We start from the raw sequence: 115,343 nt of genomic DNA on the forward strand, positions 1-115,343 counted from the left end.
TCGGGCGTGCTGGCAATGGTCGTGATCGCGACATCGCCGGTCGTCGCTGTCAGCGTTGCGTTGACGGTCACGTCACCGCGCGTCTGCACGTCGATCCGGTTGCCCGCGCTGATCGCGGCATTGATCGTCACGACGTCCTGTTGCTCTGGTCCGACCTGCCCGTCGGCAGGATTGGCCACGGTGTTCAGCAAGACCGACGTACCCGCCGTCATTGCGCCGTCCAGCGTGATGTCGCCGCGGTTGAGTATCTGGATGCTGCCGTTCGTGGCGGTGATGGTCCCCGTCACATGCACGATATCGCGCTGTTCGACGCCTGCAGGGCTGGCCGTGCCAGCAGCACGCGTGTTGATCGACACATTGCCTGTCGCCTGCAACACACCGTCAATGAACACGTCGCCGCCCGCATTGTCATAGCGCGCAGGGTCGAACACGATCTGCGGATTGGAGCCAAGATTGACGGACCCGTCCGTATTTTCGGTGTTGGTCGTCACATCGGTGAAGATGTTGATGTTCCCGTGCGCGATCACTCGTGCCGCGACGTTGTCTGCATCCGCGCCCTGCACGATCACATGATCGCCCGCCCAGATGTTGACGTTGCCGGCCTGCGCCTGCACCAAGACACCCCGATGGATCGTCACGGTGTCGTAGTTGTTGTTGTAGTCATCGACATTCTGCGGGAAAGCCGCAAGCGCCGCATCTCTCGCAGCATCGGCTGCCGCGATTTCCTCGGGAGTTGTGCGTGGCCCGTAATCGGCATTTTCGATTTCGGCACGCGCTGCGTCGTAATCTGCTTGGGTGAAAAAGACGCTTTCGTTGGCAATGATATTGATGTTGCCGCTGGCCGCGATGATGTTCTGACGCACGTCGATCGGGCTGGTCGCCGTCATGAAGAAGTCGGTCGCGACGCGGAATGCCTCGGCTGTCCCGTCTTTCGTTTCAGCGCGGATCGCACCGTCGTTGAAGATATATGCAGAGCCGGTCGTCGAAACACCCTGGATCGACCCGATAGTGGTAAAGAGCCGCTTGTCTGCCTGCCCGATATCCCTGTTGGCCGTCAGGAAGGCCCGCCCGCCGGTGACGTTGGACACGCCCAGTGCCGCACCGTTCAGGATGCGCCCTGCTATCGCCGTGATAAAGGCGGTAAAGCCTTCACCGACACCGACCTGGTCAAGGATCAGATCGTCGCTCACTTCGATGATGCGGATGTTGCCGAACAGGGCAGAAGCGTTCAGCACGCCGCCAGTGGTGTTGACCCGCAGGTCCTTGCCCAGCCCGCCGATCAGACCGAATTCGGCAATCGTCTCGATGTTGTAACCGGTGATGACCGCAATACCCGCCGCATCGCTGCTGTCGGCGTCGAACATATTGCCCTCTGCCGTCAAGCGGATACTGCTTGTTTCGCCTGTAGAGATGACTTGGCGCAGGTTCATGTCGCCGGCTTCGGTGACATAGATGTTGCCCCCTGCCAGAAGGGTCAGTTGCCCGTTGCCACGCGCCTCCAGATCGAGGTCATTGTCGGCGGTTCCGATATTGCCCGACGCCTGCAGGATGATGTTGCGGGCTTCGATATTGACCAGATCATTGCCGAACCCGTCAAGAATATCGCCATCCAGCGCACGGATATCGACATCGCTGCTTGCAGAATAGATCGTGCCGACAAGGAAGTCGCCGGTCCGTTCGGCCAGCACGATTTCATTCTGCGACCGCGCTGTCACGATACTGCCTTCGGACAGTTCCATGTAGATGCGGTTTTCGGGAAGCGTCTCGTTGGCCAGACGTCCGATGGACCCCCGCCCGCCTTCGAGCACGACGGAATCGGCGGTGATGTTGGTGATCGAGGCGTCAACGTTGCTGATGATCCCGTTGCCAGCCTTCAGCCGCAACTGGCCCGCACCTGCGCCATCGCCGGTGACCGTGATGGCCCCCAGAAGGATCTGGTTTTCCGACCCGACAAAGGTTTCCCCGATTGAGGTGATGTTCACGCTGTCGCTGGCTTCGATGTTGAAGTCTTCGCGCTGCTGCACCTGCAAACCAGCGAGTTTGACGAATTCGTCAATCGTCAGCGTCACACCGGTTTCCGCGACCAGCGCCACGGGGTCACCATCTTCATCGATCAGCGTCATGGAGTTTGCCGTGACACTTGCGATACGGAACAGCGTGGTGCTGGTGTTCGCGTTCAGGGTTTCGACCTTCGCGGCGAAGGCCTGCGGCGTATAGGCGGGCGTGGTGGACAACAGGATATAGTCACCCACGCGGAAGCCGTCGATGGCCGACCCGCCGTTCAGTGCGTTGCCGAGGAAATCGTGGGTCCCGCCTGTGCGCGTGATCGTATCGCCGCCCAAATTGGCGATGACCGCAATAGAGGACCCTGACGGGTCGTTCACGATGGCGGAAACACGCACCTGCTTGGCAATCGGGTCTGTAAAGGCAACCGTCAGGACATCCTGCGCAAAGGTTGTGCCTGTGTTTTCAAACAACATCGTCCGCCCGTCGCCGGAGAAACCGGCGATGACGTAATAACGGCCATTCTCGGTTGCATTGACGGGATCGCCGCCTTGCACCTGAATCGTCTGCCCGACCAAGAACTCTGGCTGACCGGCAGCGTTCCATGTCCCCGAGCTGCGCGTCATCGAATTGCTCGCGCGGTCAAAGGTGACATTGACGGTTTCGATCTCGGTCACGAGGAAGAACAGGTCGCTGCGTTCGGCTGCAGCGATAATCAGCTGTTCGTCCTGCGTCAGGCTGCGCCCTTCGGACAACAGAATGGTGACTTCACCCTCGGTGCGGCCAACCTTGCCCTCCACGTTCAGCGTCACTCTGGCCCCGATGATGTTCGGGTCCTCGATGTTGATCGTCGTGTCCGTCACAGGCTTGAGCAGGCCCGATCCGATCGCGTTCAGCAGCTCTGCCTCGGTCCAGACCTTGAAGCGGCTTTTGATCTCTTCTTTTTCGGCCGCACTTGTCAGATCAATGTTGGGATCTGTGTTTTCCGCGGTCTCGGCCCCATAGCGGGCATGCTGTTCAAGGAACTGTGCCGTGCGGGTCTGCTGCAAGGTCACGATTTGCGACGCCGCCTGCGTGTTGGCGTCTTCTGGGGACAGGCCAGATGCGATCAGTTGCGCAGCGATAGAGCCTTGCAAACCGCTGGTGTCGCCGTTTTCTGACAACTTGATCAGCGCCGTGCGATCGACGACAGCCTGCAGCTCCTCGGCTGTCAGCAGATTGCGCCAGGACCAATAGGTCCGGTAATCATCGACACGGGCATTGTTCAGGCGTGCGATCGCTTCGCGGATCTTGTCGCCCGCAGGACCGGCAGCGATGCCGTTGGCATCAAGGACAGTGACGTCGCCAAGCAGTTGCATGTCGCCCCAGACACCGCCCAACAGCGCTTCGCGCGAGCGGACGTCGATTTCCTGGATCTGGTTTCCGTCCAGAAGATCATTCCCTTCGCCTTCCAGTGTCACGGTGACATCACCGGCTGAAGAGGCAATCTGGAACACGCGCAGCGAATTGGTGTTCTGGTAAAGGTTGATATCGTCGGTCGCGAAGGCGGTCAGCACATCGGTGCTGCGCACCCCGGTATCGATGGTGATTGCTGTAGCGCCCCCGATTTCACGGTCCGCATCCAGACGGATCGAGCCGCCTTTGACAAGGCTGCCGCCGGACGCGTTCAGGATCGACCCGCCGACGCCTGCGCCGATCTGACCGCGCGTGCCGGCCAGAATTTCGACCAGACCGTCACCGGCGGAAATGATCGACCCGATCCGCAGATCGCCCGACCGCTGTTGCAGCAGGATATCACCGACAGAGGTGACATTCAGCACACCGTTCGCCGACTGGCTCACCTGCAGCGCGTTCAGCGCGCGGCTGTCACCGGGTGTATAGAACTGGGAATCCGCAGGACGGATCAGCCCGAAATCGCGCACACCGACACCGGCAAGGCCGGTGATATTGATGATCCGGCCACCAACGGACGGTGTCAAACCCTGTGCTGCGACGCTTTGGGTCGTAACGGTCCCTTGCGAAATCAAGGTCGTCCTGCCGTTTTCGTTGGTGATCTGACCCGCGATGATCAGGTTGGCCTGACCCGCGTTTACAAACAATTCACTCTGGTTGAAGCCGGTGAATTCGATGTCGATGGTCTTGTTCGCCGCGATCGTGTGGTTGTGCTTGGTAAAGGTCTGATTGATCGTCGTGATCTGGATGAAGGTCTCGGATTTGCCATACCAGCTTGTCGTGGTCGAATAGGCGGTCTGTTTGGGTGTGCCCTGCTCGGTCGTCACAGTTGAGCTGTTATAGGTATAGGCCAGCTGGTTCGTGTCGGTATTGGAATCGAAGTAGAAGTAATTCGAGTTCGGCAGCAGGCTTGTGCTCAGCACTGTTCTGCTGACGACCGGCATGTTGATGGTATCGGCCAACAGGAAATCGAGGCCCCAGAGCGAGCGGTAGGTTTTTTCCTGAACGACCTTGACCTGCGCGCCTTCGCCCACGACCCAGCCATAGCGGAAACCAGTCGCCGTGCCATAGCCCAGCTTTGAGGTGATCGCGTCACCCGTAGAGGTCAGCACATTGGCCCCTGATGAATGCGTCGCAGTGGTGTTCACCGTGCCTTTGGGGCCGAAGCGGGCCTTATCGGCATCATTGTAGAGCAAAGGATCCCATCGGGAATCGATCAAGCCGCCGGTCATCGTGACCACGCCATTCGCGTCGGTTGTGTAGATCGTCGCGTGGGTGGCAAGGTCGGACCCGTCGTTGCGCACACCGCGTGTCTTGTCCTTCAGGACGATCGTGCCCACGCCTTTCTGCGACACGTCCATCGATTCGATGACGATAGTCAGCCCCTGAAGCGCAGCGATCCCCGCAATGTTCATCTGGTTGATGATGCTGATCTTGGGATAACCGGCATGGCTGATAAGCTTGCCCTGGCTTGTGGCAACGATCCGGCCTTCGATATCGATCTGGCCGCCCTTGGGGCTCATCGCAAGGATCGTCAGCTGCTTCAGCCCGGCATCATACCGCGCGAAAAAGTCCGGATTGCCAAGATTGATGTTCACCACGCCGGTGGCCGCCAGCAACTGGTTGCGGACGTAATCACCAAGGATCAGCGTGAATTCCGACTGACCTGCCTGAATAAGGCCGTTGACGTTCACATATCCGCCGCGCAGCAGGATCGTGTTCGCCTTCATGCCCTGCTGGACCAGCTGACCTGTGCGGTCGTCGACATAGGTGGCCGAACTGCCGGTCTGTGGACCGGCAAGCCGGTTGATCTCTGCTACACGGTCTAGAATGCCCGGATCCGGTCGCAGCGCATTCAATGTCCCCGCAGTCAGCGGAGTATTTCCCAGGATGCCACTGTTGATGAACTTGCCGTATGGGTCGCCGTTGGTGTGCAAATCGCCCTTGATATCGACGGCGATCGTGCCGCCAACGCTGATAACGACGTTCGCGACATTGACATCGGCCAGGAAAACGACGCTGACCTCGTTCGAGCCCGCAGGCCCGAAAACGCCAACTTGGGCCAAAGGAGCAAATACGCGACCGGTGAAAGTGACCACCTGATCGTTCGTTGGCAGGCTGACGGTACCGAATGGCACCGTACGGACGTTCTTGAGGACCTGAACGTTGATGACAGGGGCGGACCCCGTGCCTTCTGCGATACTCTGTGGCGTAAACACGAGGCTGTTGGGCGACTTCAAGTCCACAGTCCCAAGAAAGCCAAGTCCGCCTACGATCCCAAGCGGGCGGTTGTCCTGCGTGACGGAAACCTCGTTCCGCCCCAGAACGGCATTGCGGACTTCGTCGATCGACGTGGCCGCCGTGACTGTGACACCATTGAAATCAACGCCCCCGTTGCGTTCGGGGATATAGATTTCACCAAACTGCAGCGATGCGGTTGAATTGCTGTCGATACTCAAGTTGACGTTCTGTGGCGCGTCGAACGTGCCCGTCCCGTGCAACTGGTCGGTCAGGATACGGATCCGGCCCGCTGCAGCGACAATATCGTCGAAAACAATGACGCGGGATTCGCGGTTGATCGGCACAACGACACCACCGACGAGGATCGCTTCACCAGCGGCCAGCATCTGGCCTTCTATGCGCGCGATTGTGTCGAGGTAAAACTTCGTGAACGCGTTTCCATCGTCGAAAGTCCCGTTAGCGTTTTTCACGCCATAGACTTCAAGCGTGGTGCGCGCTTCTCTCAGGGCAATCTCGCCGGCAGACGGAATGAACTGGGATACTTCTCTGGTTTTGATCAGCAGACCCTCGGCTGATCCGGGTGTGCGGGTGCCGGTAAAGTTCGGATCAAGCGTGCCGTTATATGTATACCGCAGGAGGTTTCCGCTGGCGTCACGTTCCTCTCCGATAGTCAGTTGCAGATTGCGCCGCGCGCCGGTCTGGATCAGACCGTTGTTGATGATTTCGGATCGCGCCTGTGCCAGTCCTTCGCCCGGACCGGTTGAATTGTCCGCACCCCCAAAGAGGCTGTTGACGCCGTCCCTGACGGCCGAAACCCAGTTCGTCCCCTTGGCCATGCCGATCACCGAGGCAAGTCCGATCGAGTCGGCATTGAGGTCGATGTTCAGATAGCTTTCGACCACGGCACGCGCATTGCCTGCCAGTGCGCCTTCGACCAGAATGACGTTGCGGACCAGATAGATGGCCTGTGTCTTGAGGTCGTCGATCGGGATGGCCGAACCGGCAAAGTTGTCGACCCGCGCTTCGAGGCTGTTGTCCTCGATCTTGAGATTGCGGTCGGTGCCGGTGGACAGGAACATGTCCCGATGGGCCAGCATTTGGGCACCGGATTTGACAGTGATCGTGTTACGCGGCTGGATGTCGATGATAGCAGAGCCAAGCGCCACGGTCGCGGCACCATAGGTTTCGGAATAGGACTGCAGATAGACGTTGAACTTGCCCGAGGCTTCGAACTCCAGCTCTCCGCGCGCTTCGATCCGTGCATTGTTGCCGACGTTGATATCCGCCGTGATCGGCACAGACACACCGTCTTCACGCTGGTTGAACGTCACGAAGGCACCGGCACCCGACAGGGCACCGGCTGTTTCAAGCCGGACTTTGTCCGTATAGGCGATTTCGTTGAACGCCTTGGCATAGAGCTTGCCCTGCGGATTGGTCGTGTCGATATCCGCATTGTTGCCAAAGGTCACCGCAGTGCGCATTTCCGCGCGGGTGTCGCTTGTCGCACTGGCACCAGAGGCGATACCGCCGGTCTTGCCGTTGATGTCGTTGCCACTTGCCACGCGCAACAGTTTGTTGGTGGCTTGCAGGTCCATGGCACCCGCCTGTGCCTTGGCAAAATTGCCCAGCACAACATCGACCTTGGAATACAGCTTGTTGTCGGCGACCGCACCGGCACCGGCGATGGCGCCATAGGATGCCGTCACAACTTCGGTATCCATCCGGCTCAGTTGCGATGCGGACACCCGCAGCAGACCGGTGGCATTGATTTCGGCGCGGTTGGCCAGCGATGTCGCATCGGCCATACCGGCTGTAATCGTCGCTTTTGTATCGGTCTGCGGCGCGGCGGCAGCACCGGACAGCAAGCCGTAAGCACCGGTTTCGGTTCTGGCGTCGTTGTTGCTCTGGCCACCTGCACTGATCGTCACATTGACGCCGTTGACCTTTGCGCCGGTGCCGACAAGCGCGGACACATTGGTATCGCTTTGCGCAATCGACACCGCAGCGCCGACGCCCACAAGCCCTGCACTGGCCGCGCGCGACGTCGCAAGCTGCGACACGTTGGACGCGGCGGTCATGGTAAAGTTGGCGGCGTTGACTGTCGCGCCATTGCCGACGCGCGCTGCAACGGTATCGGTGTTGGACACCCTGACGAAGGTCGAATTGACGCCGATCAGCAAACCGCCGCCGGATGCGCTTGCATCCGCGGTCGCGATGCGGGTGCCTTCGGGATTGCCGTCCGAAATGGCATTTGCATTCAACGTACCGACAGTGATGCTGCCCTGATTGCTGCCGACCTGCAGGCCGACACGCGCGCCGGTCAGGATCGTCGCTTCGCTGACACCCACGGCGGCTGTCGATGCCACGGTGATACCTTCGACACCCGCCGCGGTCTTGATCAGCGAGCGCGCATCCATGTTGAGCGTGCCAGCAGTCAGCGTCACGCCGCCGACATTCGCCTGCACACTGTTGCCACCGCCCACAGGCCGCGTATTGATCCGCGCGACCGAGCCGCTTGCGGCCAGGCCGACAAGACCTGCGGCGACGCTCAGAACCTTGACGTTTGCAGACAGGTCAGAGCGGTTGAGCGCCTCGACCGTAACGGTCCCGCCCACATTCACGCGGTGACCCGCGTTGCCGGTGCCGGTGATCTGGGCGCTGACCGTGCTGGTCGCGGTGATCTCGGCCAAGGCGCCGCCGCCGGACAGCGCACCGCCCAGACCAATCGCCGCAGACAGCGCCGCAGCCCGCGAGACAACCGTCACGGTGGTGTCGTCTGTGGCGCGTATTGCCAGACTGGCTGCTCTTACATCGGCATTGTTCACAGAGGCCGAAATTGAGTTGTCGACCGTGTTCTGGGCAGTTGATACCGCCACAGACCCAGCAAAAGCCACAACGCCTGCAGCCAGCGACAAAGCAGCGGAATCGACCGTTGCATTGATGGTTGCATTGTCGGCGGCCGTGATGGACATCGCGCGGCCTGCGGTCATGGTTGCGCCCGTGACATTGGCATCGACCGCATAATTGATCGTGTTGACCGCAAAGGCCCCCGCGCCTGCACCCGCAACACCGACAAAACCGCCAGCCAGCGCGACAGCGAAGCTGCCGACATGCGCCGTGATCGACGACGTCATCAGCGCGCTGACCGTGATGTCGCGGTTGGCAGTGATGACGGCATCCTGCACCCGGGCGAACACACCGCTTGTGTCTCCGTTGCCGATCTCGTTGCGGGCATAGGACGTACCGATGCCCACGCCGACACCGGCGACGCCACCGATCCCCAAGGACACGGCGGCAGAGATGATCGCAGCCTCGATACGGGCATTGCCGGTTGCCGTGATCGCGACGTCCTGACTGATGGCCACGCCCGGCATCAGCACGGGCACCAGCGCGCTTACGACGGCAGGCACCGGACTGGCGGGAACGGGGTCCACAAAGGACGGGTCAGGCAGGAAGACACTGCGCAGGCCAATTCCATCGGGGTCCGACAAGGGCAGGAAAGTCAGGACAGTGATCGTATCCTCAACCGGATCGCCGTTGCTGTCGGTGATCGTACGGGTGACCTCTTCGGATTTGACTTTGTATTCAACCAAAGGCCGCGCATTCAGTGCGGTATTGGGCAGAAATACCTGATCGTTGGTCAGGGTCGGACCTGTCACCGGCACCAGCGCAAACTCGGTCCCGACCTGCAGCGGCGGATCACCGGCAAAGACAGGGCGCGTGATGATTGCACCGGTCACAAGATCGCGGGCCAGCGTGAGAGCCCCAAGATAGTTCGCGTTCAAGCTGTTGTCGGGATTGAAGATCTGGCTGCCTGCGCCCGAAGTTGCGGCGACAAATTCGCCGGTCGGCACGAAGGTCGTCGCCGTGGCTGCATTGATCGTGGCGCCCACGACCTCTGCGGTGACGCGGTTGGTGATGCGGTTGAACGCAAGCGCACCGGCACCGGACACCGCGACGCCTGCGGTGATGCCACCGGCCGCCGCAATCGCCGCCGCAGCAGAAATGACACGGATCGTCGCGTCATCACGCGCATCGATAAGCACATTTCCGGCTGTCGCGATCAAGCTACCCGCGCTGGCCGCGCTCACCTCGGTCACGGCGGCACGCACAAGGGTGCCGATCGTGTTCTGCGCCACGGAAACACCCAGCGCGACCGACACGCCGGTATTTCCGAAAGCCAGCGACAAAGAGAGTGCCGCAGCGATGGCTTCGATCCGCGAAACATCCAGCGCCTGCACGGTGATCGTGCCACCGCGGACCGTCTGGTCACCCAGCGTGATTCGGGCTTCGGTCGATCCTGCGATCAGGTTTTCAGCAGAAACGCCGGACCCTGACAGAGCGATACCCGTCTCGCCCACGCTGATGGCCGCTGCACCTGCAAAGACCAGCGCGTTGATCGTCTTGGAGGACGTCGCCTTGACCACCAGATCACCCGCTGCGGTCACGCTGCTGTTGGAAATGAACGCCTCTGTCTTGGCGGTATCCGCCAAGGCAGCACCGGTTGCGCCGGATTTGCCGATATAGTTCTGCGCCACCGATACACCGACGGCAGCGCTGACGCCGGTCGCGCCCGCAGCCACAGCCACCGAGGTCGCCAGAACAGCCGAGTTGATCAAAGAGGCGCTATCCGCCAGCACTTTGACGTGGCCCACCGGCGCCGCGACAGTCGCATCCGAAATATGCGCCGAGACGTTGGACAAAACCACGTTCTGACCAAAGGCACCCGCGCCTGCAACGGCGACCCCTGTGCCGCCAAAGCCCGCAGCCAACGATACCGCACCGACAATCGCATTGATCGTCGCACGTTCCGCGACAAAGGTGCTGCCGTTGCGTGTCAGGCTCCAGGATGTGCCGGACCCGTCGACGACGATCCAGCGCTGGCCTTCCAGCAGCACGCTGATGCGCAGGTCACCTTCAACTGTGAAATTGGATTGCAAAGCGGTTTTCAGCGCTTGGAGCACCAGACGGTCCGCGTCGATATCGGCCTGCACGACGCGCTCTGCGCCATCTACCATTTCCACATCGGTGCCGGCGGCATCGTCGAGGTCGTCAGAGATTTCGTCAGCCGAGCCAAGGCTTGAGAGGTTGAGAGTGTTTTCAGCGTTTTGCGTGGCAGAACCTGCGCGCACCAGAATGCTGTTGCCGTTCACCAGTCCGGTGGCGGTGACATCGGCCTGCGTATCAATACTGGCAGAAACGGCGTTTTCGACGGCGTTGAACGCCAACGACACACCCAACGACACCGCAACGCCCGTGCCACCGGCAGCAATCGACAAGGCCCCTGCGATGCTGGCCGCATTGATCGTGCTTTCGTCATCGGCCTGCACCGTGACAGTCCGCGCGGTGACGCCATTCAAGAGCTTGCCGCTGATGGCAGCTTCAGGCTTCGTCGCGATCCGGTTGAGAACAGCAGAACCCGACAGGGACACGCCGACACCAGTGCCACCGAACGCAAGACCCGCAGCCACAGCGAGAGAGGCGGCATTGATCTTCTGGTTGCTTTGCGCATCAATCAACAGATCACGGCCTGCGACGATATCGCTTCCGACCGATTTGGCAGAGATCAGCACGCCTGTTTTGTCGAGATTGACCTCGACCCACCGTTCGGGGTTGCTGTAATCGACCGTGCTCAGGTCGATGGTTGCCGGAATGACCCGGTTCCTATCGCCATCCAGCTCATAGTTGCCTTCCAGTTGGGTCTCTCCGATATACTGGAACATGCGTCCGGCATGGATACCGCTCGTGACCTGCACGGTCTTGCCAGCCGTGATCACGCCACGGTTGACGGTCTCGTCGCTGGTGTGGTTCGCGACCATCGTTCCGGTCTGGTAACCGATCTGGTTGCTGACAAAGGCTGCGCCGATGGCGATGCCGACACCGGTGCCACCTGCGCCCAATGCCGCCGAAAGCGCACCGTTCACCGCATCGATGCGTCCGTCGGCGCTGGCCAGAATGCTGACGTCGCGGCCGGCCGTGATAAGTGAGTTATTGACCTGAGCGGATACCCCCGCACCCAACCGGTTGAAGGCAAGCGCACCCGCAAGGGCCACCCCGATACCGACGGCACCGCCCGCAATGGCCAGCGCGCCGGCTGCTGCAATCGCATTGATACGCGCGCTGTCGCTGGCCTGAACCAGAACGTCGCCGGTCCGCGCCAGCACACCGCCGCTGTTCACATCGGTGATATGGGCCGATGTCAGACCGAAGATCTGGTTCTCGGCGACGGTGACACCCAGTGCCACGGCCACAGCCCCTTTGCCAAAGGCAAAAGACACGGACACGGTGGCCGCAATAACATTGATGACAGACTTGTTTTCGGCTTTGACGGTGACATTGTTACCTTCGATGGCGGCGTCAGTGCCGCCCATATCGCCGATGATCCGCGCCGATGTGTCAGAGTCGATCACGTTGCGGACATAGACGCCCGACCCCGAAACCGCGACGCCGACCTTGCCGCCCGCAATGGCGGCCGATCCGGCGACGTTCAGCGCATTGATCTTTTGCTCGGACAGAGCCGTCACGATCACATCGCCAAATGCAGAGACTTCGCTGTCCTTGATATAGGCAAATGTGCCGACAGAGTCGCCCACGCCACGCGCCGCAGCTCCGATCAGGTTTTGCGAGATCGCAGCGCCAACGGATACACCGATCCCGGTCTTGCCAAGGCCCACGGACATGGCTGCAGCCACGGTGATCGCATTGATCGCGCTTTTGTTGGTGGCCGCCACTTCGACGTTGCCAAGCTCTGCCGCGATGCGGGCAGCATCGATATAGGCAGATGTATTCGACAGCACGACGTTTTCGCTATAGGCACCCGCTCCGGCAATGGCGGCACCCGACTTGCCGCCTGCAACCGAAAAGGCCGCTGCTGCGGACACGGCATTGATCGTGGCGATTTCGACGGTGAACGTGTCGCCTGCGCCGGGGATCAGGGTGAACTTGCGGCCCAGACCGTCGATCAGGAACCAGCCCCTGCCATCGTCCGAGGCCGCAAAGACCAGCTCGCTCAGATTGCCGACGGTGCCCGCGACTGTTTCGTCAGCAAGGTTGGCATCGATCAGCCCGACAAGCGCAGACAGAATGTCGCCGTCGCGCGCCGCATCGGTGACCACGGCTACGTCGCTCAGCACGGGCTCGCCGTTCGTGTCCAGCACGGGATCGCCGTTCGCGTCCAGCACGGGTTCGCCGGCCGCAACCAGCACAGGTTCGCCGTTCACGTCCAGCAGTACGTCCTGCTTGGACAGGTCATCTAGACCGGCCGCTGTGACCAGTCCGCCCGCTGCAATCTCGAAGCTGCGGGGCGGGGCGGTTTCTGCCGTGACCTTGACGCCTGTCGCACCTGTCGCGGTGACATCGGCACCGACGATGCGGGCCGTCGTCTGGTTGGCGACCTCGTTAAAGGCCAGCGCCAGCCCGACAGAGACGGAAACAGCAGTTTTGCCTGAGACAGCAGCGCTGATTGCCGCTGCACCGACCAGCGAATTGATCGTACTCGCGTCGCGGGCCACCACGTCAACAGATCCTGCCGTGATATCGCTGGCATTCCCCGTAATTTCGGCAATGGCACCACCGGCGATCCGGTTACGGGCCGCCGCACCGCCACCTGCGATGGCGGCTGCATTGGCGCTTGACCCGGCCATTGCCACTGCCGCTGCTGCCGCGGTCGCATTGATCGTCTGGGCCGACAAAGCCGTGACAGAAAGTGAATCGGGCGCATCGCCGTCAACGCCGATCCTGACATTGTCGAGCGAGGCCAGCGCGGTTGCCTGCCCGTTGCGGATCAGGTCAACGCGTTCCCACAGGCTGGTGTCGGAATAATCCTCGATCGCAAGATCGACACCGTTCGTCACGACGGGAGCCGGATCGGCATTCGAAGGATTGGGAGCAAGCACCTGTCGCGGCGCATTGCCGATATAGCGGTAGACATGCCCCGTCATCGGTGTGCCATCGGCACCGCGCACATAGGTGCCGGGCTGCACGGTGGTCACGGATTGCGCTGTCGTCAGCACGGTTTCGCCCGACAGGTCAGGCGTCGTCTGGTCATAGCCGATCATGTTGTCGACATAGACCACACCGATCCCGACAGCTTTTGTCCCCGAACCGCCGATATTGATCATGCCGGATACGCTGGCTGCCAGAACGGTCGCATCGATCCGGCCCATGCTTTTTGCGTCGACCTTGATATCGCCTGCGGCATCCAGCGTGCTGCTGACGGCCTTCGCCGTCGCCTGTCCGCGGATGGAGTTGAAGCCAACAGCGCCGCCACCAGAGAAGCTGACATCACCGCCATTACCGCCACCGGCGGTCAGACCGACGGCCACGGCAGCCGAAAGACCTTTGGCCATGATCTGTGCGTCACGCGTGGCTGTGATCGCCACATCCTCGCCCGCCGTCACCTCGGCCAAGCGGATCTCGGCCCTTGCGTTCGACGTGATTTCATTGCGCGCAAAGCTTGCGGCCACCGAGACGGATTTTGACCCGCCTGTGCCAACCGCTGCGGAAACGCTGGTTGCTGTCACGGTCGCATCAATCGCTGACACATCGTCAGCCGTTACCGTCACAGATCCGCCGACCTGCACAGTCGGGGCCGCGACAATCTCGGCCACGGTATCGGCGGCAGTCCGGTTCATGGCGATGATCGCGCCGACAGAGACGGCGTCCGATCTATCGGCGACAGATACACCTGTCGCAACGGCAGCATTGACGATTTCCGCATTGATCGTGGTCAGATTGTCGGCTGTCACCGACAGGTCGTCGGCCACATCGACGGTGGACCGCGCCACGCGCGCGGTGGCGCTGCTGGGGTTCGGGGTCGCGACAGTGGTGCCGATGAATGTATCGGCCAGATTGAACAGGATGTTCTGCCCGTCCACTCCGACAGAGTTGAAAGCGATGGACGCACCGACTGCAACCGTCTTGCCTCCACCACCTTCGGCGATGGTGCTGGTGTCGATCGCGGCATGGATTCCGGCCGTGTTCTTGGACATGACGACCAGATCGCCGTCTTTCGGCGTGATGGTCTGCACATCACCCGCGCGACCGGCGATGCGGACTGCTGCCGTCGAATCATTGTCGGCGATGGCATCGCCGACGGTTACGTCAGCGTCGATCACCTCGGCCAAAGCAAAGGAGGTGACGTTGTTGGTCGCGACATTGGCATTCACCGCCACGACCTTGCTGCCTTCCGCAAAAAGCGACCCGCCGTCCGCCTTGACGGTGCCTTCGTTCAAGGCATCCATCAGCGCGTTTTCAACTGCGGAAACAAGGACATACCCGTCCTCGACATCGACAGTCGCTGCAGCAAGCCGCGCGATCACGCCAGATTGCAGATCGTTGACCGAGAACATCAGCCCGACAGCCGTCGCATCGGATTTCGTGACGTTCAGGTTGATCCCCGGCGGGATCAGGCTTTCGATATCGTCGATATCGACCTCGCGCCACAGGCTGGCGTTGGTGAAGTCCACGGTCGCCAGATTGACGGGTGCGGTGGAATTGGGGCCGACATAAAGATAGCGATTGCCCTGTTGTGCGGGGCTCATGTTCGACCCTGCCAGCACCTGCTGGCCCGTCCGGAGCAGTTGCAGACCCGAGAACGTCGTAAAGGCGTAATCGGCAAAGAGGTTTTCCAGCAGGCCGGTCAGGATGCTGAGCCCACCATCGTTCACCACGGTGGTGGTGGCCTGCATCACGTTGTCCGCGTCCATCGAGGAGTCGTCGCTTGCCGTGACGATCACTGCGCGGCCTGCGGACAGGGTGTTGATTGCCGGCAGGTTGACTGTCGTCGCAGTCCAGCCCGCGCCACCCGCGAAATCGCCCACAGAGCCGAAGTCGATAGTCACATCGCCGCCGGTCCGCTCATAGACCGTGCCGTCCGCCGCGATCACCTGATCGCCGGTCTTGATGTCGATTTTCGCGCCGTCGGTGGCATAGTACTGGCCACCGTCGATTTCGGCGCGTGCGCCTGCCAGCATCTTGTTCATCGACAGGATCGCGCTGACGCTCTTGCCGGAGGCATCCACAAATGCGCTGGCAGCGCTGGTCGTTTCGTTGTTCACCAGCGCCGTCAGCGATGCGTTGTTGACGGCATTGACAATGATCGCACCCGCGGCATCCACGGTCACGCCCGTCATAAAGGCATGCGCCTGCACCGGCACACGTGTGTTCAACGCGGCCAGATCATCGGCAAGGTTGGCGTCGCCCACCAGTGCATCGAAGGAGTTAAACAACAGGTTCGTCGGCGCATAACCCATTGAGTTAAAGGCCAGAAGGACGTTGAACCCCTGATCGCCTGTCGCCACGATGGCCGATGTCGTGGCGGTCATTTTGACGGTGTTCAGCGCCTCGACCGTCACATTGCCGGTGGTGTCGGACTCGTCGGCGCGCGCCGTCAGTGTCGCGTTCTGTGCCGATGCCGTCGCACTGCCGGTCAGCAGGTTGGTAGCCACAACGCCGCTGATCGCGCGGCTTGTGCCGGTCCCTGCGACGGTGCCGCCAGACGACGATGTCGCCGCATCCGTGGTCGCGTTCATTTCGCTGTTCAGCGTGGCGCGGATGGTGATGTCAACATCGGCGCGCAGGATCGCATGGCGCACCTCTGCGGTGCTTTTGCCGTTCAGTTCGTTATAGACGAACATCGCACCTGTGGCGGTGCTGTCGCTGTCTTGGCCCTCTTCGCCAGCATTGGGGACGTTCAGACCCTGCGGGATCAGCTTGGAGGTCAGCGATTCCTTCCAGAAATCGGTGTCGCCGAAATTGACGGTGTTCAGGTCGATAAAGACGCCCGGATTGTTCGGCCCCATGTACTGCATGATCTTGCCGCCGAAATCATCGACGCTGTCGGCCACGCGTACCAGATCGCCAAAGCGCAAGGCGGCCGGTTGCGGCTGTCCTGTCATCACCCAGTCAACGCGGGTCACATCGTTGAGCGTTTCCTGCAGCACAGCGGCGCCGCCGTCGTTCGAGGTGGCGCTGGCGGCGACCATCTTGACGTTGGAGAAGTGGCGCTGGCGGTCCTCTGCGGTGACGCTGATGTCGCCGCCTGAATCGATTGTTGCGGTCAAGGCATTTGCATTGTCGATCAAGGCCGACGCTTCGCCCAGCACCTTGTTGGAGGCAATAATCAGGCCAAAGGCGCTGCCATTCGCGCCGGTCAGCGCGCCAGCGGCGGAATCGGTCGTGTTCGAGACAGTCGCGTTCAGCAGTTCGGCCGATTGCGCATCCACGCTTACATCGCCGCCAGCGGCGACGTTGGTGTCGATGATCCGCGCCTTGGCCGAGGCCGGATTCGACGGGTCGATCAGGCGGTGGAAGGTCGGGTCTGTCGTGACAGCCTCGATCGAGTTGAACAAAACGTTGGAGGCATTGTAGCCCAAAGAGTTGAACGCCAGCGTGACAGTCTTGCCTTCGTCGCCGGTGTTCGATGTCACGTTCACGGTCGCGTCCATGACGGTCTGCTGCAGCGCGGTAACGGTCACATCACCGTCGGTTGCGGTCACATCGGACTTTGCGATCTCGGCCAGTGCGGAATTGCGCGCGACGTTGGTGGCAATCACACCCTGACGCGCGATGGAATCGCCCGAACCCCAGGCAGAGCCACCCGAGCTTTCGACCGACGAAATGATATTGGCCAACAAAGAGGCATTGGCGATTGCGGTCACATCCACATCTGCGTCCGCGATAACGGTCATCCTGTCGATCCGTGCCGACACGCCGCCCTGCACGTCGTTGAGGATGATGATGCCGCCCATCGCCTTGCTGCTGGAATCGGAAAGGTTCCCCAGATCGGGGAACAGCGCATCGGACAGGTCGATGTCGTCAGAGATTTCTTCCCAATACAAAGCATCGAGAAGGTTCAATGCACCCGTCGTCGTGTTGTCAGCGACCAGTGCGCCAAGATCAACCGGAATGGCCTGTGCAAGCGGCGTGCCCAAGGCACCCGCCAGTCCGCCACCGATAAAGCGGTAGAACTTGCCGACCTCGGACGCCGGGCCTGTTGTGCCGATGCGGATCACGTCCTCTGCGAACAGGTTCTGGACGCCTGACGAGGTGGTATAGCTATAGTCTTCAGCAGTGAACTGTGCCGCGAGTTTCTTGAACCCGTCAATATTGTTAGACACTTCAGCCAGCACGGACAGGGATGCATCGACGCGCAGGTTGGCGGTATCGGCCGCAAAGACCGTGACCGTGCCATTGGTAGAGGTGACGGTAAAGACGTCTGTTGCAGTAACCGCAGTCCAATTCGGGTCAGTCGCGTAGGTGATCGCGGACAGATTGATCGCCAGCACCGGATTGATAACGGCAAAGCTGCCGCTGTTGGCGCGAATGAATGTTTCGAGATCAATCCCGTCCACATCGGATTGCGCGGCGCCTGTGTAGCGCAGGATATCCCCTGCCCGGAAGATGACTCTCGTCAGGAACTCGAGACCCTCGATATCCAGGACCTGTTCGGTGATATCGGCGGACAGCTTGATCGTCGCCTGATCGGCAAGTGCCACCGGTTCGGTAATGCTCAGGAAATCGTAGGCCGTGACGCGGACCTGATTTGGGCCGTCGTATCGATAGAGTGTCTCGCCGCTGCGAACCACGTCGCCAGTCAGAAGTTCGGACACCGTCTGCGTGGCGTTGAACCGCGCCAGATCGCCGGAAATCCAGGCTTTCGTTTCGCTGAGCACCTTGTTGGACGCGAGGATCCCGCCCGCCGCCGCACCGCTGGTGCCGTATTTCAGCTTGCCTTTGAACTCCTCGCCTTTTTCCTTTGCGGCGGCTTCGTCTTGGTCCAGCTTGTCCTGCGCGATAAAGCGGTCGACCAGCACCATGTCGTTCTTGGCCTTGACAGACTGGTCATTGCCGATCCGCGCATTCAATAGGTTGACCAGATACACATTGACCAGCGTCGCCGTGTCGTCCGCATTGCGTTCGGCCAGCACCTGCCAGATCGTGCCGTCCTCGGCGATGACATACCATTGCCGCCCGACGGCGAGCGTTTCGACCTTCAGCCCTGTCGTCGACCCTGCATCCAATGCACCGATTGCGATCAGCTGCGCACGTAGCGCATCCACAAAGGCCGCATCTTTCGCCGCATCATCGGAATCGCCGCGCACGTCGCTGATATCGTCCAGCATCTGTGCGGTGACGGTGCCGTCCAATGTACCCACAAGGTCACGGCTTTCGGCAGAAACCCTGATATCGCCATCGGCGGTCAAGGTGGACCGGTTGACAAAGGCTTCCGCGCCATAGGTGCGGTTTTCACTGACCAGTGGCGTCAGGTAATCCGCGCCCAGCAGCGCCTCGGCCGCCTGGAAAAAAACGTTGTGGTTGTCGTAACCAACTGTGTTGAAAGCAAAAACCAGACCCAGCGCGTCGCCTTTGGCGCTGGTGGCCACGGTTACGGTCGCATCGGCGACAATCAGGTTCAGCGCCTTGACGATGATCTCGCTGTCGGTGCCATTGGCTGTCAGCGTCGATCTTTCGACGAAAGCCTGCGCCTGCGACAGCACGGCGTTGGTTGCGATCACACCGGATTTGGTTTCCTTGGCGTCGATCTGGCTGGTCTCGAACGCGGTCAGTCTGGACCGTTCGGTCGCGGTGACCTCGATCGTGCCTTGCGCCGTGATCGTGGCATTCATCACGAAAGCCTTGGCACCGCCTTCGACCTCGTTGCGGGTAATCATCGCGAAACTGGATTTGGAATCGCCCGCCTTCAGACCCGCCAGCTTGGCGATCAATTTGGCGATCTGCGACGGCACGATGGTCGTCGCGGTCATCACTTTCCACAGGTCGAGATTTTCGTAGTTCTCTTCCGCCAGATCGGTCGAAGTGGTGCCCGTGCCAAGGTATCTGTAGATGACGCCGTCCACATAGACGGTATCGCCGAAATTCAGCGCCTGCGTGCCGGATTTGTCGGTATAGGTGTAGGAATCCAGCAATGTCTGCGCGATGGAATTGATCGCACCGCCAATGATATCCGTCTCGGCCGATTGCGCAGCAATCGAGGCGCTTGTCGCTTTCAGCGTCGCATTATCATCCGCCGTGACGGACACGCCGCCGCCCGTCGTTGTAATACCGGTTGTACTGGCGTTGCGGATATAGGCTTCTGCCCCGCCCGCCAGCGCGTTCGACACCAACGTGCCGGACATCACCTTGCCGCCCGCATTGGACATGGCCGCACCCACAGAAGATGCCTCGGAGGTGCGCAGCGACGTCAGGTTTGCTTCGTTGGTGGCGGTCACCGTGATGGAACGCGCAGTGATCCCGTCGCTGTCGATGCCTGCGGTCGTTGTGGCGACAGTCTTGGTGCCCAGTTCAAGGCCGATCAGCGCATCCAGCGTCTGCTCCAGCAGGTTGCCGGGGTTGTACCCCAGCGTGTTGAACGCGATGAGAAGGAACCCGCTTTCGTCCTCGGACGTAATCATCGCATTCAGCGTGGCATCCAGCGTGATCGTGTTTGTCGCCAGCACAGCCAGATCGCCCGTAATGACCGACCCTGCCACATTGGTGACCGTGGCCGTGGCCTGACCACGCACAGTGTTGATGACCAAAGCGCCACCAGCGGCAAGGCTCTTGCCGCCGCCTGTCAGGCTGCTGCCGCCCGACGACAGAATGCCGATGTCACCGAGCGCGGTGACCAGCGTGTCCTCGGTCGCGGAAATCGTGGTGTCGCCACCGATCGTCATGACGATATTCGCGACGGTTGCCGCAGCCTCGGTGTTCACCTCGTTGCGGACAAGCATCCCGCCCAGCGCGGTGCTTTCGGTTTCGGACAGGTTGATGTCGGTCGGAACAATGTCCGTTTCCGGTGCCGCCTGCCAAAGGGACTTGTCGGTGAAATCGGTCATCGTCAGATCGACGCCCGTCGCACTGGCCCCCATGAAACGATAGGTCGTGCTGGCGGTGCCGTCGCGATCATCGTTTGCTTCGAACGACGGCAGCAACATCACGCGATCACCGAAGGTCAGATCGACGAGTGTTGACGGTTGCACTTCCAGCGACAGACGGCGCGGGCCGTCAACAAAGACATTGGTGCCATCAGTGCGGTACTTGGCTTCGGCAAAACTTGCGATCAGCGTGTCGGCAAGCGCCAGCCCAAAGTTGGACGACGATACACTGGACGACACGATCAGCGTTTCTGCCGTAATCTGCGCGTCATCCTTGGCGGTCACGTCCAGCGTACCGGCGACAATGTTCCCACCGGTGCCCGAGATATCGACCCGCGCACGCGTTGCGATCTTGTTGGTGGCCAGCGCAAAGGCAGCGGCGGCCCCTGAATTGTTCTTGAACGCCGAGTCCGCCTCGCTTTTTGCGGCGTTCGACATGAAGGCATTGGCCTTGAGCTGGTTGTTCGCGGTCATCGCCGCCGCACCGGTCGCATTCACGGCGGTGCCGGTCATCGTCACGGCCGCGCCGTAACCGTCCAGCGTCGTCCCCATCCCGATGCCCAGCAGCGCGTCGATGGCCAGGCCCAGATAGCTGTTCACACGGAAGCCCAGCACGTTCACGGCAGCGGAAATGCCCACGGCCCCGCCGCTTTTGCCGCTGAGCGACTGACCCGCTTCGGAACGGGAATTGAAAATGGCGGTGTTCGTCGCGTCAATCGTGACCGTGCTGCCTTCGATCCGGCCGCCGGTCGTCGTGACGCTGACATCGCCGTTCATCTCGTTGACGGCCAGCGTGCCGCCAAAGACGAAGGCCGATCCAGTACCGCTGTTGGTACCGTTGTCGAAAGGAGTCTCATCCTCACCGAGCGCCTGCATCTTTTCGGCCAGAACGATGGACCAGACAGCGCTTTGCGCGCGTGCAGACACCGCACCATCCGCATCGAGCACGGTATTGGTCAGCGTGACCTTGGTATCGCGGTTCAGCAGGTTCAGGGCGGCCGCATAATCCAGACTGACCTTTTTGAACAGGTTGGGGTCCAGAGTGGCAGACGTAGAGGTCGCATAGAACCGCGCCTGATCGGTGGCACCGATACGGATGCCGTCCGCACCTGCATTGATCGTGCTGTCCGACAATGTCACGCGCGTTGCGGCGACATTGCTGGTATCATTCGTTCCGGCATCACCAGACTGGTTGGTTGCCACCTTGCCTTCGCTGATGCTTTGCGTCAGCGATGTGGCCTGCAGCGACAGCCCGAGGGTCTCGCTGGACAGATGCGTCCCGATGATCTGCGTCACATCGGTGCTGAAATTCGTCATCGCAACGCCGACAAAATCCGACGTGATCACATGGCTGATCTCGCCACCGGATGTGGCCGTGATATCGGCCAGCCCGCCTGCGTTGATCGTCGTTACATCGTCGCTGGTCCCGTTGATCAGGACACCTGTGGTGCGTGCAACGTCCAAAGTGGAAATCAGAAGGTCGAAGCCGCCGATGAAATCATCGCCGCTGCCGAAATTAATCTCGTCGAGCCCTGAGATAAGATCTGTGAGCCCCGAAAAGAAACTGTCTGCGGACTCCAGATCAATGTCGATATTGGTAACAGTTCCGGCCCCGATGAACAGGGACTGGTCGCCAGCCTTGGTGGTATCAAGATCACCCGACCCCGCGACAATTTCGGCACCCGCGCCGATGGTGACAGTCGTTGTCGTCTGGACCTTATTGTCTGCGATGAACTGTTGGACGATATCGTCTACAAGAGTAAAGTTGGCCGGGCTGGCGATGGTGACGTCAACTCTGGTGCCAGCTGTCAGCGAGATCGCCTCGCCGCGGATGACAGCATCGTCGCCCACAGCAACAGTCGCAGTCGCCTGAATGTCAAATGCTGCGAAACCGACAGTATTACTTGCGGCAACTGCCTCGGCAGAGATGGTCACGACATCATCGGACACGATCGACCCGCTGATCGTCACGCTGGCGACGGGTGTGACACCGGTTCCAGTCGCGCTGGCCTGCGCGTCCAGCGTGACCTTGCCGATCTTCGCAGTATCCGTGCCAAGCGACACACCGCTGTTGATCGTGATCTGTTCGGCGGACAGATTAAGATCGCCCCCGTATCCCGCCGCAAAACTGGTGACAGTGATCGAGTCGTCGCCACCTTCGGTGTTCACGACAATGGAGAACGCTGGATCAAGTGTTCCGACAATACTGTCGAAAACGATCGAGACGGATTCGTCGCCCGCGCCGGTGTTGATGACAAAACCGTCTTTCGTGCCGATCTCATAAATGTCCTGGCCGCCTGCACCCAATGCGCCACTCCATTGGATGGACACTTTTTGCACGGTCAATGCAGGGTCAGCAGTCGCCGCCCCCTCAAAGAAACGGACGGTCACGGCATCTGCAGCACCAGCTGTCGTGGCAAGGTTCACTGTCAAAGGATCGGCGCTCAGAAGCACCCGCTGTTCCATCGGGTCGAGCAGCAATCGCCAGGCGGCTTCCTTGATCCGGTCGAACCGGGCGCGGTCGTGGCGGCGCAGACGCGCGCGATTTCCACGATTCAAAGGGATTTTGGGCAATACGCCAGCAGTCTGACGATCAAATGGCATCGACATGCGCCAATCCTTCCAAAACTCCGGGATTCCCGCATCCCGACGCTGATAAACAACCTTTTGCGCAGCCGAAACGGTGGGACGGTCTGCTAAAAATCAGGATGAGGCCCTAATAATGAGCCGCTTACCTCGGGTCACTCTTTCCATTTTAAACATCATTTTCAAGTAAATTGGGCTAAATTTTGACGTCAAAAATCGCATCCAGCGCTATTAAAGTTCTTGACAGAACGATGTCCGCCGCGAACGCAGTCAAAACCTCTGAATCTGCGGTTGGTTTGACGCGCGTTCGCTGCATCAAAAGCGCCCTGCGGGTGAACATTTCATAGGCTTCCAGCCAGCCCGCAATCATGTCGGCAAAGCCCGCGTCGCCCGCCCCACTGCGCGCGAGTGCCGACAGTTTGCGCGCCAACGCCAGATCGTCGGGACATTCCAGCCAGATCGAAGCATCGATCAAGCCGCCTGTCACCGGACACATCCGCCCGATCGGGGTTTCCAGCACGACCACCCCGTCCAGCGCCAAGACCGCCTCGCGCAACCCGGGCGCGACTGCCGCTTCCATCGGGGCTCCGGCATCAAGCCATGCGATCACCTGCGCGGGCGGCCAGCGCGTGATGATCTCGAAGTCGTCGTATTGCACCACGACTCCCCCCAGATGCGCTGCGATTCCGCGTGCCAATGTCGACTTGCCGGCGCCGGGCGGACCGGACAGGGCAATCACCCGACGGGTCACGGCCGCTGTCCAGTCGTGACGTGAAACACCATGTCCAGCGCGACCTGTTCACGGCTGACCGACAGGCCCTTGTCCTGCATGATCGCGACATAAAAACCGGCATCGCGGTAGAACGGCGCAAACACCAGATTTGCCAATGTCGTCACGCCTTTACCGGATGCATCATCCACACCGAACACGCCCCGTTCGCAGATGACGATCCGCCCACCCTGCGGCAGGATATCAATGGCCTGCGCAAGCATGCGGCTTGCGTCATCCTCTGGCCAGTCATGCAGAACGGATTTGAACAGAACCACGTCGACCTGCCCGCGGAAACTGTCCAGCGCCCCCGGCTTGCGGGCATCCCCCGCGACAAAGCGCAGCCCCGGGGCACACCGCCTTTGCTGACCCAGCGCACAGACCGCGGGCAGATCCAGCACCTGCGCCGTGACGCCATCACCGGTTGCAATCAGCGCCTCGGCCAACAGCCCCGTGTTGCCGCCGATCTCAAGTATCCGGTCGTTCTTGCGGATGTCGATCAGCGGGACAAGATGCGGGATCTCACTGCGCGAAAGAGCCTCGACATAATCGACCCAGGGGCGGGTTGCGGCCAGATGCTGCGGGGTGGTCCCTTCGGCCATGTCATAGCGGAACAGACGGAAGGTGGCCGACCGTTGCATGAACCCTGGCAGGTCAGCCACAAGGTCGTCGAGGCCCGTCGCCACATCCGCCGCCGCCCTGCGCAGGAAAGCCGCCCGCGCCATCACCGAGGCCGCGTCACCTTGCCAGACACGCGCGAAATCCGGTGTCAGCGCCAGCCTGCCATCGGCTTGCACGGCCACGCCCGCACCGACCAGCAATGTCGCAAGCAAGGCCGGGCATTCCGCCCCATGCCCACCATCCGCCAAGGCGGTCAACAGCCCGCTTCGCGCGGCCACATCCACCGCGGCGGCCCCCTGCAGGCTGTCCAGCCATGGAAATTCTGACATGGAATCAGCTCCGTTCATGGTCGCAAGCTTTGCGGCGTTGCGTTTCTTGTTCCACTGGCAAACCCGTCAGCCAACCGCTGACGCGAATTTTCAGATGCAAAATGCCGAGGAAACCGCCCTAGGGTCAACAAAGCAATTGCGAGGCGCCTCGCTTGCGTGTTTACCTTAGCCACGCGTTAGACCGACCCTATTTGTTTCTGCCGACCATTTGACGACGATTTTAAGGGATTTGACATGGCAAGCTCTGCTTTCTTCATCCTTGACGGAAGTTCTTTTGCCGAAGGAAGTGCTCCCGACGGCCTCGGGGCGTCGATTTCCGCGGCGGGGACGCTGCTCAATCCGATCAACCGGTCGTTCATCGTCGGCACGAACAGCGCCAATGAAGTCGGCGCGATCATCTTTACAGGTGTCGATTCAGGCGCAGTCGACTTTCCGGCTGACGGCACGTCGCTTGCGCAACTGACTGTCTTCATGGACGCGGGCACTGGTAGCGGCGGTGTCGTTCTGGGCGGATTCGACTTTAACGGCGACGGGTTCGAGGACTTTGCGATCTCTGCGCCCTTGGCAAACGACGGCGACGGCGCGGTCTATATCATCTATGGCAGCGCGACACCGTTGAGCGGGACACTTTCAGTCGCGGACCTCGACGGCACCAACGGGATCATCATCACCGGAATTGACGGAACCGGAGGGTTCGGGACTTCGCTGGCGGCAGTGCAGAATGCGGACGGCGCGGTGCTGTATATCGGCAATGCGGACGCGAATTTTGGCAATGGGGCGGTGGCGGTCGTCAATCTGGCAGGCATCACGGATAGCTTTGTGCTTGATGCTTATGACCTCGACGGCGGCGAGCTATTTGGTGGCTTCGGCTCCTCCATCGCGACAGGGTTTGACCTCGACGATGACGGACTGGCCGATCTCGCTATCGGGTCATCGTCTCTATTCGCGGGCCAGGTCACCGTAACTCTGTCCGGTGGCGGCACGATCACGCTGAGCGGGGGCGAGTTCGGGGGCGGTGTCGGCACGTCAATCTCGGCGGGCGACCTGAACGGCGACGGGATCGACGACCTGATTATTGCCGCGCCCGATGCCAGAGAGGTCTATGTCCTGTTCGGCAAGGATACCCCGTTTGCCACGAACTACGATCTGAGCGCACTCGCGCCTGCAGATGGTGTCACTTTCACGGTCCCAAGCAGCGGGTCAGGCCCCTTCTTTGCCACCAGTGTCGGCGATGTCAGCGGCGACGGGATCGACGATCTGCTAATCGGGTGGGGTTCGGATACTGTCGGCACGGCCTACCTCGTATTTGGCAATGAGAGCAACGCGGCTCTGGCGAATGTCGATGTTGCCACGCTCAACGGCACCAACGGCTTCATTTTCGGCAATATTGATCTGGGCGACTTTGGCGCCTTCACCGGAGGCACCATCGGTGACGCCAACAATGACGGGATCAACGATATCGCGTTCGGGATGCCGGATGCCAACGAAGGCAGCGGGCAGGCGTTTGGCGTGCTGGGCGGGCTTCTGAACCTGCAGGCGCTGGCGGACGACGGTTTTATCGACGTTGGCAATTTTCTGGATGGCACGCCGCCTGAAATCGAATTTGTGCCGACCGATACCAGTGTTACTATCGACGGGATCCGGACAGGGGCGATTGACCTGAGGGTCGACCCTACCGGCCCGGATTTCACTGCGACAGGCACGGTTTCGGTCGTGGACACATCGACGGCAGGTCCGGACAGGTTTGTGGGAATATTCACAGGCACCTATGGATCGATCGAGATATTCGACGTGATCGACGATGATCTTGATAACTGGGTCTACACCATCTCTGGGGCGGGCTTGACCAGTCTGATCCCCTTTGGCGCGGGCGAGACGGTCGTTGACCGGATCATTCTGACGGCAAGCAACGGTCGCCAGACCGCCATCGACATCACCATTATTGGTCGTGACGATCCGGTGGACTATACGATCAACCCTGCACCCGTCATTGACGGCCTGCCCGAAGGCTTTGTCGCCACCGAGGATTTCGCGCGGATCACGGGCAGTTTTGAGGCGGTTGATCCTGACCGCAATCAGGACGTGGACTTCGCAGGACAGACCATCATCGGCAACCTCGGCGGGACGTTCATCGTCGACGCGGATGGCGAGCGATTTGTCTACATTCCCAACCCCGCGCTCGCCCGGCTGGGCAGTGGCGCGCGAACGGAGACGTTTACGCCCGAAGGCACCGATGATCCTTTTGAAGTGACAATTCAGGGCCGCCCCAACGGGTCCGAATACCAGCTTGCAGGGGAAGCCGGACAGGGCGTCATCGTCGAATTCGGGCGCGGAAACCAGATCGTGAACGGCACGGATTTCGGCGACCGGATCGATACGGGCAGCGGCAATGACACCGTGCGGGGTGGCCTAGGCAATGACATCATCATCGACCCGTTCGGCAACGACACGCTGATCGGCGGCGGTGGACGCGACGACATTACGGCGCTGAGCGGAACCAACACCATCGACGCCTCGGCCAGCGGTCCGACCGAGGGCAGCTATCTCAAGGGCGGGGTCGGGCGCGATACGCTGATCGGCGGGGCGGGCAATGATTTCCTTGACGGCGATTTCGCATCGCGTTTGATCGGCGGGTCCGACATTCTGGACGGCGGCGCGGGCGACGATTACCTGCGCGGCGGGCTGGGGGCGGATACGTTCATCTTCCGGCCCGGTTACGGCAATGATGTGATTGCGGATTTCAGGGTCGGTGTGGTCGATGGCGAGTTTGCTGTGATCCAATCATCTCTGGGACGTGATTTCACGGTCGGTCTGGACAGGGTGGCCTTGCTCGGCTTCGCTGATCTGGATGCAACGAATGTGATGGGAAGAGTGTCCGAGATCAACGATCATGCCGTGCTGATCGTCGGCGACGACACCCTGACCTTCCATGGCGTGAGGGCAGCCGATCTGACAGCCGACAGCTTTGTTTTCAATTTCGATTTTGCCTGATACCGGATCGAGGGTTCGACCATGACATTTCCAGCCAAGTTCTTCGGTGCCTGCGCCGCTGCGGCCCTTCTTGCGGCCTGCGGTGGTGGTGGCGGAGGCGGCCCACAGACCGAATTCACGTCTCAGCAGCTTGACAGCAGAGTTCCAGGGGAAAGTGATATTGCAGCCGTCGGACTGCTAGTCGACACGGATGGGAACCCGACCGACACGAGCGTTGCCTTTGGCAAGTTGGACCGTGTGGCGCGGACACTCACCATCGGCAATGTGGTTGTGACCGGCAATCCAAATAACACGGTATGGGACGGCGACGATTATCGGGTAGAGCGTATTCCGGGTTTTCCAAACCGCGCTTTCCTGATTCCAGTCACAATTGCTGACAAGATAACGGCGACGAATCCTGATGGTGGTTACGAGACGCAATACATCATCGGCGTCGTGTCTCGGACTCAGGATTTGCCGACAGGCGGAACGGTCATCTTTGATGGCACGGCACGGATTGGCGGCATACTTGCCGAACCTAGCAGAATAATCGATGCCAACGGCGTGATGACGCTGACCGCAAGGTTTGCCGGTGATCGCGGCGTTGATGTGAACCTGACAGGTCTTTCAACTGGTATATTCAACCGGCTTGAGATTTCGAACCTCGAAATCGTCAACAGCAACGGCAGCGCGACATTTCAGGATTCCTCGGCCACAACGATCCGGTATCTGAACGGCAATACTGTAGTTTCCTCGCCTATCGCTGGCACTGTCGAGCAATTCGTTGATGGTGCGTTTTACGGCGGTTTGCCCAATGTCATCGGCCCGATCGAGGTTGGCGGCGTGTTTACAATCGTCGGCACCGACCAGAATGGCAACACTGTCGGGAACATCTACGGTATCTTCGAAGGTCTGCGTCGTCAGACAACGCCATGATACCGCCCGATTCATCCTTCACCTTCCACCGCTGACACCTGTCAGCTTGAATGCTCCAAGAAAGAGGACCTCGCCTAATGGCCAAACAACTCATGATCTATGAACGCGCCGTGCCGGTTTCCGTCGAAGCCCACAAGGGCTGGTCGGTCAAGACCGACAACACCTTCGGCTTTGCCCGCGGCGTCAACTCTGTTCCTGTGCTGGCCGCCGAATTCGCCCCTGCGGCGATGGAATACACGATCATTTTCGCAGGCGACGGCGATGTGGTGTTCCCTTCGGTGATCCTGGGCATGAAGGAAGGCCAGAACGCCCATATCAAGGACGACGGCACATGGGACGGCCGCTATGTGCCGGCCTTCTTCCGCCGCTATCCGTTCGTCTTTGCCGCGTCCGAGGACAAGGCAACGTTCACTTTGTGCATCGACGAGGAATACGAAGGGCTGAACAAGAAGGACAAGGGCGAGCGTCTGTTCGACGCGGACGGCAACCGCACGCAATATCTGGAAAACGTGCTGGCCTTTTCGACCGAATATCAGGCGCAGTTCACCCGCACACAGGCCTTTGCCAAGCGGTTGAGCGACCTTGACCTTTTGGAGCCAGCGCAGGCGCAGTTCAGCCTTGCGGGCGGCGAGCGGATGCAACTGTCCGGCTTCAAGACCATCAACCGCGACAAGCTGCGCAACCTGCCTGCCGAAACGCTGGCCGAGATGGCGAAAACCGACGAGCTGGAATTGTGCTATCTGCATCTGCAGTCGCTCAACAACCTGACGCCGATGACGCAGCGGATCGCCGCGCGCACCGCGACCACCAGCGACGCGGCTTAAGCCGTTCTTCACAAAGAAAAAGCCCGCGCACTGCGCGGGCTTTTTTGTTGCGGTACTGGCCTGTTGGTCAGAACTTGTAGGACAGACCAAAGCGGACCGAAGACACGCTTGGGGTATAGCCTATGGTGCATTGATCGGTATCACCGGTGGCGCAGAACGGCAGGTCAGCCGAATTGCGCACGGGGGCCTGCACGCTCTCGAATGCGTAATGCTGGAATTCGACGCGCCCGATCCAGTTTTCGCGGAACGCCCATTCAGCCCCGACACCCATTGTCAGACCCAAAAGATCCTCTGTCGAGCGCGCGCAATTGCTGTCGTCGCAGGCCGTTACCGCTGTACTGGTGTTGATCGAATAGGTTTCCATGCTGGTCGTGGCACTGGCGACACCGACCGACATGAAACCAAGCGCGTTGCCCTGCACGTAAGCCGCGCGTCCCTTGAGCGCAAGGATCCCCTCCAGCGCGAGATCATATTGCGTCCCGGTCGTTGCGGCCGAGTTGGAGGAGAAGAATTCGTCGATCCGCAATTCGGATGTATAGTCGATTTCGGCCCCGACGATCAGGTTGCCTTGCAGCGCATAGTTGTACCCCCCCGTCACACCGCCGTGCCCTGCCAGTATCGACAGGTTGGGCGACTGGCTCAGAAAGGAATTGTTCAGGTCGGTGACGACCACATCGTAGATGCTGGCCTCAGCATGCAGACCTGCATAAAACCCTTCCCAGTCCTGCTGAAAATCCTGCGCCGCGACCGCGCCGGCCAATGAGGTTGTCGCAGCCAATAGTGCTGCCGTCATCATCTTGAAATCTGCCATTGAAAGGCTCCCCTGAAGAAACATGCCCGACGGTAACACGCCTGATTCGCGGCACAAAGCGTTTACGCGACCCTGCGTCACCTGAAGCGTGACTATATAGCAAATTTGCCGCGCACCGCAGCGCAAAAACAGAATGCGGGGCGCGCATTGCGACGGCCACATCAGACCCCGAACCGGCGCAGCGACGCAACCATCGCGATCACAAGCAAAGGCAGCCAGAATGCCCAGAGCCCGATCATCCAGTCCAGTCCATCAAGGCCCAAAACAACGCCCGCACCGGACGCTACTGCGACAGAAATCAGTATCAGCCAGCATGGGCCAAGATCGCAGCGACGGCAGAAACGGACTGTCAGGCGACAAAATCCTGCCGTCCATAGCCTTGCAGGTACAGCAGCGCAGTCAAATCGCCGTGGTTGATCCGGATATCGCATTGCGCCTGCACCGCAGGTTTCGCATGCAGCGCCACGCCCGCCCCCGCGCGCGACAACATGCCCAGATCATTGGCCCCGTCTCCCACCGCCAGCACATCAGCCTCGGTGATCCCCAGCCGCGCAGAGATTTCTTCCAGCGCCGCGACCTTGGCGGCCTTGCCCAGAATAGGGCGCGCGACGTCGCCCGTCAGCTTGCCATCCGCGACCAGCAACGTGTTGGCGCGGTTCTCGTCGAACCCCAGGGTGGCCGCGACCTGCGCAGTAAAGGCCGTGAACCCGCCCGACACCAGCGCCGCATAAGCGCCCTGCGCCTTCATGGTCGCCACCAGCACCGCACCGCCCGGCATATAGGTGATCCGGCTGGCCAGCACCTGCGCGATCACCGCCTCCGGCAGATCGCGCAGCAGGCCGACGCGTTCCAGCAGGGCGGCTTCGAAATCCAGCTCGCCGTTCATCGCGCGCGCGGTGATGCCTGCCACATGCGCGCCCACGCCGGCCTCGTCAGCCAGTTCGTCGATGCATTCCTGCTGGATCATCGTGCTGTCCATATCGGCCAGCAGCATCTTTTTGCGGCGGTTTTGGGCTGGCTGGATCACCATGTCGACGCTCTGCGCCTGCAGGTCGGCCCAGATGTCCCAGCGGTTGCCAGGCATGACGGGCACGGCGAATTCGGCAGCCTCGTCAGGGGCCAGCCAGACCGCGTCACCCCCGCCCAGCGCATTGCGCAGGTTGTCGACAAGGGCCGCATCCAGCCCGCGCCGGACGGGGTTCGTCACCAAGGTTACCATGAACATTTGCATCATCCTCTAGGGCGCGGTTTCCGATCGGCGGCAGCGATGTCGCAAAATGCGCGCCAAGCGGCGGTCTAGCCGCATTTTCCGGATTGTGAAAGTGTGCGCCGCCCTCTATCTGCGGCGGTGGGACACCCTTCCCCAACGAAGGGCGATTATCTGAGAGGATACCAGAAATGGTTACGACCAAACCGGCATCGCGGCCGGTCAATCCGCGGTTTTCTTCCGGCCCCTGTGCCAAACCCCCCGTCTGGAAACTGGATGCCTTGCGCGACGCCCCCTTGGGCCGGTCGCACCGTGCCAGCATCGGCAAGGCCAAACTGGCCGAGGCCATCGACCTCACGCGTGACATCCTTGGCGTGCCTGCCGATTACCGCATCGGGATCGTGCCTGCCTCCGACACCGGCGCCTATGAGATGGCGATGTGGTCACTGCTGGGCGAACGCCATGTGGAAATGGTCGCTTGGGAAAGCTTTGGCGCGGGCTGGGTCACCGATGTGATCAAGCAGCTGAAAATCCCCGCCACCGTGCATGAAGCGCCCTATGGCGAAATCGTCGATATGGCGGCGCTGAATTACGACCATGACGTGTGCTTTACATGGAACGGCACCACATCGGGTGTGCGGATGCCGCATGGCGACATGATCCCCGGTGACCGTGCGGGCCTGACGCTCTGTGACGCGACATCCGCCGCATTCGCGCAGGACCTGCCGTGGGACAAGCTCGATGTCACCACCTTCAGCTGGCAAAAGGTGATGGGCGGTGAAGGCGCGCATGGCATGCTGATCCTCAGCCCGCGCGCGGTCGAACGGCTGGAAAGCTACACCCCCGCCTGGCCGCTGCCCAAGATTTTCCGCCTCACCTCGAAGGGCAAGCTGATCGAAGGGATTTTCAAAGGCGAGACGATCAACACCCCCTCCATGCTCGCGGTCGAGGATTACCTTGTCGCGCTGAAATGGGGCCGGTCCATTGGCGGGCTTGATGCGCTGATCCACCGCGCCAATGCCAATGCCCGCGCGATCTGGAATTTCTGCGCCGCACACGACTGGATCGACAATCTGGCCGTCGATCCAGCGACACGGTCGAACACATCGGTCTGCCTGAAGTTCACCGATCCGCGCATCACCGACGGCGAAGCCTTTGCCAAGGCCGTGGCCAAGCGGCTGGAGGCGGAAAACATCGCGCTGGATATCGGGGCTTATCGCGATGCGCCTGCCGGTCTGCGGATCTGGTGCGGGGCGACGGTGGAAACCTCCGATATCGAGGCGATGCTGCCTTGGCTGGAATGGGCATATCAGACCGAGATTTCACACCAATGAACCCGTCCCGGACTTGATCCGGGACCTCCTCCAGAGGCCCCGGATCAGGTCCGGGGCGCGGATACCCCCATTTTCAAGGAGCGCCCATCATGGCACCCAAAGTACTCATCTCCGACGAACTTTCCGAAGCCGCCGTGCAGATCTTCCGCGACCGCGGCGTTGACGTGGATTTCCAGCCGAACCTTGGCAAAGACAAGGAAAAGCTGCTCGAAATCATCGGCAACTATGACGGTCTGGCGATCCGGTCCGCGACCAAGGCGACCGAAAAGATCATCGCCGCTGCCACCAACCTCAAGGTGATCGGTCGTGCCGGTATCGGCGTCGATAACGTCGATATTCCCGCCGCGTCGAAAAAGGGCATCATCGTGATGAACACACCTTTCGGCAATTCGATCACGACCGCCGAACATGCGATTTCCCTGATGATGGCCGTTGCGCGCCAGATCCCCGAGGCGAACGCTTCGACCCATGCCGGCAAATGGGAAAAGTCCCGTTTCATGGGGGTCGAGTTGACCAACAAGACGCTCGGCGTGATCGGCGCGGGCAATATCGGGTCCATCGTGATCGACCGCGCGCTGGGTCTGCGGATGAAGGTTGTGGCCTATGACCCCTTCCTGTCCGAGGATCGCGCCACCGAGATCGGCGTGGAAAAAGTCGAACTCGACGACCTGCTCGCACGGGCCGATTTCATCACCATGCACGTGCCGCTGACCGACCAGACCCGCAACATCCTGTCGCGTGAAAACATCGCCAAGCTGAAAAAAGGCGTGCGCATCGTCAACTGCGCCCGTGGCGGTCTGGTCGATGAAGAAGCCTTGGCCGATGCGCTGAAGGCAGGCCATGTCGCCGGCGCCGCGTTTGACGTGTTCGCCGTGGAACCCGCCACAGACAGCCCACTGTTCAACCTGCCCAATGTTGTCGTCACCCCCCACCTTGGGGCTGCAACCACCGAAGCACAGGAAAACGTGGCCTTGCAGGTCGCCGAACAAATGTCGGATTACCTGCTGACAGGCGCTGTCAGCAACGCGCTGAACATGCCCTCGGTCACGGCCGAAGAAGCCAAGATCATGGGGCCGTGGATCAAATTGTCCGGGCACCTGGGCAATTTCATCGGTCAGATGACGGATGAACCCATCGTCGCGATCAATATCCTGTTCGACGGCTCTGCATCCGAAATGAACCTCAAGGCGCTGACCGCCTCGACCGTCGCGGGCATCATGAAGGCCACAAACCCTGACGTGAACATGGTTTCCGCCCCCGTGATCGCCAAGGAACGCGGCGTGAAAATCTCGACCACCAAGCAGGACCAGTCCGGCGCGTTCGAAGGTTACATCAAGGTCACCGTCGTGACTGAGAGCCGCGAGCGGTCCATCGCGGGCACCGTGTTCAACGATGGCAAGCCACGGTTTATCCAGATCAAGGGCATCAACATCGACGCCGAGGTGGGCGAGAACATGGTCTATACCACCAACAACGACGTGCCGGGCATCATCGGCGTGCTGGGCAGCATCCTTGGGGCGAATGACGTGAACATCGCCAACTTTACCCTTGGCCGCGCCGAAGCAAAAGGCGAGGCGATTGCGCTGCTGTATCTTGACGACCCGCTACCCGCCAAGGCGATTGCCGAGCTGGAAGCGACCGGCAAGTTCAAGCAGGTCAAACCGCTGAAGTTCGAAATCTGAAGATCAGGGGCGTGCGGCAATGCGCGCGCCCCTGACAAGTGTCACAGGCGCCGGATTGCTCCGGCGCCTTTCATGCATCATCCTTCGGCGCGCACGCCGGTGCCGCGTACGACAGGAATCCATGTGTCGCGTTGTTCGGCGTAATAGGCATCGACCTCGGCCGGAGTCTTGGCGGCGGGGACGATTGAGGCAAGTTCCTCCAGACGCGCGCGCATCGCCTCCGACTGGACGATCTCGTTTATCATGGTGTTGAGCGCCATGACGATATCATCCGGCGTGCCCGCAGGTGCGGAAATGGTGTTCCACGTCTGGCTGACGAAACCGGGCAGGCCCGCTTCTTCCATGGTCGGTACGTCGGGCAGCGCGGCCAGCCGCACGGGTGCAGAGACACCCAAAGGCCGCACGGCCCCGCCCTGCACCTGCCCGATGGCCGTCAGTGACGGATCAAAGACAAAGCTCAGGCGTCCGGCGACCAGATCGACCATCGCCTCGGGGCTGCGCGGATAGGGGATGTGGACGACACCGTCCACGCCGATCCTTTGCAGGAACAGCGCGCCGGTGACATGCGTCGTCGTCCCCGCAGGGCCGGACCCATATTGAAACGCCGCCGGATCAGCCTGCAACCGCGCGGTCAGCGCCGCCAGATCGACATCGGGGCTGTCGGCCGGCACGCAGAGCACCATCGGCACTTCGTTAATCATGGCGACACCGCGCAGGGTCGCGGCGATATCCACCGGTAGCGGGTCGAACAGCGCGATATTGTGGACCAGTTGCGACGATGTGCCGACCAGCAGCGTATAGCCATCGGCAGCGGCGTTGCTGACATCCTCGGTCGCGCGCATGCCGGATGCCGTGCCGTTGTTTTCGACAAGGATGGTCTGGCCAAGCACGGGTTCCAGTGCTTCGACAAGGATGCGCGCCACGACATCGGCGTTTCCGCCCCCGCCCTGCGCCACAACCAGCCGGATCGGTCCGGCAGAGGGCCATTGATCGGCACGGGCCGCCCGCGGCAGCAGTGACAAAAAAGGTGCGGCAAGAGCCGATCCCAAAAGCGCGCGTCGTTTCATTGTCGGTAACTCCCGAAAAATTTGCTGATGATGGCTGTTTTGGCTGACCATGGACTGGCGGCTGCGGGACAAAATGGTTACATGACAAAAAAAGTCAAGATTAGCATTTGGCCCGAGATGATGGCAAAACTCAACACCGCGCAGGCAATGCTGCGCGCCCTGCCCGGACTGGCGATCTGCGCTATGGGGTTTGGGATCAGCTTTGCTGCCCAAGGCCAACCTGCATGGTTCGGCAATGATGTGGGGCCCGGGCTGATGGCCCGCTTGCTGGGAACGGGTGTGATGGGGCTGGGCGCGATCTGGGCGGCGTGGTGCGTGTTGCGTCCGGCGGCGCGCCAGTCCGCTGGCTGCGGCGATACGTCGCTTGCCGCAGCCAACTGGGCGAGCGGGCCAGCATTGCTGGGCGCGGTGCTGGTCTTTGCCCTGTGCCTGCCCGCCCTTGGGCTGGTGATCTCGGCAGGGATGGCAGCGACGCTTGCGGCTATCGGCGCGGGCGAACGCAATCCGGTCGCCCTGACCATCACGGTGGTTGGCCTGACAGCGCTGACGGCGGGTATCGGGCTAGTGTTCCTGCCACCGACAGCACCGCTTTGGCCCGCGATATAGGACGCTGACATGGATCTTGGCGCATGGGCACAAGGCTTTGCCGTTGCTCTGACAGGACAGAACCTGCTGTTGTGCTTTACGGGAGCCGTGCTTGGCACGCTGGTCGGTGTCCTGCCCGGAATCGGCCCTGCGGCGACGCTGGCGCTTTTGCTGCCGCTGACCTTTGCGCTGGACCCGACAGGGGCGATCATCATGATGGCCGCGATCTATTACGGCGCGCAATACGGCGGGTCGACGACATCGATCCTGTTGAACGTGCCGGGCGAATGTTCCGGCGTGGTCACCGCGCTCGACGGTCACAAGATGGCGCTGGCTGGACGCGCGGGACCGGCGATTGCCATCGCGGCACTGGCGTCGCTGTTTGCGGGGCTGGCGACGGCCGTGATGGTCGCGACTGTCGCAGCACCGCTTTCCACTATGACCACGGCCATAGCCCCTGCCGGACTGGTCGGGCTGATCGCGCTTGGCCTTTTTGCGGCGGCTGTGATCTCGCCGGGGCCTGTGCTGCCTGCGCTGGCGCTAATCCTGATCGGTGCAGGGCTGGGGCTTGTGGGAACCGATCTGGCAGGCGGCATGCCGCGTTTCACCTTCGGCATCCCCGAACTGCGCGACGGCATCGGTTTTGTCCCGCTGGTGATGGGACTGTTCGGTCTGGCCGAGCTCATCCGCGCGCTGGAGACAGGAGGCAGGCCAGAGCGCATCCGGCTGGTGCGCTGGCCATGGCCCACGCGCGCCGATCTGCGGGCTGGCTGGGTGCCTACGCTGCGCGGCACGGCGATAGGTTCGGTGCTGGGGGTTATTCCGGGGGCGACGACCCTGCTTGCGGCATTGGCGGCACGCGGGGTTGAAAACGGGTTTCGCACCAAGGACCAGCCTTTGGGCAGCGGCGCTGTGGCCGGTGTGGCCGCGCCAGAGGCGGCCAACAACGCCGCCGCCCAGTCGGCGCTGGTTCCGTTGCTGACATTGGGTCTGCCCGGCAGTCCGGTGATGGCGGTTCTGGCAGGCGCGCTGATGATCCACGCCATCGTGCCCGGCCCCGGTTTCATCGCGCAGAACCCCGACCTTTTCACGGCTTTGATGGCCAGCCTGATCGTTGGCAACATTATTCTGGTGGTGCTGAACCTGCCGCTTGCGGGCGTCTGGGCATCGCTTTTGCGGATACCGTTCCGGCGGTTGGTACCGATGATTATCGTGATCAGCCTGATCGGGGTGCATTCGGTGCAGAATTCCCTGTTCGATGTCTGGCTGATGCTGGGCTTTGGTGTTTTCGGGTGGGTGCTGCTGCGGCTCGGGCTTGAACCGACGCCGCTTGTTCTGGGCTTCATCCTTGGGCCCGCCTTCGAGGAATACCTACGCCGGACGCTGCTGTTTTCGCGTGGTGACGCCACTGTGCTGCTCACCGATCCGGTCAGCGCGGTTTGCTTGTCCCTGATCGCCGCGGCCACTGTCTGGAAGGTCGGCAGGCTGGTCGGTTCTGTCCGGTCCTGATCGGGCTGGCGCAGCGGATATCACCACCGCGCCAACCCGGCAGGGTTCAGCCGTCAGACGAGGGCGAGCAAACGGCGCGCCGCCTCTTCCGAGGAGGCAGGGTTCTGGCCAGTCACCAGTTTGCCATCGGTCACGACGAAAGATGCCCAGTCGGCCCCTTTTTCATACTTGCCGCCGTTGGCCTGCAACATGTCCTCGACCAGAAACGGCACGATCTCGGTCAGGCCGGCGGCGTCTTCCTCGGTGTTGGTAAAGCCGGTCACGGTCTTGCCGGACACCAGCGGCTGGCCGTCCGCGCCTTTGGGGTGCTTGAACACAGCAGGCGCGTGGCAGACCGCACCGATAGGGAGATCATGGGCTGCAAAGGTCTCGATCAGCTTGATGCTGGCGGCATCATCGGCCAGATCCCACAGCGGGCCATGGCCACCGGGATAGAAAATCGCGTCAAAACCATCGGCTGCGACACCTGACAGAACCACTGTCTGCGCCAGCGCGTCCTGCGCTGCCGTATCGTTCTTGAAACGTGTGGTCGCCTCGGTCTGCGCATCTTCGGTGTCGCTGGCTGGGTCCAGCGGCGGCTGACCACCTTTGGGCGAGGCGATCGTGATCTCGGCACCTGCGTCCTTGAAAACGTAATAGGGTGCCGCGAATTCCTCGAGCCAGAAGCCCGTGGGCTTGCCGGTATCGCCAAGTTTGTCGTGCGACGTCACTACCATAAGAATTTTCATATCAATGTGGCCTTTCTTCTTGCCTGTTTTCGGGGCTTTTGCGCCCCCGTTTCAACCGACGCGAAAAGAGGATGCGTGTCTGCGCACCCCCGTTTCTTTCGTCGTGTCATCTGGTTGGTCAGAACCGCCTTGCCGCCCGCGCCGGGCGAGCGGTCAGGCCGATTGCATATCCTGCGATTTGCCGTCGTGCCGGCCCGTAACAGCGGCTTCTGCCAGTACATACGCCACATCCGCCCGCGCAGCGGTTGCCGATTTGTCCACGGCTGCCCCAAGGATCACATCGGTGCCGCGCGCGTCGTCGGTCAGCGCCACAGGGCGCAGGATCGCATAGGTCAGGCCCGACGCCTTGAGATGTTCGTCAGCGTCATGCTTGGCCTTGAGATAATGCGCGATGTCGCCCGCAGCGTCCGGCTGGTCCGCCCCGACTGAACTGAGCATCACGAACCGCGCAACACCCGCATCGTGGGCAAGGTCGATCAGGCGCTTTGCGCCGTCCCGGTCAACCTTGTCGGTCATGTCCGGTCCTGTCGATCCGCCTGACCCCGCCGCGAAAACGACGACCTGCATCCCGTCACAAACGCCGTTCCGCAGGTCGGTCAGATCGCCGTGCCGCGTATCGACACCTTCGGGCAGTGCGGATGTATCAGAGCTTTCGCGCACCAGCGCTGTGGGCTTGTGGCCGCGGTCAAGAAGGTCCTGCACAAGATGCAGGCCGGTTTTGCCGGTGGCACCGGCAACGAGGATAGTCATAGTCATTTCAGCATTCCTTTGTCATTCAGACTTTGGGGGCAGCGGCGCGTTTACAAGGGTCACGGCAGGAAGATCGCCTTCACATTCACGAATTCCTTCATGCCAAAGCCGCCGTGTTCGCGCCCGTAACCTGAATCCTTCACACCGCCGAAGGGCATGTTCGGATCGGCCGCGCCGAACGAATTGATCCGCACCATCCCCGTGTCGAAGTGGTCGCGCGCCAGTGCGATGGCGCGGTCTTCGTCCTGCGAAAAGATACCGCCACCCAGCCCATAGCGGCTGTCGTTGGCGATGCGCATTGCATCCGCATCATCCTTGGCGCGGATCACTGCGGCAACGGGGCCAAAGATCTCGTCATCATAGGCGGGCATGCCGGGGGCAAGATCGGCCAGCACGGTGGCGGGATAATAGGCTCCCGCACCATCCGGCACATCGCCGCCACACAGAAGAGTGGCACCTTTCGCGACGCTTTTTTCGACCTGTTCCTTGACAGTATCGCGCTGCGCGATGCTCGACAGCGGGCCAAGCTGGGTTGCCTCATCGGTGGGGTCACCCATCACGATGGCCTTCATCTGCGCCACATAGGCATCGACGAAGGCGTCATAGACCTTGTCGGTGACGATGAACCGCTTGGCCGACACACAGGTCTGGCCGTTGTTGTAAAGCCGCCCCATGACCGAGAATTTCACCGCCGTCTCGATATCGGCATCCTCCAGCACAAGATAGGCATCGTTCGAGCCAAGTTCGAGCACGGTCTTTTTCAGCGCCTTGGCCGCCGTCGCACCAACATGCCGACCCGCGTCATCGCTGCCCGTCATGGTGACAGCACGGACCTTGGGATGCGCTATCAGCTTGTCGCTGGTATCATGGTCGATGATAATGACCTGAAACAGGTCGCGCGGCAGGCCCGCTTCGATGCACAATTCGCGCAGACGCAGGCCGGACCCCGTGCAGATGCTGGCATGTTTGAGCACACAGCCGTTCCCTGCCATCAGATTTGCCGCCAGCACGCGGATCGGCTGGTAAAGCGGAAAATTCCACGGCTGGATCGAATAGATCACGCCCAAAGGCTGGTAGGTGACGATCCCGCGTTTCTGGTCGGGACCATGGTTGCGTTCTTCATCGGCCAGGACATCGGGGCCGTGTTTGGCTGTGTAGTCGCAGATTGCCGCACAGAGTTCGACCTCGGTCAGGCCGTCCTTGAACAGCTTGCCCGTCTCGCGTGTCATCAGTGCTGCAAGCTCGTCGGCATGTGCGCGCAGCGTTTCGGCCAGCGTCGTCAGATAGGCCGCGCGGTCCTCGTGGCTGACGCCGCGCCAGTCGAGAAAGGCTGTGTGGCAGGCATCAACGCAGGCCATCGCCTCGTCTTCGGTCATGAGGTCGTAGGTCTTGATTTCTTCGTCGGTCGCTGGATTGACTGTGGTAAACATCGTCTTTCGTCCTCCGTTCGGGGTTTGAACAGAAAACGCGACGGGCCGTGGTTCGTTCCTTGCTGCGACAGGACAGCGCGGACCGTGGACGCCTAACGCTGGGTAAAAATACCTGCTTCCGGACGGGATAACCAACCATCCCGTCCGGCGCGGATCAATTCTTCAGGCACAGAATTGCCGGATTATCGCAGGCCTACCAGTTGGCATAGGAAAGGAATTTGCCCGACATCTCGACCTTGACGCGGTCACCTTTGGGGCTGGGGACGCGGCTGATCACCATGTCGAAGTCGATGGCGGACATGATGCCGTTGCCGAATTCTTCCTGAATCAGCGCCTTCATCGTCGGCCCATAAACGCCGACAATTTCATACAGCCGATAGATGCACGGGTCGGTCGGCACCGCCTGTTCCCAGATCTTGGTGGGGAATTCTTCCAGCACCTCCTGCGCCTCGGCGGGCAGGTCCAGAAAGGCGACAAGGGCTGCGGCCTTGTCGGCGGGCATGGCGTTCATGCCCATGCAGGCGGAATGGGTGAACACGGGCGACAGGCCGATCCCTTGGGCGATCGCCTCCCAAGTGATCTTTTTGCGCTTTTTTGCAAGCAGGATCAGGCTGGTCACATCTTCCTTGGTCAGCATGTCGGCTGCGGTCATCAGGTCTTTCATCGTGCTTTTCCTTCTATTGAAATCTGGCTGGTTCAGCCGCCCACCGCCTGAAGACGGGTCGGGCCGGGCTTTGGGTCTGCGTCGGGGGCAGGCTGGGTCATGTCGATCCGCACGGATGCAGGGCTTTGGGTGGCACCGTCAGACTGGCGTCCGGCGAGTTCCTTGGATCTTTTCCCAAGAAATTGCACCAGATGGTTGCGGATCGCGTAGTAGTTCGGATGGTTCACGATATCGGTGCGCACCCGTGGGCGGGGGATGGTGATTTCCACCGATTCCGCCACACGCGCAAAAGGACCGTTCGTCATCAGCAGGATACGGTCGGCCAGCAGGATCGCCTCGTCGATGTCATGGGTGATCATGAACACGGTCTGTTCGGTCTGGCTCCAGACTTTCAGCAGCTCTTCCTGAATGGTGCCGCGCGTCAGGGCGTCCAGCGCGCCAAAGGGTTCATCCAGCAGCAGCAGCTTGGGCTGGTTGGCAAAGGCGCGTGCGATGGACACGCGCTGGCGCATACCGCCCGACAGCTGGCTGGGCTTGCGGTGGATCACGTCGCCTTCCAGCCCGACCATGGCAAGATAGCGGGTGGCGTGGTCCACGACCTTGTCCTGCGGCCAGTCGCGATACCGCGCCTTGACACCGAAGGTCACGTTTTTCAGCGCCGACAGCCACGGCAGCAGCGAATAGTTCTGGAACACCACACCACGGTCAAGACTGGGGCCTGCGACTTCGAACCCGTCCATCTTGACCACACCGGATGTCGGTTCTGCCAGACCCGCCAGCACGTTCATGATCGTGGACTTGCCGCAACCCGAATGGCCAAGGATGCAGACGAATTCGCCCTTGTCGATGCCAAAGCTTGCGTTTTCAAAGACGGTCAGCGTGCCGCCCGCGCCATCGGGAAAGGTTTGGGTCAGCCGTTCGATGCTCAGGAAATGTTTCATGCTAACGGCCTTTCATTCGGCATAGGTGACGGCGCGTTGCAGCGTCGCAAAGAAGGCATCCAGCAACATGCCCACGAAACCGATCATCAGGATCGAGAAGATGACCGAGGTCAGATCGAGGTTGTTCCATTCGTTCCAAACGTAGTAGCCAATGCCTGTCCCCCCCACGAGCATCTCGGCCGCGACGATGACCAGCCATGCGATGCCGATGGAAATTCGCATACCTGTCAGGATGGTGGGTGCTGCGGCAGGCAGGATCACGGTGAAGGCGGTGCGCAGGGCACCCAGTTCATGCGTGCGCGCGACATTGACCCAGTCCTGCCGGACCCCGGCCACGCCAAAGGCCGTATTCAGCAGCATCGGCCAGATCGAACAGATAAAGATCACAAAAACCGCGCTGGCATTGGCATCCTGGATAATGAACAGCGCGAGCGGCATCCACGCCAGCGGCGAAATCGGGCGCAGCACCTGAATGAACGGGTTGAGCGCCTTGTAAGCCACCGGCGACATGCCGATCAGAAAACCCAAGGGTAGCGCGACCAGCACAGCCAGCCCGAACCCCGACAGCACACGGCCAATCGAATAGGCCAGCTGTATACCGATCCCCTTGTCGTTGGGACCGGCATCGTAGAACGGGTCGCTTAGCTGTTCCCATGCCTTGGCGAACACATCGCTGGGTGGCGGGACAGCCGCGCGTTGCTGGCCGACCCCCATCAGGATGTCATATTCGGTCAGGGCCTCGCCCAGGACCTGCCGCGTGACCGACGCCTCCCACGCGCCGAGAAAGACTACCAGCAACACGGTGGACAGGATCGCGGCGCGCGCGTTCAGGGACAGGGTCTTCATCCATCAACCCCGCTTGATCGCGAAGCTGTCGACGTAAGCCTCGGGCTGGTCGGGATCAAAGGTCTTGCCCATGATCATGTGTGATTTGTAATCCACCTCGGGCGCGTCATAGCCCAGATCGGTCATCACCTTGCGCGCATCAGAGGCCAGATAGACCTGTTCGGCAATCGCCTTGTAATCGACATCGCCCTCGATATAGCCCCAGCGCTTCATCTGGGTCAGAATCCAGACGCCCATCGACTGCCACGGGAACGGATCGAAATCGATCCGGTCGGGCACGCGCTGCACATTGCCCAGACCATCGGCATAAGTGCCGGTCAGCACCTGCTGGATCACTTCGACCGGCTGGTTGAGGTAGTTTGTCGGCGCGATCGCCGCCGAAATCTCGACCCGGTTGTCGGGGTTCGATGCATATTGCGTGGCGTCAATGATAGACTTCAGCAGCGCGCCATAGGTGTTGGGCATGTCGATGGCAAACTGGCGCGGCGCGGCAAAGGCGCAGCATGGATGGCCGTCCCAGATGTCCTTGGTCAGCATATGGATGAAACCGATGCCTTCCCATACGGCACGCTGGTTGAACGGGTCAGGCGACAGATAGCCGTCAAGGTTGCCCGCCCGCAGGTTGGCGACCATTTCCGGCGGCGGCACCACGCGGATCTGGATATCCTGATCGGGGTCCAGCCCGTGTTCGGCCACGTAATAGCGCAGCAGGAAGTTGTGCATCGAATATTCGAAGGGCACGCCAAAGGTCATGCCTTTCCACTGCTGCGGATCGCGCTTGTCCAGATGTTCGTTGGACAGCACGATGGCCTGTCCGTTGATGTTTTCGACCGCTGGCATGATGTAAGGCGTCGGCGTGGACCCAGCGCCCAGCGTCATCGCCAAAGGCATAGGCGTCAGCATGTGGCTGGCATCATATTCGCCCGACAGTGACATGTCGCGCGCCACGGCCCAGCCTGCGGTTTTCACGACTTCGACGTTCAGGCCATAGCGGGCGTAGAACCCCATCGGTTCAGCCATGATGATCGGGGTGGCACAGGTGATGGCAACGAAACCCACCCGCAGATCTGGCTTTTCGGGGGGGCCGAGTTCGTCGAGGATCATCGCCTTGGCCTGATCCATCGGGAACACCGAGGCGAGTGCCGCGGCGAAAGCCCCGCCGCCCAGCATGCCCATCATCGACCGGCGGCTGATGTCGTTATGTCCGAAAACCGAACGCACAATCGCGCTTTCAACCGCGCGTTCCAGCATGGCATCGCTGGTCATCGGTGCTTCAATCGCGGCCTTCGCATCCGCCGCGCAGGTGTCACATCCGCATCCCGCGCCGTGTCTCAAATCGGTCTTGTGGGAAAACGGGTTTCCAAGGCTTTTATTCGTCATGGTGTCCCTCTTTGTCTAAAATCGTATCGTCTTGAGACAACGATACCGATGCTGCCGCGCAGCGATAATGCACGCGGCTGAAATTCCACATTTCATAAAATATAATTAAATCAGTATCTTGATTAACGAACTAACCCGAAACGGTTACGAAAATTCGTAAATTACGAAATATCGTATTGCCATCGACGCATCCGCTCCTGCAGTGTCGCGGATATGGATATACCCGTGCTGACGCTTGATTCTATGCTTGAGGCTGTGCCGCATGCCGCCTTGGTGCTGGACACCGAACGCGACGTTGTGGTCGCGGCCAACCAGCTTGCCGCGCGCTTGTTCGCACGGACCCACCACCCCAGCTTTCGCTTTGCGCCGCATATCGCCGCCAATTTCGCAGGCTTTGTCGTGTTTCTGGACGAGGTGGCGCATCGCGGCCGCGCATGGCGGCGGGATATCCCGTTGCAGGACAGCGACCTGCTGCCGCTGTCCTGCGAACTGCGGGGCACGCTGATCGGTCAGGGGGCGCATATGGTGATGCTGACCCTGATCGACCTGAACGAGATGTCCCGCCACGACCAGATCGCCGAGGCCGGCGAGGTGCAGCGCCTTGGCCTGTTGGAATGGCAACGCGCGCAGGCGTTTTTCAGCGAACTCGAACGCCAGAACCAACTGATCCTGAATGCCGCGGGCGAAGGCATCTATGGCGTCAATGCCGATGGCAAGACCACCTTCGTGAACCGCGCCGCCCGCGAAATGCTGGGCTGGAGCGCGCAAGACCTGCTGGGCCGCGATATCCATTCGATGATCCACCACCATCATCTGAGCGGTGAAATCTATCCCGCCCATGATTGCCCGATCTACCAGTCGTTCCGCTATGAACAGGTCAACCGGATCGAGGATGAAGTGTTTTGGCGCAAAGACGGCAAGCCGATCCGCGTCGAATATGTCTCGACCCCGATCTATGACCAGAACGTGCTGGCGGGGGCGGTGGTGATCTTTCGCGACATCACCGAACGCAAGGAAAACGAAAGCAAGCTGCGCAACGCGATGGAACAGGTGCAGGCCCTGCGCGAACAGCTGGAACAGGAAAACGCCTATCTGCAGGAAACCATCGCCACCGAACGGGCGCATCATGAAATCATCGGCAGCTCGCCCGCTATTCTGCAACTGCTCTCCAAGATCGACCTTGTCGCGCGGACCGAAGCCTCGGTGCTGATCTCGGGCGAGGCGGGCACTGGAAAGGCGCTTGTCGCCTCTGCCATCCACAAGGGCAGCGCGCGGCGCAGGCGGTCGCTGATCCATTTCAAATGCAGCGCAATCACCACCGACGCGATCGAGGCGGAACTGTTCGGCCAGATGCGCGGTGCCTTTCCGGGGGCGTTGCGGGACAAGCCGGGGGTGCTGGAACTGGCACATAACGGCACGCTGTTTCTGGATGATGTGGATGAATTGCCGCTGAACCTGCAAGGGCGGCTGTTGCATGCTTTGCAGGAACGCACGGTCACGCGATTGGGCGACACCCGCGCGCGCGAAACCGATCTGCGCGTCATCGCCGCCAGCCGCCGCAATCTGGAAACACTGGCCCGACGGGGCCGGTTTCGCGAGGAACTGCTGATGTTCCTCAACGTGTTTCCGATCACCTGCCTGCCCCTGCGCGACCGGCGCGAGGATATCCCCGCCCTTGCCACACATTTCCTGAAACTGTCCTGCAAAAGGCTGAACATCAAACTGCCGATGATATCCAAGCTCTCGATGGACAAGCTGGTCGCTTATGACTGGCCCGGCAATGTGCGCGAATTGCAGAACGTGATGGACCGCGGCAGCATCATTTCGACTGGCGGTAAGTTGCAGATCGACCTTGCCATCGCCCCTCCGCAGGGTGCGACTGCGGAACTGACCGTCCTGTCAGAGGCGCAGATGGAAACCGCGCAGCGCAACAACCTGATTTCAGCCCTGCGACGCACCGGCGGCAAGGTTGCTGGCGAAGACGGGGCGGCGCAGTTGTTGGGCATCCAGCCCACCACCATGTATTCGCGGATCAAGAAAATGCAGATCAGCGCCGATGAATGGCGCTAGTCAGGTCACGCGAAGGACCAGTACCGCCGTCAATTGCTGTTCAGCAAGAACTGCGACAGGACAGGGCTGCAGGCAGCCCCCAAGGCGCGCGCGTCACTGCCGATGCTGCCACTTTCGATCACTGGCAGGATCAGACCGCGCGTATCTTCCATCTCGATGGCGCGGCGGACCTTCCTGACCAGTTCTTCGCGGATCACTGGCGGAAAGGCCCCGTCGATGACGATAGCCTCGAAATCGATGACCGCGCAGGTGGACAGGCTCGCCTTTGCCAGCTCCCGCGCGGTCTGGTCCAACCATGGCGTTACATGGTCGGCCAGATCGGTCCAGCTTTGCGGATCGTTCCACAGCGCGACAGGATTGTGCCCCGCCTGCCGCAAACGGGCCTCCAGCGTGTGGATCGACGCTGTGTCGACCAGTTGGCGGCTTTCGCCGTTCGGCCCGACGCTGCGCAAGGACCCCAGCGCACCCGCATTGCCCAGCCGCCCTTCGTAGACCGAATTGTTCAGCACGATGCCGCCGCCGACAAAGGCGCCGACGAAGAAATAGGCATAGTCGCGAAACTGCTTGCCGCGCCCGTAAAGATGTTCGGCCTGACAGCCCGCCGTCGCATCATTGATGACAAAGACAGGCAGGTCGGTAAACCGCGCCATCTCCGTGGTGAAATCGATGTTCTTCCAGGATTGGAACTCTGCCGCGTTTGGCCCTGTCAGGTCGTGCCAGTTCCACAGGTCGAACGGAGCCGCGATGCCGATGCCACATATCCGCGCCAATTCAGCATCGCTGAGGTCGCGGGCCGCAGCGGCGAGCCCTGCCTGCACAAAGCCGAACACTTCTCGCGGCAGCGGATGGGTATAGGTCACCTGACGGTGCAGCCGGATACCGCCGGTGAAATCTGTCAGCAGGAAATTTGCGGACCGCCGACCGATCTTGATTCCGATGGAATAGACGCCATCCTTGTCGAGCATCATGGGAATGGACGGTTTGCCGACTTTGCCCCGCAAGGGTTTGCCACGGGTCAACAGCCCGTCCGATTCCAGTTTGCGCAGAATCGCCGAAATCGTCGGCGGCGACAGGTTCGACAGGCGCGCAAGGTCCGGTGCAGGCAATGATCCGTGCCGCTGCAGCAAGGACAGCAGCAGCCGCTCGTTATGATCGCGGACACCTTTCTGGCTCAGCCCTGCGCTGAGCGATCTGACCAAACCGTCCTCCATGCGACATACCCCCACCCGTCATTCCGGCTCTACTTAGCGCCCTTCGATAAATTAATAAAGTTAATTAATAAATTGACAGGCGTTCGCGAATCGCCTCTTTTACGGTCAGTCGGCGAAGGTTCGGCCTGCGCAGCAGGCAGGCACCCGGCCCTATATTTCTGGGAGGAAATCATGAAAAAACTGCTTATCTCGACGGCGCTTGTCGCCATCACCACTGTCGCTGCCACATCGGCGCAGGCGCAGGACGTCTCTGCCTGTCTGATCACCAAGACAGACACGAACCCGTTCTTCGTGAAAATGCGCGAAGGCGCCGAAGCCGCCGCCGCCGAAGCAGGCATCACCTTGCGGTCCTATGCCGGCCGCGTTGATGGCGACCATGAAACGCAGGTTGCCGCGATCGAGACCTGCATCGCCGATGGCGCATCCGGTATCCTGATCACTGCGTCGGACACATCGTCCATCGTTGGTGCCGTCACGCAGGCCCGTGATGCCGGTCTGCTGGTCATCGCGCTTGATACGCCGCTGGAGCCCATTGACGCCGCCAATGCCACCTTTGCCACCGACAACTTTCTGGCGGGCGAGTTGATCGGCCAGTGGGCTGCCGCCTCGCTTGGTGACGCGGCTGCCGATGCACGCATCGCGATGCTTGATCTTGCCGTGAGCCAGCCATCGGTGGACGTGCTGCGCAACCAGGGCTTCCTGCAAGGGTTCGGCATCGAACTGGGCGATCCCAACCGGATCGGCGATGAGGACGACTCGCGCATTGTCGGCAACGACGTGACCGCAGGCAACGAAGAAGGCGGTCGCCGCGCGATGGAAAACCTGTTGGCCATCGATCCGATGATCAACGTGGTCTACACGATCAACGAACCCGCCGCTGCCGGTGCTTATGAGGCGCTGCGCGCCATCGGCCGTGAAAACGACGTGCTGATCGTGTCGGTCGACGGTGGCTGCCCCGGTGTGCAAAACGTCGCTGACGGCGTGATCGGTGCAACATCGCAGCAGTATCCGCTGCGCATGGCGGCACTCGGGATCGAGGCGATTGCCGCCTTCGCTGCCGACGGCACGCTGCCTGAAAACACCCCCGGCAAGGATTTCTTTGACACCGGCGTCGCCCTTGTCACGGGTGCCCCTGTCGATGGTGTCGAAAGCATCGACGTCGCCGAAGGCCAAGAGCTGTGCTGGGGCTAAACATCTGACACGACCCACCACAAGGGGCGGAGAAATTCCGCCCCTTTTTCCAACCCCGCGCTAGACTGCGGGGATCACGACCGCAGGGAGGCACGCCATGTCCAGCAAGAATGATGATTTTGAAGCCGTGGTGAAATCCGGCAATACTGGGACAGTCGCGGCCTTTGCCCCCGCACGCAAAGGCGCGCTGGCGCAGATCCAGCATATGCTACATCTGCAACCCGCGCTGGTGCCGCTGTTCGTGCTGGCCATGTCGATCGTGACCTTCGGGCTGCTTTTGGGCACCAAGTTCTTTTCGCCCTTCGCGCTGACGCTGATCCTGCAACAGGTGCAGATCGTCGGCATCGTCGCCGCCGCGCAAAGCCTTGTGATCCTGACCGCGGGCATCGACCTCAGCGTCGGCGCGATCGCTGTGCTGTCCAGCGTCATCATGGGACAATTCACCTTCCGCTACGGTCTGCCGGTCGAGGTCGCCGTGCTGTGCGGCCTCATCTTCGGCACCGCCATCGGCACGCTGAACGGCTGGCTGGTCGCAGTGATGAAGCTGCCGCCGTTCATTGTCACACTCGGGATGTGGCAGATCGTGCTGGCGGCCAATTTCCTCTATTCGCGCAATGAAACCATCCGCGCGCAGGATATCGAAAGCGAGGCGTCGCTGCTGCAATTCCTTGGCACGACCTTCAAGGTCGGCGCGAACGAGGCGGGTCAGGGCGGTGCCACCTTTACCTATGGCGTGATCGCCATGGTGCTGATTTTCATGGTGCTGGCCTATATGCTGCGGCACACGGCATGGGGGCGGCATATCTATGCCGTGGGCGATGACCCTGACGCGGCACAGCTGTCGGGCGTCAACGTGCGCGCCACGATCATTTCGGTCTATGCGCTGACCGGCTTTATCTGCGCCATCGCAGGCTGGGCGCTGATCGGGCGGATCGGCAGCGTCAGCCCGACATCGGGGCAGCTCTTGAATATCGAAAGCATCACCGCCGTGGTGATCGGCGGCATCAGCCTATTCGGCGGGCGCGGGTCGATCCTTGGCACGTTCTTTGGCGCGCTGATCGTGGGTGTTTTCACCCTCGGGCTGCGGCTGGCGGGCGCGGATGCGCAATGGACCTTCCTGCTGATCGGCGTGCTGATCATCGCGGCGGTCGCTGTGGACCAATGGATCAGAAAGGTATCGGGCTGATGGAACCCATTCTTCAGGGGCGCGGGCTGGTCAAGCGTTATGGCCGTGTAACCGCGCTGGACCACTGCGATTTCGACCTCTATCCGAGCGAGATTCTGGCCGTGATCGGCGACAATGGCGCAGGTAAATCTTCGCTCATCAAGGCGATGTCCGGTGCCGTCATCCCCGATGAAGGCGAGGTGCTGCTGGAAGGGCGCAAGGTCAAGTTCACCTCGCCCACCGACGCGCGTAAGGAAGGGATCGAGACGGTCTATCAGACCCTTGCGATGTCGCCCGCTTTGTCGATTGCCGACAACATGTTCATGGGCCGCGAATTGCGCAAACCGGGGATCATGGGCAAGGTGTTCCGCCAGCTTGACCGGCCAAGGATGGAACGGCTCGCCCGCGAAAAGCTGACCGAACTGGGGCTGATGACGATCCAGAACATCAATCAGGCGGTGGAAACGCTGTCTGGCGGCCAGCGGCAGGGCGTCGCCGTGGCGCGGGCGGCGGCCTTCGGGTCCAAGGTCATCATTCTGGACGAACCCACCGCCGCGCTGGGCGTGAAGGAATCGCGCAAGGTGCTGGAACTGATCCTTGACGTGCGCTCGCGCGGCATCCCGATCATCCTGATCAGCCACAACATGCCGCATGTGTTCGAGGTGGCGGACCGCATCCACATCCACCGTCTTGGCAAGCGGCTTTGCGTCATCAAGCCAAGCGATTACACGATGTCGGATGCCGTGGCGTTCATGACCGGCGCGCGCGAGCCTGTCCCGGTCTCTTGACCGGGGCGGTCCGGCGGGTGGTGATCTGCACAAACCAGCCGGATCGGAATGCCAAACCGGGCTTCAGCCCACAGAGTGTCATCATCGACCCGCGGGACAGGCCTAGTACCCCTCGATCGAGACGCCCTGATCGCCGATTGTGATGTCAACGCCACTGCGGCTTTCCTGAGAATAGAGATAACCCAAGACGACCAGACCGACGACCAGCAGGCCGATGAGCAGATACAATGTGTTGCGGTTCATGGTGGTGTTTCTTTCGTCAGAAAAATGTCTGGCCCACCGTTATGCCTGTTCGACACAGATCACCATCGGTATCGTCACGGCCAATCCGCAATTCATAGGTGCAACTTGAACCCCGACGCCAAGCCATACAACTGGAACATTAGCTTTACTGGCGGCAAGGAAAGCCTCTTGTCCGGCGACTTGGGCGCGGCTGTCGCCAAAGGACTGGCCAACAGCACCCTCTGCTTGCGGCGCGGCTACATGCGGCAGGCCGGCAGGCTCAATAGGGACATACCGCGATGATCCGGCTATCCGGACAGTTGATCTGCGCCGATGCGCAGCAGGCGGCCATCGTGGTGGCGCACCTACCCGAACATATCCGCCTGTCACGGGCCGAGGCCGGGTGCCTGCACTTCGACGTCACCCCGACAGACGACCCGCTGGTCTGGCAGGTGGACGAGACCTTCACCGATCAGGCGGCGTTCGATCTGCATCAGCAGCGCACGCGGGCGTCAGAATGGTGGACAGCCACCGCTGCCATCAGGCGGGAGTTCAGGGTTTTGGGTGTTTGAAAGAGGCGGGCAGTGAAAAACCCTGCAAAGGTCTGCCATGCGGGACCTTGCGGTCATTCGCTGGACCCGCAGCATGGCGGCTGTTGGCAGCTTGGCGTCATTGGCATTGTTGCGACCTCTCAGCGTTCTTCAGGGCGCGCCCGGCGCAAGCTTGCCGTTCCTGCATTGCTGCAATGTAACCCGTAGACTGGCAAGGTCGTCAGCCGCATCCGCCGGAGGTCACCCAGCCTGTTTACGGTCGTTCTGCATCTGGACCGGGTTGTGCCGTCAACGCTAACCCGCCCTGCACGTCGTGGTCGTATTCGCCGATGCGCTGGACATTGTGCATGATCCGCATGAACCACCGCATCGCGTCGTTCGCCTCAAACGTATCTTGCATCGTATAGGTCTCTGCTCGCTCGCCCGACAGAAGGCCGCGCCGGTGCCCCGTGAACCGATGAGCAACCGGATCGGCCATGCGCGCCATACGCGCGCCAATTTTGCCAAGCGCCTGTTGCCGATCCGGAGACAGACAGGCGGCGAACCATCGCACAGGACGCCGTGTCACTGCATCACGCTTCAGCACCGGGATAAAGCTCCGCCTCCCCGCTTGCTCCAACAGGCGATCAAGGTGGTCAGCTTGATGCATCAAGGCGGCAAAGGCAGCGGCCTCAGTCGGTTTGTTGCGCGGCACCGATATCTGCGCCATGTAGTCTTTCAGATCCTCCAGTGTCAGCGTTACCCGCGGGCCCAGTGCTGACAGTCGCCGAAAGTCGCCTCCGGGTCCGAGTGCCAGGGCATAGGCCGCAAAGATTTCGCGCGCAGCCCAGGTCACCGCGCTATGCGCGGCCTGCATCGCGGCACCCTCGTCGCTCAGCAGGCGGCGATCCAGTTCGGGGGCTGTGCGTTCCCCGAGATCGGGCCGCAGCCATGCCACCACTGCCGCAAAATGATGGGTGACGGGCAGAAAGGCCAACACGCCCAGCAGGTTGAACCCGGTGTGAAACAGCACCAGCGCCGTATCTGCCCCGGTCCGCGCGGCCAGCGCCTCTAACGGGCCTGCAATCAGCATCAACATGGGAAAGGCGATCACCATGGTGCCTAGGTTGAACAACAGATTCGCGATCGAGGTCTGCTGCATCGCCCTTGACCCCCCGATCGTCGCCATCAGCGCGGTCAATGTGGTGCCAAGGTTCATCCCGATGACCGCCGACGCCGCCTGAATCAGCGGCAACGTGCCGCTGCTCAGCAAGACCAAAACCACCGCGACGGCAGCTGAAGATGATTGCATCACCATCGTGATCGCCAGCCCCAGCGCCGCCATGGCCAGCATCCCGGCCAACCCGGTTCCGGGCGTCCGCTCGGGCGTGATCCAACTGGCTGCGCCGGACATGCCGTCTTGCATCATGTCCAGCCCGATGAACAGCAGGCTAAACCCCGCCGCGATCCGACCGAGACGCGCGAGGCGACCGTGGGACAACAGCATTGTCAGGCTTGCCACGAACAAAACGCCCATCGCGACCGCGCCCAGTTTGAGCTTGAAGCCCACCAGAGACACGATCCAGCCGGTGACGGTGGTGCCGATATTGGCACCGTAAATCACGCCAAGCGCCTGTGAAAAACTCAGAACCCCAGCACCGACGAACCCCACAGTCATCAGCGTTGTCGCGGAAGAAGACTGAATAACCGCCGTGGTCACCGCGCCGCTTGCAACACCGCGCAGCGGTGTGGAGGTAAACCGTGCCAGCATCCGCCGCAGATTTGCACCCGCCGCATCGCGCAGCGCCTCGGTCATGATCTTCATGCCAAGCAGGAACAGCCCGATGCCGCCCAACGCGGTAAGTGTCTCCGACATGCTATCCACACCTCTCGCATTCGAGCATGCGGCTCACCATCACGAAATACAATCACTGGCGCGAAGGACTGCAATTCTCGGTTTTGCAAAGCGCGCCTGATCCTGTGTTCGCTGGTGCCGTTCAGAAACTGTGAAATACAGCAAGCCTGCGCGCCTGACCGTCATCTGAATACTTCGGCTGCAGTGGCGACAGCTCAGGCTGTCCGACCTGCAAGTAAGGGCTCAAAGAGGCATTGGACACGCTTTGACGCCCCCGCCCTATCACTCCACCTGCCGCGCCTCGTCCACCAGCATCACCGGAATCCCGTTGCGGATCGGGAATGCCAGATGCGCGTTTTCGCTGACCAGTTCCTGCCGCTCGGCGTCATACCGCAGGGTTGCGTGGGTGATGGGGCAGACGAGTGCCTCGAGCATCTTGGGGTCGAAACCGGCTTCGCTCATTGCATGACACCTTCTCCGTTGCCGCCGCGCAGGGAATATTCCATCAGCGTCAGCAGCGTTTCGCGCCGTGTGGACAGCGACGGGGCTTCCAGCAGGGCCTGTTTATCCTCGGGCGTGAAGGGGCAGAGCATCGACAGCGAGTTGATGAGCAGTTCATCCTCGGCCTCGCTGAGCGAGTCCCAGTCAGTAGACAGGCCACGGTCCACCAGAAAGCGGTTCAGCGCTTTCATGAAACTGTCGCGGTCGAAATCGGGGTCTTTTTCCACCGGTCCCAGATCGCGCGAAAACCCGTTCCAGTTCACCTTGCAGCGGCGGTAGGGGGTAAACCCCTCGACCTCTTCGACGATGCGGAAACGGGACGCGCCCGACAGGGTGATCATATAGCGCCCGTCCTCGGTTTCCGAAAACGCCGTCAGCTTGCCCGCGCAGCCGATGCTGTGCAGCTTGCCTGCCGCACCGGGGGCGTCATAGGGTTGCACCATCCCGATCAGCCGCGAGGATGTTTTCATCACATCGTCAAGCATCGCAAGATAGCGCGGCTCGAACAGGTGCAGCGGCAAGCGCGAACGCGGCAAAAGCAGCGCGCCGGGCAGGGGGAATACCGGAATGGTGTCCGGCAGATCAGTTGATGATATCATTGGCATGAAATAGCCCGCCTTTGTGATCAGGCAAATATCATCGACGACAACCTGCGCCGTCCCGTCAGCACGATGGGGTCCTTGGCATCGCGGGCGTCGAAAATCTTGAACAATTGGGTTTTGGCGGCCCCGTCGTTCCATTCGCGGTCGCGCCGGAACAGTTCGAGAAGCTCGTTCACAGCCTCTTCCACCTGCCCCTTGGCATGCAGCGCCACGGCCAGATCGAACCGTGCCTGATGGTTGGCGGGGTCGGCTTCGACCTGCGCCTGCAATTCGCCCACAGGTCCGGCATTCGCCGCCTCGCGCAGCAGGGTAATCTGGGCGTGCAACGCTTCCAGCGCGGGGTCGGTCGAGATTTCGGCAGGCGCACCGTTCAGGATCGCCTCGGCCTGATCGATATCGTCGAGCGCCAGATAGCACCGCACCAGCCCGGCATAGGCGCGAGCGTTGGCAGGGTCTTCCTGCAGCACGGCGGCAAAGGTTTCGGCGGCGTCGGTCACGGCCCCTTCGGTCAGCATCTGTTCGGCGGCCTCGATCGCACCGGCCAGTCCGTCATCGGGTTCGCCAGCCAAGGCTGCGATTTTTTCCACAAAAGCGTTGATCTCGGACGGGGGCAAAGCGCCCTGGAACCCGTCCACGGGGCGGCCCTGATAGAAAGCATAGACGGTCGGGATCGACTGCACCCGCAGCTGGCCTGCATAGACCTGGTTGCGGTCCACGTCGATCTTCACGAGCTTCACTCGTCCGCCTGCCTTGGTCACGGCAGCTTCGATGGCGGGGCCAAGCGTCTTGCACGGGCCGCACCATGGCGCCCAGAAATCCACGATGACCGGCACGTCCTGCGACGCCTGAATCACGTCCTGCGGGAAACTGGCATCGGTGCCGTCCTTGATGACATCGACAGGGGCGGTGGGTTTCGCGTTCAGTTCGAGCATGGCGGTCTCCTTTAACGGATTTGGGCTATATATGTGTGCAATCATATCCCGCGCCAAGGGGCAATGACGCTTTCGCTTGGGGTGCGGCGCGCATAGGCTGCCCGCATGGAAACCACGACCCGCCCTGCCCTGCCCCGTCTGGGGGCCATCGCCGTTGTGCTGCATCACGACAGGGTCCTGCTGGTGCGGCGCAAAAACCCGCCCGATGCGGGGCTTTGGGGCTTTCCGGGCGGGCATGTGGATGCGGGCGAAACCGCGCTGGCCGCCGCCGCGCGTGAACTGGCCGAGGAAACCGGCGTGGTCGCGCGCCCTGTCCGGTATCTGACCAATCTCGACATCATCAGGCGTGACACTGCGGGCGCGTTGCAGTTCCATTTCCTGCTGGCTGTCGTGCTGTGCGATTATGTCAGCGGCACGCCTGTTGCCGCCGATGACGTGTCAGAGGCAGGCTGGATCGCTGTGACCGATGTCGTGCATTTGCCCACCAGTGCCGATGTGGACCGCATCATCGGGCTGGCCTATTCGACCACACCCACGATCGGCCCCATCTGAGCGCCGAAATCCGACCGGCCCAGCGCTGGTGCATGCAGGCGCGACACCTTGCCATCAAAATAAAGCGCGTTGGGCAGTTGCAGGTAGTCGCGGAAAAAGCTGCCGAATTCGTGGAAACTGACCGCATCGTTGGAGATGACGAAAACCGCGCGATCCCCCGCGTCAGTCGTGCCGACACCATTGCGCAGGAACCGCGAGGTGCCGTCGGGCAGAAAGCGTGGATGCAATGCGCCGTCGATCACCAGCATCGGGCCTGATTGCGTCGCATCGCGGCAGGCGGGGGATTCGTCCACATAGCGCAGCGTTTCGATCACGCGGGCGCTGTCCTCGGTGATGCAGAACACGCCATTGGGCAAAAGGCCGAAATTGCCGGGGCCTGCGTTGGGGATGACGCGCATCACCTCGACCCCGTTTTCAACGTAATGGCCCACGGGCGCGCGGTCGGCGTGATACATGCCCGCATTCATCGCGAATGGCAGGGCGGTCACATCGGGCAAGCCTTCGATGGCGCGGAAACTGCCAAGGATGGTGTCGCCATCCTTGTGAAACAGGCGCAGGTCGTCCGCCGCCGGATCGACCGTGCAGGCGGTATAGCTTTTGCCCAGATAACTGACGTCCTCGCAGGTCACGGCAGCCGCAGGCAGCGCAAGCGGCGCAAGAAGCAAAGCAAGCGCAAGCCTCACTCGTCCAGATCCTGCCTGACGTGGTCATCGGCCAGCAGCGCGCGGGTCGCGTCCATCTGGTCAAAGGTGCCATCTAGCTGGAACCGCAGTTCGGGCGCGAATTTCATCGTGCCGCCCTTGACCACCAGATGCCGGACCTCGTGACGGTTGCGGCGCAGGGCATCCAGCGCCTCTTCCTTGCCGATCCCGCCAAGCGGCAGGATGAACGCCGTCGCGATGCGCAGGTCGGGCGACATGCGCACCTCGCCCACGGTGATCGACATGCGCGCAAGGTCGGGGTCGTGAACCTCGCCCCGTTGCAGGATTTCGGACAGGGTCCGGCGGATCATTTCGCCCACGCGCAACATGCGCTGCGTCGGGGCCTTGCCATCGCGTTGTGTGTTCTTTGCCATGCCCTGCATTTAATCACTGTGGGCGACAAAGCCAAGCAAGGCTTTGCACCGGGGGCAAAGCGCCGCTAAGACGGGGCAAAGAGATGGGGGCAAAGACATGACCGACACACCGGGAATCGTGATTACAGGCGGATCGGGGCGCATGGGCCAGATGCTGGTCAAGGCGGTGCTGGCGTCGGAAAAATGCCATCTGGCGGGCGTACTGGAACGCACAGGTCACGACTGGATCGGACAGGATATCGGCACAGCCATGGGTGGCCAGCCTGTGGGCGTCACCGTCACCGATGACGCGCTGGAGGCTTTCGCCCGCGCACAGGCCGTGATCGATTTCACCGCCCCTGCCGCGACCGTGGGCTTTGCCGCGTTGGCCGCGCAGGCGCGCGCAGTGCATGTGATCGGCACGACGGGCCTGTCGGACGCCGACATCAAAGCCATCGACGCCGCCGCACGCCATGCCGTGATCGTGCGGGCAGGGAACATGTCGCTGGGCGTCAACCTGCTGGTAAAGCTCACACAAAAGGTGGCCGAAGCCCTCGACCCCGATTTCGATATCGAGATCGTCGAGGCGCATCACAACAAGAAGGTCGATGCGCCATCCGGCACGGCCTTGATGCTGGGTGAAGCCGCCGCCGCAGGGCGTGGCGTGACATTGGCCGATGTCCGCGACGCTGGGCGCGACGGCATGACCGGCGCAAGGCAGCGCGGCGATATCGGGTTTTCAGCCATCCGCGGCGGCGACATCGTGGGCGAACATGACGTGATCTTTGCCGCCGCCGGTGAACGGATCGTGCTGCGCCATCTGGCGACTGACCGCGCGATATTCGCGCGCGGCGCGCTCAAGGCGGCACTTTGGGGGCAGGACAAGGCGCCGGGGGCTTATGACATGATGGATGTGCTGGGGCTTTAACCGACACCCACGGCGGGGGTCAGGCAGGGGTTGCCACTGGCTGGTTTTATCTCGTGTGAACAGGCTGCTGCAAAGCGGATATTGCAGCCGTCCGTCAGGCGGTGATCTTAAATCGATCCGCCTCTTCGAATACATCGATCACCCGCGTACCAGATTTAATCTGAGCCCCATGCGCGACGCCCGCCGGGATAGAATAGCTGTCACCTGCTTTGTAGAGCTTCGTTTCCCCACCGATGGTCAGTTCGATTTGACCTTCCACAACAGTACCCCATTGCGCTCCGTGTGCGTGCATGGGCAACTCCATGTCCTTGAGAAAGGTGAAAAAGACCACAAGACCAGCATCCGACTGGACCGCCGCCGTCTGCACGACATCTGCGGGGAAAGGCACGTCAGCACCGGGGAATGCGTTGATGAAATCTGGGTAAGGCATGCAAATTGTCCTTTCGTGCGAGTGGTCTAGCCACGTTCCCTGCCCATCCAGATGGCAGAACAATCGAATGCCGGCAAGCACCGCGATGGCATGACCTCAAAGCAGCGGGCGGCGGTGCAGTCTCGTAGTCCGCCCCTCAAGGTGTTTTGCAACGCGCTTGGCACAAACCGCCGGATCGAAAGTGAACCGACCGGATTGTCCTTGCGTAAAAGCAAGGAAAGAAGCCGAGGTTAACCATGAAGACACTTGTTCTGGCGCTTGGCCTGTCGCTGACGGCAGGCACTGCGATGGCGAATTATGTCCCCGTGACGGACGAGCAGACGTTCCTGTCGCTGGTCGAAGGCAAGGAGCTGCGCCATCGCTTTTATGGCATCTCGCTCACTGTGCTCGACAACGGGCAGGTCACGGGCAATGCCATCGGCTGGGAGATCGAAGGCACATGGAGCTGGCAGGACGGCTATTTCTGCCGCGAGCTGTTCTGGGGTGGCGATCTGATCCCCTATAACTGCCAGCTGGTCGAGATCAACAATGACCTGATCCGCTTTACCGTGGATCAGGGCGCCGGACGGGCCGCCGCGTTCCGGCTGCAGTGATCACCCCAGATCGCGGCTGCCATAGCGCAGCAGCACCGGCACGACGAGTTCTTCCTCGTCCACCAGATGGCGGTTCAGCAACCGTTCCAGACGGGCCAGTTCCGACTGGAACGACCCCGCCTTGTCCTGCAGGGCATCGCGCGGGCCTTGCGCCTGCAGCACGCCATTGGCGCTTTTGACGAACGACGCCAGAAATTCGTCCAGCGCGTGATGGTCGGCGTCAAGGATGTCGAATCCGCGGCTGATCCGCTTGTCTTTTTTCATCAGCTTGGGAAAGTAATAGCTGTCCTCGATCGTATGATGTTCGTGCAGGCCGTTGACGAACATGCCACCATAGCGCGACAGGTTCGCGGCAAACTGGTCGGGGGCCAGTTTGCGGTCCAGCAGCTTGTCGGTCACAGTGCCCATTTCGGCCATCAGGCGGCGGAACATCAGGTGCCGGTCCAACCAGAACCGGATCAGCCCGTCGAAACCGGGGTCATTTTCCCACCCCGCGCGCGGATATTCGGCCAGCAGCACGTGCAAGGCATCGGGCAGTTTGTCACGGCTGATCAGGGCGAGTTCGTCGGTCATCATTTATCCCATCATGGCATGACCAACAGCTAAGCCCTGCACGTCCGCCTGACCAGTCCCGGCGCTGTTCACCCGCGCACGGCCACCCCGACAGGCGCGCACGATGTCTAGTAGTCGCGCTCGAAGAAGATGCCGATGCTGGTGCCGCCGTCCTGATCGACGCCGCCTTTGGCCACGATCTCGTCGGTGACATCGAGGTTGAGGTTGATCTCGGTGCCGCCATCGCTGCTGACGGTGACATCGGTATAGACGTTCTCGGACAGGTAACGCCCCGCGCGCACGGCGGCATTGCCTTCTTCGTCGGTGGTCACGTCGAAATCATCCAGACCGAGGTTCTGGCGCAACCGGTCAACGGCCCCGCCACCACCGCCCGCCAGCGTGCTGATCGCACCCGCGAGCTGCACGGCCTGCAAGGGGCTGATGCTTTGCAGGTCGCGGCCAAAGATCAGCTGTGACAGCACCTCGTCCTGCGGCAGGTCGGGCACGGACTGGAAACTGACCTCGGGTTCACTGGCGGGCCCTTCGACAACGATGCTGACCTGCGTGCCCGTGGCGCTGGTGGTCGAGGCGACCAGCCGGATGTAGGGTTCGAAATCGCCCTGCAAGGATGCGCTGCCTTCGGTCAGATCGAAGCGTTGTTGCAGAATGTCGATGCGCCCGCGCAAAAGATCAAACCGCCCGACGGGGATCACATCCGCGCTGGTGCCGCCGATGGTCAAGCGGCCACCAAGTTCCGCGTCAAGCCCGCGTCCGCGGATGAAGATCCGCGACGGCGCATCAATCACGATGTTGAGCGGGAATGCACGCCGCGTGCCTGTGGTGCCGCCGCCATTGATTTCGGCACCGCTGGGCAAAAGGCCGGCGCGCGCCAGCGTCGTCGTCACCGCTCGCTCGGGCCGCATATGCACGACATCGGGCAAGGCCCCCAAGGTGCTGATGCTGGAAGACGGCACCTGCACATCGGTTTGGCCCAGCGCAAGCTGGCCCGCGATCCGCGCACCACCCTGCAAGGGCCCCTGCAACGTCACAGTCCCGGCAATTGTGGTCCGGTAAAGCTCGGGGTCTTTCAGCACAACATCGTTCAGCCGGACCGTGACATCGGCGGGGTTGCCGTCCCCAAATCCGATTGGCCCGCTGATCGCAAGGCTACCACCCGCTTCGACGCCGGACCGCAGGTCGATCTGCGCCGTGCCATTGACCAGACGCACGGCACCCGTGATCCCGCTCAGCGCCTGCCCCAGCGTCGGCGCGGCAAGGCGGCCATCGGCAAAGGTGATCTGTCCGCTAATGGCATCCAGCCCCGGCTGCCCCGCAGCGCGCAGATCGAAATTCGCGGTCCCGCTCAGGCGGCGCGGCTCGATCGCGGCATTGGCAAGTGCGAGCGGCGCAGCCCCCCTGATCGCAAGATCGAGCGTTCCCGATTGCGCCACGCTGCCGCGCACCTCTGCCGTCAGGCCACCCGGTCCGGTGCCGGTGGCATCCACACCCCAGTTGCCTGCCGCATCCAGCGATGCGCTGCCTGTCGCGCGCACAGGCCCGCTGATCTGGTCGGTCAGCAGACCCACGTCACGCAAGCTGGCGTTGAAACGCCCTTGCCGGTCGCCGCCGTTGCTGTTCAGCGCACCGACAAAGGACACCTGCGGCGTCGATACCTCCAGCGTGCGCACGACCAGCCCTTCCTCGGCCAGACCAAGGTCGGCCGTGATCCGGCCGGTGCCCGCCAGCAGCGCATCTGCCGTCGGATTGCCGATCCCCAGACTTTCGCTGCGCAGATTGGCCTGAACATCAAACGCGCTGAGGTCTGGCACGATGCGGCCAGAGGCGCTCATGTCGATCGTGCCTCGCAGGGGCCGTCCGATCAGGCCCGCATAGGTGGACAGATCGCCGACCTGTGCGGTCAGATCGCCGGTGGTTGCATAATCAGCGTCACGCCCGGCGACGACAGCATCAAGCGCCACATCGACATCGGGGCCGGTGATCCGCAAGACAGCGCCCGTATCCCCCTCGGGCGTGGGGGTCGCATCCAGCGTCAGGTCCAGCGGTCCGGTAAGCGCTGGATCGACGATACTGGCATCCGCGATCCGCAAGGCAAGGTCGGCCGTGACCGGCCCGTCCAGCCGCAAATCGGCGTCACCCTGAATGTCCACTGCAGGCGTCTGCACGGACAGCCCCGAGACCTGCACCGCATCGTCCCCCGTGCGCGCGATCTGCGCCGCGATCTGCCCCGCGCCAGCAAGCAGCGGATCAAGCCGGTCGATCCCCGTGACAAGGTCCTGCGTCTGCCCCGCGATATCAAACGTGAACCGCGCACTGTCGCTCAGCAGCACACCCCGCACCGTCAAGGCGGCAGCCCCGGCCAAGGGGCGCCCCGCGACACCGGCATAAGCCGAAAGATCGGTCACATCGGCAGCAAGGTCGATATTGACGGTTTGCCCATCCTCGGGGACCGGCACAACCGTGCCTGTCGCGCTATAACTGGCCGCAGGCGCATCGCCTGCCAGCGTAAAGCCGATCTGCCCTTGTGCGGACATCGTGACCTGCCCGGTGGCGGTCGCCGCACCGGCAAGGTCCGGCGCGATCAGCGATACATCGCGCAAGGTCGCGTCGATATCGGCAACCGATCCAGCGCTCGTCAGGTTTGCAGAGGCCGTGACCTCTGCGGCGGCGGTGGCAACGGCAAGGTTTTCCAGCCGCGTGCCCGCCGTATCGCGCACAAGGCGCGCAGCAATGGTGCCATCGCCGGCCAGCACCGCATCGGCCTGCGGGATACCCACGGAAAGGTCGGATGTTGTGCCGGTCAGGCCGATGTTGAAGATGCCGTCAAGCGGGGTCAGGTCGGCCACGATGTCGAACATCGCATCGCCACCCAGATCCTGCCCGACCAGAGTCGAAAACCTTTCCAGCCCAACGACATTGGCCCGGATGGTCGCATCCGTCTGGAACCCCTGCCTTGCGCCCGCGATCTCGGCCCTTGCGAGCAGGGACAGGCCCGCACCCGACAGCGACAGGCGCCGGATTTCGACATTCTGGCCTTCGATACGTTCCAAAAGCAGCGCGCCGGTCACGGCATCGCCGAGCGCCTGCGACGCACCGCTGTCGTCCAGTTGCAGCCCCTGCGTGCCATAGGTCACGTTGGCGGTCAGACGCCCGACCTGTTCGCCTTCGCCCGATTGCAGCACACCACCGCCGCGCGCTGTCAGCACCTCGATCCCGAGGCCCGGACGGTCCAGCCCGTTCACGGTCATATCCATCGTCCAGTTGTCCGACACGGCAGCGTCATAGTTCACGTCCAGCGTCACACCATCAACAAAGGTACGCGGTCCGCCCAACGGCAACAGGACAGGCAGATCGTCGTCAGGCGTGATACCGCCCGTGATGCTGATGATCTCCGGCCAGCCCTGCGCGCCGATCCGCACGGTGCCTGTCAGGCGCGCGCGGCCTGCATCGAGCGCGATCTGCGGAATGTCGATACTGCCATCCGCTGCACGGTTGACCGCAACCTGCAACTGCGCCTCGGTGCCGAAAAAGTCCTGATATTCCTCTGCAAACAGCGGCGAGACATCGCCGCCCACGTCAAGCCGCACCTGCTGCTGCCCCCCCACCGTCGCCAAGGCGAAATCGCCTGTCAGCCGGTCCTGCCCGTCGGTGGCCAGCGCGAGGGTCGCGGCGAAATCATCCAGTGGCGCATCGCCCTGTACCGTCAGCTTGACCGAGGGACGGCCCGGCAGGTCCAACAGGCGCGCAGCGATCCCGTCTGGGCCTTCGTCAAGGTCCAGCAGGATGGCCAGAACGTTGGTTTCATTGGAATAGCTGCCGTCGATCTGGAATGACCCCTCTTTGCCGTCCCGCCGCGTGGCCAGCACATCCGCGGTGCCTTCGCCCCCCGCCAACTGCGCCGAACCCTGCACGCTTGCCACAACAGGTTCGCCGAGGAAGGACTGGTCAATCTCGATCCGCGCAATGTCCAGCACGCCGATGGACACGCTGACCGGCAATTCGGGCAGCGCAAACGGCTGCGCCTCGGGGGATGGGCCGGTGTCGCCGCCCACAGGCGCGCGCGACAGGATCACGCGGCCTGCACGCAACTGCTGCACATTGATCGCGCCGCGCAACAGCGACGCACGGCTCCATTGCAGCACCAGATCCTCGAGCGTCAGCCAGACGCCATCGGCATCGGCGATGGTCATCTGCGCAATCCGCGCCTCGGAGCTTAGCGCACCTTCAAAGCCGATGATGGTGACGGTGCGATCCTCGCCCGACAGGTTATCCTCGATCAGGCGGGTCAGATAGCCGCGGTCGCCGTCGTCGGCTTGCGCGATCAGGGACGCGGGCAGAACCAGAAAGATGATCAGGCAAAGAAGTCTCAAAACGCTTGTCCTATTCCGATATAGACCTGCACGCTTTCGCCTGCATCGTCGCCGCTGGCGGGGGTGCCGATATCCAGCCGGATCGGGCCAATGCCGGTATTGTAGCGCACCCCGATCCCTGCGCCTGCGTGCCATTCACCGCTCTCGCCGGGGATGGCCGTGTCCCCGACAAAGCCGGTGTCGTAAAAACCCACCAGCGAGATGTTGTCGCGGATCGCATAACGCGCTTCGAGCTGCGCCCCCAGAAACGACGTCCCACCGGTTGTGACCATGTCCATGCCGACCTGCGTTTCCACGCCAAGCGATTGATAGGGTTGCCCCCGCACGGTGCCACCACCGCCCGAGAAATACAGAAAATCGGCAGGTGCCTCGCCGATCTCGGCCCCGACAAGGCTGCCCACAAGGCCGCGCGCGGCAAGGGTAAAGCCGTCGGTTTCACCAAAAGACCGATAGATGCGGGCGTCGCCATAGATGCGCGCCCCGTTCAGATCGCCATCGAAGCTTGCAAAAGGTGTGACGCGCGCATCCAGATAATAGCCCGCCGTCGCATCCGTCGCATTGTCGCGCCGGTCCAGCGTCGCACGCAGGGGCAAGGTCACCAGCGTGTAATCGCGTTCACCCAATGCGCTGTCTTCGCGCGCGGTCAAAAGGCCGATACCGCCCTGCACCGTCAGTTCGTCTGTCAGATACCGGATCAGCCCGGTTTCGAGTTCGACCTTGTCCACCAGAAAAGCGTCTTCGTCCTGCCGCGAAATTTCGGCGCTGAGATAGAAATCCGTGTCGGGGCCAAAGGTCGCGGGCCTGCCAAAGCTGCCACGCAGGGCATAATCGGTCCCGCCTGTATCGGCGTTGATGTTGGACACGACAGCCTCGGCACGCAGCCGTTCGGCACCGCCCAGCAGGTTGCGATGCAGCCAGAAGGTGGACACCGTCAGCCCTTCGACGGAATCAAGCTCCAGACCAAAGCCGATCCTACGCCGCTTGGCTTCGTCCAGTTGTGCGCGCACTCCGATCGTGTCGCCAGGGCCTGCCACATCGGCGGTCGTCAGGGCGACGCTGTTGAATGTGCCGGTCCGGCGCAGACGTTGTTCGGCGGCCGCGATGGTATCGGGCGCATAGATTTCACCCTCGGGCAGCCCCGCGATGGCGCGCACGCGTTCGGTGCGCACGCGCCGGTTGCCCGACACTTCCAGTTCGCCGAACCGCAGTTGCGGACCGGGATCAAGCCCGATGGTCACGTCGAGTTTTTCATCAGGGTGCCGCGCGATGATCTGCTGGCTGTCCACCTGCACCAGCGGATAGCCGAGATCGCGCCAACTGCGCAGGCTTTGCGTTGTGGCGGTGCGGATCAGCCCCGAACGGGCGGGCTCGCGCGGGCCAAGGTCGGTCGGCACATCCGCATTTGGCGGCAAGGGCGCAATCACGACCTGCCCAAAGGTGAACCGCGGACCGGCGTCCACGGTAATCACGACTTCATTGATTGACGACGGCGCTGCCAGCGGGGCGAGGTTCGCCGCCTCGGCCCCGTCAACGGTGATCGAGATCGTGCCGCCATAATACCCTTCGGCGTAGAGGGCTGTCAGCAACCGGCGATAATCCGCCCGTGCGGCGGCGACATAATCCTGCGGGGCTGCGGTATCATCTAGCGCGCGCAGCAGCGACGCGTCATTCAGCGCGCTGCGTGCCGTATCCGCGACCAATCGCACCTCCTGCGCCGTGGCCGCACCGGCCCCCAAAACAAAGGCCGCCGATATCCACAGGTGTCTTTTCACGCGGTGCCTCCCCCAGGCCTTTGGTCGTCGTTGGGTACAGACCTAGCCCAAGAGGCGCGGGTTGACCAATCACATCGGCCAACGCGCGCGCAAGGCTTTGGTTCCGGATGGTCTCAGCGCCGCGTAAACGGGTCGGTCGGATAGCGCACGCCCGCCAGATACAGCCCCTCTGGCGGACAAACCGGCCCGCAGGCGGCGCGGTCGCGCGCAGCCAGTGCGCGGGCGACATCATCGGGTTGCCAAGCGCCCGCGCCCACCCGTTCCAGCGTGCCCACAAAGCTGCGGACCTGATTGTGCAGGAACGACCGCGCGCGCACATGGAACCGGAATTCGGTGCCGACAGCGCGCGGCACGACCTCGATGCGCAATGCGTCCAGCGTTTTGACAGGGCTTTTCGCCTGACAGATCGACGAGCGGAAGGTCGTGAAATCGTGCTGGCCCAAAAGGTGATCCGCCCCCGCCTGCATCGCCTCTGCGTCCAATGCGTGATTGACCCGCCACATCTGCCCCGCCTCGGAAGTCAGCGGCGCGCGGCGCGAGAGCAGGCGGAAAAGATACTGCCGTTCCACCGCGTCGAACCGCGCGTGCCAGTCGTCGGCAACCCGCGCGCAGTCAAGGATCGCGACCGGATCAGGCTTAAGATGGTAGTTCAGCGCCTCGGACAGACGGAACGGGTCCCAGTCGCGCGCAAGATCGCAGTGCGCCACCTGCCCTGTCGCGTGGACCCCCGCATCGGTGCGCCCTGCGGCGGCGATGGTATGGGGGCCGGGTTCGAGTTTGGCCAAAGCCGCCTCGATCGCGCCTTGCACCGACGGCAGGCTGGTCTGCCGCTGCCATCCCGCAAAAGGCGCGCCGTGATATTCGACAAGAAGGGCATAACGCGGCATGAGATCCCGATTAGGCGGGCAGGCGCGCAAAATCAATCCCTACACATCGCAGCACTCTGTGCTTATCTGTCTGGGAACAATGGAAAGGGCCGGTCTTGGGCATCGCCGATATCGCCGATCAGATCACACGACGCGTCGAAGGTGTGACCAGCACGCTGACCGCCCCTTTCACCGACCCCGTGCTCCGGCTGGGTGTGACTGGCCTGTCGCGGGCTGGCAAGACGGTGTTCATCACCTCGCTGGTCGCCAATCTGATGGATCGCGGGCGGATGCCGCAACTGACCGCTGCGGCCAATGGTGCGATCAAGACCGCCTTTCTGCAACCGCAGCCCGACGATACCGTGCCGCGCTTTGCCTATGAAACCCACCTTGCCCGCCTGACCGCGCCTGACCCAAGCTGGCCCGAAGGCACCCGCCAGATCAGCGAATTGCGCCTGTCGCTGCGGGTCCAGCCGGGTGGGTTGCTGTCGGGGCTGTCGGGGCCGCGTGTCGTGCATATCGACATTGTGGATTATCCGGGGGAATGGCTGCTGGACCTTGGTTTGCTTGACCTGACCTATGCGCAATGGTCCAAGGCAGCCCTTGCCCGCGCCAAGGGCAGGCCGGCGGGTGATGCCTATCTGGCGCTGGCCGGACAGACCGATGCGAATGCGGCTTTGTCAGAGCCAGAGGCGACCGCACTTGCCGCCAGCTTTACCGCGCATCTGAACGCCGCGCGCGAGGCGGGGTTTTCCGACTGCACGCCGGGGCGGTTCCTGTTGCCCGGTGATCTCGCCGGATCGCCCGTGCTGACCTTTGCGCCGCTGCCGGGCGACGGGTTCGCGCGCAAATCATTGGGGCGCGAAATGGCGCGGCGGTTCGACAGCTACAAGGCCAATATCGTGCGCCCGTTCTTTCGCGACCATTTCGCCAAGATCGACCGCCAGATCGTGCTGGTCGATGTGTTGGGCGCGATCCATGCGGGGCCCGCCGCGCTGGAGGATTTGCGCCGTGCGATGGCCGCCGTCCTGTCGGCGTTCAAACCTGGGCGCAACGCCTTTCTGACGCGGATCTTCAAAGGGCGGCGGGTGGAAAAGATCCTCTTCGCCGCGACCAAGGCCGACCATCTGCACCATTCGCAGCATCCACAGTTGACCGCAATCACGCAGGCCCTGCTGCGCGATGCGCGCGACCGTGCGGATTTCGCCGGCGCACAGACCGCCGCGATGGCGATTGCCGCCCTGCGCACCACGGTCGAGGATACCGTGGATCATGCGGATGGCCCGCTGGATGTCGTGCGGGGGCGGTTGCTGGACGGCGGCAAGCAGGCGGCGTTCTATCCGGGCAAACTGCCTGACGACCCTGCGCATCTGTTGGCCCCCGCCCGCGAAGGCGCGGACAAGTGGCTTGATGCCGATTACAGCGTGATGAATTTCGCGCCTGCCCGCCTGACCCTGCGCCCCGGTGACGGGCCGCCGCATATCCGGCTCGACAAGGCGGCGCAGTTCCTGCTGGGGGACAGGCTATGACGCGCAGGCCCGTTCTGATCGACCTTGACGGGCAGGATCTTGCCCGCCCCGACACAGCCCCCGCCGTCCCCGACGAGGTGCAGGGCGCCGCAATGCAGCGCCTTGCTGTGGTGGCAAGCCGCCCGCCATCGCCGCTCGCGCGCTGGTTCTGGAGCCTTGCCCTGCTGTTGACAGGTTTTGTCGTGTCGCTGGCGGCGTGGGATTACGTCACCGGCTTGCTGGCGCGCGCGCCTGTGCTGGGCTGGATCGCGACTGTCCTGATAGGCCTGCTGCTGCTGGTGCTGGTCATCATCGGCCTGCGCGAATTGTCGGCGTTCAGTCGCTTGCGCAAGCTTGATGCGCTGCAAATCAGCGCGCGGGATGCGCTGGTCGGCAACGACCTGAAAGGCGCGCGGCAGGTGATCGGCGCGCTGGAACGGCTTTATGCCGGACGCGACGACACCGCTTGGGGCAAGGCGGAACTGGCGCAGCGGCAGGGCGATATGCTGGATGCAGACGCGCTGCTGGGGCTGGCGGAAACCACGGTGCTGCAACCGCTCGACCAGCGCGCCATGCGCGAGGTCGAAGCCGCCGCACGGCAGGTCGCGATGGTCACGGCTTTTGTGCCGCTGGCGCTGGCCGATCTGATCACCGCGCTGACAGCGAACCTGCGGATGATCCGGCGGATCGCGGAAATCTATGGTGGCAGGTCAGGCACATTGGGCAGTTGGCGGCTGACGCGCGGGGTGCTGGCGCATCTGGTGGCAACAGGCGCGCTCGCCGTGGGTGACGACCTGATCGGGACCATCGCAGGGGGCGGTATCCTTGCCAAGGTGTCGCGCCGCTTTGGCGAGGGAGTCGTGAATGGCGCGCTGACCGCCCGCGTCGGCGTTGCGGCGATCGAGGTCTGCCGCCCGCTGCCGTTTCACGCCAGCCCGCGCCCGTCGGTCACAACCTTGGTGCGCCGCGCGCTGACAGGGCTGTTCGGGACCAGTTAACGCAGGCGCGGCGCAGGACCAACGGGGACAAGACCGACCAGCGTGACGCCGTCCTGAAAGGCCACGGGAATCGTCAGCATCCCGTCCGCGTCGGCCATAAAGCCCGCCAGACGGGTGACCGTTTCGGCAATGCCCGCATCAATGACATCGGCGGCGATCAGCAGATCGACCACAGCCTTCCACTGCCGTGTCTGCAGCGTGATCTGCCCCGTGGGGATACCCGCAGCATCAACCGCGATCTCGCCCGCCATTTGCGCCGTGACCGGCCCCCAAGCGATCCGCAGGTCTTCCAGCGCCAGACGGTCCACATCGGGAAACCGGCCTTGCAGGTTACGGTCGAGCGGGCGGGACAGGGTCATCCGCCCGGCACCGCTAAGCGATGCAACCTGCGCGCCAAGCAGCCCTTGCGGGTCGATCCGGTCTCGCAAAACATCGGGCAAAGCGATGTCTTCGGCGACGATCCTTGCGTCATACCGGGCGCCCTGATCACCGACCAGATCAAGGGTCGCATCAAGGCGGCGCAGAGCCAGTTGCCAGCCATCGTCGGACATGACTTCGGTGCGCCCCATCCGCAGGCTACCACTGTCAAAGGACAACCTTGCCGTGGGCCGGACCGACGCCTCGGCCTGCCAGTCCTCGCTTGTCACGCGCAGGGTCTGGCCTGCGAAGCGCAGGGTCTGTTCCTGCGGCAAGGTCACGTTCACCGCCAACGGGCGCAGGCTGTCGGCCTGCACATCCAACCGTGCACCCCGCCACGTCCAATCGGCATGCGCCAGTTCAACATCCGTCACAGCCATCTCGAACCGCGCGGGAAAGCCCGTGGTCGCCACCGATCCATAGCGCAGATCAACGCCGTCGCGCGCGAGTACGCCCGCCGCCCTGTCAGGCCCCGATAGCAACACTTGGGATGCCGCAAACCAATAGCCGCTGAAAAGCAGCACAGCCCAGATCAGGGTCACGACCAGTCGGTACATCGCCACTCCTTTGGCTTTGCGGCGGGCTCACCGCCCCATGCAAGCCCAAAGCGTCTGCATGTCAACCCTGCACAGGGACGCTCGGCAAGCGGAAACGCGCGCGCAACCCGCCCATATCCGCCGATCTGTCCAGCGTCAGCGCACTGCCATAGGCCTGTAGCAAGTCCGCCGTGATCGACAGGCCAAGGCCGGTGCCGGGCTTGGCATTGTCGAGCCGCTGGCCACTGCTCATGGCGCGGGCGATCTGGTCGGGCGGGATGCCCGGGCCGTCATCCTCGACCGTGATGGTCACATCGTCAGATCCGGCCACGGCACTGAGCCTGATCGCGCCGCCTGCCCATTTCAACGCATTGTCCAGCAGGTTGCCCAGCACTTCTTCCAGATCGGTCGGGTCCATCCGGAGCCGCTGACCGGGTGGATAGCTGGCTGTGACGGTCAGTCCCCGCTGTGCGGCCATATCGGTGAAGGCCCGCACCATCCGCCCAAACGACCGGTCCATGTCGGTCACGGCAGGAAGGGCGGCAATCCCGGTCTGCGCACGCATCCGGCCAAAGGCACGCTTGAGCTGCGCATCAAGCCGGTCCAGCGCCGCAATTGCGTCGCCCACCGGCTGTCCCTGCCGCGCCAGCGCGTCCAGCTCGTTGCGCATGATTGCAGCGGGCGTCTTGATCGCATGGCCAAGATCGGCCGCCTGTTTGCGCGATTGCTGCACAATCTCGCGGTTGCGGGTCAGGAGGGTATCGATGTCATAGACCAGGGGTGCTACTTCCTCGGGGTATTTGCCGTGGTCCAGCCCGCCTTCGCTGGTCCAGCGCTGCTGGACATCGCGGCGCAGCTTTTCGATGGGGCGCAAGGCGACGGTGACCTGCAACAAAGCACCCACGACTCCGATGACGACCACAAAGGTAAAGGCGGTTAGCATGATTTCACGCAACTGGGCCTGTTCCTGCTGCAGGCTGCGCATCGAAGTCGCGACCTGCACATGCCAGATACTGCCATCGGCCAGCGTCAAGGTCCGCGACATCCCGCGCACCGGATCACGCAAGGGTCCGGGATAGCTGTCCGTGACGATCTCGCTGGCCAGCATCTGCGGGCGTGGCAGGCTTTGCTGTCCCAGCGATTCCGACCGGAACACCTGCCCGAACTCGTCTTCGACCTGCCAGTAAAGACCCGACATCGGGCGCGTGAAAACAGGATCACCCACGGCCGTCTGAATGGCCTCCGGCGTTTCGGCAACGTTCTCGACAGCGGTGGCAACCTGCGAAAGGCGCGCCAGAAGCAATTCGTCGAACCGCTGCTCTGCGCCTTGATCAATGAAGGATTGCAGCCCCGCAAAGCCCAGCGTGATCGTCACGGCGGCCCAAAGAATGCCGCCGATCACCGCCCTGCCGCGCAGCGACGTCATTCGGGGGATTTGATGACGTAGCCCCGCCCGCGCACGGTGTCGATCAGCCCGTCACCCAATTTCTTGCGCAACCTGTTGATGAAAACGGCAATCGTGTTCGATTCGCGTTCGCCATCGTGCTGGTAGATGTGCTGCGACAGCTCTGTGCGCGACACAAGCCGGCCCGCGTTGTGGAATAGATAGGACAGCACCGCCATTTCCTGCGCGGTCAGGCTGACGCCATGACCTGCGACCATGACCTGATTGGTGCGCGAATCGAACACCACATCGTCACGTTCAAAAAGAGGGTTCGCCTGTTCGGACTTGCGCCGGATCATCGCACGCAGACGGGCGCAGAGTTCCGGCATCTGAAACGGTTTTGTCAGATAGTCGTCGGCCCCCGCATCAAGCCCGTCCACCCGGTCGGTCCAACCGTCACGCGCCGACAGGATCAGGACAGGCGCGCGCATGCCAGCGCCGCGCCAGTTCTTCAAGACAAGCATCCCGTCGCGCCCCGGCAAGCCCATATCAAGCACGACAGTATCGTAAGGCTGCGACAGACCCAGCTTTTCGCCTTCGATCCCGTCAGAGGCGATATCGACAGCGTAGCCTTCGGTCAAAAGGACCGACTTGATCTGCTGGGCCAACACAGGCTCGTCTTCGACTAACAGGATGCGCATGGTCTACTTTGCGGATGTCAAAATGGTTTCTTCTGGGTGGCGCCGGAACGGCCAGTATGCGACGGATGCCCGATCATCCTTGATCGTGCAAGGGCATGCAATGCACAGATTCGGGTTCACGCGGCTAACTTCTGCAGGATCGACGACAGCGGCGCCGGGCGGCGGCATTTTGGGCCGTGAGCCGGTCCTGCGGGTATTGACCCGCACAAGGCGTCTCCTACACTGACCGCTGTGCAACGATGAAGGGATGACGCGATGCTCCGACGTGTTCTTGCTGCCACAGCCTTGCTGCTGACGGCTGGCCATGCAACGGCGCAATGCGTCGGCACCAGCTACTTCGACCTGCTGAGCGATGACCAGCGTGTCCAGCTGGATGCAGCGACCGCCGATATGCCTTATGCCGAAGGTCTGATCTGGGATGCGACCCGCGACGGGCAGGTCATTACCGTGGTCGGCACGATGCATATCTACGACCCAAGGCTGGAGCCGATCTTCGAGATGGTCGCCGATGACGTGATGGCCGCGGATGTCGTCCTGCTTGAAGCAACACCGGACGACCAGCGCGCGCTCGAGGCGATGCTGGTGAACGATCCCGGTATGTTCCTGATCACCGAGGGGCCGACCCTGCCCGACCTACTGGACGCCGAAACATGGGGCGCGTTGTCCAGCGCCGCAAGCGAGCGTGGCGTGCCCGGTTTCATGGCAGCACAGATGCAGCCTTGGTATCTGTCACTGATGCTGGCGATCCCGCCCTGCGCGATGATGGATCTTGCGATGGGGATCGAAGGGCTGGACGGCATGATCAGCGATCTGGCCACCGCGAACGACATCCCGATGCAGGCGCTCGAATCCTTCACCACCCTGTTCGAGATGTTCCAGACCGGCAGCATGGAAGAACAAATCGACATGCTGCGCCTCAGCCTTGTCAGCCCCGATACGCAGCAACAGATGTTCGTCGCCATGCTCGACAGCTATTTCAGCAATGATGTCGGACGGCTGTGGGAAATGTCGCGGATCGCGGTCGCCGATACACCGGGCCTTGACCCCGAAACCGGAGCCGCCCTTTTTGCCGAGATGGAAGACATGCTGCTGATCCAGCGCAACCGTAACTGGATGCCCGTGATTGCGCAGACGATGGCCGAAAATGACACCATCGTCGCGGCCTTCGGGGCGGCGCATCTGATCGGCAATGACGGGGTGTTGCAACTGCTGGAAAACGACGGGTGGGACATCGTCCGCCGTTATTGACCTTACCCGTCCAGTTCATCGCCGTAATCGGCCAGACCCTTGCGCCCTGCGGGTGTCAGGTCGAACACACCGCGCGCCACACGCGTGAACCAGCCATAGTGGTTGTCGGCCATGATCCGCGTGGCCTGCGGCACCTCGGCCCATGTCTTGACCTTTGCCCCCTGTGACGCGCCATGCACCGCCAGAAACCGCGCACAGCGCAAGGCATCCTGCCGGTATCCGGTGACAAGGCCGTGGCGCGTGGCACCGCCTGCATTTGGATCGCCCTGCAAGCGGTCGAAGGCGCGCAACAGGCGCGCGCGCTTGGGCTTCGACGTGCGTGCTGCATAGGGACCGGGGTCGGCCAATACCTCGACGAACCCGTCGCGCAGGCGCACCGTCATCACCCCGAACCCGATCCGCCGCGCAAGTTTGACATTCGCCGCCAGCGCCTTGGCCTGCCCGCCTGCCGGCACCGCGACATAGACCAGATCGGTCAGCGCCAGCCTGTCCACCGCCTGATGGAACAGCCCCAAGGTGAAGCCGCGTTTCAATTCGACGATCAGCAGGTCATCACCGCGCCGTGCGACGATATCGGCGGCCCCCACCTCGCCTTTGACGTCATAGCCGCGCGCCTCAAGATAGGCTTTGACGGGGGGATAAAGATCGGCCTCTCGCGGGGCTGTGGGGGACATGGCGGGCACCTGCACAACTGTCATCAAACGCCCCTATAACAAGGATTGCATGGGGTGACACTGCCTGCCGAGGCTTCTATATACGCCCCAAATCCGCATCCAATGAAAGTCCTGTTCATGACAACGCTCGTTTTCGGCCACAAATCCCCCGACACCGACAGCACCGGATCGCCGCTGATCTGGGAATGGTTCCTCAACCACACCGGCATCCCTGCCAAGGCTGCCCTGCTGGGGTCACCCAACACCGAGGCTGCCTTTGTCGCCAAGCGTTGGGGTTTCGATCTGCCCGAGGTCATCGCCGATGTGGAGGCTGGCCAGAAATGCGTGATCGTAGACACCAACAACCCCGCCGAATTGCCTGCCAGCATCAACGCTGCGGATGTCGTGGCGATCATCGACCATCATAAACTGGTCGGGGGCTTGGAGACCAAAGCCCCGATCAACATCACGATCCGCCCGCTGGCCTGCACCGCGACGATCATGCACCAGATGATGGGCGATCACGCAGGCCACATGCCCGAAGGCATCAAGGGTCTGATGCTGTCCTGCATCCTGTCCGACACGCTTGCCTTCCGGTCGCCCACCACGACACCCGTGGACAAGGAACTGGCCGAGAAACTGGCCGCCGATCTGGGGGTCGACCTGAACGCTTATGCAGATGAGATGTTCGCGGCGAAATCCGATGTGTCCGCCTTTTCCGACGAGGAACTGCTGCGCATGGACAGCAAGGAATACGAGGTGTCGGGCACCAAATTCCGCGTCTCCGTTCTTGAAACCACGTCGCCCCGCGTGCTGCTTGACCGCAAGGAATCGCTGATGGCCGCCATGCCCGGCGTAGCCACAGCCGATGGTGTCGATCAGGTGCTGTTGTTCATCGTCGATATCCTGAACGAAGAAGCCACGATGCTGGTCCCCAACGATCTGACGAAAACACTGGCGGAAAAATCATTCGGCGCGACCGTGGACGGCGATACTGTCGTCCTGCCCGGCATCATGAGCCGCAAACTGCAGATCATTCCTGCCCTGACCCTGTAAAGGCCCGCCATGACCCGGATTATCGAGAGTTTTGCCGCAATCGCGGACCAATACGATATGGCCTTTGTCGATCTCTGGGGATGCATGCACAACGGGATCAGCGCGTTTCCTGACGCCGTCGCAGCGATGCGCGCCTTTCGCGCAGCGGGGCGCAAGGTCGTGCTGGTCACCAATTCGCCGCGCCCGTGGGAATCCGTGGCGCGGCAGATTTCCGAGATGGGCGTGCCCGAAGATGCATGGGACGCCATCGCCACATCGGGCGACAGCGCGCGCGCTGCGATGTTTCGCGGGATCGTCGGGCAAAAGGTCTATTTCATGGGCGAAAGCCCGCGCGACGACGAATTTTTCACGCCCCTGCGGATCATCGACAATCCGGTAACGATTGAAACTGTGCCACTGGATCAGGCCGAAGGCATCGTTTGCTGCGGCCCGTTCGACCCGCTTGCCGATATCGCCGTGAACCGCGCCGATTTCCTCTATGCCAAGACAAAAGGTCTGAAACTGCTCTGCGCCAATCCCGATATCGTCGTGGACCGCGGCGAGGTGCGCGAATGGTGCGCAGGCGCACTGGCCGCGCTCTACACCGAAATGGGCGGCGAGAGCCTGTATTTCGGCAAGCCGCATCCGCCGATCTATGATCTTGCGCGGCGCAGGATGGCCAAACTGGCCGACCTGCCCGAAGACCCGCGCATCATCGCCATCGGGGACGGTGTGCATACCGACATTCTGGGGGCGATGCAGGAAGAGATCGATTCGCTGTTCATCACCGGCGGGCTTGCGGCAGAAGAAACCCGCACGACGACGCAGCCCGAACCCGCGGCTTTAGCGCGTTTTCTGGAAACGGCGCAGACATCCGCCACCTATTCCATCGGTTTCCTGCGCTAGGCCTCTTGATCTTTCTGCATCCGCAAAGTAATAAAGTTTCAATATCTATCTTTTAGATGACTTTTTGTTACTTGAAGGACCGGACATGTTGGACAACGCACCGCGCGGCACGATCTGCATCGAAGACATCGAAATCGGCATGGTCCGGTCGCTGTCCAAGGTCATCACCGACCGTGATATCGAATTGTTCGCCGAGGTGTCGACCGACCGGAACCCTGTCCATTTGGACGAAGACTACGCGCAGGACACCATCTTTGGCGGGCGCATCGCGCATGGGATGCTGACGGCAGGGCTGGTGTCGGCGGTGATCGGGGAACAGCTGCCCGGCCACGGCACGGTCTATCTGGGGCAAAGCCTGAAATTCCTTGCCCCCGTCCGCCCCGGCGATCTGGTCACGGCAGAGGTAGAGGTGACCGATATCGACCATTCCCGCCGCCGCGTGACGATGAACACGCGCTGCATCGTCAACAACAAAAAGGTGCTGACAGGCGATGCCACCGTGCTGGCTCCGTCGCGCAAGTTCGACTGATCTTGCACGCCTTGGCCCGTCGGGATACGCAGCTTTATGCGTATCATCCGCGACAGCGTTTTCATTGATCCTGCCGACCGCGGTGCCGCCGCGGCCATCGGCAATTTCGACGGTGTGCATCTGGGCCACCGCGCGGTGATCGACATTGCGCGCGCTGCGGCAAAAGCAAGCGGTGCGCCCTTGGGGATCATGACATTCGAGCCGCATCCGCGCAGCTATTTTGGCCGCGACACCGGCCCGTTCCGCCTGATGAACGCCGAAGCCCGCGCCAACCGACTGGCAAAACTCGGCATCGAAAAACTGTACGAAGTGCCGTTCAACGCTGCCCTTGCCAGCCTGACGCCCCGCGATTTCGCGCAAAAGATCATCCATGACCAGCTGGGTCTGGTGCATGTCGTCGTCGGTGCCGATTTCTGTTTCGGCAAGGACCGCAAAGGCACGGTCGAGGATCTGCAGGCCTTTGGCGCTGAAATGGGGTTTGGCGTGACGATTGCCCCCTTGGCCGCGATTGATGGCGTCAACATCTCCTCCACCGCGATCCGTGCGGCCTTGACCGATGGCCGCCCGCGCGATGCCGCCGCGATGCTGGGCCATTGGCACCGGATCGAAGGCGCGGTCATCCGTGGTGACCAGCGCGGGCGCGAACTGGGCTATCCCACCGCCAATATGTCGATCAGCGGGCTGCATCCGCCAAAATTCGGGGTCTATGCCGTCAAGGTCGATGTGCTCGAAGGGCCGTTCAAGGGGACATATTCCGGTGCCGCATCCATCGGGGTACGTCCGATGTTCGGAGAAAACGTGCCGAATTGCGAGAGCTTCATCTTTGATTTCAAGGGCGATCTTTATGGCACGCATCTGTCAGTGGCCTTGGTCGATTATCTGCGGCCCGAGTTGAAATTCGACAGTCTTGATGCGCTGATCACCCAGATGGACGCCGATTGCGCCCAAGCGCGGGACATCCTGACCCATGTCCGCTGACATCCCCCGCAGCGGGCTTGCCCCGCGGTTCTGGGCCAAAAAGCCGATGGACAAGCTGAACAAGCAGGAATGGGAAGCGCTCTGCGACGGCTGCGGCAAATGCTGCCTGAACAAGCTCGAGGACGAGGACACGGGCGAGGTTGCTATGACCCGCGTCGCCTGTCGTCTGCTCGACAACGAAAGCTGTCTTTGCGCCAACTACGCGATCCGCCACCAGTTCGTGCCGGAATGTATCGTGCTGACGCCCAAGACCTTGGCCGACAACATGTACTGGCTGCCGCAGACCTGCGCCTATCGCCTTGTGGCCGAAGGGCGCGACCTCTTCGACTGGCATCCGCTGGTGTCGGGCGATCCGCAGTCCGTGCATCGCGCGGGCGTGTCGGTGCAGGGCATGACCATCCCCGAATTCGAGGTCGATGAAGACGACTGGGAAGAGTATATCATCGAGGAGCCGCTATAGATGTTTTTCGCCTCTGACAACGCAGGCCCCGCGCATCCGAAAGTGATGGATGCTTTGGTCAAAGCCAATTCCGGCTACGCCTTGGGCTATGGCGCCGACCCCATCATGGCCGAGGTCCGCCAGCAAATCCGCGACGTGTTCGAAGCCCCCAAGGCGGCGGTCTATCTGGTCATCAACGGCACATCCGCCAATTCGCTGCTGCTGGCGACCATGTGCCAGCCGTGGCAGACGATTTTCTGCACCGATGTCGCCCATATCCACGAAGATGAATGCAACGCGCCCGAATTCTACACGCAGGCCAAGCTGTCGCTGGTGCCTGCCACGGCGGGCAAGATGACGGCGGACGCCCTGCGCGCCAAGATCAAGGGCGAGGAAACGCGCGGCGTCCACGGACCCCAGCGGGGGCCTGTGTCAGTGACACAGGTGACGGAGAAGGGCACCGTTTACAGCTTGGACGAGATCAAGGCGCTGACCGATGTGGCGCACGCATTCGGCCTGCCCACGCATCTGGACGGCGCGCGCTTTGCCAATGCGCTGGTGGCCCTCGGCTGCACCCCTGCCGAGATGACGTGGAAAGCGGGCATCGACGCGGTCAGTTTCGGTGGCACCAAGAACGGCGCATTAGGCGTCGAGGCTTGCGTGATTTTTGACCCCAAGCTGGCATGGGAATTCGAGCTGCGCCGCAAGCGTGGCGGGCATCTGCTGTCAAAGCACCGCTATCTGTCGGCGCAGATGCAGGCCTATCTGGCCGACGGGCTGTGGCTCGACATGGCACGCGCGGCCAATGCGCGGTGTGCGCAACTGGCCGAAGGGCTGCGGCAGCACAACACGGCGCGGATGCTGTTCGACCCCGCCGCCAATATCATCTTTTTCGACATGCCCCGCCGCGACCATCAGCGGATGCTGGCGGCGGGCGCTGTCTATTACGTTATGTCCGGCGACCCCGATCACGGCGACGCGGACGAGATGCTGACCGCCCGACTGGTCACCGACTGGTCGATGACGGCGGATGGCGTCAGCCAGTTCCTCGATCTGCTGCACGGATAAGGGCGGCGACTTCGGCGGTGTGGGTCAAGGGCAGCATATGCCCCGCCCCCGCGACCACGTGATCTGTCGCATCAGGCACCCGCTGCGCCAGCGCGGCATGGATCGCCCCGATGACAGGCGGGCTGTCGGCACCCCGGATCAGGGTGACGGGGATCGCGACCTTGGCGAGGACCTGCGCCGACGTGATCCCTGCCGGATCATCCTCGATCGCGCTGCTGCTGGCGGTGACAAGGTGGATGCGGTCCATCAGATACCCTTGCGTGCGCGGCGGCAGCCTGTCCCATGGCTGCGCACCCCACAGCGCGTTGAAATGGCGGGCAGCGTCGGAATGGTCATCTTGCGCCATCGCATCCAGAAACGGGCGGAACCCTGCTGCGTGATCGGCATGTTCGGGCGTGCTGCGGGCGGCAGCGAAATAGACAGGTTCGATCAGGGTCAGGCGGTTGACCAGATCGGGCCGTTCCACGGCCAGCCGCAAAGCCACAGTCGCGCCGAACGAATGCCCGACCAGATGCGCAGGCTCGTCACAACAGGCAGCCGCCCAAGCCACCGCCTGCGCCTGATAATCCCGGCTGCCGTCCCAATCGGGGCTGCGCCCGTGGCCCGGCAGATCGAACAGCGTGGCCTGCCCGCCGATAGCCCCCGCCAGCGGCAGCAGGCTTTCATGCCGCGCCAGCATGCAATGGACCATGACGACAGGCGCGCCATGGCCGACAGTCACCTTGTGCATCAAATCTTGCCGGACAGGTGCAGATCCAGATCGGTCAGGCGATCCTCGCCCCAGAAACGGGCGTCGGTATCGGTGATGAAGAACGGCGCACCAAAGGCCCCCGCCAGCACGGCATGTTCAAGATTTTGCGCATAGGTATCGGCGCTGGTCATCATGTCGCGGTCCACAAGCGCGGGGTCGAACCCTTCCGCCTTCAGGCAATCGCGGATCACGTCGTCCTGGCTGATGTCGCGGTCCTCGGCCCAGCAGGCGCGGGTGATCGCATGGACCAGCCCGCCGACATCGGCGCCCGTCGCCTGTGCGGCGATGATCGCAAAAGAGGATGGCGCAGGATTCGTCGGCCAAAAGGCGGGTTTCACGTTCAGCGGCAGCCCCGCCACCTTGGCGCGGCGTTCAAGGTCTTGCAGTCGATACGCCTGACGATTCGGATGCCGGTCCTTGGGCGGCACACCGCCCGTGCGGCCGAACAACCCCATGATATCGAGCGGCTTGTACGTGATCGTTGCGCCGTGTTTGCGGGCAATCTCGGCCGGACGCAGGCCGCACAGGTAGGTGTAGGGCGACATGGTCGCAAAGTAGAGGTCGATATGCGGCATTTTGGCTATCCTTGGCTCGGCGGAATCTATGCGCGACGGTACGCCTGTGCTAGTCGGTGTCAACGCTACGAATCTGTGACCGTCGCGTCTTGTCCCCAGCTGCCAAAGGACCCTTCCCATGCCGATGATAATGGAACCCAAGTTAATCAGTGGGAATGCGAACCTGCCGTTGGCCACGGCCATCGCGCGCCGCATGACAATGCACCGTGGCCGCGAGGTCAGCCTTGTCGATGCCCGCGTCGAGCGGTTCAACGACGGCGAGATTTTCGTCGAAGTGTTCGAGAACGTCCGCGGCGAGGATATGTTCATCATCCAGCCGACCTCGAACCCCGCCAATGACAACCTGATGGAATTGCTGATCATCGCCGATGCGCTGCGCCGGTCGTCGGCGGCACGGATCACCGCCGTGATCCCCTATTTCGGCTATGCCCGCCAAGACCGCCGGTCCAAGGCGCGCACGCCGATTACCGCGAAACTGGTGGCCAATATGCTGGTCGAAGCTGGCATCGAACGTATCCTGACCCTGGATTTGCACGCCACGCAGATTCAGGGTTTTTTCGATATTCCGGTCGATAACCTCTATGCCTCGCCGATTTATGCGCTGGATGCCAAACACCATTTCCGCGACGTGATGGATGACGTGATGGTCGTGTCGCCCGATGTGGGCGGCGTCGCGCGCGCGCGCGATCTGGCGCAGCGGATCAATGCGCCTTTGTCCATCGTGGACAAGCGGCGCGGCAAACCGGGTGAAGTCGCCGAAATGACCGTGATCGGCGAAGTGAAGGACAAAGTTTGCGTCATCGTCGACGACATCGTCGATACGGCCGGAACGCTGTGCAAGGCCGCCGAGGTCCTGATGGAGAATGGCGCGCGCGAGGTGCATTCCTATATCACGCATGGCGTCCTGTCGGGGCCTGCCGTGGACCGGATTTCCAAATCCGTGATGAAAACGCTGGTGATTACCGATACGATCGCGCCCACCGCCGCCGCGCGCGCCTGTGCGAATATCCGCATCGTGCCGACCGCGCCGATGTTCGCCCAAGCGATCCTGAACACCGCCAACGGCACTTCGGTGTCGTCACTGTTCGACCACAAGACGCTGGGTCCGATCTATGAAGGGCTATATGCAGCGGAATAAACACCGCTGAAATGCAAAAGGCCCCGCAGTGCGGGGCCTTTGTTTTTGGGCTAACGTGGGTCAGGCCCGCGCGGTCAGACCGATTGCAGCGCCGATGGCCACGGTGTCGGACAGCGCCTTGGCAGCATCAACCGCCTTGCCGCCGTCGCCCGATGTATCGGCCTGCGCGGTTTTCAGTGCACTTTCCGCATCGGCGACCATCTGGTCGTAAATCGCCTGCGTGACTTCGCCCTTGGGCAGCGCCTGTTCGGCCAGAACCGACACGGATTCTGCGTTGATTTCGGCAAAACCGCCGGACACGACATATTCGTCCGCGCCGCCATCATGGACCACCACCAAGACGCCGGGGCGCAGGGTGGTGATCGTTGGCAGGTGGTTTGCCATCGCGGTCATGTCGCCTTCCGTTGCGGGAATGCGTACCTCGCTCGCCGCGACAGAGGCCAGACGGCGCTCTGGCGAGACGAGATCGAATTGGACATTTGCCATATCGGCAGCTCCTTATGCGGCGGCGGCGGCCATTTTCTGGGCTTTGGCTTTCACGTCTTCAATACCACCGACCATGTAGAACGCGCCTTCGGGGAAGTGATCGTATTCGCCCGCAACCACGGCCTTGAACGATGCGATCGTGTCTTCCAGCGGCACCTGAACGCCGGGCGAACCGGTGAACACCTGTGCCACGTCGAAAGGCTGCGACAGGAAGCGTTCGATCTTGCGTGCGCGGGCCACGGTCAGCTTGTCCTCTTCGGACAGTTCGTCCATCCCGAGGATGGCGATGATGTCCTGAAGCGACTTGTAACGCTGCAACATGTTCTGCACGTCGGCTGCCACGCGGTAATGCTCTTCACCCACGATGGCGGGGTCCAGCAGGCGGGATGTGGAATCGAGCGGGTCAACGGCGGGATAAATCCCTTTTTCCGAGATCGCACGGTTCAGAACGGTGGTCGCATCGAGGTGCGCGAACGAGGTCGCTGGCGCAGGGTCGGTCAAGTCATCGGCAGGCACATAGATCGCCTGCACGGATGTGATCGAACCGGATTTTGTCGATGTGATGCGTTCCTGCATCTGGCCCATGTCAGTCGCCAGTGTCGGCTGATAGCCCACGGCAGACGGGATACGGCCCAAGAGCGCGGACACTTCGGACCCGGCCTGTGTGAAGCGGAAGATGTTGTCGACAAAGAACAACACGTCAGAGCCGGACTGGTCACGGAAGGATTCCGCCATGGTCAGACCGGACAGGGCGACGCGCATACGCGCACCTGGTGGCTCGTTCATCTGGCCGTAGACCAGCGCCACTTTGGATTTGGTCAGGTCGTCGATGTTGATAACGCCGGATTCGATGAATTCGTAGTAAAGGTCGTTGCCTTCACGGGTCCGTTCACCCACGCCAGCGAACACGGAATAGCCCGAGTGCACCTTGGCGATGTTGTTGATGAGTTCCTGGATCAGAACGGTCTTGCCCACACCGGCACCGCCGAACAGGCCGATCTTACCGCCTTTGGCGTAAGGGGCCAGCAGGTCGATGACCTTGATCCCGGTGACCAGCACTTCGGAGGCTGTGGACTGTGCTTCGAACGGGGGCGCATCCGCGTGGATCGAGCGGCGCTCGGTCTCGCCGATGGGGCCTTTTTCGTCGATGGGGGCACCGACCACGTTCATGATGCGTCCAAGGGTGGCGTCGCCCACGGGCACGGTGATCGTGTTGTCCTGGTCGATCACTTCCTGACCGCGGACCAGACCTTCGGTGCTGTCCATCGCGATGGCACGGACGGTGTTCTCACCCAGGTGCTGCGCGACTTCCAACACCAGTTCCTTGCCGTTGTTGTCGGTGATCAGGGCGTTCAGAATCTCGGGCAGGTGATCGGTGAACTGCACGTCAACGACAGCGCCGATGACCTGCGTGATCTTGCCTTTTGCATTTGCCATAGTGGTTTTCTCCGGGGTCTAGAGCGCTTCCGCGCCCGAAATGATTTCAATCAGCTCGTTCGTGATGACGGCCTGACGTGAACGGTTGTACTGGATGGTCAGCTTGTCGATCATCTCGCCCGCGTTGCGGGTCGCGTTGTCCATGGCGGACATCCGCGCGCCTTGCTCGGACGCGGCATTTTCCAGCAGCGCGCTGAAAATCGCCGTGGCCACGCCGCGCGGCAACAGATCGGCAAGGATTTCCTCTTCACCGGGTTCGTATTCGTACAAGGTCACATCCGCATCGGCGTTCTGCTCGAACTTGGCGGGGATGATCTGCTGTGCGGTCGGGTGCTGCGTCACGACGTTTTCGAACCGCGCGAAAAAGATCGTCGCGACGTCGAATTCACCGCCGTCGAAACGGGCCAGCACATCGCGCGCGATGTCCTGCGCATTGATATAGCCCACACGCTTGACCGCCGACAGGTCGATATGGCCAACCGAATAGCTGCCGAATTCCCGCTTGAGCGCGTCACGGCCTTTTTTGCCGACCGTCAGGATCTTGACGGTCTTGCCTTGGCCGAGCAGCTTTTGTGCATGGATTTTCGCCAGCTTGGTGATGTTGCTGTTGAAACCACCGCAAAGACCGCGTTCGGCGGTCATCACGATCAGCAGATGCACCTGATCGCTGCCGGTCCCCGACAGCAGTTTTGGCGCGGTATCCGACCCGCCCACCGATGCCGCAAGCTGCGCCATCACGGCGGTGAACCGTTCAGTATAAGGACGCGACGCCTCGGCCGCATCCTGGGCGCGGCGCAGTTTTGCAGCCGCGACCATCTGCATGGCCTTGGTGATCTTGCGGGTCGACTTGACCGACGCGATCCGGTTCTTGAGATCCTTAAGATTAGGCACGTTTTCGTCTCCTTATCTTAGGATTACGCGAAGTCGGCGGCGTATGCGTCCAGAGCGGCCTTGATCTTGGCTTCGGCGTCACCTTTGATCTTCGGATCTTCCTTGGTGATCATGTCCAGCACGTCCTTGCCGGTGGTCCGCAGGTATTTCAGCAGACCAGCCTCGAAGCGACCGACTTCCTTGACGGGGATCTTGTCGAGGTAACCCTTGGTGCCGGCATAGATCACGCAGACGATTTCCGCATTGGTCAGCGGCGCGTACTGCGGCTGCTTCATCAGCTCGGTCAGGCGCGCACCACGGTTCAGCAACTGCTGGGTGGCGGCGTCCAGATCGGACCCGAACTGCGCGAATGCCGCCATTTCGCGGTACTGTGCCAGTTCCAGCTTGACCGGACCGGCGACGGATTTCATCGCATTGGTCTGGGCAGAGGAACCCACGCGCGACACCGACAGACCGGTGTTCACGGCAGGGCGGATGCCCTGATAGAACAGTTCGGTTTCAAGGAAGATCTGGCCGTCGGTGATCGAGATCACGTTCGTCGGAATGAACGCGGACACGTCGCCACCTTGGGTCTCAATAATCGGCAGCGCGGTCAGCGAACCGGCACCGTTGTCTTCATTCAGCTTTGCCGAACGCTCCAGCAGGCGCGAGTGGAGGTAGAACACGTCGCCAGGATAGGCTTCACGTCCTGGTGGGCGGCGCAGCAAGAGCGACATCTGGCGGTAGGACACGGCCTGCTTGGACAGATCGTCATAGATGATCAGCGCGTGGCGGCCGTTGTCACGGAAATGCTCGGCCATTGCGGTGGCGGCATAGGGTGCAAGGAACTGCATCGGCGCCGGGTCGGATGCGGTAGCTGCGACGACGATCGTGTATTCAATCGCACCGGATTCTTCGAGCTTTTTCACCAGCTGCGCCACGGTGGACCGTTTCTGGCCGATGGCGACATAGACGCAATAAAGCTTGTCATATTCGTTGGTGGCGGCGTCGTTGTACGATTTCTGGTTTAGGATCGTATCGAGTGCCACAGCGGTTTTACCGGTCTGGCGGTCACCGATGATCAATTCGCGCTGGCCACGGCCAATCGGGATCATCGCGTCGACCGATTTCAGGCCGGTTGCCATTGGTTCATGCACCGATTTGCGCGGGATGATGCCGGGGGCCTTGCTGTCCGCGATGGCGCGCTTGGTGGTTTTCACCGGACCTTTGCCATCCAGAGGGTTGCCCAGACCATCCACAACGCGGCCCAGAAGTTCGTCACCGACGGGCACGTCCACGATGGACTTGGTCCGCTTGACGACATCGCCTTCCTTGATCTCGCGGTCGGACCCGAAGATCACGACACCGACGTTGTCGGTTTCGAGGTTCAATGCCATCCCGCGGATACCGCCGGGGAATTCGACCATTTCACCGGCCTGCACATTGTCCAGCCCGTAGACGCGGGCAATCCCGTCGCCGACGCTCAGCACACGGCCGACTTCGGCCACTTCGGCTTCTTGACCGAAGTTCTTGATCTGGTCCTTCAGGATCGCAGAGATTTCCGACGCTTGGATCGCCATTATCCGACCTCTTTCATGGTGTTCTGGAGTGCATTGAGCTTGGAGGCGATCGACGTGTCGATCATCCGGGAGCCCACTTTTACGATAAGACCGCCGATGATGCTTTCATCGACGGTTTGCTTGATGGTGACGGTCTTGCCGACCTGGCCCGAAAGGGTTTTGGCAAGTTTCTCGGTCTGCGCCTTGGTCAGGGACTTTGCGGTCGTGACCTCGGCGGTGATTTCGCCGCGCTCTTCGGCCAGACGGTCCTGCAGGACAGCCAGCATATGCGGCAGCACGAACAACCGCCGTTTGGCCGCCAGCAAGGACAGCACGTTGCTGACCGTGGCCGACAGGCCCATCTTTTTCGCGATGGCCACAACAGCCGCGCCCTGTTCGTCGCGGTTGTATAGCGGCGATGTCAGCAATGTCCGGAAATCCGCACTGTCGCTGATGGCGGCTTGCAGCGCCGCGACATCCGTTTCCAATGCCTTGATGTCCTTGCCTTCCTTGGCGAGGTCAAACACGGCCGTCGCATAGCGCGCGGCGATGCCTGTGGAGATACCAGCAGTTTCGGACACGTCCACCCTTCCGATGTCTTGGGCCCGGCTTTACGACGCCCGAGAAAAGGGCAGCAAAGGGGCAGCTCATTAGGCCTTCGTTCACACGAAAGCGTCAAAATCCTGCGCGATGTAGCAGACGTCCTATGGTGTCGCAAGCGCCATGCCGTAAGAATCGGACCTGCAGGCCCCGATAAAGACCGCGTGACGCAGGCCAGCCGCGCTTTGCCCGGATTTCTGTCATTTTTCTGTTAAATTCGACGCAGAAACGCGAAACGCAGGACCATCGCTGATCCTGCGTCCTTGGGTGGTCGGGGGCTGCGCGGTCTAGAAAAGGTCGTGCCAGATCGTCCCGTCGAAACAGCGCAGCTTTGCAGTTGCAGAATCAAAATAGATGTCGCCCGCATCAGCGGCGGCGGGTGCGGCACCGGGCCTCAGCCCAAGGCCCTCTGCCAGTTCCACGCGCCCTGTCGCTGCGGCAATCGTCATCGCGGGCCGCCATGTCGTGCCGTCGGGCGATACCTTGATGCTGAAATCGTCACTGCCCGCCAGCCCGATTTCGGCCCGCCCGCCATAGCCTGTCTGGAAAAGAACCGCCCCCGTATCGGTCGCCGCCGCCTTGTTGATCTTGATCTGATGGCCCGCACCTTCATTGTCGAACAGGGCCGCCGTCGCCCGCAGGCTCAGCCTGTTGACCGCATCGGCGGTGCTGTTGATGCCGACGCCCGGCAGGTTTTGCAGATCGTCCTGCGGCACCCAGACGCCCCCGGCCAGCACATGCAAAGACTGCACATCCACAACCCAGGCCACCCAGCCGTCGGCAGGTGCGACAAACAGCCACCCCCCGCCCCGCCATGTCGCAATCATGCCATCCTGCGCCGCCCAGCCCCCTGTGGACCCCGCGGGCACCGCCCATGCCTGCCCTTCGACCGGCGCAGCAGGTGGTGCGGTGTCTGTCACTGATTCCAGCGTCAGCTGTACGATCAGGTCCAGCAGTTCTATCGCCTCGTTATGAGTGACATGCTTTTGCGCCTGTGCGGGCAGGATGAACGGCAAGGACAGGCGGGGCGATTGGTCGGACATCAGGCGGCACCTTTCATGATCGGGGATGCTGCAGTCTGCCCCCAAATGCCTAACCCGCCCCTAGGCCACCGTTTGAGCGTTAATCAATCCTTAAGCCTGCTGCGCGAGAACTTGGTTAACAAAGCTTTGCGATTGGACCGGACCATGACGAAACGCGCGCTGATTACCGGCGTCACCGGACAGGACGGGTCCTATCTGGCGGAATTCCTGCTGGAAAAGGGATATGAGGTGCACGGGATCAAGCGCCGTGCGTCCAGTTTCAACACCTCCCGCGTGGATCACATCTATCAGGATCCCCAGACCGACAACGCCCGTTTTGTGCTGCATTACGGCGATCTGACCGACGCCTCCAACCTGACGCGGATTATCGCACAGGTGCAGCCGGACGAGATTTACAACCTTGGCGCGCAAAGCCATGTCGCGGTCAGTTTCGAAGCCCCCGAATATACCGCCGATGTGGATGCGATGGGCACCCTGCGTCTGCTGGAAGCGATCCGTTTTCTGGGGCTCGAAGGCAAGACGCGGTTCTATCAGGCTTCGACCTCGGAACTTTACGGGCAGGTCGCGCAGTCGCCCCAGACGGAAACGACGCCATTTCACCCGCGCAGCCCCTATGGTGTGGCGAAACTCTATGCCTATTGGATTTGCGTCAACTACCGCGAAGCCTATGGTCTGCATGCCTCCAACGGCATCCTGTTCAACCACGAAAGCCCAAGGCGCGGCGAAACATTTGTCACCCGCAAGATCACGCGCGGGCTGACCAATGTCGCACTCGGGCTGGAAAGCTGCCTTTACATGGGCAATATCGACGCGCTGCGCGACTGGGGCCATGCCAAGGATTACGTCCGCATGCAGTGGATGATGCTGCAACAGGACAAGCCCGAAGATTACGTCATCGCCACCGGCGTGCAACATTCGGTACGCGACTTCATCCGCTGGTCGGCGGCCGAACTGGGCCTTGATCTGGATTTCACCGGCAAGGGGCGGGCGGAAACCGCCGTCGTGACCGCCGTGCGCAGCGATCTGGCGCCCAAGGTGCGTGTCGGTGACACGGTGATGCGGATCGACCCGCGTTATTACCGCCCCGCAGAGGTGGAGACCCTGCTGGGTGATCCGTCCAAAGCGCGCAAACAGCTGGGCTGGACCCCTCAAATCACCGCGCGGCAGATGTGTGCCGAAATGGTCGCCGAGGATTACCGCGCTGCACGCAGGCAGGCGGTGCTGCGCGACTACGGGCTTGACCTGCCGATGGCGCTGCAGGGCTAGATGCGAATCTTCGTTGGAGGGCACAATGGCATGGTCGGCAGCGCGATCCTGCGGCATCTGGCAGCCTCAGGCAGGCATGATCTGATTACGGCGGACAGGCACAGTCTCGACCTAACCGATCAGCGCATGGTGCGCGATTTTATGCAGGACCAGCGCCCCGATGCCGTGATCCTCGCTGCGGCCCGCGTGGGCGGGATCATGGCGAATGCGACTTATCCTGCGGATTTCATCCACGACAACCTGATGATCGCCGCCAACGTGATCCACGCCGCCCATGCCGCAGGCGTGCGGCATCTCTTGCAACTGGGATCATCCTGCATCTATCCGCGCGATGCGACGCAGCCGATCACCGAGGATGCCTTGATGACCGGCCCGCTGGAGCCCACGAACGCGCCCTATGCCGTGGCCAAGATCGCCGCGATCAAGCTGTGCGAAAGCTATAACCGGCAGTATGGCACGGATTACCGGTCGATCATGCCGACGAACCTGTATGGACCGGGCGACAATTTCCACCCCGACCATGCCCATGTCCTGCCCGCCCTGCTGGCGCGGTTTCATGCAGCAGCCCAAAGCGGAGCTGCAAGCGTGACCATCTGGGGCAGCGGCACGCCAAGGCGTGAATTCCTGCATGTCGATGATCTGGCGGCGGCGGCGGTCTTTGTCATGGGGCTGGACGCCGCGGCCTATCGCACGGAAACTCTCCCAACGCGCAGCCACCTTAACATCGGCTGGGGGGAGGATATCAGCATCCGCGAACTGGCGCAGATGATCGCGGATCTGACGGGTTTTGCCGGCCAGATCGTCTGCGACATGACCAAGCCCGACGGCACGCCCCGCAAGCTGCTGGAGACATCGCGGATGCAGCGTCTGGGCTGGACACCCAAGATCAGCTTGCAAGACGGCTTGCGCACAACTTACGATTGGTTCTTGTCACACCAACGGGCAGGCAAGGCTCTGCGGTCCATGTAAGGCAGGTCATGTCAAAGATTACTCCGGTCATTTTGTGTGGCGGCGCGGGCACGCGGCTTTGGCCACTGTCGCGCAAAAGCTATCCCAAGCAGTTTTCACCGCTGACGGGCGCGGACAGCCTGTTCCAGTCCAGCCTGACCCGGCTGAGCGGCGATGATTTTGCCGCACCTGTTGTCGTGACAGCAGACCAGTTCCGGTTCATCGCGGTGCAACAGATGCATGCCGTGGGCATCACGCCGCAGGCCGTGCTGATCGAACCAGCGGGGCGCGATACAGGCCCAGCCGTTCTGGCCGCCGCATTGCATCTGGCGCAAAGCGATCCTGATGCGCTGATGCTGGTCGCCCCGTCCGACCATGTGATCCCCGATGCTGCCCTGTTCGCACAGACCGTGGCAGCGGCGGTGCCGGCGGCGCAAAGCGGGCAGATCGTGGCTTTCGGGATCACACCCGAACGTCCGGAAACAGGCTATGGTTATCTGGAGCTTGCAGGCCCTTTGCAGGACGGCGAGCGGGTCGCACCACTGGTCAGTTTTGTCGAGAAACCGGATGCCGCCCGCGCCGCGGAAATGCTGGCCGAAGGGCGCTATCTGTGGAACGCGGGACTGTTTCTGTTCACCGTCAAGGACATTCTGGCCGCCTATGCGCTGCATGCGCCCGACATGGTCGAAGCGGTGCAGACGGCGGTGGATGACGCGCGCCACGATCTGGGGTTCCTGCGGCTTGCGCCCGATGCGTGGGACCGCGCGCCCGCGATCTCGATCGATTACGCGGTGATGGAACATGCCGACAACCTGAGCGTCGCCCCGTTTGGCGGGCGCTGGTCCGACCTTGGCGACTGGGCGGCGGTCTGGCGCGAAACCGAAACCGACGGGCTGGCGCTGTCCGGCCCCGCCCATGCGATTGAATGCACGGGAACGCTGCTGCGGTCGGAAAACGACGGGCAGGTCATCGTCGGCGTAGGCCTGCAGGACATCATCGCCGTCGCCATGCCCGACGCCGTGCTGATCAGCCACAAAAGCCGCACGCAGGACGTCAAGCAGGCCGTGGCGCTGTTGAAATCGCAAGGAGCCTGCCAAGCCGAAAGCTTTCCCAAAGATCACCGCCCCTGGGGCTGGTTCGAAAGCCTTGCCATGGGCGAGCGTTTTCAGGTCAAGCGGATCGTCGTGCATGCAGGCGGCGTGCTGTCGCTGCAATCGCATCACCACCGCGCCGAACACTGGATCGTCGTGCAGGGCACCGCGCGTGTCACCTGCGACGGCACGGTCAAGCTGCTGACCGAGAATGAATCAGTCTATATCCCGTTGGGATCTACGCACCGGCTGGAAAACCCCGGCAAACTGCCGATGGTCCTGATCGAGGTGCAAACCGGTAGCTATCTGGGCGAGGACGACATCATCCGCTATGAAGATGTCTATGCCCGCGACTAGCGGCCTGACGAAAGACCAAGGATGCGCGTACTTGTCACCGGCGGGGCCGGATATATCGGCAGCCACACACTGATCGAACTGATGGCGCAGGGCCACGCGGTCTGCGTGCTGGACAATTACGCCAATGCGACGCCCGAGGTGCTGACCCGCGTGCGCAGCCTGTCGAACGGCACGATGAGCGATGTGCGCGGCGATGTGCGTGATGCAGCAACGCTGGACCGCGTGATGCAGGATTTCGCGCCCGAGGCCGTCGTGCATTTCGCGGGGCTGAAGGCCGTGGGCGAAAGCCAGCAGAAGCCGCTGGCCTATTACGATGTCAACGTGGGCGGCACGCTTGCGCTGCTGCATGCGATGGACCGCGCAGGGTGTCGCCGGATCATCTTTTCCTCCTCCGCGACCGTCTACGGCGAACCCGATTACCTGCCCTATGACGAGGCGCATCCGACCCGCCCGACCTCGGTTTACGGACGCACGAAACTGATGGCCGAACAGGTGCTGACCGACTGGGCGGCCGCTGATCCAGCCCGCAGCGCCGTGCTGTTGCGTTATTTTAACCCTGTGGGCGCGCATAGCTCTGCCCGGATCGGCGAAGACCCCAAGGACATTCCCAACAACCTGATGCCCTATATCGCACAGGTGGCCGTGGGCCTGCGCCCCGCGCTGACGGTGTTCGGCGATGATTACGACACGCCCGACGGCACCGGCCTGCGCGATTACATCCATGTCGTCGATCTGGCCCGCGCGCATGTTGCCGCGATCGACTATGCCGCCCGCACCCCCGGCGCGCGGCCTTTCAACATCGGCACCGGGCAAAGTTACAGCGTGATCGACATGGTCCGCGCCTTTGAACGCGCCTGCGGCCAGCCGATCCCGACCGTCCAAGCACCCCGCCGTGCAGGCGACATTGCCGCGATGCAGGCCAATCCCGCGCGCGCGCAGGCGGAGCTGGGCTGGCAGGCCACGCATGGTCTGGATGCGATGACCGCCAGCACATGGGCCTGGCAATCGGACAATCCCAAAGGCTATGACGCTGGGTCCTGACCGATGGTCAGTTGCCGATAATCTCGACCCTGCGGTTCAGGCTGCGGCCCTCGGCAGTGTCATTGTCGGCGATGGGTTCTGCCTCGCCGCGCCCTTCGGCAGATATCTCCACGCCCGATAGCGCGGGCAGAGTGGCAAGAAAGTCCCGGACCGAAAGCGCACGCCCTTGGGACAGGTCTAGATTATAGGCGTCGCTGCCTGTGGAATCGGTATGCCCGACAACGCGAAAGCGGGTCAGGCCCGCCGCAGAAATGTCCTGCGCAAGATCGGTCAGCGCCTCCTGCGCCTCGGGGCGCAGTTCAGTGCTATCGACCTCGAACAGCACCGCACCATCCAGAACAAAGCGCAAGGTCGATCCGATAGCCGCTACCGCGTCGATATCGGCACCTGCAAATCTGGTGCCGCAGTCGACCCCGTCGTCGGTCAGACGCACAAAGCGGAAACTGGCTCCGTCCGGCACCAATCCGGCCAGATCGACCTCTGCGCGACCGCCGCCGATGTCACCAATCTCGATCCAGGTCGTGCCATCTTCGGACACGGCAAGGGACATACCCTCGACGTTTGGCCCCACTTCGAACACGTAAAGGTCGGGGCCCGCGACATCGACAAGCGCGTTGTCGGTGAACTGGACCACGATCGACCCGTCGCACCCAAGAGAAACGAAACTGCCATCATCGACATCGCCCGAAAACGAAGGCGGTCCCAGCAAGGCCAGAGGATCGCGCGCGCTGTCGACGATTGTGCCGGAACCGGGGGTATAGGCGACGACAGCATCCGCAAAGGATTTGTCGCCCTGCGGCAAAGTCACGACGCCGCGTACGCCGTCAGAATAATCCTGCGGCACGTCCTGTTGCGCATAAGCGGGATTGCCGCAGGCCATAGTGCCGATAACGGCCAGCGACGAAATGATGAAACGCGCCATGGGCTATCCTTCACTTGACGGGCACAAATGCCGGTTACCCGTGAACACTAGACCACTGATTTCGGATGGCGCAATGCCTGCCAGCGCGACGCTGCATTTCAAAAGCATCGTCGCGCTGGTGCCTGTCATGCGGCCGGGCTGGCCTTGCGGCTGGACCGGCGCAACAGCGACCAAAGACGCGGACCGAAGACCGACAGCAGGGCGATGGCATAGATCGCCAGCGCAATCCGCGATTCGATCAGGAACATCCAGTCGCCCTGATTGATCATCAGACCGCGCCGCAACTGTTCCTCGGCCAATGGCCCAAGGATCGCACCCACCAGCGCGGGGGCCAAAGGATAGCCAAAGCGACGCATCACGAAGCCGATCAGACCGAAGCCCAGCAACAGGATCAATGCAAAAGGCGAGCCTTGCGCGCCGACGATCCCCAGAGTGGCGAAACACAGGATGCCTGCATAAAGCCACGGACGCGGGATCATCAGCAGTTTCACCCAGATGCCGATGAACGGCACGTTCAGCACCAAGAGCATCAGGTTGGCGATGAACAGACTTGCCACCAGACCCCAGACCAGTTCGGCGTTGTTGGTGAACAGCAGCGGGCCGGGTTGCAGGCCGTATTGCTGGAACCCCGCCAGCATCATCGCCGCCGTCGCCGACGTGGGCAGGCCCAGCGTCAGAAGCGGGATCAGCGTGCCTGCGGCCGAGGCGTTGTTGGCAGCCTCCGGTCCGGCGACACCTTCGATGGCACCCAGACCTTCGTCGAATTCGCGGCGGGCCTCGCCGGTCGCCAGACGCTTTTCGGTCGTATAGGACAGGAAGGTCGGGATTTCAGCGCCCCCTGTGGGCAATGGTCCGAACAGGAACCCAAGGCCGGTGCCACGGATATAAGGCCGGATGCAGCGCTTGAAATCGGCCCAGTTCAGCCAGACAGACCCGGACACGGCTTGTGCCTTGGCCTTGTGGTTCACGTATTGGGACGCCAGATACATCGTCTCGCCGATGGCAAAAAGACCGACAGCCACAATGGCGATCGAGATATTGTCGCTCATCTCGGGGATGCCGAAGGCAAGGCGCACCTGACCCGTCAGTTTGTCGGTGCCCACGATGCCGATGGTCAGACCGATGAACAGCGCCGTCAGCCCGCGCGACATCGACCCGCCGAAAGCCGCCGAAACGGTCATGAAGGACAAGACCATCAGCGCGAAATATTCTGCCGTGCCGAACGACAGCGCGACCATCACCATGAAGGGCGCGACAACCGCCAGACCCAGCGTCGCGAACATCCCGCCAAAGAACGACCCGAAGGCCGCAGCGCCCAAGGCCTTGCCGCCCCGGCCACGTTTGGCCATGCGGTTACCTTCGAGCGCGGTCATAATCGACGCGGTTTCCCCCGGGGTATTGAGCAGGATCGACGATATAGCCCCCCCGTACATGCCCCCGTAATAGATGCCCGCGAACATGATCATCGACCCCGTCGCGCCAAAGGACAGGCTGACCGGCAGCAACAAGGCGACGGTCAGCGCAGGCCCGATGCCGGGCATAACGCCCACGGCGGTCCCCAGCATCACGCCCAGCAACGCGAACATCAGGTTCGACGGTTGCGTCGCGGTCGCAAGACCCTCGAACAGCAGAATGAAGGTATCCATGAGCTTACCTCAGCAAAAGATCGATGGTCCGCTCGACCGGACCGGCCGGCAGCGACAGCCCCAACCCGTAGCGGAACAGCAGATAAAGCAGCGTCGACAGCACAGCACCGATGGCAAGGTTCAAGAGCAGCGTCGCCTGACCAAAGGCGCGCGCGGCAAAGGCGAACAAAACCGCGGACCCCGCGATGAACCCCGTGCCGCCGTAAAGCATGAAAATCTCGATGACGATGCCACCGACCAGCCATGACAGCGCGCCGATGTTCAGCGGGTCGCGCGCCTCGAAGGCACCGCGCCACGCCATGATGGCGGTAATCACGGCCATGATCGAAATGCCGCTGGCGATCAGATAGGGCACAATTTCCGGCCCGAATTTGGCATAGGACCGCCGGATCGGATAGCCCGACGCATCATTGACGATGACCATGGCCAGCCCGAACAGCGCCACCGCAATCACCAATCCGGCCAGATCGCGTTTGCCCGTGCCGTGCCCGGCGTCGTCGTCGAAAGGCAGCCGAAGGTCCTCTTCGGCTGCTTCGTTTTTCGGATCGACCGACATTACTCGGTGATTCCAAGATCGGCGAGGATCGCGGTCGTCGCGGCGATCTGTTCTTCCAGATAGGCCGCGAATTCGTCACCGGCGAGATAGGTGTTCACCCAGCCCTTGGTTTCCAGTTCCGCGTTCCATGTGTCAGAGGCCGCCATCGTGCCGATCACGTCCAGCAGTGCCGCACGCTCTTCGTCGCTGATGCCGGGGGCGGCGGCGATCATGCGCCAGTTCTGCACATCGACGTCAAAGCCCTGTTCGACAAAGGTCGGCGCGTCCAGATAGGCCTGACGCTCCGGCGCGGTGATGCCGATGACTTTCAGCGCACCGGCCTCGATCTGGCTGGAGAATTCGCTGAAGCCCGACACACCAACACTGACCTGACCGCCAAGGATTGCGGCCAGCGCTTCACCACCGCCCGCATAGGGGATGTAGTTGATCGCCTCTGGCGCCACACCTGCGGCTTGTGCAAATTTGCCTGCCGCGATGTGATCGACGCCACCGGCGGACCCGCCCGCCCATGTCACGCCACCGATGTCGGCACGCAGCGCATTGGCAAGGTCTTCGGCACTGTTGATCGGGCTGTCAGCCGCGGCAACAACAACGACATATTCACCGGTCAGACGCGCCAGCGGGGTGATGTCGCTCAGCGTTACGGCGCTTTCGTTGGCGATGATCGCGCCAACCATTACGTAACCGCCGACGATGGTTGCGCCCGCATCACCGGTCGAGCGGTTGACGAATTGCTGCAGCCCGATAGTGCCACCGGCGCCAGCCACGTTTTCAACCTGAATGTTCGGCACAAGCCCTTCGCTTTGCAGCGTGGACTGGATCGTGCGTGCGGTCTGGTCCCAGCCGCCGCCCGGGCCTGCCGGTGCCATGATGCGCAATTCCGATACTTGTGCCACGGCGGCAGACGCCATGACCGATGCGGCCACAAAGGCTGCGATTCCAAAATTCTTCATGTTTTCCTCCCAAAGGTGCAGTTGACCGCGCAAGCGCGGAGCAGAGAGAGGAGATGTCTGGAACAGGTGCGCAACCATCGCCCAAAGGCGTGCCGTTGCCGTTTCCCCCCAGTCCCGGCACCTCCCCATGCCCGACTGCCGCCAAGCCTAGCAGCGGTTCCTGTCACCGTCCTGTCATCAGGGGCGGGCTGGTGCGACGATTTCCTGCCACGTGGTCAGAAACCGGCTGCGCCGCTGCGGGTCCAGCGCCACAAGCAGCACCGGCGCCAGCGCAATGGGCTGGATCACGCCCGTTCCCATCATCGAGATGCGTTCCGGCGTCCATGTGCCCGTGCTGTCCGGCATGATCGCGCCCAGCGCAGATGGCCCCGCACCCACGCGCTGACCGGCAGGCGACAGCGCGAAATCCACAAAAGCGCGCGCCAGATCGGGGTTTTGGGCTGTGCGGGGGATCACGATGCTGCGCGTCAGCACCAGCACATAATCGTCCGGCACGATGATCCCGATGGGCGCGCCCGCCGCCTGCCGCGCAAAGGCATAGGACCCCAGCACATTATACCCAAGGATCAGCTCTCCGCTGGCGACACTGTCCAGAATGGCGGGGCTTGAATCGCTCAGCCTTGCCCGCACCCGCCCGAAGGCCGCCGCAAGCCGCCAGAACTGCGATGAAATCTGCTGATCCTGCGACGCCAACAGATAGCCAAGCCCGCTGCGCGCGATGTCATAGGTTGCCACACGTCCCGCAAAGCGGGCGGGCTCTTGTTCCAGCAAGACCGCTAGATCCAGATGGTTGCGCGGCTGTGTGCCGGGCGGCATCAGGCGCGGATTGTAGATGATGACGGCGGGCTCATAGGTGAACCCGATCACTTCGGCCCGCCATTGCGCCCAAGCGGGTAACGCCGCCAGCCACGGCGATTGATAGGCCAGCGCATGCCCGTCATTCGCCAGTTTAAGCTGCAGGTCGGACGCCGACGAGATCAGCACATCGGGCGCCGGATCAAGCGTACCGGCCAGAAACCCGTCATAAAGCGCAAGGCTGTCGGTCTCTTGATAGGTGACGGCAACGCCGGGATTTGCGGCCTGAAACGCGGCGATATAGGGCATGAAAAGGGCGGTATCGGTGGTCCCTGCAATCGCAAGGCGCCGTGTCTCGGGCGCGTCGGGGGCAAAGAAGATCGCTTCGGCGGATAGGGGGCCGGGCGCGCCCAGCGCGGACAACGCGCAGGCCAGCACCACCGCACCCGCCACGGCCGCGCGCTTTGCGCGGGGCGGACCGGCGGGTACCATATCCGCGACCGGCAAGGCGACAGCCACCTCGAGCCCGCCGCCAGCGCGGTCGCCCAATGTCAGCGTCCCGCCATGGCCTGCCACCACACGTTGCGCAATCGCAAGACCAAGCCCGGACCCGACCGTGCCGCCTGCACCTGTGCCACGCACGAAGCGTTGCAGCACGCGGTCCTTGTCGGCATCGGTAATCCCCGGCCCCCGATCACGGACGACCAGCCGGACCGTATCTTCGCCCTGCATGGCAACCGCCACCTCGATACCGCCGGATGAATAGGCCAGTGCGTTGTCGATCAGGTTGCGCAGCATTTCGCGCAAACCGACACGGTCGCCCGTCACCACGACGGTATCGGTGCCCGCGCAGATATCGGTGCCCACACGCGGACGCAGATCAGGGTCGAGCCTGCCCACCACCTCGTCCACAAGGGCCACAATCGAAATCGGGCGCAATTCTTCGGTTTCCATCCGGTGCGAGATCGTGGCGTCCATCAAAAGCTGGGTGACCAGATGGCTCGCCTGGACCGCAGAGGTGTGTATCCGTGCCACGCGCGTGCGCAATTCTGCGGCGTCGGGTTCATCCAGCGCCATTTCCGATTGCGCCCGCAATGACGCCAGCGGGTTGCGCACCTGATGAGCCGCCTCGGCGACCAGATCCCCCATGCGGGCGGTGGATTGTTCCAGCCGCCCCATGAAATTGTTCAAGCCCCCGACAAGCCGCTGCACCTCGACCGGCACCGGCACGTCAAGCGAGGACAGATCGTCGGGCCGCCGCTGCCGCAAGGCGCGGTCGATCACCGCGAGCGGCGCAAAGGCCCGCCCGATCACAATCCAGACCAGCGCCAGCGCCAGCAGCGTCAGCACAGCGACCGGCACCAGCGCGGCCCCGACGATCTCGCCTGCCAAGGCGGCCCGTGCGCCACGCGTTTCAGCGACTCTGATCGTGACCCAGCCGGTGCCTTCCGCGGTCGAGATCAGCCGCCCCAACCGGACCATGCGCACGGGTTCCCCGTTGTGGCGGATATCCGAAAACTCCGGATCGACCGATGTGGCCAAAGGCGTATCGGGCGCAAGATCGGGGTAGCCTGTCACATGTTCGCCTTGCGGACCAAGCACGGTATAGAAAACCCGCTCTTCGCCCGACACCATCGCAAAGGCGGCAAAGGGCATTTCGACCACCACCGCCCCGTCCTCGACCAGAACAGCACCAGCGATCGACAGGGCGGCGGCGGATAAAAGACGGTCAAGCGCCTGATCGGCGGCGCGATTGGCGTAATCCGAGATGAACGTCACCAGCAACGCGGCCGCCCCCAGCAGCATTGATGCCGCAAGGATCAGGATGCGACGGCGCAGGGATGGCGGGCTAGGTCTGCGCATCCGGCACCACCCGCGCCATATAGCCGACACCGCGCATCGTCACGACTTCGACCGTGCTGCCCGCGATCTTGCGGCGCAGGCGCGACACCAGCAGTTCCAGCGCGTTCTCCGATCCACCATCGTCCAGATGCGACAGCCGCGACATCAGCCTTTCGCGTGTGACGACGCGGCCCGCCTGTGTCATCAGCGCCTCGAGCAAGCCGAATTCGCGACGCCCGAGGTCAACCACCTGACCGGCCAGCGTGACGATCCGGCCGGCAGCGTCCAGTTTCAGATCGCCCATTTGCAGAACCGATGTGAACTGACCGGCAGGTCGGCGCACCAATGCGCGCAAACGCGCCTCCATCTCGCGCATGTCAAAGGGTTTGACCAGATAATCATCCGCCCCCAGATCAAGCAGACTGACCTTGTCGTCGATTTCGGCGCGCGCAGTGATGACGAGCACCGGCAGGTCGCGCTGGCCCCGCCTGATCTGGCGCAGGATCGCGATCCCGTCTGCGGCGGGCAGCGTCAGGTCCAGAATGACGGCATCGACAGGGTCGTCTTCCAGCAGGGCTGCGACATCGTGGCCCGTCCGGTTCCATGTCACGACATGGCCCGCCATCCTCAGGCGCCGTTCGACGGCTTCGCCGACATCGTGGTTATCTTCGACCAAAAGAACCTTCATCCCCACTTTTGAGACGAATGAAGGGGCCAAGTAAAGTCCCAAGGGGCCCGTCGATCACGCCGTCGCTGGCATCTTCGTGATGGAACACGCCCTGCAAGACGACGTTGGCACCCAGAATGAAGTGAAACGAAAGGTATTATGATGAAAACCACAGTAACGCTGACCGCCGCCATTGCGCTGATGACAGGCGCACCTGTGCTTGCGCAATCCTATGACGTCGAAACGCTGGCCGAGGGGCTGGATCGGCCTTGGGCGATGACCTTTCTGCCCGATGGCGGCGATATTCTGATGACCGGACGGGGTGGCACATTCCTGATTTATGATGCAGCCAGCGGCGAGGTGCGTGAACTCGACGGCGCACCCGATGTCAACACCGACGGTCAGGGCGGCCTGCTCGATGTGGCGCTAGCCCCCGATTTCGCCGACAGCAACTTGATTTACATGACATGGGCTGGGGCCGTCGACGGCGGCACGACGACCCATCTGGGGCGCGGCACGCTGGACGCAGAGGCAGGGACGGTCACCGATATAGAAACCCTGTTTCAGGTCAGCCCCGGCATCGACAGCGATGCGCATTACGGATCGCGCATCGTGATCCATGACGATCACATCTACATGGGCACGGGCGACCGTAACTCTAAGGCCTTCGGCCCCGACCATATCGCGCAAGACCTGTCGAGCGAGAATGGCAGCGTCATCCGCCTGACGCTGGATGGCGAAGTGCCGGATGACAACCCCTTCGATGATACCGAAGGGGCGGCTCCCGCGATCTGGTCTTACGGACACCGCAACATCCAAGCGATGACCGTGCATCCCGATACTGGCGAGATCTGGCTGGCCGAACATGGCGAGGCCGGTGGCGATGAGGTCAACATCGTGCAGCGCGGGGAAAACTTCGGCTGGCCGCTGGCTGCGTACGGCGTCGATTACCGCACAGGAGAGCAGTTCGCCGACACCCATCAGGAAGGCGACGGCTTCATCGCGCCGGTCTATCACTGGGGTCCGGGGCGCGATGACCACTTTCCGCCGTCCGGCATGACGTTCTACGACGGTGACGCCTTCCCCGACTGGCAAGGACATCTGCTGGTGGGTAATCTGTTCCACCAGTATCTTGGCGTCTTTCCTGTCGACGGCGAAGACGTGTCAGACCCCGAACGCGTGCTGGACGGCGAAGGCTACCGCATCCGCGACGTCGCGGTCGGACCGGATGACGGGTTCATTTATGTGCTGACCGATGGCGAGGATACGCCCCTTCTGCGGTTGGTGCCATCCGAGGGCTGACCCGTCACGGCCTGCAGACTGCAAAGTTTTCAGGCAAAAGATGATCCGCAATGCACTGCACGGCAGGGGAAAGCCCTTGCCGTGCAGCATCGTGCTTGACCATCCCACGCAAGCAGGCGAATTTGCCGGAACCGCACGCCATTCGGGGGATGTCGGCACAGATGAAAGGATCATTCATGACGGATTACATGATCGACGCGGCGCGACGTGGGGCGCTGGCGTTGTTCGCAGGCGCGCTTGTCGCGACCTTGCCGCTGATGTCCCACGCGCAGGAAAACACACCGATGGACCCGCGCCTGACGACGCCCGGTTTCCTGACAGTCGGAACCGGTGATCCGGTCTATCCGCCGTGGATGCTCAACAACGACCCCGCCGGTGGCGAAGGGTTCGAAAACGGGCTGGTCTATGCGCTGGCCGCCGAACTGGGCTTTGCGCCCGAACAGGTCGTCTGGGTCAGCCAGACCTTTGACCAAGCGATTGCGCCCGGTGCGAAACCCTATGATTTCGGCATCCAGCAGATTTCGGTGACCGAAGCACGGTCCGAGATCGTCAGCTTCAGCCAGGTCTATTTCCAGCCCGACAAGGCGGTCATCGCCCTACCCGGCAGCGCCGCTGAAACCGCCACCAGCTTTGAGGACCTGCGCGGTCTGCGCTGGGGGGCCGTGATCGGGACGACCGACAACGATTACCTCGTCAACATCCTCGGCGTGACCGATGCCGCGATCTATAACGAACAGGTCGATGTGTTCCAGGCGCTGCAGGCAGGCCAGATCGACGCGACGCTGGCCGCTTTGCCGACTGCGCTGTTCATGACCGCCGTGCAGGTGCCAGAGGCAAGCATCGTAGCACTTGTCCCCGCCGACGAGAATGACAATGGGCACGGCCTTTTGTTCGAGTTCGGCAACCCGCTGGTGCCTTGGGTCGACGAAGCGCTGAGCGCCATCATCGCACGCGGTGTCGTGGACGAACTGATCGCGACCTATCTGGTCGCTGATCCGGACCTGCCGATCATCGCAGAATGACGGATAGCTCTGTCGCCGCGCAACCAAGCGCGGTCAACGATCCGGCGCGGCGGGGACCACCCCCGCCGCCGCCCCGCCGTGGTTTCAACTGGAAAGAAGCGATGATCCCTGCCGCCATCGGCGGGATCAGCGTTGTTGTGGTTTTTGGCCTGATGGCTTGGGTCGTCACCTCGGCCGAACAATGGCCAAGGATCAAGCTGCAATTCTTCAACATCGACGCCATGATCGCGGCCTTTCCGCGCGTGCTGCAAGGGTTCTGGGTGAACATGCAGGTCTGGCTGACGGTGCTGGCCTGTGTGCTGGTCTGGGCGCTGGTGCTGGCGGTCGTGCGCAGCTTGCGCGCGCCGTGGTTCGCGCCGTTCCGGCTGATGGTGGTGATCTATATCGACATTTTCCGCGGTGTGCCCGTGCTGCTGCTGGTGCTGCTGTTCGGCTTCGGCATCCCCGCGCTGAACCTGCCGGGCCTGCCCAATTCCGGCCTGTTCTGGGGCGCTGTCGCGATGGTGCTGAGCTATGCGGCTTATGTCGCGGAAATCTACCGCTCGGGCATCGACGCCGTGCATGAAGGCCAGCGCGCCGCCGCCAAGTCACTGGGCCTCAGCGAATGGCAGACGCTGCGCTATGCGATCCTGCCGCAAGCTTTGCGCAACGTGGTGCCCGCGCTGATGAACATCGTCGTCGCCTTACAAAAGGACGTGGCGCTTTTGTCCGTCATCGGCGTACGCGATGCGGTCCGCGAGGCGCAGATCTACACCGCGTCGACCTTCAACTATTCGTCACTGATCGTGGCGGCGGGGCTGTTCCTGCTGGCGACCATCCCCATGGCGCGGCTGGCGGATTACCTGACACGGCGCGACCGCGAACGCCGCCTGCAAATCGCCGGATGAGACGATGACCACCCCCATGATCGACATCGACACCGTCACCAAATATTTCGGTGACAAGCTGGTGCTGGACCGCGTCAGCCTGTGCGTCGCCCCGCACGAGGTCGTCTGCCTGATCGGTGCCTCGGGGTCGGGCAAATCCACCCTGCTGCGCTGCGTGAACCGGCTGGTCGAATATGACTACGGCACGATCCGGCTGGACGGTATGCCTGTCGATGATCCGGCCTTTGGCAAGACCGGCCTGCAAAAACGCGCGGGCATCGTGTTTCAGTCCTACAACTTGTTTCCGCATATGAATGTGCTCGACAACATCACGCTGGCCCCGCGCCGCGTGCATGGCCATTCCCGCGCCGAGGCAGAAGAGCGCGGGCGCGAGGTGCTGGCGCGCTTCGGCATGGCGGGCTTTGCCGCATCCTATCCCGAACAGCTGTCAGGCGGGCAGCAACAGCGCGTGGCCATCGCCCGTGCGCTGATGACCCGTCCCGATGTGCTGCTGCTGGATGAAATCACTGCCGCCCTTGACCCTGAACTGGTGGGCGAGGTGCTGGCGATCATCCGTGGCCTGAAAGACGAAGGCATGACCATGATGATCGTCACGCATGAAATGGGGTTCGCGCGCGAATGTGCCGACAGGGTGGCGTTTCTGGATGGCGGCGTGATCCTTGAACAGGACACGCCCGACCGCCTGTTCAACGCCCCGCAAGAGCCGCGCACAAAGGCGTTCCTGCAACGGATCATCGCGTCAGGCAGGCTTTGACCGCGCCCTAGCGCAGGACGATTTCAACACGGCGGTTCAGCGCGCGGCCCGCGTCGGTCGCGTTGCTGGCAACGGGCGCAAGCGGGCCGACCCCTGCGGGCACGGCGCGGCCTTGCGCGATCCCGTGGCTGGTTTCCAGCGCGCGCACCACGGCACTGGCCCGCGCCAGCGACAGCGCCTGATTGGCGTCAAGACTGCCCACGCTGTCGGTATGCCCGACGACATAAAGCCCCGCATCCGGCCTGTCGGTCAGCAGCCGCGCAATCTCGGTGATGGCGTCGTCCGAGGTGGGCAAAAGATCGGCCTTGCCGAAATCGAAATAGATGTTCTCGATCGCGATGCGCCCTTGGGTATCCAGCGACGCAGCCATCGCCGCCGCATCCAGCACGCGCACTTGTCCGGTGTCCATGTCGTCGGCTTGCAGGATCTGGACGTAATGGTTGCTGGGCTCGACCCCCACCGACACAAAGACCGTGCCACCGTCAAACGGCATCTGTCCGGTGAAATAGGACACGCGCCCGCCCGCCCCAAGGTTCATCCCGTTGCGCCGCACCCAGCCCCCGTCTGCGGTATGGCCGCAATCAGCGCGGGATTCGCATTGCCAGCCAAGGGTAAAGCCACGCTCTTCCAGCGCCTGCTGGTAATTGGTCAAGATCTCGAGGATCGACCGATCCGCCGGATTGCGAAACCGCATCAAAAGAATGCGGCCTTCAAAGGTTTCCGACAGAACCTTGCGATCCATGAATCCGGTGATCCGGTCCGTACGGCCGAATTCCTCGAACACGCGGTCGGGGACACGTTCTTCCGATCCCACATAGGGTTCGATGACAAGCGTCAGATCGCCTTGCGCGGCGGCGGGCAGTGGCACCGCCAGCGCGCAGAGAACGGATAAGGTCAAGCGCAGCATCATGAACCAGCCCTGCCTTTGCGAGATCACGTCACAGGCGCAATCCTGCGGGCAAGCGGTGTTTCGATCAAGTCTTTCTGTCAGACCTGACGCATCACCTGTGCGATCCGGTCACGTCTGATGTGCGACCTCATCGGCATAGGCCGCAATGGTTGCTGCGAGGCCGTCTCTTTTTAACCGCGCATAAGCCTCTTCAAACGCTGCCACAAAGCGCTGGGCGTCTTTCAGATCGCCATAGATCCTGCGCTGTTCCAGCCATGCCAGCGAGCGGGCTTGCGCGGCTTCTGCTGCGGCCTGCAAGGCGGGCCATGCGGGATCGTTCGGTGCGATGACCGCGCCATCCTCCGTCCGGCCAAGGCAATAGCGCGCCCAGATCGCCGAGACGAGCGCCAGCCCCGCAACCGGTGTGCCGCGCGCCAGACCGTCGCGGATCGACGGCACGATGAAACCGGCATGGCGGCTGGACCCGTCAAAGGCGACGCGGCGTGTGGTATCGGCGATTTCGGGGTTGGCGAAACGGCGCGCGATCAGGTCGATATAGGCGGCGGGCGTCTGACCGGGAACAGGGGCGACATGCGGCGCGATCTCTTGCTCCGCGATGCGGTGGAACAGCGCGCGGATGCCGGGATGCGCCATCGTCGCGGCAATGGTGCCAAGGCCCAGCAGTTCACCCGCCCCGCAGATCACCTGATGACCGCCATTCAGGATGCGGATCTTCATCGTCTCATGCGCATGGACATCCGCGGCAAAGGTCGCGCCCGCGCGGTCCCAGTCGGGGCGGCCCGCGCAGAAATCATCCTCGATCACCCATTGGCGAAAGTTTTCATGCGTGACGGGCGCGGTGTCGTTGATGCCAAAGGACTGCGCCAGCGCCACCTCATGCGGGCCGGTGGCGGGTACGATGCAATCGACCATGGAATTGGGGAAACTGCATCTGGCGTCGATCCAGTCGGCCAAGGCGGGGTCGGACAGGCGCGCGAGCCCGACGACCGTCTGGCGCAGGATCGCGCCATTGCCTTGCAGGTTGTCGCAGCACAGGCCGGTGAACGGGCCAATCCCCTGCGCGCGCCGCTGCGCGAGGGCCGCGACCATTGCGCCGAATGCCGTGCGCGGGGTTTGCGGGTGGGTGGCGTCATGCCGGATGTCGGGGTGGGTGGTGTCCAGCCCGCCGGTCGCCGCGTCGATGTAATAGCCGCCTTCGGTCACGGTCAGCGACACGATGCGGATATCGGGCTGCGCCATCCGTGCGATCAGGGCGGCGTTGTCGGCCTGCACAGGCAGGAAATCGACCATCGCCCCCGTCACCTCGGCCGATTTGCCGGAAGGGTCGAGTTCGATCAGCGTCGTCAGGCAGCCCTGCGTCAAGAGCCTGTCGCGCATCGCGGCGTCTCCGGCGCGCACACCCGCGCCAATGATCGCCCAATCCCGCGCAAGGCCCATTTGCATCAGCCGGTGCGTATACCATGCCTGATGCGCACGGTGGAAATTCCCCAGCCCGATATGCACGATCCCCGGCGACAGGTCGGCGCGCGCATAGGTCGGGACCTGAACGCCAGAGGGCAAGGCGCCCAAGGTCGCCAGTGACAGCTTTGTCAGCTCATCCATTGGCCACCGTCCACGTTGTAGGTCTGGGCGACGACGTAATCGGACTCGGATGAGGCAAGGAAAACCGCCATGCCGGTCAGGTCCTGCGCGGTGCCCATGCGTCCAAACGGGACAGCGGCACCGACTTCGCGTTTCTTCTGGCCCGGTGCCTTGTTTTCGTATTTGGCGAAAAACGCATCCACCCCGTCCCAATGTTCGCCATCGACAACACCGGGGGCGATGGCGTTGACGTTGATGCCATGCGCGATCAGGTTCAGCCCTGCCGATTGGGTCAGGCTGATGACAGCGGCCTTGGTCGCGCAATAGACAGCGACCAGCGCCTCGCCCCGTCGCCCTGCTTGGGACGCCATGTTGATGATCTTGCCGCCTTGCCCGCGCGCGATCATGTGGCGCGCGACGGCCTGCATGGTGAACAGGGTGCCCGCCACGTTGATATCAAAGCAGCGTGTAAAATCGTCTCTTTGAATCTCTGCAATAGGCGCTGCAGTAAATATTGCGGCATTGTTAATCAGGATGTCGATCTGCCCGAAATGCGCGACGGTCGCGGAAACCGCGCCGTCGATGCTGGCCTGATCGGTTATGTCCATCTGCACGGCAAAGGCGGCGTCGCCCAGGCGGGCGGCCTCTGCATCTGCACGATCAAAGTCGATATCGGCCAGCGCCACTTGCGCGCCTTCGGCGATATAGCGTTCCGCAAAGGCCAGCCCGATGCCGCGGGCGGCGCCCGTGATCAGCGCGGTTTTTCCTGTCAGTCGTGTCATGCGATGCGCAACCCTGTTTCTTCAAAGCGGTGGATGACATCGGCGCGCGGTGTCAGGTGAATGCGGTCGCCGTGGCGGAAACCGACCTCGCCATCGGCGCGCACGGTGATCACATCGGCCAATCCGGTCTGGTGGACGTGAAAGAATGTATCCGACCCCAGATGTTCGGACACGCCGACCACACCGGACCATTCCCCCGCATCTGCCGACACGGCGATATGTTCGGGGCGGATGCCGATGGTGTGGGCATTGTGCTTGGCAGCCTCGGCGCCTGCGATGAAATTCATCCGCGGCGATCCGATGAAACCCGCCACGAACAGGTTGCGCGGCGCACGGTAGAGGTCCAGCGGCGCCCCCACCTGTTCGATATGGCCAGCGCGCAGCACCACGATCTTGTCGGCCATGGTCATCGCCTCGACCTGATCATGGGTGACATAGACCATCGTGGTTTTCAGCCGTGTATGCAGTTCGCTGATCTCGAGCCGCATGCCGACGCGCAGGGCGGCATCAAGGTTGGACAGGGGTTCGTCGAACAAGAACGCGGACGGTTCGCGCACGATGGCGCGGCCGATTGCGACGCGCTGGCGCTGCCCGCCCGATAATTGCCCCGGACGGCGGTCCAGATAATCGGTCAGGTTCAGCACCGATGCGGCCTGTGCTACGCGCCGGTCCTGTTCGGCCTTGTCCATGCCCGCCATGCGCAACGGAAAGGCGATGTTCTTGCGCACGGTCATATGCGGATAAAGCGCGTAGGATTGGAACACCATCGCCAGCCCGCGCTTGGACGGCGGCGCGGCTGTCGCCTCGACCCCGTCAATCTCGATCCGGCCGGAGGTCACATCCTCCAGCCCTGCGATCAGGCGCAGCAGCGTGGATTTCCCGCATCCCGAAGGGCCGACGAACACGGTGAACTCACCATCCTCGATGGTCAGGTTCAGGGGCGGGATGACGGTGACTTCGCCAAAGGCTTTGGTCACGTCTTTCAGAACGATGCGTCCCATGGGTAGGCTCCTTATTTCACCGCGCCGAAGGTCAGGCCGCGCACAAGTTGTTTCTGGCTGAACCAGCCAAGGATCAGGATCGGCGCAATCGCCATCGTCGAGGCGGCAGAGAGTTTGGCGTAGAACAACCCTTCGGGGCTGGAATAGCTGGCGATGAAGGCTGTCAAAGGTGCTGCTTTCGCGGCGGTCAGGTTGAGGGTCCAGAACGCCTCGTTCCACGCAAGGATCAGGTTCAGCAAGGCGGTGGATGCGATGCCGGGCAGCGCCATCGGCAGCAGCACATAGGTGATTTCCGCGCGCAGGCCCGCGCCGTCCATGCGGGCGGCCTCCAGAATTTCGCCGGGGATTTCCTTGAAATAGGTGTATAGCATCCAGATGATGATCGGCAGGTTGATCAGCATCAGGATCACGACCAGCCCCGTGCGGGTATCGAGCAGGCCCATTTTGATGAAGATCAGGTAAATCGGATAAATCACACCAACCGCGGGCAGCATCTTGGTGGACAGCATCCACAGCAGGATATCCTTGGTCCGGTTGGATGGCACAAAGGCCATCGACCAGGCCGCTGGCACTGCGATGATCAGACCCAGAACGGTCGATCCACCGGCGATAAAGATCGAGTTCCACAAGAAGCGGCTGTAGTCGGACCGGTCCAGCACGGTGCGGTAGTTATCCAGCGTCCAGTCGAAAAAGAACCAGACCGGCGGGTCGGATACGGCCTGCGCTTCGGTCTTGAAACTGGTCAGAACGGTCCAGAGGATCGGGAAGAAGATCAGCAATCCGATGGACCATGCCAGGATGGTATTGACCGATTTGCGGGTGGTGGTGACGGTGCGTGCCATGACTATTCCCTACCGGTCCAGATTCTTGCCGACGATGCGCATCAGGAACAGCGCGACGATATTGGCGAGGATGATCGCATAGACCCCGCCCGCAGACCCAAGGCCCACGTTCTGGCTTTCCAGCACGCGCTGATAGATCAGATAGGTCAGCGTGCGGGTGCCGAAGGCCCCTTGGGTGGTGACAAAGATTTCCGCAAAGATCGCCAGCAGAAAGATCGTCTGGATCAGGATCACGATGGTGATCGCGCGCGACAGATGCGGCAGGGTGATAAAGAAAAAGCGGCTGAACGGCCCTGCGCCATCCATTTCGGCGGCTTCCTGTTGTTCGCTGTCCAGCGACTGGATCGCGGTCAGTAGGATCAGCGTGGCGAAAGGCAGCCACTGCCATGACACGATCAGAATGATCGAAGGCATCGAGGCCTCGGACAGCCACAGGATCGGATCGGCCCCCAAGAAGCGCGACAGATGCGAGAACAGCCCGTTCACCGGGTCCATGAACATGTTCTTCCAGACCAGCGCCGATACGGTTGGCATCACGAAAAACGGTGCGATCACCAAGATCCGCACGATCCCCTGCCCCCACATCGGCTGGTCCAGCAGAATGGCCAGCACGATGCCAAGCAGGACAGTGATCACCAGCACCGACCCGACGATGACCAGTGTGGTCACCACCGATGGCCAGAACGCGCTGGAGGTCACAAAGCTGCGGTAATTGTCAAACCAGACCCAGCCCTGAAAACCGCCCCGCATGGGCAGATAGCGCTGGAAGGAAAAGATGACCGTCATGGTCAGCGGCACCAGCATCCAGCCCAGAAGCAGGATAACGGCGGGTGCCAGCATCAGGCGTGCAGCACTGCGAGAAGCCTTGGTCGACATGGCTCTGACCCTTTTGCATGACGGTGGGAAAAAACCAGAGGGGTGCCGAAGCGACCCCTCTGGCAGGGGGAGAAAAGCTTAGTAGCCTGCCGCTTCCATGGCATCGGTGGTCAGTGCCTGCGCACGGGCCAATGCCTGTTCGACGGTCTGCTGGCCAGCCAGCATATTGGCGAACTCTTGTCCGACTTCGGACGCAATCCCTGCGAATTCGGGGATCGCCACGAATTGCACACCTGTGTAGGGCACGTCTTGCACGCTGGGCGATGTCGGGTCAGCCGAATTGATCGACTGCAACGTCATCTCGGCAAAGGGGGCTGCCGCCAGATAGTCCGCGTTTTCGTAAAGCGATGTGCGTGTGCCCGGCGGGACGTTGGCCCAACCTTCGTTTTCAGCGACCAGCGCGGTATAGTCGCTGCTGGTGGCCCAAGCGATGAACGCTTTTGCAGCGTCAGTCGATTGCGATCCGGCGGGAACAGCCAGCGACCATGCCCAGAGCCAGTTGCCACGACGGCCCAAGCCATTGTCCGGTGCCAGCGCGAAACCGACAGAGTCAGCCACGGTGGAATCGGTGGGGTTGGTCACGAAACTGGCCGCGACCGTCGCGTCGATCCACATGCCGCAACGCCCTTGCTGGAACAGCGTCAGGTTTTCGTTGAACCCGTTGTTCGCCGCACCCGGAGGACCGTAGTTGGTCATCAGATCGTTGTAGAAGGTCAGCGTTTCCGCCCATTCAGGGCTGTCGAACTGGGCGTTCCAGTCCATGTCGAACCAGCGCGCGCCAAAGCTGTTGGACATCGCGGTCAGGAAGGCCATGTTCTCGCCCCAGCCCGCCTTGCCGCGCAGACAGATGCCGTAGACATCGCCTTCGGTCATTGCAGCGGCGGCTTCGCGGATGAAGTCCCATGTCGGCGCGTCGGGCATTTCCAAACCGGCGGCTTCCATCAGGTCGGTGCGATACATCACCATGGAGCTTTCGCCGTAGAAAGGTGCTGCATAAAGCGCACCATCCACGGTCAGACCGTCACGGATCGCAGGCAGCAGATCGTCCGCATTCCATTCGGCGGGCAGATCATCAAGCGCGACAAGCCAGCCATTCGCACCCCAGATCGGAACCTCATAAGTGCCGATGGTCATGACGTCGAACTGGCCGCCGTTGGTGGCCACGTCCTGCGTGACGCGCTGGCGCAGCACGTTTTCTTCCAGCGTGACCCATTCCAGCGTGATGTCTGGGTATTTTGCGTTAAAATCCGCAGTCAGGCCCTGCATGCGGATCATGTCGCCGTTGTTCACGGTCGCGATAGTGACGGTCCCTGACGGCGACTGCGCAAAGCTTGCCGAAGCGGCAGCAATGGCCAGCGCACTCGCCAGACCGAGTGACGTTTTGATAGACATCCGAACTCCTCCCTAGGATCAATAGATGATGGGCGCAGGCTAGGATAAATAGTCACGCGACGTCAATCATAATTTTGCGCGCGTAAACTTTTACGCTGATGCGCGCATCACGAGCTTGCCCTCGAACAGGATTTCAAGCCTGTCAGGCGCGGGTGTCTCGCCTTCGATCATCCGGAAAAGTGTTTGCGTGGCGCGCTTTGACACGGCTTCGTAATCCTGCGCGACGGTGGTCAGCGGCGGACAGGTAAAGCGCGAAAACGGATGGTCGTCGATGCCTGCAACGCGCATCGCCGACCCTTCGTCGAACCCGACACGCAGGCCTCGCGCATAGCAGGCCGACAGAAACCCGATCGCCAGACGGTCGTTGCTGCACAGCACAGTGTTCGATTCGTTCTGGCCCGCATCAAGGATTTGCAGCGCCCCTTCATAGGCAATGCGTTCGAATTCCCAGCCCGTTCCCGCCACGCGCAGCACCTGCGGTGTGTGGCCCAGTCGCTCCATCACCTGCAGATAGGCATTGCGGCGCTTGTTGGCGTTGGGGTTGACGGGGTCCATTTCGAAAAAACAGGGCGGCGCGCCGGTGCGGCACAGGTATTGCACGATCTGTTCGACGAAATGGGCGTTGTCGGACCCGATGAACGCCTGCCCCACCCCTTCGATATTGCTGTCGAACAGGACGGTCGGCACGTCCTTGCAGAACCTTTCGATCTCGGCCTTGTCGGACCTGCGCCCCAAGGGGGCCAGCAGCACGCCAGCGGGTTTCAGTGACCGCAGGCTGTCGAGGATATCATTTTCCAGCTTCTGGTCGCCATGCGCACTGAACAGGATCGGCCAGAACCCCGCGTCGATGCAGCGCTGTTCGATATTGCGCGCGATTTCCGCAAAGAACGGGTCGGCCAGATACGGTACAACCACCCCGACATTGCGGGTCTGTTTGCGGTTCTGGTTGATCGCAAAGATGTTCGGGCGATAGTCGAATTCGCCCAGCGCCTTTTCGATCTTTTCGCGCGTTTTCGGGCGCACGCTGGAGGGGTCGTTGAAGTATTTCGATACGGTCGGGCGGGAAATCCCCGACAGGCGGGCGAATTCCTCCATGTTTCTGATCTTGGTCATCCGGCCCCGTCACGCAGTTCTTTCCGCTTAGCATACCGCAAACATGCCGCTGCGAAACCCATAAGCTACGCGCGTCAAGAAACACGCAAACTTCGTGCAGCGCCGTGCGCAACCTGTTAGGATGCGACATGCTCAGATTTTTCGATATGTTCGGCCGGTCCTCGGAACTGACGGCCCTTGACGAGGCGCTCAAGGCAGCGGGCCTGCATCCGCTGTTGATCCCCGAACCTGTCAAGCTGACGATCCTGCAACTGCACCGCAAACATGGTGGTGCGACGGACCGCGCAACGGCGACGGCCGATGCCGCGCTGCTGTTGTCTTACTGCGTGCTGGAGCATGCGCAATTCGTGGCCGCCAACGGCGTTGACGCCGCCGACCGCACCGATCAGCGTATCGAGGCCGCGATCGCAGGCGAGGCGCCTCTTGATGAAAAGCTGATCCTGCTGGCATTGCATTCGGGTGTCATCTCGCAAGAGATGGCTGGCCGGTTCGACTTAGAGGACGACGATCCGGCCACCCAACAGGCGGACTAGGTCACCCCATCCTCAATAAACAGCCGCAAACGTCGTCGGCGCCAGCGATGGCAAGACCCTGATCGTCGTGCCGTGCTGCACCCGTTCGTGCAGGTCGATGATATCATGATCCAATAGCCGCACACAGCCTGACGAGACCGCCTGCCCCAGATATTCCGGCTCGCACGCGCCATGAATGCGGTAGAGCGTGTCCTCGCCATTCTGGAACAGATAAAGCGCGCGCGCACCCAAGGGGTTACCCGGTCCCGGTGCCATCCCGCCATTCGCGACGGAATAGGGTTCCAGTTCCGGCTGACGGGCCACCATGGAATCAGGGGCACGCCAGCGTGGCCAACTGCGGCAGAATTGCAGGCGGGCGTCCCCGCTCCATGCAAAGGCATCCGCACCGGTGCCTGCGCCGTAGCGCATTGCGCGACCGTTGCGGCCTACCAGATGCAGAAAGCCCGCATCGGGATCAACGATGATCGTGCCGGGCGCATCGTTCGGAAAGGGGTTGTCAACCTCTTGCCGCCACAGATGCGGCGGCACGACGTTTTCGGGGACGGCGGGGATCGGGAAAGGTTCATCCGTGATTGCGCCGTAATGCGCGGGCAAAAGCGGCATCACGGGGGTTTCGGGCAGGATGACGGGGGCTTGCGGCGGTGCGGTGTCCCGCGCGGGCAGGCCGCAGGCGGACAGCGCCAAGGCAGAGCCTCCGGCAAGAAAGCTGCGTCGTTTCAACATGTATCTGGTCCTTGGTGGCTGATGTTCAGGATCGCCACGCATTTGCGCGGCGGCTAAGATCAGCCCCGACGCGGCGGGTCCAGATGGCTGCCTGTCGTCACTCCTTTGGGCAAGGTGATGGCTGCAAAAAACGACGCATCACGCTCGTGCAGGTTGCCGCTGATCGCGGCGACCCCTTGCACCATGATTGCTGCAAAACACGGCGTACCGGTCAAGATCGCGATCCGGCACTTTTTTTGCTTGGCCGCAACATGGACAGCCGCGTCCGACGCTCCGGTAACTTCACTGCTGGCGGGGGTCGCGATGAACAACGGCTGCGGCGACGCCGCTTGTGCCAACGCGCCCAAGGGCAGGGTGACGACAATCAGGCAATAGATCAGAAAGCTGCGGAACATCTGCATAGGTCCGACCTAAGCATTGTCGGACCCGACCACAACGCGGATTGCCCCGCGCGTCATCAACTCACCGCGACGGGCGTGTGCCGGCCATGCCTTGCATGATGCCGCCCAGCACCCGCGCACGGCCCGCACGTGGCAGCATCGCCAGCGACCATCCCAGCAGCTTTGCCAGAAACCCTGGGCGCACTGTACCGCGCTTGCCCAAGGCGGCCAGCGCGCTGCGGGCCACGGTTTGCGGCGTTGCGGCCTGCCCCATCTGCATGCCTGCCCGCGCGGCAAAGCCGGTGCCGACAGGGCCGGGAGCGACCGACAGCACGCTGACACCGCGCGCGCGCAGTTCCGGCGCAAGACCTTCGGCGAAGCTTTGCACAAAGCCTTTGGTCGCGGCATAGGTTGCGGAATAGGGCGCACCGCTGAAGCCCACAAGCGAGCTGAACAGCACGATCCCGCCGCGCCCCTGCTGCGCCAGACGCTGCCCGAAACCGTGGCAAAGGGCCACGACCGACCGGCAGTTCAGATCGACCATGTTCGCCTCGGTCGCGGGGTCAAGGTTCAGGAACGGTCCCACCGACCCGAAGCCCGCCGCGGCAATGACCAGCCCGATTGGGGAGTATTCCGTCTGTGCCAGCAGCGCAGGTATGGCAGCGGGGTCGGACAGGTCCGCCGCGATCACCTGAACATCCACGCTGAACCGCGACGAAAGATCAGCGGCGATGTCTCGCAAGATATCCTCGCGCCGCGCGACAAGCACCAGATCGAACCCCTGTTCCGCCAAAGCCACGGCAAAGGCGCGCCCGATCCCGTCACTGGCCCCCGTGACCAGTGCAGTAGGGCCAAAGCGGCGGGCAAGGGGACTTGTCTGTGATGCGGTCATGGAAATCTTCCCTTGGTTTTGATCTCAGGCGGCCAGAATGCCTGTTTTCGTATCTTTATTGGCCTCATCCACCCGCTTGCTACGTGACAGGGTCAGGGCGAACATCTGCGGCGTAAAGGCAAAGGCCAGCGTCACGGACAAGGCCACGCCCCCTGCGACCGACATCGCGAAAGGCGGCCAGAACCCACCACCCCCAAGGATCAGGGGCAAAAAACCCCCAACCGTGGTGATCGTGGTCGAGGTGATATGCCGCGCCGATCCAGCGACGACATTCACCATCGCGGCGCGGTCACCGGCACGGGCGTCTGCATCCTCTTGCAGCCCCGAAAGAACGATCAGCGCCGCATTGATCGACACGCCGATGGACCCGATCACCCCGATAATCGCAGTGATCCCGAACGGATAGTTGAAGACCGCCAGCGCCAGCATCGACAGCCCCGCCGACAGCCCCGCCACGCCAAAGGCGATCAGCGTCAGACGGAAGGAATTGAAGGTCATCACGACGACAGCGATGGACAGGGTGATGATCAGCCCCAAAGGTGCGACCAAGGCCTGCACCGTGCTGTCGCGCGCATCGGAATCGCCGCCCGTTTCAAGTCTGACGCCCTGTGGCAGGGTGAAATCGCCCGCCTCCAGCAGCGCCATCGCCTCGGCCAGCGCGACGGC

90 protein-coding genes (1 of these 90 running past the window's edge) are annotated in these 115,343 nt (G+C 62.1%); 34 read left to right on the forward strand and 56 right to left on the reverse strand.

Going from position 1 to position 115,343, the window contains the following annotated elements; genetic code table 11:
* The 3 genes from VCK47_RS08740 to VCK47_RS08750 form a co-directional block, all read right to left on the reverse strand.
* On the reverse strand, nt 1-23,183 hold a 23,183-nt coding region (locus tag VCK47_RS08740; RefSeq protein ID WP_322892276.1), incomplete at its 3' end, for an LEPR-XLL domain-containing protein.
* Nucleotides 23,184-23,355: 172 nt separating this feature from the next.
* Nucleotides 23,356-23,910: an AAA family ATPase gene (locus VCK47_RS08745; protein WP_322890709.1), complete on the reverse strand. Its 555-nt coding sequence runs from the start codon at nt 23,908-23,910 to the stop codon at nt 23,356-23,358.
* Nucleotides 23,907-24,878, reverse strand: coding sequence for a methyltransferase (locus tag VCK47_RS08750; protein ID WP_322890710.1), 972 nt, complete (start codon nt 24,876-24,878; stop codon nt 23,907-23,909). Before VCK47_RS08750 ends, VCK47_RS08745 begins: the two co-directional genes overlap by 4 nt.
* A gap of 234 nt (nt 24,879-25,112) precedes the next feature.
* Between VCK47_RS08750 and VCK47_RS08755 the strand changes: the two genes are divergently transcribed.
* From VCK47_RS08755 to VCK47_RS08765, 3 genes are all read left to right on the forward strand, one after another.
* Nucleotides 25,113-27,869 (forward strand): VCBS domain-containing protein, encoded by a 2,757-nt coding sequence (locus VCK47_RS08755; RefSeq protein ID WP_322890711.1) that lies wholly within the window; start codon nt 25,113-25,115, stop codon nt 27,867-27,869.
* 21 nt (nt 27,870-27,890) lie between these two features.
* On the forward strand, nt 27,891-28,784 hold the full coding sequence (locus tag VCK47_RS08760; protein WP_322890712.1) for a hypothetical protein: 894 nt from the start codon (nt 27,891-27,893) through the stop codon (nt 28,782-28,784).
* Between the two features lie 77 nt (nt 28,785-28,861).
* Nucleotides 28,862-29,608, forward strand: a complete 747-nt coding sequence (locus VCK47_RS08765; protein WP_322890713.1) for a SapC family protein — start codon at nt 28,862-28,864, stop codon at nt 29,606-29,608.
* Nucleotides 29,609-29,675: 67 nt separating this feature from the next.
* On the opposite strand, the gene VCK47_RS08770 is transcribed toward VCK47_RS08765, so the two are convergent.
* Both VCK47_RS08770 and serB read right to left on the reverse strand, forming a co-directional pair.
* Entirely contained in the window at nt 29,676-30,419 is a 744-nt protein-coding gene (locus VCK47_RS08770; RefSeq protein WP_322890714.1) for an outer membrane protein, read from the reverse strand.
* A 349-nt stretch (nt 30,420-30,768) separates the two neighbouring features.
* Nucleotides 30,769-31,644, reverse strand: a complete 876-nt coding sequence (serB, locus tag VCK47_RS08775; RefSeq protein WP_322890715.1) for a phosphoserine phosphatase SerB — start codon at nt 31,642-31,644, stop codon at nt 30,769-30,771.
* Between the two features lie 173 nt (nt 31,645-31,817).
* On the opposite strand from serB, the gene VCK47_RS08780 reads away from it, so the two are divergent.
* Both VCK47_RS08780 and serA read left to right on the forward strand, forming a co-directional pair.
* A complete protein-coding gene (locus VCK47_RS08780; protein ID WP_322890716.1) occupies nt 31,818-32,960 on the forward strand; it encodes a phosphoserine transaminase in 1,143 nt (380 codons plus the stop codon).
* 89 nt (nt 32,961-33,049) lie between these two features.
* Entirely contained in the window at nt 33,050-34,642 is a 1,593-nt protein-coding gene (gene serA, locus VCK47_RS08785; RefSeq protein WP_322890717.1) for a phosphoglycerate dehydrogenase, read from the forward strand.
* Between the two features lie 77 nt (nt 34,643-34,719).
* Here the strand turns inward: serA and VCK47_RS08790 are convergent, their stop codons facing one another.
* Nucleotides 34,720-35,709: a tripartite tricarboxylate transporter substrate binding protein gene (locus tag VCK47_RS08790; protein WP_322890718.1), complete on the reverse strand. Its 990-nt coding sequence runs from the start codon at nt 35,707-35,709 to the stop codon at nt 34,720-34,722.
* Nucleotides 35,710-35,829: 120 nt separating this feature from the next.
* On the opposite strand from VCK47_RS08790, the gene VCK47_RS08795 reads away from it, so the two are divergent.
* Both VCK47_RS08795 and VCK47_RS08800 read left to right on the forward strand, forming a co-directional pair.
* A complete protein-coding gene (locus VCK47_RS08795; protein ID WP_322890719.1) occupies nt 35,830-36,315 on the forward strand; it encodes a tripartite tricarboxylate transporter TctB family protein in 486 nt (161 codons plus the stop codon).
* Nucleotides 36,316-36,324: 9 nt separating this feature from the next.
* A complete protein-coding gene (locus VCK47_RS08800; RefSeq protein WP_322890720.1) occupies nt 36,325-37,803 on the forward strand; it encodes a tripartite tricarboxylate transporter permease in 1,479 nt (492 codons plus the stop codon).
* A 53-nt stretch (nt 37,804-37,856) separates the two neighbouring features.
* Here VCK47_RS08800 and VCK47_RS08805 read toward each other — a convergent pair whose 3' ends face one another.
* The 7 genes from VCK47_RS08805 to VCK47_RS08835 form a co-directional block, all read right to left on the reverse strand.
* Nucleotides 37,857-38,531, reverse strand: a complete 675-nt coding sequence (locus tag VCK47_RS08805; RefSeq protein ID WP_322890721.1) for a type 1 glutamine amidotransferase domain-containing protein — start codon at nt 38,529-38,531, stop codon at nt 37,857-37,859.
* Between the two features lie 153 nt (nt 38,532-38,684).
* Complete coding sequence (locus VCK47_RS08810) at nt 38,685-39,281, reverse strand: SDR family oxidoreductase (RefSeq protein ID WP_322891263.1); 597 nt, start codon at nt 39,279-39,281, stop codon at nt 38,685-38,687.
* A 59-nt stretch (nt 39,282-39,340) separates the two neighbouring features.
* Nucleotides 39,341-40,711, reverse strand: a complete 1,371-nt coding sequence (locus VCK47_RS08815; RefSeq protein WP_322890722.1) for an NAD-dependent succinate-semialdehyde dehydrogenase — start codon at nt 40,709-40,711, stop codon at nt 39,341-39,343.
* Nucleotides 40,712-40,904: 193 nt separating this feature from the next.
* Entirely contained in the window at nt 40,905-41,375 is a 471-nt protein-coding gene (gene cynS / locus VCK47_RS08820; protein ID WP_322890723.1) for a cyanase, read from the reverse strand.
* A gap of 32 nt (nt 41,376-41,407) precedes the next feature.
* Nucleotides 41,408-42,316 (reverse strand): ABC transporter ATP-binding protein, encoded by a 909-nt coding sequence (locus VCK47_RS08825; protein ID WP_322890724.1) that lies wholly within the window; start codon nt 42,314-42,316, stop codon nt 41,408-41,410.
* A gap of 12 nt (nt 42,317-42,328) precedes the next feature.
* The gene (gene ntrB / locus VCK47_RS08830; RefSeq protein WP_322890725.1) at nt 42,329-43,162 is read right to left on the reverse strand and encodes a nitrate ABC transporter permease; all 834 of its coding nucleotides are present in this window, start codon (nt 43,160-43,162) and stop codon (nt 42,329-42,331) included.
* 3 nt (nt 43,163-43,165) lie between these two features.
* Complete coding sequence (locus tag VCK47_RS08835; protein WP_322890726.1) at nt 43,166-44,428, reverse strand: CmpA/NrtA family ABC transporter substrate-binding protein; 1,263 nt, start codon at nt 44,426-44,428, stop codon at nt 43,166-43,168.
* A gap of 327 nt (nt 44,429-44,755) precedes the next feature.
* Between VCK47_RS08835 and VCK47_RS08840 the strand changes: the two genes are divergently transcribed.
* Nucleotides 44,756-46,612: a sigma 54-interacting transcriptional regulator gene (locus VCK47_RS08840; protein ID WP_322892277.1), complete on the forward strand. Its 1,857-nt coding sequence runs from the start codon at nt 44,756-44,758 to the stop codon at nt 46,610-46,612.
* A gap of 29 nt (nt 46,613-46,641) precedes the next feature.
* Here VCK47_RS08840 and VCK47_RS08845 read toward each other — a convergent pair whose 3' ends face one another.
* The gene (locus VCK47_RS08845; RefSeq protein WP_322890728.1) at nt 46,642-47,823 is read right to left on the reverse strand and encodes an ROK family transcriptional regulator; all 1,182 of its coding nucleotides are present in this window, start codon (nt 47,821-47,823) and stop codon (nt 46,642-46,644) included.
* Nucleotides 47,824-47,994: 171 nt separating this feature from the next.
* Here VCK47_RS08845 and VCK47_RS08850 point away from each other — a divergent pair, with 171 nt between their 5' ends.
* The 3 genes from VCK47_RS08850 to VCK47_RS08860 all read left to right on the forward strand — a co-directional run bounded on the left by VCK47_RS08850 (nt 47,995) and on the right by VCK47_RS08860 (nt 50,967).
* Complete coding sequence (locus tag VCK47_RS08850) at nt 47,995-49,014, forward strand: sugar ABC transporter substrate-binding protein (RefSeq protein WP_322890729.1); 1,020 nt, start codon at nt 47,995-47,997, stop codon at nt 49,012-49,014.
* Between the two features lie 97 nt (nt 49,015-49,111).
* Nucleotides 49,112-50,200 carry an ABC transporter permease gene (locus VCK47_RS08855; protein ID WP_322890730.1) on the forward strand — a complete coding sequence of 363 codons (1,089 nt, stop codon included), beginning with the start codon at nt 49,112-49,114 and terminating at the stop codon, nt 50,198-50,200.
* Nucleotides 50,200-50,967, forward strand: a complete 768-nt coding sequence (locus VCK47_RS08860; protein WP_322890731.1) for an ATP-binding cassette domain-containing protein — start codon at nt 50,200-50,202, stop codon at nt 50,965-50,967. Before VCK47_RS08855 ends, VCK47_RS08860 begins: the two co-directional genes overlap by 1 nt.
* A 102-nt stretch (nt 50,968-51,069) precedes the next feature.
* Here VCK47_RS08860 and VCK47_RS08865 read toward each other — a convergent pair whose 3' ends face one another.
* The gene (locus VCK47_RS08865) at nt 51,070-51,210 is read right to left on the reverse strand and encodes a hypothetical protein (RefSeq protein ID WP_322890732.1); all 141 of its coding nucleotides are present in this window, start codon (nt 51,208-51,210) and stop codon (nt 51,070-51,072) included.
* A gap of 278 nt (nt 51,211-51,488) precedes the next feature.
* Between VCK47_RS08865 and VCK47_RS08870 the strand changes: the two genes are divergently transcribed.
* The gene (locus tag VCK47_RS08870) at nt 51,489-51,761 is read left to right on the forward strand and encodes a putative quinol monooxygenase (RefSeq protein ID WP_322890733.1); all 273 of its coding nucleotides are present in this window, start codon (nt 51,489-51,491) and stop codon (nt 51,759-51,761) included.
* 232 nt (nt 51,762-51,993) lie between these two features.
* Here the strand turns inward: VCK47_RS08870 and VCK47_RS08875 are convergent, their stop codons facing one another.
* The 4 genes from VCK47_RS08875 to VCK47_RS08890 all read right to left on the reverse strand — a co-directional run bounded on the left by VCK47_RS08875 (nt 51,994) and on the right by VCK47_RS08890 (nt 55,609).
* Nucleotides 51,994-53,595, reverse strand: coding sequence for a Na/Pi symporter (locus VCK47_RS08875; RefSeq protein WP_322890734.1), 1,602 nt, complete (start codon nt 53,593-53,595; stop codon nt 51,994-51,996).
* Between the two features lie 261 nt (nt 53,596-53,856).
* Complete coding sequence (locus tag VCK47_RS08880; protein ID WP_322890735.1) at nt 53,857-54,036, reverse strand: Trm112 family protein; 180 nt, start codon at nt 54,034-54,036, stop codon at nt 53,857-53,859.
* Complete coding sequence (locus tag VCK47_RS08885) at nt 54,033-54,674, reverse strand: LON peptidase substrate-binding domain-containing protein (protein WP_322891264.1); 642 nt, start codon at nt 54,672-54,674, stop codon at nt 54,033-54,035. The genes VCK47_RS08880 and VCK47_RS08885 overlap by 4 nt, the downstream gene beginning before the upstream one ends.
* A gap of 26 nt (nt 54,675-54,700) precedes the next feature.
* Nucleotides 54,701-55,609, reverse strand: a complete 909-nt coding sequence (locus tag VCK47_RS08890; protein WP_322890736.1) for a co-chaperone YbbN — start codon at nt 55,607-55,609, stop codon at nt 54,701-54,703.
* Between the two features lie 105 nt (nt 55,610-55,714).
* Here VCK47_RS08890 and VCK47_RS08895 point away from each other — a divergent pair, with 105 nt between their 5' ends.
* Nucleotides 55,715-56,161, forward strand: a complete 447-nt coding sequence (locus tag VCK47_RS08895; protein ID WP_322890737.1) for an NUDIX hydrolase — start codon at nt 55,715-55,717, stop codon at nt 56,159-56,161.
* Here VCK47_RS08895 and VCK47_RS08900 read toward each other — a convergent pair.
* Both VCK47_RS08900 and rbfA read right to left on the reverse strand, forming a co-directional pair.
* Nucleotides 56,128-56,844: a phosphodiester glycosidase family protein gene (locus tag VCK47_RS08900; RefSeq protein WP_322890738.1), complete on the reverse strand. Its 717-nt coding sequence runs from the start codon at nt 56,842-56,844 to the stop codon at nt 56,128-56,130. The two genes, VCK47_RS08895 and VCK47_RS08900, sit on opposite strands and share 34 nt — an antisense overlap.
* On the reverse strand, nt 56,841-57,236 hold the full coding sequence (gene rbfA, locus VCK47_RS08905) for a 30S ribosome-binding factor RbfA (protein WP_019955897.1): 396 nt from the start codon (nt 57,234-57,236) through the stop codon (nt 56,841-56,843). The genes VCK47_RS08900 and rbfA overlap by 4 nt, the downstream gene beginning before the upstream one ends.
* Before the next feature lie 97 nt (nt 57,237-57,333).
* Here rbfA and dapB point away from each other — a divergent pair, with 97 nt between their 5' ends.
* Entirely contained in the window at nt 57,334-58,143 is an 810-nt protein-coding gene (gene dapB / locus VCK47_RS08910) for a 4-hydroxy-tetrahydrodipicolinate reductase (RefSeq protein ID WP_322890739.1), read from the forward strand.
* Nucleotides 58,144-58,237: 94 nt separating this feature from the next.
* Here the strand turns inward: dapB and VCK47_RS08915 are convergent, their stop codons facing one another.
* A complete protein-coding gene (locus VCK47_RS08915; RefSeq protein ID WP_322890740.1) occupies nt 58,238-58,573 on the reverse strand; it encodes a cupin domain-containing protein in 336 nt (111 codons plus the stop codon).
* 236 nt (nt 58,574-58,809) lie between these two features.
* Between VCK47_RS08915 and VCK47_RS08920 the strand changes: the two genes are divergently transcribed.
* Nucleotides 58,810-59,166 (forward strand): dihydrodipicolinate reductase, encoded by a 357-nt coding sequence (locus VCK47_RS08920; RefSeq protein WP_322890741.1) that lies wholly within the window; start codon nt 58,810-58,812, stop codon nt 59,164-59,166.
* On the opposite strand, the gene VCK47_RS08925 is transcribed toward VCK47_RS08920, so the two are convergent.
* From VCK47_RS08925 to truA, 4 genes are all read right to left on the reverse strand, one after another.
* On the reverse strand, nt 59,167-59,739 hold the full coding sequence (locus VCK47_RS08925) for a hemerythrin domain-containing protein (RefSeq protein ID WP_322890742.1): 573 nt from the start codon (nt 59,737-59,739) through the stop codon (nt 59,167-59,169).
* A gap of 107 nt (nt 59,740-59,846) precedes the next feature.
* On the reverse strand, nt 59,847-64,106 hold the full coding sequence (locus tag VCK47_RS08930) for a translocation/assembly module TamB domain-containing protein (protein WP_322890743.1): 4,260 nt from the start codon (nt 64,104-64,106) through the stop codon (nt 59,847-59,849).
* On the reverse strand, nt 64,103-65,878 hold the full coding sequence (locus VCK47_RS08935; protein ID WP_322890744.1) for an autotransporter assembly complex protein TamA: 1,776 nt from the start codon (nt 65,876-65,878) through the stop codon (nt 64,103-64,105). The genes VCK47_RS08930 and VCK47_RS08935 overlap by 4 nt, the downstream gene beginning before the upstream one ends.
* A gap of 113 nt (nt 65,879-65,991) precedes the next feature.
* Nucleotides 65,992-66,765 carry a tRNA pseudouridine(38-40) synthase TruA gene (truA, locus tag VCK47_RS08940; RefSeq protein WP_322890745.1) on the reverse strand — a complete coding sequence of 258 codons (774 nt, stop codon included), beginning with the start codon at nt 66,763-66,765 and terminating at the stop codon, nt 65,992-65,994.
* A 95-nt stretch (nt 66,766-66,860) separates the two neighbouring features.
* Here truA and VCK47_RS08945 point away from each other — a divergent pair, with 95 nt between their 5' ends.
* Together VCK47_RS08945 and VCK47_RS08950 are read left to right on the forward strand one after the other, a co-directional pair.
* Nucleotides 66,861-68,273 carry a YcjX family protein gene (locus VCK47_RS08945; RefSeq protein ID WP_322890746.1) on the forward strand — a complete coding sequence of 471 codons (1,413 nt, stop codon included), beginning with the start codon at nt 66,861-66,863 and terminating at the stop codon, nt 68,271-68,273.
* Nucleotides 68,270-69,250 (forward strand): TIGR01620 family protein, encoded by a 981-nt coding sequence (locus tag VCK47_RS08950; RefSeq protein WP_322890747.1) that lies wholly within the window; start codon nt 68,270-68,272, stop codon nt 69,248-69,250. Before VCK47_RS08945 ends, VCK47_RS08950 begins: the two co-directional genes overlap by 4 nt.
* On the opposite strand, the gene VCK47_RS08955 is transcribed toward VCK47_RS08950, so the two are convergent.
* The 3 genes from VCK47_RS08955 to VCK47_RS08965 form a co-directional block, all read right to left on the reverse strand.
* Nucleotides 69,247-70,224 carry a DUF2125 domain-containing protein gene (locus VCK47_RS08955; protein ID WP_322890748.1) on the reverse strand — a complete coding sequence of 326 codons (978 nt, stop codon included), beginning with the start codon at nt 70,222-70,224 and terminating at the stop codon, nt 69,247-69,249. The genes VCK47_RS08950 and VCK47_RS08955 overlap by 4 nt on opposite strands.
* A gap of 61 nt (nt 70,225-70,285) precedes the next feature.
* Entirely contained in the window at nt 70,286-71,629 is a 1,344-nt protein-coding gene (locus VCK47_RS08960) for a HAMP domain-containing sensor histidine kinase (RefSeq protein ID WP_322890749.1), read from the reverse strand.
* Nucleotides 71,626-72,288: a response regulator transcription factor gene (locus tag VCK47_RS08965; protein ID WP_322890750.1), complete on the reverse strand. Its 663-nt coding sequence runs from the start codon at nt 72,286-72,288 to the stop codon at nt 71,626-71,628. The genes VCK47_RS08960 and VCK47_RS08965 overlap by 4 nt, the downstream gene beginning before the upstream one ends.
* A gap of 255 nt (nt 72,289-72,543) precedes the next feature.
* On the opposite strand from VCK47_RS08965, the gene VCK47_RS08970 reads away from it, so the two are divergent.
* Nucleotides 72,544-73,536, forward strand: coding sequence for a TraB/GumN family protein (locus VCK47_RS08970; RefSeq protein ID WP_322890751.1), 993 nt, complete (start codon nt 72,544-72,546; stop codon nt 73,534-73,536).
* Nucleotides 73,537-73,538: 2 nt separating this feature from the next.
* On the opposite strand, the gene VCK47_RS08975 is transcribed toward VCK47_RS08970, so the two are convergent.
* A complete protein-coding gene (locus VCK47_RS08975; protein WP_322890752.1) occupies nt 73,539-74,234 on the reverse strand; it encodes a DUF2161 domain-containing phosphodiesterase in 696 nt (231 codons plus the stop codon).
* Between the two features lie 93 nt (nt 74,235-74,327).
* Between VCK47_RS08975 and VCK47_RS08980 the strand changes: the two genes are divergently transcribed.
* From VCK47_RS08980 to VCK47_RS09005, 6 genes are all read left to right on the forward strand, one after another.
* Nucleotides 74,328-75,245: a manganese-dependent inorganic pyrophosphatase gene (locus VCK47_RS08980; protein WP_322890753.1), complete on the forward strand. Its 918-nt coding sequence runs from the start codon at nt 74,328-74,330 to the stop codon at nt 75,243-75,245.
* Between the two features lie 9 nt (nt 75,246-75,254).
* Nucleotides 75,255-76,130 (forward strand): TIGR01459 family HAD-type hydrolase, encoded by an 876-nt coding sequence (locus tag VCK47_RS08985; RefSeq protein WP_322890754.1) that lies wholly within the window; start codon nt 75,255-75,257, stop codon nt 76,128-76,130.
* A gap of 85 nt (nt 76,131-76,215) precedes the next feature.
* Nucleotides 76,216-76,659 (forward strand): MaoC family dehydratase, encoded by a 444-nt coding sequence (locus VCK47_RS08990; protein ID WP_322890755.1) that lies wholly within the window; start codon nt 76,216-76,218, stop codon nt 76,657-76,659.
* A gap of 36 nt (nt 76,660-76,695) precedes the next feature.
* Nucleotides 76,696-77,637 carry a bifunctional riboflavin kinase/FAD synthetase gene (locus VCK47_RS08995; protein ID WP_322890756.1) on the forward strand — a complete coding sequence of 314 codons (942 nt, stop codon included), beginning with the start codon at nt 76,696-76,698 and terminating at the stop codon, nt 77,635-77,637.
* Nucleotides 77,627-78,097: a YcgN family cysteine cluster protein gene (locus tag VCK47_RS09000; protein ID WP_322890757.1), complete on the forward strand. Its 471-nt coding sequence runs from the start codon at nt 77,627-77,629 to the stop codon at nt 78,095-78,097. Before VCK47_RS08995 ends, VCK47_RS09000 begins: the two co-directional genes overlap by 11 nt.
* The gene (locus VCK47_RS09005) at nt 78,098-79,144 is read left to right on the forward strand and encodes a threonine aldolase family protein (protein WP_322890758.1); all 1,047 of its coding nucleotides are present in this window, start codon (nt 78,098-78,100) and stop codon (nt 79,142-79,144) included.
* On the opposite strand, the gene VCK47_RS09010 is transcribed toward VCK47_RS09005, so the two are convergent.
* Together VCK47_RS09010 and VCK47_RS09015 are read right to left on the reverse strand one after the other, a co-directional pair.
* The gene (locus VCK47_RS09010; protein ID WP_322890759.1) at nt 79,113-79,874 is read right to left on the reverse strand and encodes an alpha/beta hydrolase; all 762 of its coding nucleotides are present in this window, start codon (nt 79,872-79,874) and stop codon (nt 79,113-79,115) included. The genes VCK47_RS09005 and VCK47_RS09010 overlap by 32 nt on opposite strands.
* Nucleotides 79,874-80,470, reverse strand: a complete 597-nt coding sequence (locus tag VCK47_RS09015) for a 2-hydroxychromene-2-carboxylate isomerase (protein WP_322890760.1) — start codon at nt 80,468-80,470, stop codon at nt 79,874-79,876. Before VCK47_RS09015 ends, VCK47_RS09010 begins: the two co-directional genes overlap by 1 nt.
* A 118-nt stretch (nt 80,471-80,588) precedes the next feature.
* Between VCK47_RS09015 and VCK47_RS09020 the strand changes: the two genes are divergently transcribed.
* Entirely contained in the window at nt 80,589-81,608 is a 1,020-nt protein-coding gene (locus tag VCK47_RS09020; RefSeq protein WP_322890761.1) for a ribose-phosphate pyrophosphokinase, read from the forward strand.
* Nucleotides 81,609-81,668: 60 nt separating this feature from the next.
* Here VCK47_RS09020 and VCK47_RS09025 read toward each other — a convergent pair whose 3' ends face one another.
* The 6 genes from VCK47_RS09025 to VCK47_RS09050 form a co-directional block, all read right to left on the reverse strand.
* Nucleotides 81,669-82,094 carry a F0F1 ATP synthase subunit epsilon gene (locus VCK47_RS09025; RefSeq protein ID WP_322890762.1) on the reverse strand — a complete coding sequence of 142 codons (426 nt, stop codon included), beginning with the start codon at nt 82,092-82,094 and terminating at the stop codon, nt 81,669-81,671.
* 12 nt (nt 82,095-82,106) lie between these two features.
* Nucleotides 82,107-83,531, reverse strand: a complete 1,425-nt coding sequence (atpD, locus tag VCK47_RS09030; RefSeq protein ID WP_322890763.1) for a F0F1 ATP synthase subunit beta — start codon at nt 83,529-83,531, stop codon at nt 82,107-82,109.
* A gap of 18 nt (nt 83,532-83,549) precedes the next feature.
* Entirely contained in the window at nt 83,550-84,422 is an 873-nt protein-coding gene (locus VCK47_RS09035; protein WP_322890764.1) for a F0F1 ATP synthase subunit gamma, read from the reverse strand.
* A 23-nt stretch (nt 84,423-84,445) separates the two neighbouring features.
* A complete protein-coding gene (gene atpA / locus VCK47_RS09040) occupies nt 84,446-85,981 on the reverse strand; it encodes a F0F1 ATP synthase subunit alpha (protein ID WP_322890765.1) in 1,536 nt (511 codons plus the stop codon).
* Complete coding sequence (locus VCK47_RS09045) at nt 85,981-86,541, reverse strand: F0F1 ATP synthase subunit delta (protein WP_322890766.1); 561 nt, start codon at nt 86,539-86,541, stop codon at nt 85,981-85,983. The genes atpA and VCK47_RS09045 overlap by 1 nt, the downstream gene beginning before the upstream one ends.
* A 306-nt stretch (nt 86,542-86,847) precedes the next feature.
* Nucleotides 86,848-87,603, reverse strand: coding sequence for a DUF2793 domain-containing protein (locus VCK47_RS09050; protein WP_322890767.1), 756 nt, complete (start codon nt 87,601-87,603; stop codon nt 86,848-86,850).
* Between the two features lie 144 nt (nt 87,604-87,747).
* Here VCK47_RS09050 and gmd point away from each other — a divergent pair, with 144 nt between their 5' ends.
* Genes gmd through galE form a run of 4 tightly spaced genes read left to right on the forward strand, consistent with a single transcriptional unit; the run spans nt 87,748 to nt 92,306 of the window.
* On the forward strand, nt 87,748-88,869 hold the full coding sequence (gmd, locus tag VCK47_RS09055) for a GDP-mannose 4,6-dehydratase (protein ID WP_322890768.1): 1,122 nt from the start codon (nt 87,748-87,750) through the stop codon (nt 88,867-88,869).
* A complete protein-coding gene (locus tag VCK47_RS09060) occupies nt 88,870-89,838 on the forward strand; it encodes a GDP-L-fucose synthase (RefSeq protein WP_322890769.1) in 969 nt (322 codons plus the stop codon).
* An 8-nt stretch (nt 89,839-89,846) separates the two neighbouring features.
* The gene (locus VCK47_RS09065; RefSeq protein WP_322890770.1) at nt 89,847-91,265 is read left to right on the forward strand and encodes a mannose-1-phosphate guanylyltransferase/mannose-6-phosphate isomerase; all 1,419 of its coding nucleotides are present in this window, start codon (nt 89,847-89,849) and stop codon (nt 91,263-91,265) included.
* Between the two features lie 21 nt (nt 91,266-91,286).
* Nucleotides 91,287-92,306, forward strand: a complete 1,020-nt coding sequence (galE, locus tag VCK47_RS09070) for a UDP-glucose 4-epimerase GalE (protein WP_322890771.1) — start codon at nt 91,287-91,289, stop codon at nt 92,304-92,306.
* A 7-nt stretch (nt 92,307-92,313) separates the two neighbouring features.
* Here galE and VCK47_RS09075 read toward each other — a convergent pair whose 3' ends face one another.
* From VCK47_RS09075 to VCK47_RS09100, 6 genes are all read right to left on the reverse strand, one after another.
* Entirely contained in the window at nt 92,314-93,228 is a 915-nt protein-coding gene (locus VCK47_RS09075) for an OmpA family protein (RefSeq protein ID WP_322890772.1), read from the reverse strand.
* A 125-nt stretch (nt 93,229-93,353) separates the two neighbouring features.
* Nucleotides 93,354-94,874 carry a tripartite tricarboxylate transporter permease gene (locus tag VCK47_RS09080; protein ID WP_322890773.1) on the reverse strand — a complete coding sequence of 507 codons (1,521 nt, stop codon included), beginning with the start codon at nt 94,872-94,874 and terminating at the stop codon, nt 93,354-93,356.
* A gap of 4 nt (nt 94,875-94,878) precedes the next feature.
* Nucleotides 94,879-95,430: a tripartite tricarboxylate transporter TctB family protein gene (locus VCK47_RS09085; RefSeq protein ID WP_322890774.1), complete on the reverse strand. Its 552-nt coding sequence runs from the start codon at nt 95,428-95,430 to the stop codon at nt 94,879-94,881.
* On the reverse strand, nt 95,430-96,383 hold the full coding sequence (locus VCK47_RS09090) for a tripartite tricarboxylate transporter substrate binding protein (RefSeq protein ID WP_322890775.1): 954 nt from the start codon (nt 96,381-96,383) through the stop codon (nt 95,430-95,432). The genes VCK47_RS09085 and VCK47_RS09090 overlap by 1 nt, the downstream gene beginning before the upstream one ends.
* Nucleotides 96,384-96,560: 177 nt before the next feature.
* Nucleotides 96,561-99,041 carry an extracellular solute-binding protein gene (locus VCK47_RS09095; RefSeq protein ID WP_322890776.1) on the reverse strand — a complete coding sequence of 827 codons (2,481 nt, stop codon included), beginning with the start codon at nt 99,039-99,041 and terminating at the stop codon, nt 96,561-96,563.
* Nucleotides 99,028-99,708: a response regulator transcription factor gene (locus VCK47_RS09100; RefSeq protein WP_322890777.1), complete on the reverse strand. Its 681-nt coding sequence runs from the start codon at nt 99,706-99,708 to the stop codon at nt 99,028-99,030. Before VCK47_RS09100 ends, VCK47_RS09095 begins: the two co-directional genes overlap by 14 nt.
* Nucleotides 99,709-99,849: 141 nt before the next feature.
* On the opposite strand from VCK47_RS09100, the gene VCK47_RS09105 reads away from it, so the two are divergent.
* The 4 genes from VCK47_RS09105 to VCK47_RS09120 all read left to right on the forward strand — a co-directional run bounded on the left by VCK47_RS09105 (nt 99,850) and on the right by VCK47_RS09120 (nt 103,652).
* Nucleotides 99,850-100,989: a PQQ-dependent sugar dehydrogenase gene (locus VCK47_RS09105; RefSeq protein WP_322890778.1), complete on the forward strand. Its 1,140-nt coding sequence runs from the start codon at nt 99,850-99,852 to the stop codon at nt 100,987-100,989.
* 176 nt (nt 100,990-101,165) lie between these two features.
* Nucleotides 101,166-102,011, forward strand: a complete 846-nt coding sequence (locus VCK47_RS09110; protein ID WP_322890779.1) for an ABC transporter substrate-binding protein — start codon at nt 101,166-101,168, stop codon at nt 102,009-102,011.
* Nucleotides 102,008-102,898: an amino acid ABC transporter permease gene (locus VCK47_RS09115; protein ID WP_322890780.1), complete on the forward strand. Its 891-nt coding sequence runs from the start codon at nt 102,008-102,010 to the stop codon at nt 102,896-102,898. The genes VCK47_RS09110 and VCK47_RS09115 overlap by 4 nt, the downstream gene beginning before the upstream one ends.
* A 4-nt stretch (nt 102,899-102,902) precedes the next feature.
* Nucleotides 102,903-103,652: an amino acid ABC transporter ATP-binding protein gene (locus tag VCK47_RS09120; RefSeq protein ID WP_322890781.1), complete on the forward strand. Its 750-nt coding sequence runs from the start codon at nt 102,903-102,905 to the stop codon at nt 103,650-103,652.
* A gap of 7 nt (nt 103,653-103,659) precedes the next feature.
* On the opposite strand, the gene VCK47_RS09125 is transcribed toward VCK47_RS09120, so the two are convergent.
* The 8 genes from VCK47_RS09125 to VCK47_RS09160 all read right to left on the reverse strand — a co-directional run bounded on the left by VCK47_RS09125 (nt 103,660) and on the right by VCK47_RS09160 (nt 112,149).
* Entirely contained in the window at nt 103,660-104,550 is an 891-nt protein-coding gene (locus tag VCK47_RS09125; RefSeq protein ID WP_322890782.1) for an OmpA family protein, read from the reverse strand.
* A gap of 120 nt (nt 104,551-104,670) precedes the next feature.
* The gene (locus VCK47_RS09130) at nt 104,671-106,164 is read right to left on the reverse strand and encodes a mannitol dehydrogenase family protein (protein WP_322890783.1); all 1,494 of its coding nucleotides are present in this window, start codon (nt 106,162-106,164) and stop codon (nt 104,671-104,673) included.
* Entirely contained in the window at nt 106,152-106,925 is a 774-nt protein-coding gene (locus tag VCK47_RS09135) for an L-iditol 2-dehydrogenase (RefSeq protein ID WP_322890784.1), read from the reverse strand. Before VCK47_RS09135 ends, VCK47_RS09130 begins: the two co-directional genes overlap by 13 nt.
* Nucleotides 106,922-107,926, reverse strand: a complete 1,005-nt coding sequence (locus VCK47_RS09140; RefSeq protein WP_322890785.1) for an ABC transporter ATP-binding protein — start codon at nt 107,924-107,926, stop codon at nt 106,922-106,924. Before VCK47_RS09140 ends, VCK47_RS09135 begins: the two co-directional genes overlap by 4 nt.
* Before the next feature lie 11 nt (nt 107,927-107,937).
* Nucleotides 107,938-108,768 (reverse strand): carbohydrate ABC transporter permease, encoded by an 831-nt coding sequence (locus VCK47_RS09145; protein ID WP_322890786.1) that lies wholly within the window; start codon nt 108,766-108,768, stop codon nt 107,938-107,940.
* Nucleotides 108,769-108,777: 9 nt separating this feature from the next.
* Nucleotides 108,778-109,644 carry a sugar ABC transporter permease gene (locus tag VCK47_RS09150; protein WP_322890787.1) on the reverse strand — a complete coding sequence of 289 codons (867 nt, stop codon included), beginning with the start codon at nt 109,642-109,644 and terminating at the stop codon, nt 108,778-108,780.
* Nucleotides 109,645-109,722: 78 nt separating this feature from the next.
* Entirely contained in the window at nt 109,723-111,036 is a 1,314-nt protein-coding gene (locus VCK47_RS09155; RefSeq protein ID WP_322890788.1) for a sugar ABC transporter substrate-binding protein, read from the reverse strand.
* A 90-nt stretch (nt 111,037-111,126) separates the two neighbouring features.
* A complete protein-coding gene (locus VCK47_RS09160) occupies nt 111,127-112,149 on the reverse strand; it encodes a LacI family DNA-binding transcriptional regulator (protein WP_322890789.1) in 1,023 nt (340 codons plus the stop codon).
* A 128-nt stretch (nt 112,150-112,277) separates the two neighbouring features.
* Here VCK47_RS09160 and VCK47_RS09165 point away from each other — a divergent pair, with 128 nt between their 5' ends.
* Nucleotides 112,278-112,682, forward strand: coding sequence for a hypothetical protein (locus VCK47_RS09165; protein ID WP_322890790.1), 405 nt, complete (start codon nt 112,278-112,280; stop codon nt 112,680-112,682).
* Nucleotides 112,683-112,694: 12 nt separating this feature from the next.
* Here the strand turns inward: VCK47_RS09165 and VCK47_RS09170 are convergent, their stop codons facing one another.
* From VCK47_RS09170 to VCK47_RS09185, 4 genes are all read right to left on the reverse strand, one after another.
* Entirely contained in the window at nt 112,695-113,405 is a 711-nt protein-coding gene (locus tag VCK47_RS09170; protein WP_322890791.1) for a L,D-transpeptidase, read from the reverse strand.
* Between the two features lie 59 nt (nt 113,406-113,464).
* A complete protein-coding gene (locus VCK47_RS09175) occupies nt 113,465-113,806 on the reverse strand; it encodes a hypothetical protein (protein WP_322892278.1) in 342 nt (113 codons plus the stop codon).
* A 61-nt stretch (nt 113,807-113,867) separates the two neighbouring features.
* Nucleotides 113,868-114,677, reverse strand: coding sequence for an SDR family oxidoreductase (locus VCK47_RS09180; protein ID WP_322890793.1), 810 nt, complete (start codon nt 114,675-114,677; stop codon nt 113,868-113,870).
* Nucleotides 114,678-114,701: 24 nt separating this feature from the next.
* Nucleotides 114,702-115,343, reverse strand: partial view of an efflux RND transporter permease subunit gene (locus tag VCK47_RS09185; protein ID WP_322890794.1) — the 3' end only. 2,466 nt of this gene lie beyond the right edge of the window; the window shows 642 of its 3,108 coding nt (coding positions 2,467-3,108); its start codon lies beyond the right edge, outside the window — the gene reads right to left on this strand; it ends in the stop codon at nt 114,702-114,704.

The sequence above is a fragment of the Yoonia sp. 72 genome (assembly GCF_034652275.1).
Lineage (GTDB): Bacteria > Pseudomonadota > Alphaproteobacteria > Rhodobacterales > Rhodobacteraceae > Yoonia.

What these genes read in the sequence shown, in the direction of transcription:
- VCK47_RS08985 (WP_322890754.1), top strand. Translation starts at nt 75,255, where the DNA reads ATGACCCGGATTATCGAGAGTTTTGCCGCAATCGCGGACCAATACGAT.
- VCK47_RS08875 (WP_322890734.1), bottom strand. Translation starts at nt 53,595, where the DNA reads ATGTCGGAGACACTTACCGCGTTGGGCGGCATCGGGCTGTTCCTGCTT.
- VCK47_RS08800 (WP_322890720.1), top strand. Translation starts at nt 36,325, where the DNA reads ATGGATCTTGGCGCATGGGCACAAGGCTTTGCCGTTGCTCTGACAGGA.
- VCK47_RS08960 (WP_322890749.1), bottom strand. Translation starts at nt 71,629, where the DNA reads ATGACGTCGCTGCGCGGCAGGGCGGTGATCGGCGGCATTCTTTGGGCC.
- VCK47_RS09095 (WP_322890776.1), bottom strand. Translation starts at nt 99,041, where the DNA reads ATGCGCAGACCTAGCCCGCCATCCCTGCGCCGTCGCATCCTGATCCTT.
- VCK47_RS09090 (WP_322890775.1), bottom strand. Translation starts at nt 96,383, where the DNA reads ATGAAGAATTTTGGAATCGCAGCCTTTGTGGCCGCATCGGTCATGGCG.
- VCK47_RS08925 (WP_322890742.1), bottom strand. Translation starts at nt 59,739, where the DNA reads ATGACCGACGAACTCGCCCTGATCAGCCGTGACAAACTGCCCGATGCC.
- VCK47_RS09010 (WP_322890759.1), bottom strand. Translation starts at nt 79,874, where the DNA reads ATGCACAAGGTGACTGTCGGCCATGGCGCGCCTGTCGTCATGGTCCAT.
- VCK47_RS09135 (WP_322890784.1), bottom strand. Translation starts at nt 106,925, where the DNA reads ATGACACGACTGACAGGAAAAACCGCGCTGATCACGGGCGCCGCCCGC.
- dapB (WP_322890739.1), top strand. Translation starts at nt 57,334, where the DNA reads ATGACCGACACACCGGGAATCGTGATTACAGGCGGATCGGGGCGCATG.
- VCK47_RS09150 (WP_322890787.1), bottom strand. Translation starts at nt 109,644, where the DNA reads ATGTCGACCAAGGCTTCTCGCAGTGCTGCACGCCTGATGCTGGCACCC.
- VCK47_RS08895 (WP_322890737.1), top strand. Translation starts at nt 55,715, where the DNA reads ATGGAAACCACGACCCGCCCTGCCCTGCCCCGTCTGGGGGCCATCGCC.
- VCK47_RS08890 (WP_322890736.1), bottom strand. Translation starts at nt 55,609, where the DNA reads ATGCTCGAACTGAACGCGAAACCCACCGCCCCTGTCGATGTCATCAAG.
- VCK47_RS08825 (WP_322890724.1), bottom strand. Translation starts at nt 42,316, where the DNA reads ATGAAACATTTCCTGAGCATCGAACGGCTGACCCAAACCTTTCCCGAT.
- rbfA (WP_019955897.1), bottom strand. Translation starts at nt 57,236, where the DNA reads ATGGCAAAGAACACACAACGCGATGGCAAGGCCCCGACGCAGCGCATG.
- VCK47_RS08970 (WP_322890751.1), top strand. Translation starts at nt 72,544, where the DNA reads ATGCTCCGACGTGTTCTTGCTGCCACAGCCTTGCTGCTGACGGCTGGC.
- VCK47_RS09160 (WP_322890789.1), bottom strand. Translation starts at nt 112,149, where the DNA reads ATGACCAAGATCAGAAACATGGAGGAATTCGCCCGCCTGTCGGGGATT.
- galE (WP_322890771.1), top strand. Translation starts at nt 91,287, where the DNA reads ATGCGCGTACTTGTCACCGGCGGGGCCGGATATATCGGCAGCCACACA.
- VCK47_RS08995 (WP_322890756.1), top strand. Translation starts at nt 76,696, where the DNA reads ATGCGTATCATCCGCGACAGCGTTTTCATTGATCCTGCCGACCGCGGT.
- truA (WP_322890745.1), bottom strand. Translation starts at nt 66,765, where the DNA reads ATGCCGCGTTATGCCCTTCTTGTCGAATATCACGGCGCGCCTTTTGCG.
- cynS (WP_322890723.1), bottom strand. Translation starts at nt 41,375, where the DNA reads ATGAAAGACCTGATGACCGCAGCCGACATGCTGACCAAGGAAGATGTG.
- VCK47_RS09175 (WP_322892278.1), bottom strand. Translation starts at nt 113,806, where the DNA reads ATGCAGATGTTCCGCAGCTTTCTGATCTATTGCCTGATTGTCGTCACC.
- VCK47_RS09050 (WP_322890767.1), bottom strand. Translation starts at nt 87,603, where the DNA reads ATGTCCGACCAATCGCCCCGCCTGTCCTTGCCGTTCATCCTGCCCGCA.
- VCK47_RS08755 (WP_322890711.1), top strand. Translation starts at nt 25,113, where the DNA reads ATGGCAAGCTCTGCTTTCTTCATCCTTGACGGAAGTTCTTTTGCCGAA.
- VCK47_RS09060 (WP_322890769.1), top strand. Translation starts at nt 88,870, where the DNA reads ATGCGAATCTTCGTTGGAGGGCACAATGGCATGGTCGGCAGCGCGATC.
- VCK47_RS09180 (WP_322890793.1), bottom strand. Translation starts at nt 114,677, where the DNA reads ATGACCGCATCACAGACAAGTCCCCTTGCCCGCCGCTTTGGCCCTACT.
- VCK47_RS09065 (WP_322890770.1), top strand. Translation starts at nt 89,847, where the DNA reads ATGTCAAAGATTACTCCGGTCATTTTGTGTGGCGGCGCGGGCACGCGG.
- VCK47_RS08815 (WP_322890722.1), bottom strand. Translation starts at nt 40,711, where the DNA reads ATGTTTACCACAGTCAATCCAGCGACCGACGAAGAAATCAAGACCTAC.
- VCK47_RS08855 (WP_322890730.1), top strand. Translation starts at nt 49,112, where the DNA reads ATGTCCAGCAAGAATGATGATTTTGAAGCCGTGGTGAAATCCGGCAAT.
- VCK47_RS09100 (WP_322890777.1), bottom strand. Translation starts at nt 99,708, where the DNA reads ATGAAGGTTCTTTTGGTCGAAGATAACCACGATGTCGGCGAAGCCGTC.
- VCK47_RS09140 (WP_322890785.1), bottom strand. Translation starts at nt 107,926, where the DNA reads ATGGGACGCATCGTTCTGAAAGACGTGACCAAAGCCTTTGGCGAAGTC.
- VCK47_RS08845 (WP_322890728.1), bottom strand. Translation starts at nt 47,823, where the DNA reads ATGGAGGACGGTTTGGTCAGATCGCTCAGCGCAGGGCTGAGCCAGAAA.
- VCK47_RS08805 (WP_322890721.1), bottom strand. Translation starts at nt 38,531, where the DNA reads ATGAAAATTCTTATGGTAGTGACGTCGCACGACAAACTTGGCGATACC.
- VCK47_RS09155 (WP_322890788.1), bottom strand. Translation starts at nt 111,036, where the DNA reads ATGTCTATCAAAACGTCACTCGGTCTGGCGAGTGCGCTGGCCATTGCT.
- VCK47_RS08840 (WP_322892277.1), top strand. Translation starts at nt 44,756, where the DNA reads ATGGATATACCCGTGCTGACGCTTGATTCTATGCTTGAGGCTGTGCCG.
- VCK47_RS08750 (WP_322890710.1), bottom strand. Translation starts at nt 24,878, where the DNA reads ATGTCAGAATTTCCATGGCTGGACAGCCTGCAGGGGGCCGCCGCGGTG.
- VCK47_RS08980 (WP_322890753.1), top strand. Translation starts at nt 74,328, where the DNA reads ATGACAACGCTCGTTTTCGGCCACAAATCCCCCGACACCGACAGCACC.
- VCK47_RS09115 (WP_322890780.1), top strand. Translation starts at nt 102,008, where the DNA reads ATGACGGATAGCTCTGTCGCCGCGCAACCAAGCGCGGTCAACGATCCG.
- VCK47_RS09080 (WP_322890773.1), bottom strand. Translation starts at nt 94,874, where the DNA reads ATGGATACCTTCATTCTGCTGTTCGAGGGTCTTGCGACCGCGACGCAA.
- VCK47_RS09020 (WP_322890761.1), top strand. Translation starts at nt 80,589, where the DNA reads ATGCCGATGATAATGGAACCCAAGTTAATCAGTGGGAATGCGAACCTG.
- VCK47_RS09005 (WP_322890758.1), top strand. Translation starts at nt 78,098, where the DNA reads ATGTTTTTCGCCTCTGACAACGCAGGCCCCGCGCATCCGAAAGTGATG.
- gmd (WP_322890768.1), top strand. Translation starts at nt 87,748, where the DNA reads ATGACGAAACGCGCGCTGATTACCGGCGTCACCGGACAGGACGGGTCC.
- VCK47_RS09145 (WP_322890786.1), bottom strand. Translation starts at nt 108,768, where the DNA reads ATGGCACGCACCGTCACCACCACCCGCAAATCGGTCAATACCATCCTG.
- VCK47_RS08850 (WP_322890729.1), top strand. Translation starts at nt 47,995, where the DNA reads ATGAAAAAACTGCTTATCTCGACGGCGCTTGTCGCCATCACCACTGTC.
- VCK47_RS08880 (WP_322890735.1), bottom strand. Translation starts at nt 54,036, where the DNA reads ATGAGCGAAGCCGGTTTCGACCCCAAGATGCTCGAGGCACTCGTCTGC.
- VCK47_RS09165 (WP_322890790.1), top strand. Translation starts at nt 112,278, where the DNA reads ATGCTCAGATTTTTCGATATGTTCGGCCGGTCCTCGGAACTGACGGCC.
- VCK47_RS08885 (WP_322891264.1), bottom strand. Translation starts at nt 54,674, where the DNA reads ATGATATCATCAACTGATCTGCCGGACACCATTCCGGTATTCCCCCTG.
- serA (WP_322890717.1), top strand. Translation starts at nt 33,050, where the DNA reads ATGGCACCCAAAGTACTCATCTCCGACGAACTTTCCGAAGCCGCCGTG.
- VCK47_RS08955 (WP_322890748.1), bottom strand. Translation starts at nt 70,224, where the DNA reads ATGTACCGACTGGTCGTGACCCTGATCTGGGCTGTGCTGCTTTTCAGC.
- VCK47_RS09120 (WP_322890781.1), top strand. Translation starts at nt 102,903, where the DNA reads ATGACCACCCCCATGATCGACATCGACACCGTCACCAAATATTTCGGT.
- VCK47_RS08915 (WP_322890740.1), bottom strand. Translation starts at nt 58,573, where the DNA reads ATGCCTTACCCAGATTTCATCAACGCATTCCCCGGTGCTGACGTGCCT.
- serB (WP_322890715.1), bottom strand. Translation starts at nt 31,644, where the DNA reads ATGTTCATGGTAACCTTGGTGACGAACCCCGTCCGGCGCGGGCTGGAT.
- atpD (WP_322890763.1), bottom strand. Translation starts at nt 83,531, where the DNA reads ATGGCAAATGCAAAAGGCAAGATCACGCAGGTCATCGGCGCTGTCGTT.
- VCK47_RS08770 (WP_322890714.1), bottom strand. Translation starts at nt 30,419, where the DNA reads ATGGCAGATTTCAAGATGATGACGGCAGCACTATTGGCTGCGACAACC.
- VCK47_RS09075 (WP_322890772.1), bottom strand. Translation starts at nt 93,228, where the DNA reads ATGGCGCGTTTCATCATTTCGTCGCTGGCCGTTATCGGCACTATGGCC.
- VCK47_RS08760 (WP_322890712.1), top strand. Translation starts at nt 27,891, where the DNA reads ATGACATTTCCAGCCAAGTTCTTCGGTGCCTGCGCCGCTGCGGCCCTT.
- VCK47_RS09000 (WP_322890757.1), top strand. Translation starts at nt 77,627, where the DNA reads ATGTCCGCTGACATCCCCCGCAGCGGGCTTGCCCCGCGGTTCTGGGCC.
- VCK47_RS08795 (WP_322890719.1), top strand. Translation starts at nt 35,830, where the DNA reads ATGGCAAAACTCAACACCGCGCAGGCAATGCTGCGCGCCCTGCCCGGA.
- VCK47_RS09085 (WP_322890774.1), bottom strand. Translation starts at nt 95,430, where the DNA reads ATGTCGGTCGATCCGAAAAACGAAGCAGCCGAAGAGGACCTTCGGCTG.
- VCK47_RS09170 (WP_322890791.1), bottom strand. Translation starts at nt 113,405, where the DNA reads ATGTTGAAACGACGCAGCTTTCTTGCCGGAGGCTCTGCCTTGGCGCTG.
- VCK47_RS09130 (WP_322890783.1), bottom strand. Translation starts at nt 106,164, where the DNA reads ATGGATGAGCTGACAAAGCTGTCACTGGCGACCTTGGGCGCCTTGCCC.
- VCK47_RS08975 (WP_322890752.1), bottom strand. Translation starts at nt 74,234, where the DNA reads ATGACAGTTGTGCAGGTGCCCGCCATGTCCCCCACAGCCCCGCGAGAG.
- VCK47_RS09015 (WP_322890760.1), bottom strand. Translation starts at nt 80,470, where the DNA reads ATGCCGCATATCGACCTCTACTTTGCGACCATGTCGCCCTACACCTAC.
- VCK47_RS08780 (WP_322890716.1), top strand. Translation starts at nt 31,818, where the DNA reads ATGGTTACGACCAAACCGGCATCGCGGCCGGTCAATCCGCGGTTTTCT.
- VCK47_RS08965 (WP_322890750.1), bottom strand. Translation starts at nt 72,288, where the DNA reads ATGCGCATCCTGTTAGTCGAAGACGAGCCTGTGTTGGCCCAGCAGATC.
- ntrB (WP_322890725.1), bottom strand. Translation starts at nt 43,162, where the DNA reads ATGAAGACCCTGTCCCTGAACGCGCGCGCCGCGATCCTGTCCACCGTG.
- VCK47_RS08860 (WP_322890731.1), top strand. Translation starts at nt 50,200, where the DNA reads ATGGAACCCATTCTTCAGGGGCGCGGGCTGGTCAAGCGTTATGGCCGT.
- VCK47_RS08870 (WP_322890733.1), top strand. Translation starts at nt 51,489, where the DNA reads ATGATCCGGCTATCCGGACAGTTGATCTGCGCCGATGCGCAGCAGGCG.
- VCK47_RS08950 (WP_322890747.1), top strand. Translation starts at nt 68,270, where the DNA reads ATGACGCGCAGGCCCGTTCTGATCGACCTTGACGGGCAGGATCTTGCC.
- VCK47_RS09025 (WP_322890762.1), bottom strand. Translation starts at nt 82,094, where the DNA reads ATGGCAAATGTCCAATTCGATCTCGTCTCGCCAGAGCGCCGTCTGGCC.
- VCK47_RS08865 (WP_322890732.1), bottom strand. Translation starts at nt 51,210, where the DNA reads ATGAACCGCAACACATTGTATCTGCTCATCGGCCTGCTGGTCGTCGGT.
- VCK47_RS08810 (WP_322891263.1), bottom strand. Translation starts at nt 39,281, where the DNA reads ATGACTATCCTCGTTGCCGGTGCCACCGGCAAAACCGGCCTGCATCTT.
- VCK47_RS08835 (WP_322890726.1), bottom strand. Translation starts at nt 44,428, where the DNA reads ATGACCAGCGATGCCATGCTGGAACGCGCGGTTGAAAGCGCGATTGTG.
- VCK47_RS08765 (WP_322890713.1), top strand. Translation starts at nt 28,862, where the DNA reads ATGGCCAAACAACTCATGATCTATGAACGCGCCGTGCCGGTTTCCGTC.
- VCK47_RS09105 (WP_322890778.1), top strand. Translation starts at nt 99,850, where the DNA reads ATGAAAACCACAGTAACGCTGACCGCCGCCATTGCGCTGATGACAGGC.
- atpA (WP_322890765.1), bottom strand. Translation starts at nt 85,981, where the DNA reads ATGGCGATCCAAGCGTCGGAAATCTCTGCGATCCTGAAGGACCAGATC.
- VCK47_RS08920 (WP_322890741.1), top strand. Translation starts at nt 58,810, where the DNA reads ATGAAGACACTTGTTCTGGCGCTTGGCCTGTCGCTGACGGCAGGCACT.
- VCK47_RS08990 (WP_322890755.1), top strand. Translation starts at nt 76,216, where the DNA reads ATGTTGGACAACGCACCGCGCGGCACGATCTGCATCGAAGACATCGAA.
- VCK47_RS09110 (WP_322890779.1), top strand. Translation starts at nt 101,166, where the DNA reads ATGACGGATTACATGATCGACGCGGCGCGACGTGGGGCGCTGGCGTTG.
- VCK47_RS08790 (WP_322890718.1), bottom strand. Translation starts at nt 35,709, where the DNA reads ATGAAACGACGCGCGCTTTTGGGATCGGCTCTTGCCGCACCTTTTTTG.